99 protein-coding genes and 6 tRNA genes (2 of these 105 cut by a window edge) are annotated in these 114,440 nt (G+C 61.9%); 52 read left to right on the top strand and 53 right to left on the bottom strand.

Going from position 1 to position 114,440, the window contains the following annotated elements; all coding sequences use genetic code 11:
- The 4 genes in view from DDZ17_RS11510 to DDZ17_RS11495 are tightly spaced (at most 29 nt apart) and all read right to left on the bottom strand, a layout consistent with a single transcriptional unit that may run on beyond the window.
- Window positions 1-450, bottom strand: partial view of an acetyl-CoA C-acyltransferase gene (locus DDZ17_RS11510; RefSeq protein WP_116366948.1) — the start only. The gene continues 741 nt to the left of window position 1, outside the view; the window shows 450 of its 1,191 coding nt (coding positions 1-450); the start codon lies at window positions 448-450; its stop codon lies beyond the left edge, outside the window.
- A complete protein-coding gene (locus tag DDZ17_RS11505) occupies window positions 447-1,679 on the bottom strand; it encodes an acetyl-CoA acetyltransferase (RefSeq protein WP_116366946.1) in 1,233 nt (410 codons plus the stop codon). The genes DDZ17_RS11510 and DDZ17_RS11505 overlap by 4 nt, the downstream gene beginning before the upstream one ends.
- 4 nt (window positions 1,680-1,683) lie before the next feature.
- Window positions 1,684-3,348, bottom strand: coding sequence for a class I adenylate-forming enzyme family protein (locus DDZ17_RS11500; protein WP_116366944.1), 1,665 nt, complete (start codon window positions 3,346-3,348; stop codon window positions 1,684-1,686).
- Between the two features lie 29 nt (window positions 3,349-3,377).
- Entirely contained in the window at window positions 3,378-4,286 is a 909-nt protein-coding gene (locus DDZ17_RS11495) for an NAD(P)H-dependent flavin oxidoreductase (protein ID WP_116366942.1), read from the bottom strand.
- Window positions 4,287-4,741: 455 nt separating this feature from the next.
- On the opposite strand from DDZ17_RS11495, the gene DDZ17_RS11490 reads away from it, so the two are divergent.
- The 3 genes from DDZ17_RS11490 to DDZ17_RS22400 all read left to right on the top strand — a co-directional run bounded on the left by DDZ17_RS11490 (window position 4,742) and on the right by DDZ17_RS22400 (window position 9,404).
- On the top strand, window positions 4,742-6,961 hold the full coding sequence (locus DDZ17_RS11490) for a TonB-dependent receptor (protein WP_157976589.1): 2,220 nt from the start codon (window positions 4,742-4,744) through the stop codon (window positions 6,959-6,961).
- 195 nt (window positions 6,962-7,156) lie between these two features.
- Window positions 7,157-8,566 carry a WS/DGAT/MGAT family O-acyltransferase gene (locus DDZ17_RS11485; RefSeq protein WP_116366939.1) on the top strand — a complete coding sequence of 470 codons (1,410 nt, stop codon included), beginning with the start codon at window positions 7,157-7,159 and terminating at the stop codon, window positions 8,564-8,566.
- Window positions 8,567-8,570: 4 nt separating this feature from the next.
- A complete protein-coding gene (locus tag DDZ17_RS22400) occupies window positions 8,571-9,404 on the top strand; it encodes an esterase/lipase family protein (RefSeq protein ID WP_157976588.1) in 834 nt (277 codons plus the stop codon).
- Window positions 9,405-9,441: 37 nt separating this feature from the next.
- Here the strand turns inward: DDZ17_RS22400 and DDZ17_RS11470 are convergent, their stop codons facing one another.
- On the bottom strand, window positions 9,442-10,401 hold the full coding sequence (locus DDZ17_RS11470) for a winged helix-turn-helix transcriptional regulator (RefSeq protein WP_116366933.1): 960 nt from the start codon (window positions 10,399-10,401) through the stop codon (window positions 9,442-9,444).
- A 211-nt stretch (window positions 10,402-10,612) separates the two neighbouring features.
- Between DDZ17_RS11470 and DDZ17_RS11465 the strand changes: the two genes are divergently transcribed.
- The 4 genes from DDZ17_RS11465 to ppnN all read left to right on the top strand — a co-directional run bounded on the left by DDZ17_RS11465 (window position 10,613) and on the right by ppnN (window position 15,674).
- The gene (locus DDZ17_RS11465; protein WP_116366931.1) at window positions 10,613-11,968 is read left to right on the top strand and encodes a spinster family MFS transporter; all 1,356 of its coding nucleotides are present in this window, start codon (window positions 10,613-10,615) and stop codon (window positions 11,966-11,968) included.
- 106 nt (window positions 11,969-12,074) lie between these two features.
- Complete coding sequence (locus DDZ17_RS11460) at window positions 12,075-13,406, top strand: amidohydrolase (RefSeq protein WP_116366929.1); 1,332 nt, start codon at window positions 12,075-12,077, stop codon at window positions 13,404-13,406.
- A gap of 51 nt (window positions 13,407-13,457) precedes the next feature.
- The gene (locus DDZ17_RS11455; protein WP_157976587.1) at window positions 13,458-14,273 is read left to right on the top strand and encodes an NADPH-dependent F420 reductase; all 816 of its coding nucleotides are present in this window, start codon (window positions 13,458-13,460) and stop codon (window positions 14,271-14,273) included.
- Between the two features lie 39 nt (window positions 14,274-14,312).
- Window positions 14,313-15,674 (top strand): nucleotide 5'-monophosphate nucleosidase PpnN, encoded by a 1,362-nt coding sequence (gene ppnN / locus DDZ17_RS11450; protein ID WP_116366925.1) that lies wholly within the window; start codon window positions 14,313-14,315, stop codon window positions 15,672-15,674.
- Window positions 15,675-15,692: 18 nt separating this feature from the next.
- On the opposite strand, the gene norR is transcribed toward ppnN, so the two are convergent.
- Window positions 15,693-17,252 (bottom strand): nitric oxide reductase transcriptional regulator NorR, encoded by a 1,560-nt coding sequence (gene norR, locus DDZ17_RS11445; protein ID WP_116366922.1) that lies wholly within the window; start codon window positions 17,250-17,252, stop codon window positions 15,693-15,695.
- 190 nt (window positions 17,253-17,442) lie between these two features.
- On the opposite strand from norR, the gene hmpA reads away from it, so the two are divergent.
- Window positions 17,443-18,621: an NO-inducible flavohemoprotein gene (gene hmpA / locus DDZ17_RS11440; protein ID WP_116366920.1), complete on the top strand. Its 1,179-nt coding sequence runs from the start codon at window positions 17,443-17,445 to the stop codon at window positions 18,619-18,621.
- Window positions 18,622-18,657: 36 nt separating this feature from the next.
- On the opposite strand, the gene DDZ17_RS11435 is transcribed toward hmpA, so the two are convergent.
- The 13 genes from DDZ17_RS11435 to nadN form a co-directional block, all read right to left on the bottom strand.
- On the bottom strand, window positions 18,658-19,665 hold the full coding sequence (locus tag DDZ17_RS11435; RefSeq protein ID WP_157976586.1) for an HPP family protein: 1,008 nt from the start codon (window positions 19,663-19,665) through the stop codon (window positions 18,658-18,660).
- 112 nt (window positions 19,666-19,777) lie between these two features.
- Entirely contained in the window at window positions 19,778-21,073 is a 1,296-nt protein-coding gene (locus tag DDZ17_RS11430; protein ID WP_116366916.1) for an MBL fold metallo-hydrolase, read from the bottom strand.
- Between the two features lie 23 nt (window positions 21,074-21,096).
- Entirely contained in the window at window positions 21,097-22,128 is a 1,032-nt protein-coding gene (locus DDZ17_RS11425; RefSeq protein WP_157976585.1) for a zinc-dependent alcohol dehydrogenase, read from the bottom strand.
- Between the two features lie 150 nt (window positions 22,129-22,278).
- Window positions 22,279-22,707: a SufE family protein gene (locus DDZ17_RS11420; RefSeq protein ID WP_116366912.1), complete on the bottom strand. Its 429-nt coding sequence runs from the start codon at window positions 22,705-22,707 to the stop codon at window positions 22,279-22,281.
- Complete coding sequence (sufT, locus tag DDZ17_RS11415) at window positions 22,707-23,246, bottom strand: putative Fe-S cluster assembly protein SufT (protein WP_116366910.1); 540 nt, start codon at window positions 23,244-23,246, stop codon at window positions 22,707-22,709. The genes DDZ17_RS11420 and sufT overlap by 1 nt, the downstream gene beginning before the upstream one ends.
- A gap of 1 nt (window position 23,247) precedes the next feature.
- On the bottom strand, window positions 23,248-23,604 hold the full coding sequence (locus DDZ17_RS11410; RefSeq protein ID WP_116366908.1) for a HesB/IscA family protein: 357 nt from the start codon (window positions 23,602-23,604) through the stop codon (window positions 23,248-23,250).
- Between the two features lie 9 nt (window positions 23,605-23,613).
- Complete coding sequence (locus DDZ17_RS11405) at window positions 23,614-24,861, bottom strand: cysteine desulfurase (protein ID WP_116366906.1); 1,248 nt, start codon at window positions 24,859-24,861, stop codon at window positions 23,614-23,616.
- A complete protein-coding gene (gene sufD, locus DDZ17_RS11400; RefSeq protein ID WP_116366904.1) occupies window positions 24,854-26,200 on the bottom strand; it encodes a Fe-S cluster assembly protein SufD in 1,347 nt (448 codons plus the stop codon). Before sufD ends, DDZ17_RS11405 begins: the two co-directional genes overlap by 8 nt.
- Window positions 26,200-26,946, bottom strand: a complete 747-nt coding sequence (sufC, locus tag DDZ17_RS11395; RefSeq protein WP_116366902.1) for a Fe-S cluster assembly ATPase SufC — start codon at window positions 26,944-26,946, stop codon at window positions 26,200-26,202. The genes sufD and sufC overlap by 1 nt, the downstream gene beginning before the upstream one ends.
- Window positions 26,947-26,977: 31 nt before the next feature.
- Window positions 26,978-28,417: a Fe-S cluster assembly protein SufB gene (sufB, locus tag DDZ17_RS11390; protein WP_116366900.1), complete on the bottom strand. Its 1,440-nt coding sequence runs from the start codon at window positions 28,415-28,417 to the stop codon at window positions 26,978-26,980.
- Window positions 28,418-28,461: 44 nt separating this feature from the next.
- A complete protein-coding gene (gene iscR, locus DDZ17_RS11385; protein ID WP_116366898.1) occupies window positions 28,462-28,953 on the bottom strand; it encodes a Fe-S cluster assembly transcriptional regulator IscR in 492 nt (163 codons plus the stop codon).
- A 113-nt stretch (window positions 28,954-29,066) separates the two neighbouring features.
- Entirely contained in the window at window positions 29,067-30,878 is a 1,812-nt protein-coding gene (locus DDZ17_RS11380; RefSeq protein WP_116366896.1) for a succinylglutamate desuccinylase/aspartoacylase family protein, read from the bottom strand.
- Window positions 30,879-31,081: 203 nt separating this feature from the next.
- Window positions 31,082-33,052, bottom strand: coding sequence for an NAD nucleotidase (gene nadN, locus DDZ17_RS11375; protein WP_116366894.1), 1,971 nt, complete (start codon window positions 33,050-33,052; stop codon window positions 31,082-31,084).
- A 297-nt stretch (window positions 33,053-33,349) separates the two neighbouring features.
- Between nadN and DDZ17_RS11370 the strand changes: the two genes are divergently transcribed.
- The 3 genes from DDZ17_RS11370 to DDZ17_RS11360 all read left to right on the top strand — a co-directional run bounded on the left by DDZ17_RS11370 (window position 33,350) and on the right by DDZ17_RS11360 (window position 38,341).
- Window positions 33,350-36,130, top strand: a complete 2,781-nt coding sequence (locus tag DDZ17_RS11370; RefSeq protein ID WP_116367268.1) for an ExeM/NucH family extracellular endonuclease — start codon at window positions 33,350-33,352, stop codon at window positions 36,128-36,130.
- A 208-nt stretch (window positions 36,131-36,338) separates the two neighbouring features.
- Window positions 36,339-36,611: a DUF4212 domain-containing protein gene (locus DDZ17_RS11365; protein ID WP_116366892.1), complete on the top strand. Its 273-nt coding sequence runs from the start codon at window positions 36,339-36,341 to the stop codon at window positions 36,609-36,611.
- Complete coding sequence (locus tag DDZ17_RS11360; RefSeq protein WP_116366890.1) at window positions 36,611-38,341, top strand: sodium:solute symporter family protein; 1,731 nt, start codon at window positions 36,611-36,613, stop codon at window positions 38,339-38,341. The genes DDZ17_RS11365 and DDZ17_RS11360 overlap by 1 nt, the downstream gene beginning before the upstream one ends.
- A 7-nt stretch (window positions 38,342-38,348) precedes the next feature.
- On the opposite strand, the gene DDZ17_RS11355 is transcribed toward DDZ17_RS11360, so the two are convergent.
- From DDZ17_RS11355 to DDZ17_RS11345, 3 genes are all read right to left on the bottom strand, one after another.
- Window positions 38,349-39,431 carry an alpha/beta hydrolase gene (locus tag DDZ17_RS11355; RefSeq protein WP_116366888.1) on the bottom strand — a complete coding sequence of 361 codons (1,083 nt, stop codon included), beginning with the start codon at window positions 39,429-39,431 and terminating at the stop codon, window positions 38,349-38,351.
- A 67-nt stretch (window positions 39,432-39,498) separates the two neighbouring features.
- Window positions 39,499-41,430 (bottom strand): acetate--CoA ligase, encoded by a 1,932-nt coding sequence (acs, locus tag DDZ17_RS11350; RefSeq protein ID WP_116366886.1) that lies wholly within the window; start codon window positions 41,428-41,430, stop codon window positions 39,499-39,501.
- A 150-nt stretch (window positions 41,431-41,580) separates the two neighbouring features.
- A complete protein-coding gene (locus tag DDZ17_RS11345) occupies window positions 41,581-41,886 on the bottom strand; it encodes a helix-turn-helix domain-containing protein (RefSeq protein WP_116366884.1) in 306 nt (101 codons plus the stop codon).
- A gap of 327 nt (window positions 41,887-42,213) precedes the next feature.
- Between DDZ17_RS11345 and ribA the strand changes: the two genes are divergently transcribed.
- Window positions 42,214-42,804 carry a GTP cyclohydrolase II gene (gene ribA, locus DDZ17_RS11340; protein WP_116366882.1) on the top strand — a complete coding sequence of 197 codons (591 nt, stop codon included), beginning with the start codon at window positions 42,214-42,216 and terminating at the stop codon, window positions 42,802-42,804.
- Between the two features lie 19 nt (window positions 42,805-42,823).
- Here ribA and DDZ17_RS11335 read toward each other — a convergent pair whose 3' ends face one another.
- The 15 genes from DDZ17_RS11335 to DDZ17_RS11275 all read right to left on the bottom strand — a co-directional run bounded on the left by DDZ17_RS11335 (window position 42,824) and on the right by DDZ17_RS11275 (window position 57,198).
- Complete coding sequence (locus DDZ17_RS11335; protein WP_116366880.1) at window positions 42,824-43,120, bottom strand: type II toxin-antitoxin system RelE/ParE family toxin; 297 nt, start codon at window positions 43,118-43,120, stop codon at window positions 42,824-42,826.
- Window positions 43,120-43,329, bottom strand: coding sequence for an addiction module protein (locus DDZ17_RS23030; protein WP_116367267.1), 210 nt, complete (start codon window positions 43,327-43,329; stop codon window positions 43,120-43,122). The genes DDZ17_RS11335 and DDZ17_RS23030 overlap by 1 nt, the downstream gene beginning before the upstream one ends.
- Before the next feature lie 56 nt (window positions 43,330-43,385).
- Window positions 43,386-44,306 (bottom strand): polyprenyl synthetase family protein, encoded by a 921-nt coding sequence (locus DDZ17_RS11325; RefSeq protein WP_241505861.1) that lies wholly within the window; start codon window positions 44,304-44,306, stop codon window positions 43,386-43,388.
- The gene (gene xseB, locus DDZ17_RS11320) at window positions 44,307-44,537 is read right to left on the bottom strand and encodes an exodeoxyribonuclease VII small subunit (protein ID WP_116366878.1); all 231 of its coding nucleotides are present in this window, start codon (window positions 44,535-44,537) and stop codon (window positions 44,307-44,309) included.
- Window positions 44,538-44,751: 214 nt separating this feature from the next.
- Window positions 44,752-45,666 (bottom strand): hypothetical protein, encoded by a 915-nt coding sequence (locus DDZ17_RS22395; RefSeq protein ID WP_157976583.1) that lies wholly within the window; start codon window positions 45,664-45,666, stop codon window positions 44,752-44,754.
- 2 nt (window positions 45,667-45,668) lie between these two features.
- Window positions 45,669-47,171 carry a lipopolysaccharide biosynthesis protein gene (locus tag DDZ17_RS22390; RefSeq protein WP_157976582.1) on the bottom strand — a complete coding sequence of 501 codons (1,503 nt, stop codon included), beginning with the start codon at window positions 47,169-47,171 and terminating at the stop codon, window positions 45,669-45,671.
- A gap of 47 nt (window positions 47,172-47,218) precedes the next feature.
- Entirely contained in the window at window positions 47,219-48,313 is a 1,095-nt protein-coding gene (locus DDZ17_RS11315; protein WP_116367265.1) for a DegT/DnrJ/EryC1/StrS family aminotransferase, read from the bottom strand.
- A gap of 31 nt (window positions 48,314-48,344) precedes the next feature.
- Entirely contained in the window at window positions 48,345-48,896 is a 552-nt protein-coding gene (locus tag DDZ17_RS11310) for a class I SAM-dependent methyltransferase (RefSeq protein ID WP_206613525.1), read from the bottom strand.
- Between the two features lie 6 nt (window positions 48,897-48,902).
- Window positions 48,903-50,201, bottom strand: a complete 1,299-nt coding sequence (locus DDZ17_RS11305) for an ATP-grasp domain-containing protein (protein WP_116366876.1) — start codon at window positions 50,199-50,201, stop codon at window positions 48,903-48,905.
- Between the two features lie 97 nt (window positions 50,202-50,298).
- A complete protein-coding gene (locus DDZ17_RS11300; protein WP_116366874.1) occupies window positions 50,299-51,285 on the bottom strand; it encodes a glycosyltransferase family 2 protein in 987 nt (328 codons plus the stop codon).
- Entirely contained in the window at window positions 51,282-52,337 is a 1,056-nt protein-coding gene (locus DDZ17_RS11295; RefSeq protein ID WP_206613524.1) for a glycosyltransferase family 2 protein, read from the bottom strand. The genes DDZ17_RS11300 and DDZ17_RS11295 overlap by 4 nt, the downstream gene beginning before the upstream one ends.
- The gene (locus DDZ17_RS11290) at window positions 52,313-53,215 is read right to left on the bottom strand and encodes an NAD-dependent epimerase/dehydratase family protein (RefSeq protein ID WP_157976581.1); all 903 of its coding nucleotides are present in this window, start codon (window positions 53,213-53,215) and stop codon (window positions 52,313-52,315) included. Before DDZ17_RS11290 ends, DDZ17_RS11295 begins: the two co-directional genes overlap by 25 nt.
- Before the next feature lie 13 nt (window positions 53,216-53,228).
- On the bottom strand, window positions 53,229-54,344 hold the full coding sequence (locus tag DDZ17_RS11285; RefSeq protein WP_116366868.1) for a glycosyltransferase family 4 protein: 1,116 nt from the start codon (window positions 54,342-54,344) through the stop codon (window positions 53,229-53,231).
- 113 nt (window positions 54,345-54,457) lie between these two features.
- A complete protein-coding gene (gene dxs / locus DDZ17_RS11280) occupies window positions 54,458-56,392 on the bottom strand; it encodes a 1-deoxy-D-xylulose-5-phosphate synthase (protein WP_116366866.1) in 1,935 nt (644 codons plus the stop codon).
- 77 nt (window positions 56,393-56,469) lie between these two features.
- Window positions 56,470-57,198 carry an SGNH/GDSL hydrolase family protein gene (locus DDZ17_RS11275; protein WP_116366864.1) on the bottom strand — a complete coding sequence of 243 codons (729 nt, stop codon included), beginning with the start codon at window positions 57,196-57,198 and terminating at the stop codon, window positions 56,470-56,472.
- Window positions 57,199-57,339: 141 nt separating this feature from the next.
- Here DDZ17_RS11275 and DDZ17_RS11270 point away from each other — a divergent pair, with 141 nt between their 5' ends.
- A complete protein-coding gene (locus DDZ17_RS11270; protein ID WP_116366862.1) occupies window positions 57,340-58,545 on the top strand; it encodes a GGDEF domain-containing protein in 1,206 nt (401 codons plus the stop codon).
- A gap of 15 nt (window positions 58,546-58,560) precedes the next feature.
- On the opposite strand, the gene DDZ17_RS11265 is transcribed toward DDZ17_RS11270, so the two are convergent.
- Window positions 58,561-58,959 (bottom strand): RNA-binding S4 domain-containing protein, encoded by a 399-nt coding sequence (locus tag DDZ17_RS11265; protein ID WP_116366860.1) that lies wholly within the window; start codon window positions 58,957-58,959, stop codon window positions 58,561-58,563.
- Window positions 58,956-59,624 carry a GMP/IMP nucleotidase gene (gene yrfG / locus DDZ17_RS11260; RefSeq protein ID WP_116366858.1) on the bottom strand — a complete coding sequence of 223 codons (669 nt, stop codon included), beginning with the start codon at window positions 59,622-59,624 and terminating at the stop codon, window positions 58,956-58,958. The genes DDZ17_RS11265 and yrfG overlap by 4 nt, the downstream gene beginning before the upstream one ends.
- 218 nt (window positions 59,625-59,842) lie before the next feature.
- On the opposite strand from yrfG, the gene cysQ reads away from it, so the two are divergent.
- The 3 genes from cysQ (at window position 59,843) to DDZ17_RS11245 (ending at window position 62,044) form a co-directional block, all read left to right on the top strand.
- Window positions 59,843-60,688 (top strand): 3'(2'),5'-bisphosphate nucleotidase CysQ, encoded by an 846-nt coding sequence (gene cysQ, locus DDZ17_RS11255; RefSeq protein ID WP_116366857.1) that lies wholly within the window; start codon window positions 59,843-59,845, stop codon window positions 60,686-60,688.
- Window positions 60,689-60,828: 140 nt separating this feature from the next.
- The gene (locus DDZ17_RS11250) at window positions 60,829-61,077 is read left to right on the top strand and encodes a YdcH family protein (RefSeq protein ID WP_241505860.1); all 249 of its coding nucleotides are present in this window, start codon (window positions 60,829-60,831) and stop codon (window positions 61,075-61,077) included.
- Window positions 61,078-61,144: 67 nt separating this feature from the next.
- Window positions 61,145-62,044, top strand: coding sequence for an MBL fold metallo-hydrolase (locus DDZ17_RS11245; protein ID WP_116366855.1), 900 nt, complete (start codon window positions 61,145-61,147; stop codon window positions 62,042-62,044).
- Here the strand turns inward: DDZ17_RS11245 and DDZ17_RS11240 are convergent.
- Complete coding sequence (locus DDZ17_RS11240; protein WP_421910186.1) at window positions 62,016-62,495, bottom strand: methylated-DNA--[protein]-cysteine S-methyltransferase; 480 nt, start codon at window positions 62,493-62,495, stop codon at window positions 62,016-62,018. The genes DDZ17_RS11245 and DDZ17_RS11240 overlap by 29 nt on opposite strands.
- Entirely contained in the window at window positions 62,492-63,904 is a 1,413-nt protein-coding gene (locus DDZ17_RS11235; protein ID WP_116366853.1) for an AlkA N-terminal domain-containing protein, read from the bottom strand. Before DDZ17_RS11235 ends, DDZ17_RS11240 begins: the two co-directional genes overlap by 4 nt.
- Window positions 63,905-64,115: 211 nt before the next feature.
- On the opposite strand from DDZ17_RS11235, the gene DDZ17_RS11230 reads away from it, so the two are divergent.
- Complete coding sequence (locus tag DDZ17_RS11230; RefSeq protein WP_116366851.1) at window positions 64,116-65,351, top strand: sterol desaturase family protein; 1,236 nt, start codon at window positions 64,116-64,118, stop codon at window positions 65,349-65,351.
- On the opposite strand, the gene DDZ17_RS11225 is transcribed toward DDZ17_RS11230, so the two are convergent.
- From DDZ17_RS11225 to DDZ17_RS11200, 6 genes are all read right to left on the bottom strand, one after another.
- A complete protein-coding gene (locus DDZ17_RS11225; protein ID WP_116366849.1) occupies window positions 65,317-65,856 on the bottom strand; it encodes a YaeQ family protein in 540 nt (179 codons plus the stop codon). The two genes, DDZ17_RS11230 and DDZ17_RS11225, sit on opposite strands and share 35 nt — an antisense overlap.
- A 74-nt stretch (window positions 65,857-65,930) precedes the next feature.
- Entirely contained in the window at window positions 65,931-67,514 is a 1,584-nt protein-coding gene (locus DDZ17_RS11220) for a cation:proton antiporter family protein (RefSeq protein ID WP_116366847.1), read from the bottom strand.
- A 107-nt stretch (window positions 67,515-67,621) separates the two neighbouring features.
- Complete coding sequence (locus DDZ17_RS11215) at window positions 67,622-67,957, bottom strand: hypothetical protein (protein WP_116366845.1); 336 nt, start codon at window positions 67,955-67,957, stop codon at window positions 67,622-67,624.
- Between the two features lie 152 nt (window positions 67,958-68,109).
- On the bottom strand, window positions 68,110-68,958 hold the full coding sequence (locus tag DDZ17_RS11210; protein WP_116366844.1) for a sterol desaturase family protein: 849 nt from the start codon (window positions 68,956-68,958) through the stop codon (window positions 68,110-68,112).
- A 2-nt stretch (window positions 68,959-68,960) separates the two neighbouring features.
- On the bottom strand, window positions 68,961-69,641 hold the full coding sequence (locus DDZ17_RS11205; RefSeq protein WP_116366842.1) for a TetR/AcrR family transcriptional regulator: 681 nt from the start codon (window positions 69,639-69,641) through the stop codon (window positions 68,961-68,963).
- Window positions 69,642-69,738: 97 nt separating this feature from the next.
- Complete coding sequence (locus tag DDZ17_RS11200) at window positions 69,739-70,263, bottom strand: nuclear transport factor 2 family protein (protein WP_116366840.1); 525 nt, start codon at window positions 70,261-70,263, stop codon at window positions 69,739-69,741.
- A gap of 143 nt (window positions 70,264-70,406) precedes the next feature.
- Here DDZ17_RS11200 and birA point away from each other — a divergent pair, with 143 nt between their 5' ends.
- The 6 genes from birA to DDZ17_RS11170 all read left to right on the top strand — a co-directional run bounded on the left by birA (window position 70,407) and on the right by DDZ17_RS11170 (window position 74,485).
- Window positions 70,407-71,387, top strand: a complete 981-nt coding sequence (gene birA, locus DDZ17_RS11195) for a bifunctional biotin--[acetyl-CoA-carboxylase] ligase/biotin operon repressor BirA (protein ID WP_116367261.1) — start codon at window positions 70,407-70,409, stop codon at window positions 71,385-71,387.
- A complete protein-coding gene (locus DDZ17_RS11190; RefSeq protein ID WP_241505859.1) occupies window positions 71,384-72,151 on the top strand; it encodes a type III pantothenate kinase in 768 nt (255 codons plus the stop codon). Before birA ends, DDZ17_RS11190 begins: the two co-directional genes overlap by 4 nt.
- A gap of 57 nt (window positions 72,152-72,208) precedes the next feature.
- Window positions 72,209-72,284: transfer RNA gene (locus tag DDZ17_RS11185), tRNA-Thr, on the top strand.
- Between the two features lie 120 nt (window positions 72,285-72,404).
- Window positions 72,405-72,480: transfer RNA gene (locus tag DDZ17_RS11180), tRNA-Thr, on the top strand.
- Window positions 72,481-72,730: 250 nt separating this feature from the next.
- The gene (locus DDZ17_RS11175; protein WP_241505858.1) at window positions 72,731-73,531 is read left to right on the top strand and encodes a phytanoyl-CoA dioxygenase family protein; all 801 of its coding nucleotides are present in this window, start codon (window positions 72,731-72,733) and stop codon (window positions 73,529-73,531) included.
- Between the two features lie 159 nt (window positions 73,532-73,690).
- Window positions 73,691-74,485, top strand: coding sequence for an enoyl-CoA hydratase (locus DDZ17_RS11170; RefSeq protein ID WP_116366836.1), 795 nt, complete (start codon window positions 73,691-73,693; stop codon window positions 74,483-74,485).
- Here DDZ17_RS11170 and DDZ17_RS11165 read toward each other — a convergent pair.
- On the bottom strand, window positions 74,424-75,152 hold the full coding sequence (locus tag DDZ17_RS11165; protein WP_157976580.1) for a YrbL family protein: 729 nt from the start codon (window positions 75,150-75,152) through the stop codon (window positions 74,424-74,426). The two genes, DDZ17_RS11170 and DDZ17_RS11165, sit on opposite strands and share 62 nt — an antisense overlap.
- A gap of 220 nt (window positions 75,153-75,372) precedes the next feature.
- On the opposite strand from DDZ17_RS11165, the gene DDZ17_RS11160 reads away from it, so the two are divergent.
- The 13 genes from DDZ17_RS11160 to rpoC all read left to right on the top strand — a co-directional run bounded on the left by DDZ17_RS11160 (window position 75,373) and on the right by rpoC (window position 89,468).
- Window positions 75,373-75,456, top strand: a tRNA-Tyr gene (locus DDZ17_RS11160).
- A gap of 115 nt (window positions 75,457-75,571) precedes the next feature.
- Window positions 75,572-75,645, top strand: a tRNA-Gly gene (locus DDZ17_RS11155).
- Between the two features lie 14 nt (window positions 75,646-75,659).
- Window positions 75,660-75,735: transfer RNA gene (locus DDZ17_RS11150), tRNA-Thr, on the top strand.
- 94 nt (window positions 75,736-75,829) lie between these two features.
- Window positions 75,830-77,053, top strand: a complete 1,224-nt coding sequence (gene tuf / locus DDZ17_RS11145) for an elongation factor Tu (RefSeq protein ID WP_116366783.1) — start codon at window positions 75,830-75,832, stop codon at window positions 77,051-77,053.
- A gap of 107 nt (window positions 77,054-77,160) precedes the next feature.
- Window positions 77,161-77,236: transfer RNA gene (locus DDZ17_RS11140), tRNA-Trp, on the top strand.
- 52 nt (window positions 77,237-77,288) lie between these two features.
- The gene (secE, locus tag DDZ17_RS11135) at window positions 77,289-77,651 is read left to right on the top strand and encodes a preprotein translocase subunit SecE (RefSeq protein ID WP_116366832.1); all 363 of its coding nucleotides are present in this window, start codon (window positions 77,289-77,291) and stop codon (window positions 77,649-77,651) included.
- A 21-nt stretch (window positions 77,652-77,672) separates the two neighbouring features.
- Window positions 77,673-78,206, top strand: coding sequence for a transcription termination/antitermination protein NusG (gene nusG / locus DDZ17_RS11130; RefSeq protein WP_116366830.1), 534 nt, complete (start codon window positions 77,673-77,675; stop codon window positions 78,204-78,206).
- 121 nt (window positions 78,207-78,327) lie between these two features.
- Complete coding sequence (gene rplK / locus DDZ17_RS11125; protein WP_116366829.1) at window positions 78,328-78,762, top strand: 50S ribosomal protein L11; 435 nt, start codon at window positions 78,328-78,330, stop codon at window positions 78,760-78,762.
- A complete protein-coding gene (rplA, locus tag DDZ17_RS11120; protein ID WP_116366827.1) occupies window positions 78,762-79,457 on the top strand; it encodes a 50S ribosomal protein L1 in 696 nt (231 codons plus the stop codon). Before rplK ends, rplA begins: the two co-directional genes overlap by 1 nt.
- A 365-nt stretch (window positions 79,458-79,822) precedes the next feature.
- The gene (gene rplJ, locus DDZ17_RS11115) at window positions 79,823-80,350 is read left to right on the top strand and encodes a 50S ribosomal protein L10 (protein ID WP_116366825.1); all 528 of its coding nucleotides are present in this window, start codon (window positions 79,823-79,825) and stop codon (window positions 80,348-80,350) included.
- Between the two features lie 64 nt (window positions 80,351-80,414).
- On the top strand, window positions 80,415-80,795 hold the full coding sequence (gene rplL / locus DDZ17_RS11110) for a 50S ribosomal protein L7/L12 (RefSeq protein ID WP_116366823.1): 381 nt from the start codon (window positions 80,415-80,417) through the stop codon (window positions 80,793-80,795).
- A gap of 212 nt (window positions 80,796-81,007) precedes the next feature.
- Window positions 81,008-85,081 (top strand): DNA-directed RNA polymerase subunit beta, encoded by a 4,074-nt coding sequence (rpoB, locus tag DDZ17_RS11105; protein WP_116366821.1) that lies wholly within the window; start codon window positions 81,008-81,010, stop codon window positions 85,079-85,081.
- 169 nt (window positions 85,082-85,250) lie between these two features.
- Entirely contained in the window at window positions 85,251-89,468 is a 4,218-nt protein-coding gene (rpoC, locus tag DDZ17_RS11100; RefSeq protein ID WP_116366819.1) for a DNA-directed RNA polymerase subunit beta', read from the top strand.
- 172 nt (window positions 89,469-89,640) lie between these two features.
- Here the strand turns inward: rpoC and DDZ17_RS11095 are convergent, their stop codons facing one another.
- On the bottom strand, window positions 89,641-91,056 hold the full coding sequence (locus tag DDZ17_RS11095; RefSeq protein WP_116366818.1) for a hypothetical protein: 1,416 nt from the start codon (window positions 91,054-91,056) through the stop codon (window positions 89,641-89,643).
- A 366-nt stretch (window positions 91,057-91,422) separates the two neighbouring features.
- Between DDZ17_RS11095 and DDZ17_RS11090 the strand changes: the two genes are divergently transcribed.
- Genes DDZ17_RS11090 through DDZ17_RS11080 form a run of 3 tightly spaced genes read left to right on the top strand, consistent with a single transcriptional unit; the run spans window position 91,423 to window position 95,831 of the window.
- Window positions 91,423-93,795, top strand: a complete 2,373-nt coding sequence (locus tag DDZ17_RS11090) for a TonB-dependent receptor (RefSeq protein ID WP_116366816.1) — start codon at window positions 91,423-91,425, stop codon at window positions 93,793-93,795.
- A gap of 25 nt (window positions 93,796-93,820) precedes the next feature.
- Entirely contained in the window at window positions 93,821-94,696 is an 876-nt protein-coding gene (locus DDZ17_RS11085; protein WP_157976579.1) for a tyrosine-protein phosphatase, read from the top strand.
- Window positions 94,659-95,831: a beta-propeller fold lactonase family protein gene (locus DDZ17_RS11080; protein ID WP_157976578.1), complete on the top strand. Its 1,173-nt coding sequence runs from the start codon at window positions 94,659-94,661 to the stop codon at window positions 95,829-95,831. The genes DDZ17_RS11085 and DDZ17_RS11080 overlap by 38 nt, the downstream gene beginning before the upstream one ends.
- An 83-nt stretch (window positions 95,832-95,914) precedes the next feature.
- On the opposite strand, the gene DDZ17_RS11075 is transcribed toward DDZ17_RS11080, so the two are convergent.
- Window positions 95,915-97,027: an AraC family transcriptional regulator gene (locus DDZ17_RS11075; protein ID WP_116366810.1), complete on the bottom strand. Its 1,113-nt coding sequence runs from the start codon at window positions 97,025-97,027 to the stop codon at window positions 95,915-95,917.
- Window positions 97,011-98,912 (bottom strand): gamma-glutamyltransferase family protein, encoded by a 1,902-nt coding sequence (locus DDZ17_RS11070; RefSeq protein ID WP_116366808.1) that lies wholly within the window; start codon window positions 98,910-98,912, stop codon window positions 97,011-97,013. Before DDZ17_RS11070 ends, DDZ17_RS11075 begins: the two co-directional genes overlap by 17 nt.
- A gap of 155 nt (window positions 98,913-99,067) precedes the next feature.
- On the opposite strand from DDZ17_RS11070, the gene nrdR reads away from it, so the two are divergent.
- The 9 genes from nrdR (at window position 99,068) to DDZ17_RS11025 (ending at window position 105,778) form a co-directional block, all read left to right on the top strand.
- Complete coding sequence (gene nrdR / locus DDZ17_RS11065; RefSeq protein WP_116366807.1) at window positions 99,068-99,538, top strand: transcriptional regulator NrdR; 471 nt, start codon at window positions 99,068-99,070, stop codon at window positions 99,536-99,538.
- Window positions 99,539-99,540: 2 nt separating this feature from the next.
- On the top strand, window positions 99,541-100,647 hold the full coding sequence (ribD, locus tag DDZ17_RS11060) for a bifunctional diaminohydroxyphosphoribosylaminopyrimidine deaminase/5-amino-6-(5-phosphoribosylamino)uracil reductase RibD (RefSeq protein ID WP_116366805.1): 1,107 nt from the start codon (window positions 99,541-99,543) through the stop codon (window positions 100,645-100,647).
- Between the two features lie 86 nt (window positions 100,648-100,733).
- Window positions 100,734-101,396 carry a riboflavin synthase gene (locus DDZ17_RS11055; RefSeq protein WP_116366803.1) on the top strand — a complete coding sequence of 221 codons (663 nt, stop codon included), beginning with the start codon at window positions 100,734-100,736 and terminating at the stop codon, window positions 101,394-101,396.
- 19 nt (window positions 101,397-101,415) lie between these two features.
- Entirely contained in the window at window positions 101,416-102,519 is a 1,104-nt protein-coding gene (gene ribB, locus DDZ17_RS11050; protein WP_116366801.1) for a 3,4-dihydroxy-2-butanone-4-phosphate synthase, read from the top strand.
- 36 nt (window positions 102,520-102,555) lie between these two features.
- A complete protein-coding gene (gene ribH / locus DDZ17_RS11045) occupies window positions 102,556-103,029 on the top strand; it encodes a 6,7-dimethyl-8-ribityllumazine synthase (RefSeq protein ID WP_116366799.1) in 474 nt (157 codons plus the stop codon).
- Window positions 103,030-103,096: 67 nt separating this feature from the next.
- Window positions 103,097-103,501, top strand: coding sequence for a transcription antitermination factor NusB (gene nusB, locus DDZ17_RS11040; RefSeq protein ID WP_116367259.1), 405 nt, complete (start codon window positions 103,097-103,099; stop codon window positions 103,499-103,501).
- A gap of 78 nt (window positions 103,502-103,579) precedes the next feature.
- Window positions 103,580-104,524 (top strand): thiamine-phosphate kinase, encoded by a 945-nt coding sequence (thiL, locus tag DDZ17_RS11035; protein ID WP_116366797.1) that lies wholly within the window; start codon window positions 103,580-103,582, stop codon window positions 104,522-104,524.
- The gene (locus DDZ17_RS11030) at window positions 104,521-104,988 is read left to right on the top strand and encodes a phosphatidylglycerophosphatase A family protein (RefSeq protein ID WP_116366795.1); all 468 of its coding nucleotides are present in this window, start codon (window positions 104,521-104,523) and stop codon (window positions 104,986-104,988) included. Before thiL ends, DDZ17_RS11030 begins: the two co-directional genes overlap by 4 nt.
- Window positions 104,989-105,139: 151 nt before the next feature.
- Window positions 105,140-105,778, top strand: coding sequence for a retropepsin-like aspartic protease family protein (locus DDZ17_RS11025; protein WP_206613523.1), 639 nt, complete (start codon window positions 105,140-105,142; stop codon window positions 105,776-105,778).
- Between the two features lie 4 nt (window positions 105,779-105,782).
- Here the strand turns inward: DDZ17_RS11025 and DDZ17_RS11020 are convergent, their stop codons facing one another.
- Complete coding sequence (locus DDZ17_RS11020) at window positions 105,783-107,132, bottom strand: alginate export family protein (RefSeq protein ID WP_157976577.1); 1,350 nt, start codon at window positions 107,130-107,132, stop codon at window positions 105,783-105,785.
- 312 nt (window positions 107,133-107,444) lie between these two features.
- Between DDZ17_RS11020 and DDZ17_RS11015 the strand changes: the two genes are divergently transcribed.
- A complete protein-coding gene (locus DDZ17_RS11015; protein WP_206613522.1) occupies window positions 107,445-109,073 on the top strand; it encodes a methyl-accepting chemotaxis protein in 1,629 nt (542 codons plus the stop codon).
- A gap of 95 nt (window positions 109,074-109,168) precedes the next feature.
- Here the strand turns inward: DDZ17_RS11015 and fusA (DDZ17_RS11010) are convergent, their stop codons facing one another.
- On the bottom strand, window positions 109,169-111,256 hold the full coding sequence (gene fusA / locus DDZ17_RS11010; RefSeq protein WP_116366789.1) for an elongation factor G: 2,088 nt from the start codon (window positions 111,254-111,256) through the stop codon (window positions 109,169-109,171).
- 412 nt (window positions 111,257-111,668) lie between these two features.
- Between fusA (DDZ17_RS11010) and rpsL the strand changes: the two genes are divergently transcribed.
- The 3 genes from rpsL to fusA (DDZ17_RS10995) all read left to right on the top strand — a co-directional run.
- Window positions 111,669-112,040, top strand: coding sequence for a 30S ribosomal protein S12 (rpsL, locus tag DDZ17_RS11005; protein WP_007230799.1), 372 nt, complete (start codon window positions 111,669-111,671; stop codon window positions 112,038-112,040).
- 156 nt (window positions 112,041-112,196) lie between these two features.
- Window positions 112,197-112,667 carry a 30S ribosomal protein S7 gene (gene rpsG / locus DDZ17_RS11000; protein ID WP_116366787.1) on the top strand — a complete coding sequence of 157 codons (471 nt, stop codon included), beginning with the start codon at window positions 112,197-112,199 and terminating at the stop codon, window positions 112,665-112,667.
- 36 nt (window positions 112,668-112,703) lie between these two features.
- On the top strand, window positions 112,704-114,440 hold the 5' portion of the coding sequence (gene fusA / locus DDZ17_RS10995) for an elongation factor G (protein WP_116366785.1). Its footprint extends 369 nt past the window's final position; 1,737 of the gene's 2,106 nt are visible here — the first part of the coding sequence; its start codon is at window positions 112,704-112,706; the stop codon falls past the right edge of the window.

Raw genomic sequence — 114,440 nt, 5'->3', positions numbered from 1 at the left:
ATTGCCCATCATCAGCATGCGGCAGCGGGCGGCAAAATCCGGATCCTTGAAGACCCGGGCATCGTCCGCCAGCATGGGCACGCGCGACATCATTTCCACGCCTCCCGCCACATTGAGTGAGCCCAGGCCGGCCTGCACCTTGAGGGCGGCCAGGGCAACACTCTCGATACCGGACGAGCAGTAGCGGTTGATGGTCATGCCCGGAACTGCACTCGGCCAGCCCGCATACAGGGTGGAGGATTTGGCAATGTTGCCTGCCTGCTCGCCATGCTGGGTGGCGCAGCCGAGTATGACATCGCCCACCTGCTGTGGATCCAGCCCGGTTCGGGTGGTGAGTGCGTCATACAGTTGCTTGAGCAGCTCCTGGGGCGTCAGCGGGTGTAGCCCACCGAACTCCTTGGCTCGCCCCCTTGGGCTGCGAATGGCATCGTAGATAAAGGCGTCGGTCATTGGTCACACCCAATAATCAGGCTGGAGCAGGTGGTGGCACTGCCGCCCAGGTTGAAGGTGGCAAGGGTGCGGGCGTTGGCCAGTTGGTAGCCGTCTGCGCGGCCGGTCACCTGGCGCGCGCAGTCCAGGGCCATGCGCACGCCGGTGGCCCCCACCGGGTGACCAAGGCCGATAAGCCCGCCGCTGGGGTTGATGGGAAAGTCGCCATCGCGGGTGATGCGACCATCCATAACCGCCTTCCAGCTTTCGCCGGGAGCGGTCAGGCCCGAATGGTCAATGACCATGTATTCGGTGATCGAGAAACAGTCGTGGGTTTCCAGGCCATCCAGCTCGGTTACGGCGCCAATCCCGGCGCGGCGCAGTGCGTCGTTGAACATATCCCGGACGTGGGGAAAGATCAGCGGAGCGCCCGCGCTGCGTTGCAGCTTGCTGGCCAGTGACAGGGGGGCAGAGCGATGTCCCCAGCCCTTGATGCGCGGAATGTTGGCCAGCGATGTGCCGGTGCGCTCGGCATGTTCTCTGGCGGCGGATTCACCGGCGAGAATCACGCAGGCGGCGCCATCGGTGATCTGGCCGCAATCCTGCCGCCGCACCCGGCCTTCGATCACCGGGTTGAGTTCGTCATTGCAACTGAAGCTGCCCTCGGGGAACTGCCAGCTCCGGCTCTGGGCGCGGGGGTTGGTGCGCGCGTTGCTGAAGTTGATTTCGGCGATGCGCAGCAGGGCGTCGCCGTGGATACCGTAGCGGGCATCGTATTCGCGAATGACCTGGTCGAACATGTGTGGCCAGGGGTAGGTGCAGTCCAGCGCTTCGCGGCCCGCCCACGCCGCCGCGCCCAGATGCTCGGCGCCGGTGCGGCCATCGACATTGCGCATCAGCTCCACGCCGACCACTGCGGCTACCTGGTAGTGGCCCGCTTCTATGTCGCGCATGGCGGCCAGTATGGCCATAGTGCCAGAGGCGCATGCGGCTTCGTGGCGCGCGGTGGGTATGCCGGTCAGCTCGGGGTATACCTCGGCGAAAAAGCCGTTGAGCTGGCCCTGCCCGCAGAACAGGTCGCCCACGAAGTTGCCGACGTGGCCCACCTGGATCTGGCAGGGTTCGATGGAGGCGTCGCGCACGGCGCCGTGCAGGGCTTCCTCGAACATGTCATAAATGCCCAGGCCCTCCCGGGCCCAGTTGCGCGCAAAGTCGGTTTGCGCGCCGCCGAGGATATAAATCGATGTCATGGGTTTATCGTCCTTCTACCAGTGCTTGTAGCTGGCTGCGTACCACCTTGCCCACAGGATTGCGGGGCAGTGCGTCAAAAACCTCCAACCGCTCAGGCAGCTTGAACTTGGCAATGCCTTTGTCCAGCATCCAGCGGCACAGGTCTTCCAGGGAGGGTTCGGGTGCGTCATCGCTGGGCACGATGCAGGCACACACCTTTTCTCCCAGCATGTCGTCGGGGTAGGCGCAAACCGCCGCTTCCAGCAATTGCGGGTGGCCTTCCAGCACGGTGTCGAGTTCGGCGGGCGAGATCTTCATGCCGCCGCGGTTGATGATGTCTTTGCAGCGCCCAACAATGCGGTAGTAGCACGCCGGCTCCCCGCATATTTCCACCAGATCGCCGGTGCGGAAAAAGCCGTCTTGCGTGAACACCCCATCGCCGTCGTGATCCAGGTAGCCGTCGAAGATGGCCGGGCTGGATATGCAGAGTTCGCCGGCGATGCCAGGCTCAGTAATGGTGGCCCCAGTGGCGGTGTCTATGACCCGGGTGTGAATGGAGGCATGGGCGTCGTTTTCCCAGGGCATGCCTTCCACGCCCAGGCGCGGGAACAGCGCGGCGCGATACTCTGGGCTCGGCGCGATCTCCGGTGTGGAGAACAGGCTGATGCCCTCATTGGAACCGTAGAAATTGATGATCTTCTTGCCGTAGTCGTTTTCGAAGGTGGCGATCATCGACGGCGACAGCGGCACCGAACCGGAACCGATGGCCCGCAGCGAGCTGTAGTCGCCGTCGGCCCACAGTGCGCTCTGCTGGGCCAGGCGATTGAGCAGGGCCGGCGGCGCAATGGTAAAGGTTACCTGTTCGTCCTGAAGTTGCTGCAGGTAGAGCGGTGGGTCGATGGGGTGGTGTAGTACCAGGGTTGCCCCAAGCAGGGCGGCGGGGAACAGAAAGCCGCCAATGGCCGCCATGTTGATCATGGGAAAGGGAGCGAGCAGGACTTCGCCCTGGCGGTAGGCGCCCGCGGCAATCGTGTAGCGGGCGATGGCAATCCACATATTGTGGGAGCGCGGCACGCCCTTGGGCGTGCCCGTGGTGCCAGAGGTCCAGCACACGGTGACAATGTCGTTGGCATCCGCCTGGCTGGCCTCGTGGGCCTGCAGGCGCTCTCGGCCTGCGTCGCTGATCGTATCGGCAGCGCCGATGTCGCTGCCAATCTCCCAGATGGCAAGCCCGGGGAGGGCCTGGCGGGCGAGCTCTGCCAGTGCCTGGTTGCGCAGCCGGGGCAGGGTGATCAACGCCGCGGGGTTCAGTACGCCAGCAAACTTCGTCAGCTCAAGGGCACCGTACTGAACGGGAACGGGCGAGATGATTGCGCCAATCCTGCTGGTTGCGTAGTACAGGGCAATCAGTTCGCTGATGTTTGGCAGTTGCACCAGCAGGCGGTCACCCGGCTTGATGCCAAGGGCCAGCAATTCGGCGGCATACTGGGCGCTGAGCGCATCGAGGTCGCCGTAGCTGAGCCTGCGCGCCGGGATGTCGGTGAGTTCGGCCTTGTTGGGCTGGTCGATGACAGCCAGGGACGATGGTGCCTTGCTGGCCCACAGGGCGAGCAGTGAATGCAGCGTATCGCTGCCCCAGTAACCTGCGCTGGTCATCGAGTTGATGCGTTGTTGAGAGCTGGTACGCATTGTCTTCTCCCCGGGCTAGTCCCTTGGAATTATTTTGCCGCGTTGTATTCGCCGACGAGTCGGTCGACAAGTGTGGCGATAGGAAGCACATCATCAATAGCCCCGACCCCCTGGCCCGCGGCCCACACATCGCGCCAGCGCTTGGCGTCACCCGAGGACTGGGTGATGTCGATCTTGCCTGCGCTGGGCATGTGGTCGGGGTCGAAGCCTGCTTTGATCAGGCTGCCGCGCAGCCAGTTGGCCTTGACCCCGGTCAGGGCGTCTGAACAGATGATGTCGCTGCCGCTGGCATCGACCACCATCTGCTTGTATTCCTGCACGGCCATGCTTTCGTCGGTGGCGATGAAGCGCGTGCCCAGGTAGGCGTAGGTTGCGCCCAGTACCTCTGCCGCGCGGATGGCCCGGCCGGAAGAAATGCCGCCGCCCAGCACGATGGGGCCATCCCAGAAGGTGCGCACTTCCTCGACAAAGGCAAAGCCGGATAGCTGGCCGGTATGCCCACCGGCGCCCGCCGCCACCAGAACCAGCCCATCGACACCAGCGTCGATGGCTTTGCGCGCGTGCACCGTGGTTACCACGTCGGCAAAGACCTTGCCGCCGTAACTGTGAATCGCGTCGATGGCATCGCGCGGGCTGCCCAGTGCGGAAATGACCAGCGGGGCGCGGTATTTGACCGCCAGTGCCATATCTGCGTCGCGCCGAAGGTTGGTGCGATGCATCATCAGGTTGATACCCCAGGGGGCATCGGTGGCGCTATCTACGGCCTCGGTGATGGTGCTCAGCCATTCATCCAGTTGCTCCACCGTGCGGGTGTTCAGCGAGGGGAAGGTGCCGATCACGCCGGACTTGCAGCTGGCAATCACCATGTCTGGTCCGGACTGCAGGAACATCGGCGCCTGGATGGCCGGCAGACGCAAATTGGCAAACATGGGCGACATAGGCTTGGGCTTCCTTTTATAGATTATGTCGGCAGTGGTGCCGGTGTGCAGAGCGCTGCAAGCGCACGGGCCGGAACTACCCTGTTGTTGTCAACTTTGTGCGCAGGCTATCCATTATGGTCTTATAATGCAATTCATATGATGAATATTCTAAATTATCGTCATCGCGAGCGCTCGTTTTCTCCCGTCTCACAGTGCAGGGTGCGGTGTTGAAAGTATCGTCACAGAACTCGCTAAAGTTTATATATCATTGATTAATATCGAATAATTTCCAGGCGCGGAATGTTTTTGGCGGAGCGGGGATGGCGAGGCTGGAAGCTGGTCAGGCGAGCGCTTTGGACCCGGCCGGTAAAAATGGCATTGACGGTGAAAATCAAAATCAGTAAGTTCAATAATGCAATTAAGTGTGATGGCGAGCCCATCGTTCTATAAAGGTGAATAACAAGGTGAACAATATGACCAGTCGCATTCAGGCTTATCAGGCTGTAGGAGCCGCCCTTGCGGCCGCTGTGGTGGCCGCTAATAGTAGTCATGTCCTAGCCCAGGCTGTTCTTGAAGAGGTGGTGGTGACGGCGGAAAAGCGCAGTCAAAATCTGCAGGACGTCCCGCTATCGGTTTCTGTGTTTAGCGGTGACCAGGTCGGTCCCGCTGGTATTACTGAGTTGGGCGATATTTCGCTGCAGACTCCCAACCTCAATATCAGTACCTTCAATATTGGTGAGCCGCAGATATACCTGCGCGGTATCGGTAACTCCAATGACTCGGCCGGATCCGATCCGGCAGTAGCGGTGTTCATCGACGAGGTTTATTTGGGGCGGCCTGGCGCATCATCCCTTGATCTGTACGACCTGGATCGTATCGAGGTGCTACGCGGGCCGCAGGGTACACTGTACGGAAAGAACGTTGCCGGCGGCGCCATCAATTTCTACACCACCAAACCCACCCATGAATTTGACGCCAAGGCTGGGGTGACCATCGGTAACGAAAACCTCCAGGTGTACCGCGGCTACGTTAATGGCTCATTGTCAGACAATATCGCCGGTAAATTCACCTTCTCCAAGCGTGACCGCGATGGCTTTGCCAAAAATACCCGCAACGGCCAGGAACTGGACGATGTCGACAACCTGAGCACGCGAGCCCAACTTGCCATTACCCCGAATGATGTCACCGATATCTTGCTCGGTGTTGATTATTCAAAGGACGATAACAACGGCCCGTGCCGCTACATGACGGAACTGAATTCTCCTGGCCAGCCCTTTGGTGGCGCTTATGTTCCCGCCAATCAGGCAGCGGCGGATACGACGCCTGATCCTCGCAAGTGCGACAACCGCGTCAAGCAATATCAAGAAAGGGAGGTATATGGTGCCCTCCTGCGGGCAGATGTAGATATTGAATGGGGCACGTTCACGTCGCTTTCGGCCTATCGCAAGAGCGACCTCTCTTGGCTGCAGAATTTGGGAGGCTTCGATTCGCCCCCGGGATTGGTCGGGGTAGTGAATAACGCCGATGAAGGCGCCGAACAATTTTCGCAGGAACTGCGACTGGCGGGCGATTCAGCCAACGCCCACTGGGTTGTGGGCTTGTATTACCTGAGGGAAACGGTTGACCGCATCGAGACCTTTGATACCACCTTGCTGCCGGCGGGCTTTGCTCCCTTCAGTGGGAACGTATCGTTTACTCAGGACAACACCACGGAAAGCTACGCGGTGTTCGGCCAAGTTACCTACGATATTTCGTCCAGCCTGGCGTTGACATTGGGCGCCCGCTATACCCGCGATGATAAGGACATCAAGCAGGCCGCTACGGATAACGTAAAGGACGGTTCGCCAGCGGCCATTCCTCTGGGACCGGGGACGGACTATCTGGCAAAGTCGGATGATTCATGGGGCGAAGTAAGCCCGCGATTGTCGCTGGACTGGAATGTGTCTGATGATCACCTGCTGTACTTTACTGCATCGCGCGGGTACAAGAGCGGCGCTTTTGTTTCCCAGGCGACATCGGCCGATGTCGCTGAACGGGCGTTGGAGCCTGAGCTTGCGACCAATCTTGAAATTGGTGCCAAAACCCAGTGGTTTGACAATCGACTGCGCCTGAACGTGTCTGCCTTCGACTTGGATTATGAAGATCTGCAGGTATTTCAGCTGATCAGCCTGCAGTTGGTCGCTGACAATGCCAAGGAGGCATCAGTGCAAGGTATCGAAGTGGATTTCTCCGCCGCGCTGACAGAGGGCCTGACATTGTCCGGCAACCTGGCCTTCATGGACCACGAATACAAGGACTATACGCTGTTCAACCCCAATACCGGCACTGTAGTGGATTACAGTGGCAACGAACTGGCCCGTTCACCGAATAAATCCGGTGCTTTGACCCTGGCATATCACTGGCCATTGGAGAGCGGCGCATTCCTCGATCTCAGCGGTACGGCCGCCTACAGTGGCGAGTTCTTCCAGGATTCCAGCAATAACGGCCGATCCTTGATTGACGGCTACGTCGTTTACGATACCTCGCTGAAGTACACCTCCCAGGGCGGAAACTGGGACCTGTCGCTGTGGGGTAAAAACCTCAATGACGAGCAGTATCCGATTCACCGCATCGTGGATACCTTCGGTGGCGCTGTGGATGTTCTGGCGCCACCGCGCACCTACGGGGCCACCTTCAACTACTACTGGTTCTGATGAACGGGCGCCACTGGCCGGGCACATTCAGTGCCCAGTTATTTTCGACGTGGCGTGCCGTAGCCGCGATAAGGTGGCCATTGCGTGCCGAGGTATTTTCCATGCAATGTACTGGTGCGGAGCTGCCGGGGTGTAGCACAAAAATAAAAACCATAGACAGGCGGTCTCTACCAGCCTTGTTTTAGGAGGGTCGTTGTGCGGCAACTAAGTGGATTGGATTCAGCGTTTATTTACATGGAGGGAGAGGGCAAGTACAACCACCTCACCAGTGTCTATCTCTATGACCAGTCGACGGTAAAGCGCGGCGTGCTGCGTTTTAAGCGCATCCTTGATCACATCGAGTCAAGGCTGTCGCGCTCACCGGTGTTTCGGCAAAAGTTGTACCAGGTGCCATTCAGTGTTGACTACCCTTATTGGGTGGATGACGCCAGTTTCGATATCGAGTTCCACGTCCGTCATATTGCCTTGCCGAAGCCCGGAGACTGGCGTCAGTTCTGCATCCAGGCGGCGCGTATTCATTCCCGCCCACTCGATATGAGTCGGCCGGCATGGGAAATGTACGTGGTTGAGGGGCTGGACAACATCAAAAACCTGCCCAAGGGCAGTTTTGCGATTATTGCCAAGTACCACCACGCCGCCATCGACGGTTCAACCGCAATTGATTTGCTTGGTGCACTGCATGACCTCGATCCCGCAGCCCCGTCCTCCACCAGTGAAGAGGATTGGCGACCGCGCGCTTTGCCGGGGCCTGTTGCACTGTTTAGCCGGGTGCTTTACAACAACGTTCGCCAGCCATTCCGCCTTGCTCGATCGCTGGCGGTTACCTTCCCCACCCTGGGTCGCATGGCGCTGTCCTACCGCAGTGGCAATGAAGGTGCCGCCACTTCGGTGCCTCAGACCCGTTTCAATGGCAAGGTGTCGCCGCATCGCGTTTTTGATGGCCACCAGTTCAAGCTCGCAACGTTTAAGAAGATCAAGGAACAGGTGCCCGGAGTGACGGTGAATGATGTGGTGCTCGCCGTGGTATCTGGTGCATTAAGGCGCTTCCTTCTCCAGCAACAGGAGTTGCCCGACCAGAGCCTGGTGGCTCTGGTACCGATCAGCACCCGCTCGGCGTCGCAACGGGATCCGGGTAATCAGGTGACGCTGATGAGTTGTTCGCTGGTGACCGATGAGCCTGACCCGCGCGAACGCCTCAGGCGTATCAGCGATATTACCCGGGCTTCGAAAGTGACCATGGATGCAGTCAGCGCGCGGCAGATGACTGAGCTGCAGCACAACATCCCTTCCGTTACGCTGGCACTGGCAGGTCGTTTGGTCAATGGCATGGGGCTTGGTGCGCGCACCCGATTGAGTAATGCGGTAATTACCAATGTGCCAGGTCCGCAGCAACCACTGTACTTTTGTGGCGCACGTCTACTCTCTATTTGGGGCTGTGGTCCAGTCATAGACGGTGTCGGGTTGTTGGTATTGGCCAGCAGCTACAACGGTACGCTGTGCCTTTCTCTTAGCTCCTGTAGGGGTATGCTTCCCGATATTGGCAACCTGGCCGGGTATCTCGATGCCGCATGCGATGAGCTTCTGGCCGCATTTAAATTGGAGTAGCTGTATGAGTGACGAAATGACCACCATCCGCCCGCCGCTGACCTGGCCCGTCTCAGAAGCGCGGTTTGTCTATGAAAGTGCGATGCTTCCGCTGTTGGTCCCGCTGCTGCACACCTTGCCTCGGGGAGAGAGCAATCCTGTGCTGGTACTTCCAGGTTACCTTGCAAGTGACCGAAGCACCTTGGCCATTCGTGGCTGGCTGCGGGGGCTGGGATATACGACCTATAGCAGTGGCATCAAACGCAATACCGGGCTGGATAAGCATTTGGTGGCCCAATTGCGTGAGCGCCTCGATAGCATTGCCGATAGCCATGCCAAGCCGGTGAGGCTTGTCGGTTGGAGCCTGGGTGGCATCCATGCGCGGTTGCTGGCGCACGAAATGCCAGACCTTGTCGACCGCGTTGTTACACTGGCAAGCCCGTTTCGCATACCGGCGGGGCATCCTGTTAATGGCCCCATCGTGAAGATCTATAAATACCTGAAGGGCAACGGGATGGACTCGCTGAGTGATCCGGATGCGGTGTGGCAGCACCCACCGCCCGTACCCTGCACAGCGGTTTACAGCTATAGCGATGGCATTGCCAGTTGGGATTACTGTATAGACCCGCTGGGTAGCGCGTCAGTGGAGAATGTCGGTGTCAATTGCAGTCATCTCGGCATGGGCAGCCATCCGCTGGTGATGTACCTCCTGGCGGATCGCCTGGCGGGCGCGGCAGAGAATTGGAAGGCGTTCGAACTCTCCGGCTGGCGCAAACGGGCCTACACCGTAGAGGCGGGCCATGGCATACCCGGAGAGAACGGCTTTGGTGTGCGCTCCTTTTCGCTGGGTACCGCCTAAGGGCCTGCGAGGGGCGGCATTTGCCGTACCGGACTTCCTACTTGATGTTGTCCCTGCTTTTGTCATCGCGAAACACAAAGCGAACTTCGTGCGCTTTCAGTGGTTCTGAGCAGACATTGCAGACAACAGCCGTCGTCAGCGTTTTACCGCAGGGCGTGTGCTTCAGGTGTATCGGCAGGGTGTTTGCCTGGGGAATCCATTCAAGCACCCATTGCTGTAAGGCCAGGGTGATGGGGTAGAGTGCCTCGCCCTTTTCGGTCAGTTCGTAGCGGTACCGTGGCGGGCTTTCCTGATACGAATTGCGCACCAGTATCCCCGTTTCTACCAGCTGTTTCAGGCGATCGGAGAGGATGTTGGTGGCAATCCCCAGTTTGCGCCGAAAGTCGTCGTAGCGCCCTATGCCAAAGAAGCAGGCAGCGAGGATTTGTGGCGTCCAGCGGTCCGCGATGACATCGGTCACATGCCACAGACTTTTGTCGGCCGGAGCCCCACCACGATTGCTGCGCGCACGCGTGAGTCGCTTGCTGCGTGTGTTGGCGGTGGGCGCTGTATAGTCATGGTTGACCGAGTGGCCAATGTCCCGCAGGGCCAGAGGCTCTTTGCAGTGAGCACACGCTGCCACCGGCCGCATCCAGCTATCGCAGCCCTTGTGGTAGATGCGCTGTGGCAGTTGGTCTTCCGCGGTGTCCGCCCACTTGCGATCCCAGTCCCAGATAAGCAGTGCCCAGGGATATAGCGCCCGCCCCTTGTCAGTCAGCCGGTATTCGAATCGCAAAGGCGTGTAGTTGTAGGGGTTTTTGTACAGGATGCCATTAAAGACCAGCTTATCCAGCCGGTTGACCAAGGTGCTGCGGGGGGCGCCGGTATGGTCGCGAAATTCGCCGAAAGTCGTTCGCCCGAGAAAGGCGTCACGAATAATCAGGACGGTCCAGCGGTCACCAATCACCTCAAGCCCCTGAGTGATCGCTGTCGATTGAATATAAGTTGAAAAGTGCATTCTTGGCCCCCGGTGGGGAAGACTACATCAATACCGTTGCGATAGGGAGGGTTGCCTGTTAGTCTCATAACGCAAGTATGAACTCCTCCCATGCAATGCCAGCCTTTTTGAGCATGGCGGGGACAATAGCCAGCATGCAGCGTGATGGCACCGTGTTGCTCGATAGCCAGACAACTTTGGTGTCGACCCAGCCCTAATCCAGGCAAGCTCTATGAATCGTGCGCAAGGAATGCGTTCTGACACCATCGCGGCAAATGACGATCACGTCTGGCCCGACCCTCGGTACGCCTGGTATGTCACCGGCCTTTTGATGCTGCTGTACATGTTCTCGTTTGTTGACCGGACGATCATTGTGCTGCTGATCGAGCCGATCAAGCGCGACCTGCAGCTCAGCGATACCGAGATCAGCCTGCTCTACGGTTTTGCCTTTGCGGTGTTCTACACCTTTTTGGGCATGCCCATTGCCCGCCTGGCGGATGCGAAAAGCCGCCGCAGCATCATTGCCATCGGTGTGCTGATATGGAGCCTGATGACCTGCCTGTGCGGGGTGGCGAAGAGCTTCAGCGCCCTGTTTCTGGCGCGCATGGGTGTGGGGGTGGGCGAGGCGGCCCTGTCGCCCGCGGCGTATTCGATGATCGCCGATTATTTCCCCCGCGAAATGCGGGCCAGGGCCATGAGCGTCTATACGCTGGGGGTCTTTCTTGGCGGGGGCGTAGCGCTGATTCTGGGCGGGATGGTCATTGAATGGATCGATACGCTTGGCTCCGTAGTGCTGCCATTGGTGGGCGAGTTATACAGCTGGCAGTTGGCCTTCATCGTGGTGGGGCTTCCGGGTGTCGTGTTCTTCCTGCTGATGTGTACTGTCCGTGAGCCAGTGCGTCAGGGCGGTGGGGGTGACGAAGTGATTCCCTTCAGAGAGGCCATGCAGTGGTTCGCCTTGCGCTGGCGTTTTTATGCCAGCTTTTGTCTGACAATGGCTTGCCTTGTGATGTACTCCTATTCTCTTTCCGCTTGGGCGCCGTCATTCTTTATGCGCACCTTTGCCTGGGGAACGCTGGAGGTCAGTCGCTATTATGGCGCAGTGGTCTTGATATCCGGTCCGACTGGCATCCTTGCCGGCGGTTGGATTGCCAGTCGGCGCCTATCGTCAGGTGACGATCTGGCCAATCTCAGGATGGCTGTCTGGGGAAGTGCGGCGCTGTTGTTGCCAGCTGCCAGCATGGCGCTACTGGACAATGCCTGGCACTGCCTCGCGCTGATTGCCTTGCTGAATCTGATTGGCGGGCTTCCCCTGGGCGTTGCCATGGCGGCAATCCATGAAGTTACGCCCAACCGGCTCAGGGCCCAGGCAGCCGCCTTTTATCTTTTTGCGATCAATATAGTCGGGCTTGGACTTGGCCCAACCCTGGTTGCCGTCCTGACGGACTTTCTATTTGAGGATCCGCTGGCTCTGCGCTATTCCCTGGCGTTGGTGGGCGTAGGGGCCTGCGCCGCCGCGTTGATTCTGGCGCTTTACGCCATCGGTCAATTCGGCCACTTGAAACGACTTGGGCCTGCTTTGCAGTAGCTCCCGCCCTGTCCATGGTGCCCTGGTGCAGCGCACGCCATTAGCCGAGGCCGGGGTGTCCTCGGTCAATCGTTCCACTCGTCCTTCTGAACCAAGGTGCAATGCTATGAAAATTCGTTTCCTTTTATGCGCTGTTGCGGTGAGCCTGGCCGGTGCTGGCAATATCCATGCTGCTGAATTTGACAGTGCGTGGGCCAGGGCAGAAATAGAGACGCACCTTGATCGCCATACGCCCGAGCTTGGCCGGCTCTATCGGGATTTGCACTCCCATCCCGAGACAGCATTCCGTGAAGTTCGCACTGCCAGGCTGCTTGCCGCCAGGATGCGGGCCCTGGGGTTTGAGGTGACCGAAGGTGTCGGCAAGACCGGTGTTGTTGCGATCTATCGTAATGGCGTTGGGCCTACTGTGCTTGTGCGCACCGAGCTGGATGGTCTTGCGATGGAGGAGAAGACCGGACTCCCTTACGCCAGTGTTTATCGTGAAGCGGTGGATGGCAAAGAGCAATTGACCACACACAGCTGCGGTCACGATGCCCACATGACGTGGTGGGTTGGCACCGCCCAGGCACTGTTGTCGATGAAGGATCAGTGGCGTGGCACGTTGCTGTTTGTGGGTCAGCCAGCGGAAGAAACGCTGAGTGGCGCCAAGGCCATGCTGGATGACGGCCTGTTCGAGCGGTTCCCCCGGCCGGATGTTGGCTTTGCCGCCCATGTTGCTCCCTTCCCTGCCGGTTCGGTTTTACTCAAAGAAGGCGCCAGTTCCAGTGCAACTGACACACTGGAGATCGTGTTCCGGGGGCGTGGTGGCCACGGTTCGATGCCTTCAGCCACGATTGACCCGGTGGTTATGGGGGCACATTTTGTCACTGACGTGCAATCGATAGTCAGTCGCGAAAAAGATGCCGGCGCGTTTGGTGTTATCACGGTGGGGGCGTTCAATGCAGGCACTGTCGCCAATATCATTCCGGATACAGCGACCTTGAAACTATCATTGCGAGCCTTCTCATCTGCCCACCTGTCTGTGCTGAAAGATGGGGTGCGACGCACAGCCAAGGCGGCTGCCTTGATGGCTGGCGCTCCGGAGCCCGACATTATTCATCGCGGTGGAGCCGCGCCCATGATGAACGACACGTCCATGGTTCGGCATCTGGGTGAAATGCTCGATTCGGCGCTGCCGGGTAGGGCCACCGTATTGCCAGCGAGTGCGCCGCCTTCGGCCCCCGGCGAGGACTTTGCCGCATTTATGGATGCCGGCGTGCCGTCGGTGTACTTCGTCATTGGTGGTTTTGACCCTGCCATGATTGCTGATCACGAGCGACGCGGCGCTCCGCTGCCGGTGAACCACTCCCCTTATTTTGCGCCCGACCCTGTCGGGGCGATACGTACCGGGGTTACGGTACTGACGCTGGCTGTGTTGGATACAGCGAGGCCAAAGTAGCCATACCTGTTATCCTCTTTTAAGGGTCGAACAGGGTCGGAGGAAATGCGTATGAGACAAGTGTTGTGGTCAAGCGTTGTGGCGCTGCTATTGGCTGTACCCATGCCAGACGCCTTCAGTGCTGGCAGGGTCGTGGCGGTCATTGGCACCGGCGACATGGGGGACTCGATCGGCCCGAAGCTGGCGGAAAAAGGCTACCAGGTTGTGTATGGCAGTCGCGACCCCGGCCGGGAGGCAGTGCGCGCGCTGGTTGCACGCAGCGGCCAGGGGGCGAGCGCGGCCCTGCCGCTGGCGGCGGCGCAGCAGGGCGAGATTGTGGTGCTGGCGGTGCCCTGGCCGGCGATGGCCACCGTGGCCAGGAACCTCGGTTCGCTCGATGGCAAAATTGTGGTGGATATCTCCACGCCGGCGCGCCAGGCGGCGGATGGCTACCTACAAAGCCAGGTGGACACCTCCAGCGCAGAGCTGATCCAGCAGTGGAACCCCGGGGCGCGGGTGGTGAAAACCGTACTGGCCGGCTCCTTTGTTATCGACGATCCGCTGGTGTTGGGTGAGCGCACCAGTACCTTTATTGCCGCCGATGATCGCGCCGCCAAGGAGGTGGTGGCCCGGCTGGCCTTTGATCTTGGCATTGAGCCGGTCGATGCGGGGCCGCTGCGGCTTGCCCGCGACATCGAGGCCTGGGCGCGGCTCTGGTTTGTGCCCGCTATCCAGAAGCGGCGGCTGGGTTTTGAACTGCGCACCCTGCCGAACAGCCACTGGTACTGCATCTGGGATGATGAATGGTATGCGCCGGTGGCCGATAGCGATAATCTGGCACAGTTCCCGACCTACCACGCCGCCGTGCCGCCGTGTCCGGCGCCGTAATGGGGGCGGGCGCATCACCAAGTACAGCGGAAGCACACTATGCAGAAAATCCCCCACGCCGTTATCAACCCCATCAAGTCCCTCAACCTGTTGTCCCGCGCGGAAATCGAAGGCCTGACTGGCAGTCGCGGTGAGCTTTACGAGTTGTTTCGCAGCTGCGCGCTGGCCATTCTCAACACCGACAGCGACAAGGATGATGCGGCGCAGATCTACGCGGACTACTCCGATTTTGATATTAAGGTGGTGCCCCAGCCGCGGGGCCTGAAGCTGGAACTGAGCAACGCGCCGGCCCAGGCCTTTGTCGACGGGCAGATGATTCGCGGCATTCAGGAACACCTGTTCTCTGCCCTGCGCGACATTGTCTACACCGACTTCAAGCTGCTGTCTGCCAACCGGGCCGATACCTCCCCGGCGGATACCACCAACATGGTGTTTCGCATGCTGCGCAACGCGCGGATTGTGCAGCCCGATGTGCCGCCGCAACTGGTGGTGTGCTGGGGCGGCCACGCCATCCCCCGGGAAGAGTACGACTTCGCCAAGCAGGTGGGTTACGAACTGGGCCTGCGCGGGCTGGATATCGTGACCGGCTGCGGCATTGGCGCCATGAAAGGCCCCATGAAAGGGGCGGCGGTGGGCCATGCCAAGCAGCAGGTGAAGAACGGGCGCTATATTGGTATCAGCGAGCCGGGCATTATCGCGTCGGAATCGCCCAACGCCATCGTCAATGAACTGGTCATCATGCCGGACATCGAGAAGCGGCTGGAGGCCTTCGTGCGCCTGGCGCATACCATTGTCGTGTTTCCCGGCGGGGTGGGCACGGTGGAAGAGGTGCTCTACCTGCTGAGTATTCTGATGCACGAGGGCAACCACGGCGCCATTCCGCTGGTGTTCGCCGGCCCCGCCCAGTGCCGTGGCTATTTCGACCAGCTGGAACGCTTCCTGGTGGATTGCCTGGGGGAGGGCGTGCGCGATTACTACCAGGTGATTGTCGGCGACGCCGGCGCGGTTGGCCGCGCGGTCAAGGCCGCCGTGACCGAGGTGCACAGCCGGCGCCGGGAGCGGGGCCAGGCCTACTACTTCAACTGGGATCTGGCCATCGAGCCCTCGCTGCAGCAGCCCTTTGTGCCCACCCACGACAACATGGCGGCGCTGGACCTCAACCCGGCGCTGCCCACCGCGGCCCTGGCCAGCCAACTGCGGCGGGCATTCTCCGGCTTGGTGGCGGGTAACGTAAAAGCCTTTGGCATTGAGCAGGTGCGCCGCCACGGCCCTTACCGCATTCACGGCGACCCGCGCCTGCTGCAATCCATGGACACCCTGCTGCGCATGATGGTGCGCGAACAGCGCATGAAGCTGGGCGAATGTGAGGGCGAATACCAGCCCTGCTACCGGCTGGCCTGACGCCTGCCAGGGCAATGGCTAGGCGGGCGCGCTGATATCCAGGCGGCGCATGCTGCGGGCCAGGTTGCTGCGGTCCACCTGCAGGGCCCGGGCGGTGGCGGCCAGGTTGCCCTGCTGGCGCTGTAGCTCCGCAGTAATCAACTGGCGCTGGAAGTCGTCGGTGCGCTCGCGCAGGCCCGCGCCGGCGACGCCGCTGGCTGTAGTTGGGGTAATAGTTGGGGTAATAGTTGGGGCAGCAGCTTCTGGCGGCGTGGCGGTTTGCGGCAGCTCCAGCTGGGTGGGGCCGATGGTGACCGTGGCGGCGCTGCCGGCTTGCTCGCGCCGGGCCTTGAGTGCCGCCCGGCTCAGCAGGTGCTCCAGCTCGCGCACGTTGCCCGGCCAGTCATAGCCGCGCAGCTGTGCCGTGGCGGCGGGGCTCAGTCGCAGGTGCTGGATGCCGAGCCGGTGTTGCAGCTGCTCCAGAAAATGCCCGGCGAGAATCTCCACATCGCGCTGGCGCTCGCGCAGCGGGGGCACCTGCATCGGGTAGACGCTCAGGCGATGATAGAGGTCGGCGCGGAAGCGGCCGGCCTGCACTTCCTGTTCCAGGTCACGGTTGGTGGCGGCGATGATGCGCACATCCACCGACAGCGTGCGGTCGCTGCCAACCCGCTGGATCTCGCCGCTCTGCAGGGCCCGCAGCAGCTTGGCCTGCACCCCCAGCGGCAGTTCGCCGATTTCATCCAGATACAGGCTGCCGCCATCGGCCAGCTCAAAGCGCCCGCTGCGGTCCCGGCTGGCGCCGGTGAAGGCGCCGCGCAGGTGGCCGAACAGCTCGCTTTCCACCACCGATTCCGGTAGCGCCGCGCAGTTCACCTGCACCAAGGGCGCCGTGGCGCGGCGCGAGGCACTGTGGATAGCGCGGGCTACCAGGTCCTTGCCCACCCCGGTTTCGCCGGTGATCAGCACCGACAGGTCGCTGGGGGCCACGGTGCGAATTTCCTCCAGCAGGGCGTGCATGGCGGGGCTGCGGCCGAGCAGCTCCGGCGCGGTGTCGGTTTCCATCAGGCGCTGGGCGATGGCCGCGCTCTGTTCGGCCCGCTGCCGCAGGGCGCTGATGTGCAAGCTGGTTTTGATGGTGGCGGCCGCGGCGGCAATGTAGGCCCGCAGCTCGGTCCAGGAGAGGTTGTCGAAGGTGCCGTGTTGCAGGGCATCCAGGGTCAGGGCGCCCCACAGCTCGCCGTCGATGTAAATCGGGCTGCCCAGGCAGTCATGCACCGCCAGGTGGTGTTCAGCCTCCACCAGCCCGTCGTAGGGGTCCGGCAGGGGGCTGTCGGCTTCGAAGCGGGTGGGTTCTTCGCGCCGTAGGATGGCGGCCAGGCGCGGGTGGTGGTGCAGGTCGAAGCGGCGCCCGATGGCCTCGTGGCGCAGGCCGATCACGGCCACCGGGTGCAGGGCGTTGTTCTCCAGCTGCAGCAGGGCCACCGCATCGCAGGGAATGGCGTGGTGAACGGCCTGCACCACGCGCTGGTACCGCTGGGGGGCGGTGAGGTCGCGGTTCAGGTCCTCAATGAGGTCGATGATGGGCTGGATAGGCATGTGGGTCAGTTTAACCTATTGCAGTCAAAATGACAGGGTGAGTGCGTGGGTTATTCTGACCTGATTGAGCCGGAGTCCCCTGGTTTTGCAGGCTCCGGCGGGTTGGCACGAAACCTGTATAGGCCGGGTGCTGGGGCAGGGTGCCCCAAGGCTGACCGACCACAGCTGACCGACAACAAGAGGTATTTCCATGCTAGATGCGCCCACGATCGACATCATCAAAGCCACCGTGCCCGCCGTGCAGCAGCACGCGGAGCAGATCACCCAGTGCTTTTACCCGCTGATGTTCGAGCGCTACCCCGAAGTGATTCCTTACTTCAACCAGAGCCACCAGGGCAGTGGCAGTCAGCCGCGGGCCCTGGCCAACGCGGTGGTGGCCTATGCCGCCAATATCGACAATCTCGGCGTGCTCGACGAGGCGGTGGGGCGCATCGTGCAGAAACACTGTGCCCTGGGCATCCAGCCGGAGCAGTACCCCATTGTCGGTGAGTGCCTGTTGGCCGCCATTGCCGAGGTGCTGGGCGAGGCCGCCACACCGGAGATTCTCGCCGCCTGGGGCGCCGCCTACGGCCAGTTGGCCGACCTGCTGATTGGTGCCGAGGAGTCGGTGTATACCGCCAACGAAGAGAAGCCCGGCGGCTGGCGCGGCGCCCGCGCCTTCGAACTGGTGCGGCGTGAGCAGGAGAGCGAGGTGATTACCTCCTTCTACTTCAAGCCCTGCGACGGTGGCAGCCTGCCGGACTACGCCCCGGGCCAGTTCATCACCGTGCTGCTGGACATCGACGGCCAGAGCGTGCGCCGCAATTACAGCCTGTCGGACGCGCCGGGGGGCGACGCCTTCCGCATCAGCGTCAAGCGCGAGCCGGAGGGCCTGGTGTCGGGCTTTTTGCACGAACGCCTGCAGGCGGGCGACCGCGTCAACCTGCTGCCGCCCTGCGGTGATTTTGTGCTGCGCGACAGCGAGCGCCCGCTGGTGCTGCTGACCGGTGGCGTGGGCATTACCCCGGCCATCAGCATGCTGAACAGCGCCATTGGCAGCGGCCGCCGTATTCACTTCATCCACGCGGCCCTAAACAGCGGCGCCCACGCCTTTCGCGGTCATGTGGACGCACTGGCGGCGGCCAACGACAACCTGAACACCTGCTACGTTTACAACGAGCCGCGGCCCGAGTGCCGGCCCCACGCCCAGGGTCTGGTGAGCGCGGAACTGGTGGCCGACCAACTTGGCGGCGAGCACGATGTGGACTACTACTTCCTCGGCCCCAAGCCCTTCATGGTGCAGGCCCGGCGGATTGCCGAGCAACTCGGCGTGCCCGCCGGCCAGGTGCATTTTGAGTTCTTCGGCCCCGCCGAGGATCTGGTGGCCTGAGGCGGTAGCGACAGCGACATCGACAAGCGGCCGGACCTACTGCCCGGCCGCATCCCTGATCCAGTGGCCCTGTTCCCAGCGCACCCGCACCCGGGCGCGCTGGCGAAAGGCGTGCAGCGGTAGTGAGCTGTGCTCGCCAAGGGAAGGGCCGTGCACTACCTGGAAATGCACCCGGCCCCGGCGTTCGCTGCCGGCGTCGGTGATCTCCTCCACCTTCAACACCTGCCACTGAAAGCCGGTGAGGCCGTTGCTGTAATAGGCGCCGGGCTCAATGGCAACCTCCGCCGCGGCACTCTCGCGGGCGTGATCCCCCGCCAGCTCGAACAGTTCGCACAGGTCCTCTGGCGATACATCCACGTAGAGATCCATTTTTTGCAGGGCCCAGGCCATGTCCTCGTGGGTGATGTGCTGGCCGGTGCCGGCGGTGGCGGGCGCTGCCGCTGAACGGCTGCCCAGGTGAGACAGGTGGGTGGGGTAACGGCGGTGGCGAAACCAGATGTTGAACGCCACCGCCACCGCCACCATCAGCAGGCCGTTGTAGAGGATGGGGCTTAACAGGTAGTCGTAGCCCAGCGCGCGCACCTGCTCGCCGCCCACCACCGCGGCCAGGGCGGCGGCCCCGCCCGGCGGGTGCAGGCAGCGCAGGTAGTGCATGGCGAGCACCGCCCCGCCCACGGCGCAGGCTGCGGCCAGCGCCGGGTCGGCAATAAAGCGGGCGCAGCTCACGCCGATGGCGGCGGACACGCTGTAACCCAGTAGCACCGGCCAGGGCTGCGACAGGGGGCCGTGAGGAATGGCAAACAGCAGCACCGTGGAGGCGCCAATGGAGGTGGCGATGAGCACCCCCGCCGTATCGCCCCACAGCCGCGGGGCCAGCAGGCTCAAGCAGAGAATGCCAACAAACGCGCCGGTGGCGGACAGCAGCTTTTCCCGGTGCGAGGTGTTGCCGGGCCCAATGCCCAGCAAACTGGCGGTTTCGCGCGCCAGGCGGGCGGGCAGGGATGCCGTGTCCGGCGCTGTGGGGGCAGGTGGCGGTGCGGGCATGGGTGGGCTGGGTCCAGAAAAAAAGGCGCTACTGTAGCGCCTTGTGCTCATCCATAACAGCCGCTAGTGTCGCTAACCCTTATCGGTAATTCCGATGCCGGGGGCCAGTCTGTCAGACGTTCTCCAGCGCTGGCGTGTGGCCGCCGCGCAGCAGCTTGATGCGATCCTCCAACCAACCAGTAAGCCAGAAGTTGCCGGTGGTCTTGAAGGTGCGGGCATCCTCCAGCAGGCGCTGGTGTACAGCAATGGCCAGATCGGTGGCCTCCGGGTTGCCCGGTTGCGCCCCCAGCACAATGTCCAGCAGGTGCAGGGCGGCCTCGGGTTCCCCCGCCGCAAAGCGCTCCTGGGCGCGCTCCACCAGCGCGGCGGCCCCGGCCAGCGCCACCAGGTCGGCATCCACCGCCGAGCGCGGCACGCTGTACAGCTCGGTGGTGGAGTCGTGCTTGAACCAGCCGGCGTAGTTTTCCCAGATGGCGCGCACGCCCCAGTTCACCTTGCCGTAGCCCTCGCCCACCTCGCACTCGGCCGGCAGGGTGATGTCCTGTTGCAGCTGGTGCAGGGCTTTGCCGTCGTTCATGCCTGCCACAACGGCGTCGTGCACGTGGTGAATGGCGTCGCGGTAGGCGGTCAGTTCGGCGCTGATCAGGGCCTCGCCCTGCACTGGGTCGTGGTGGCCATACAGCAGCAACTCGGGTTGTAGATCGCGCACCACCTCGGCGGCGCGGGCGCACACCAGGGCGTCGCGGTAGCGGTCGCCGCGGATGGTGGACAGGTTGGGAAAGTGGCCGAAGGGGCAGCCGAACAGATTACCGGTGAGCACAATGCGCTGCTGCGGCAACCAGATCACCAGCGAGTCGTTGGTTTCGGCGCCGGGTACGGCAATCAGCTCCAGGGTCAGTCCGCCGAGGGTCAGGGTGTGGCGGTCCTCAAAGGTCTGGTCTGGGGTGGGGTGGTCCTGGGGGCTGATGTCGGTATAGCCGGCGGCGGCGTAGCCCTTGAACAGCTCGGCAAACTCCGCCTGGAAGCGAAAGGCCGAGCGGGCCGCGCGAAAGGGCTGCAGGCGGGCATCGTAGGCCTGGTGTTCCGGGTTGCCGGCCTGGGCGATGTACACCAGATTGGGGTGGCGGTCGCGGAAATACTGCACCCCGCCCAGGTGGTCCACATGGCCCTGGGTGGTGATCAGGTATTTGATGTCGCCTTGGCTGAACGCTTTGAAGTTGTTGTCCAGCACCGGCGCTTCAAAGCCCATGCCGCTGTTGACCAGAATATTGCCCGCCGGGGTTTCGATCAGGTAGGCGTTGGAGCAGGCCTCGGCCATCACAATAAAATCATTGATACGCCGGCAGCGCTGGTTGAAGGTGGCGGCGGCGGGGGCAACCGGGCGGGTTTTATAGATCGGCTCGCGCATGTTGGGCTTCTCGCTTGTGGGGGTCAGGCCTGGCAGTCCACCAGGACTTTCATGGTCTCGCCGGGGCGCTGGGCCTGGGCGAAGGCGGCATCAAAATCGGACAGGGGAAAGTGGTGGCTCACCAGCGGGCGCACATCCATATTGCCGCTGCTGAGCATCTCAATCACCTGGGGGAACTCCACCGGGTACTCCATGGCGGCGGTGATGTTCAGCTCGCGCATCAGCAGGTTGAGCATGTCCAGCTCTACCGGGGCAAAATGCACCCCCACCACAACAACGCGCGCGCCCTTGCGGGCGGTGGCGCAAATCTGCTGGAACACCGGCCCGGCGCCGGTGGCTTCAATGTACACGTCGGTGCCGGGCTGCTCGCCGAGGCGCGGGTCGTTGTGCACGCTGCCGTGCAGGGTTTTGAGCTGGGTGGCCAGGGCGGCTGGGTTGTCTTCGGCGCCCAGCGCCTGCAGGCCCAGTTCCCGCGCCACTGCCAGGCGGTGCTCCGAACGGTCCACCACCGCCACCGAGGCGGCGCCCAGGTGGCGGGCGCCAATGGCCGCCGCCAGGCCCACCGGCCCGGCGCCGAGCACCACCACCTTGTCGCCGGGGCCAACCCGGCCCTGGTTGGCGGCGTGCATGCCCACCGACAGGGGCTCCACCAGGGCGCCAATGTCAAAGTCCAGATGATCTGGCAGCGTGAATACCGAGCCGGATTCCGGTGTGACATTGCGCACCACCACCAGGGGGGCAAAGGCCCCACTCAGGCCGTCGCTGCCGATACCGTTGCCGCCGGCCTCGGGGTTGACCACCACGCGCTCCCCCACCCGCAGGTGGGTGACCTCCTCGCCGATGGCCTCGATGGTGCCGGCGAACTCGTGGCCGAAGGCAAAGGGGCTGTGGGCGCCGGGAATGCCGCCTATCTTCGAATAACTGAGGTCGGAGCCGCAGATACCGCAGTGCACAACGCGCACCCGTATATCCCTCGGCCCCACGGGGGGAACGTCGACGGTATCCAGGCGAATATCCTGCGGCGCGTGAATGCGCGCGGCGGTCATGGTGGGCATGGCGTAGCTCTTATTCAAACTAAATTAATACGATCGCATTAATAATAGGCGCCAGCGTGGGCAAAGGTCAATCGGGGCGATGGTTGGAGCGTGGTTAGAGTGGTTAGAGTGGTAGCCGGTGTGACCGCCGGCGCGCGGCCCGGGAGATGGTCAGGCGGCGTGGGTGGCGATATCGCGGATGCGCGCCACCATGGCTCGCAGGCCATTGCCCCGGGTGGGCGACAGGTGGCGGATCAGGTCGAGCTCGCTGAAGTAGCCCTCGATATCGAAGGCCAGCACCTCGCTCGGGGTTTTGTTGTTGTAGGCCGCCAGCACCACGCCCAGCAGGCCCTTGACGATGAAGGCGTCGGAGTCCACGTCCATCTGCAGGCGGCCGTTCTCCAGGGCGGTATCAATCCACACCTGGCTCTGGCAGCCCTTGATTTTGCGCTCGTCGGTGCGCTTGGCCTCGTCCATCGGCGGCAGCTCCTTGCCGAGGTCGATGATGTACTTGTAGCGCTCTTCCCAGTCGTCGAAGAAGGACAGGGTGTCAATGATGTCAGCGGCGGTGATGCTGTTGCCGAAGGGGTTATTGCTCATCAGAACATCCCCGTTTCGAGCTGGGCTTCCTCGGACATCATCTCCCGGCTCCAGGGCGGGTCGAACACCAGCTCCACCTGCACCTTCTTCACGTGCGGCACCTGGGCCACCCGGTATTCCACATCGCCCACCAGCACCGGGCCCATTCCGCAGCCGGGGGCGGTGAGGGTCATCTGGATGGTGACGGTGCCGGTGGCCTGGTCGATGGCCAACTCGTAGATCAGGCCCAGGTTCACCAGATCCACCGGCACTTCGGGGTCGTACACGGTGTGCAGCGCATCCCACACCTGGGGCTCGCTGATCTGCCCGTCGGCGGGGGCGGCGTATTCCAGCTTCAGCGGCTCAAGGCCAAGGGCGTCGGCGTCGGTGCCGTCCACCCGCACCATGTTGCCGTGGTGGATCACGGTGTAGTTGCCCCCTAGCGACTGGGTCAGGGTGACGAAGGTGTGGGCCGGAATGGTCACCGGCGTGCCCACCGGCACCAGCCGGCCGGGGCAGTCCCGGGTGGTGGTAAGCAGGGTGCGTTCCTGGGCACTCATATCAATTCACGCTGAAGCTTTCGCCACAACCGCAGGCAGCGGTGACGTTGGGATTGAGAAACTTGATGGTGCGGTTGATGCCCTCTTTCTCAAAGGCGATCTCGGTGCCCTTGAGCACCGGCAGCGACGCCGGGTCGATATACAGCTCCAGGCCGTTGTCCAGGTTCATCACCACGTCGCCGGCTTCGCTGTGCTCCACCTCGTCCATCACATACATGTAGCCGGTGCAGCCGCTCTCTTTCACGCTGATGCGCACGCCGCGGCCGCCGTGCTTTTCCAGTTGCTGCTTCAGGTGCTTGGCCGCCGCCTCTGACACGGAGATGGCGTCGCGGCTCACGTCAAAACGCTCTACGGACATGACTGACTCCTAACGAAAAAGCCGTACGGCTTTGTGAATGCCCTCAAACAGCCGCTCCACATCCTGCGCCGTGTTGTACAGGGCGTAGGAGGCGCGCACGGTGCCGGGCACCTGGTAGTGATCCATCAGCGGCTGGGTGCAGTGGTGGCCGGTGCGCACGGCAATGCCCTGCTGGTCCAGCAGCATGCCAAGGTCCGACGGGTGCACACCGTCGAGCACAAAGCTGAAGATGCCCACCGCCTCCTGAGGCGCGCCGATGCGGCGCAGGCCCTCCACCGATGTTGCCAACGCCAGCGACTGGGCCAGCAGCGCGCGCTCGTGGGCCGCGGCCGCGGCCATGTCGATGCCGCCCAGGTAGTCGATGGCCGCCGCCAGGCCGATGGCGTCGGCGATATTGGGGGTGCCGGCCTCGAATTTAAAGGGCAGGGTGTTGAAGGTGGTGCCGGCAAAGCTGACTGTCTCGATCATTTCGCCGCCGCCCAGGAAGGGCGGCATGGCCTCCAGCAGTTCCTCGCGCCCCCACAGGGCGCCGATACCGGTGGGGCCGTAGAGCTTGTGGCCGGAGAAGGCGTAAAAGTCGCAGTCCAGGGCCTGCACGTCAACTTTGAAGTGGGCGGTGGCCTGGGCCCCGTCCACCAGTATTCTGGCGCCCACCGCATGGGCTTTGGCGGCAATCTCCCGCACCGGGTTCACGGTGCCGAGGGCGTTGGACACGTGGTTCACCGCCACCAGCTTGACCCGCTCATCCAGCAGGTCGTCCAGCGCGGCCATGTCGATATCGCCGGATTCAAGAATCGGGATGGCTACCACTTCGGCTCCGGTGGCGGCGCACACCAACTGCCAGGGCACGATGTCGGAATGGTGCTCCAGGTAGGACACGAGCACCCGGTCGCCGGGGCCGAGGTTGGCGCGGCCCCAGCTGTGTGCCACCAGGTTGATGGCCTCGGTGGTGCCGCGCACCCAGATCACCTGCCGCGCCGCCGGGCTGTTGATGAAGCGGGCCACGGTCTCCCGCGCCTGTTCGAAGGCGCCGGTGGCGCGGTCCGACAGGGCGTGGGCGCCGCGATGTACGTTGGCGTTGTCGCGGCGGTAGTAGTTGGCAACGGCCTCTATCACCACCTCGGGCTTTTGCGTGGTGGCGGCGTTGTCCAGGTACACCAGCGGGTGGCCGTTCACTTCCTGCTGCAGGATGGGGAAGTCGGCGCGCAGGGCGGTGGCGTCGAAGGCCGCCGGGGCGATGGCTTGGGCCTTACTCATGGCCGCCTTCCAGGCTCTCTTGTTCCAAGCTCTCTTCTTCCAAGATGTGCCGAGTGAGCTTGTCGTTGCGGGCAAAGCGTCGCGCCAGCAGGGGCTTGAGGTAGTCGCGCAGGGCCTTGTTGCGCACGCCGTCCACCAGCTCGTTGATAAAGCCGTAGCTGATCATCACCTCGGCCTCGTCCTTGGGCACGCCGCGGGTGCGCAGGTAGTGCAGGGTCAGCGGGTCCATCTGCGCGACGGTGGCGCCGTGGGCGCACTGCACGTCGTCGGCGTAAATCTCCAGCTCCGGCTTGGTGTTTACCTCGGCCCGGTTGCTGGTGAGCAGGTTCTTGTTGGACAGCTCGGCGCGGGTTTTCTGGGCGTTCGGGTGAATGTGGATGCGGCCGTTGAAAATGGCGCAGGCCTCGTCGCTGACAATGCCGCGGAAGGTTTCCGAGCTGGTGCAGTGGGGCACCGCGTGTTCAATGCAGGTGTGGTAGTCCACCTGCTCCTCGCCCCGCGGCAGGTAGATGCCGTTCAGTTCGCAGTGGGCGCCCTGGCCGCGGTGTTCCACCACCAGGTCGATACGCTTGAGGCGGCTGCCCAGGGCCAGGTGGAAGCTGTTCAGGGTGCTGTTGGCGTCGATGGCCGCGTGCACGCCGCCGATGTGGGCCGACTCGCCCTGCTCCAATTGCAGGCGGTAGTGGTCCAGGCGCGCGCCCTCGCCCAGCAGCAGTTCGCTGATGCCGTTGGTAAAGGCGGTGCCGCCGGTGTTGGCGTTGCTGAAGGTTTCCACCACGCTGGCCTGGCTGTTGGCGCCCAGTTGCACCAGCAGGCGCTGGTTGACCGATACCGCCTCCATCTGCCCGCTGGTCAGCCACACCAGGTGCACCGGCTGTTCCAGCACGGTGTTGGCATCCACCTGCAGGAACACGCCATCGGTGAGGGTGGCCTCGTTCAGGGCGGCAAAGCGGTGCTGGCTGCGGTTGATGGCGCTGCCGAGCCGTTCGGCGATGTGGGCGGCGCTGGCCTCGTCGGCCTCGCTGAAGCGCAGCAGGCGGGCGCCCGCGGGCAGGTCGATCTTCGACAGCTCTTCCCGGTACAGGCCGTCGGCAAACACCAGGGTGCTGCCGGGCAGCTGTGGGTAGCGGATGTTGCCGAGCTGGGGGGCTGCGTGGCGATCCACCGCCACAAAGGGCTGCTGCAGCGCCTGCAGGTTGTTGTACTTCCAGGCCTCGGTTTTGCGGTTGGGCAGGGCGCTGTCGCGCCACTGCTGGCGGCCGCGCTCCAGCACCTGCGCCAGCCAGGCCGGCGCTGTTTCTGCGGCGACGGTCAGCGGCTGTTGCATGAAGTCGGTCATCAGGCGGCGTCCTCCAGCCAGGCGTAGCCTTTTTCCTCCAGCTCCAGGGCCAGGGACTTGTCGCCAGACTTGATGATGCGCCCGCCAGCCAGCACGTGAACGTAGTCTGGCTCAATGTAGTTGAGCAGGCGCTGGTAGTGGGTTACCAGAATGAAGGAGCGCTCGGCGTTACGCATGGCGTTCACGCCGTTGGCAACCACCTGCAGGGCGTCGATGTCCAGGCCCGAGTCGGTCTCGTCCATGATGCACAGCTTGGGTTCCAGCAGCATCATCTGCATCAGTTCGTTGCGCTTTTTCTCGCCGCCGGAGAAGCCTTCGTTCACGCCGCGCTTGAGGAAGCTCTGATCCAGATCCACGGTTTTACAGCACTCGCGGGCCTGCTTCATGAAGTCCACGCTGCTGATGGCCTCCTGGCCGCGGGCTTCGCGCACCGCATCCACCGAGGCCTTGAGGAATTCCATGTTGGACACGCCCGGGATTTCCACCGGGTACTGGTAGGCCAGGAACAGGCCCAGGTGGGCGCGCTCTTCAGTCTCCATGTCGAGGATGTCCTGGCCCAGCAGGGTGGCGCTGCCGGCGGTGACGGCGTAGCCGGGGCGGCCCGCCAGCACGTGGCCAAGGGTGCTCTTGCCGGAGCCGTTGGGGCCCATGATGGCGTGTACTTCGCCGGGCTTGATGGCCAGGTTGAGGCCCTTGAGGATGTCCTTGTCGTCCACCCGGGCGTGGAGGTTGTCGATTTTCAGCATCTGTCGTTCTCTCTCAAAATTCCGTTCGGGCCTAGCCCACCGAGCCTTCCAGGCTCACTTCCAGCAACTTGCCTGCCTCCATCGCGAACTCCATCGGCAGCTCGCGGAACACTTCCTTGCAGAAACCGTTGACGATCATGGACACGGCTTTTTCCGCGTCCAGGCCGCGCTGCTGGCAGAGGTAGAGTTGGTCGTCGCTCACTTTGGAGGTGGTGGCCTCGTGCTCCACCACCGCGCTGGGGTTGCGGCTCTCGATGTAGGGGAAGGTGTGGGCGGCGCATTGGTCGCCGATCAGCAGGGAATCGCACTGGGTGTAGTTGCGCGCGCCCTCGGCCCGCGGGCTCATGCGCACCAGGCCGCGGTAGGCGTTGGAGCTTTTGCCGGCGGAAATGCCCTTGGAAATGATGGTGGAGCGGGTGTTCTTGCCCAGGTGGATCATCTTGGTGCCGGTGTCGGCCTGCTGGGCGTTGTTGGTGAGGGCCACCGAGTAGAACTCGCCCACGCTGTTGTCGCCGCGCAGGATGCAGCTGGGGTACTTCCAGGTGATGGCGGAGCCGGTTTCCACCTGGGTCCAGCTGATCTTGGCGTCGCGGTGGGCCACGCCGCGCTTGGTCACAAAGTTGTAGATGCCGCCCTTGCCCTCGGCATCGCCGGGGTACCAGTTCTGCACCGTGGAGTACTTGATCTCGGCGCCGTCCAGGGCCACCAGCTCCACCACCGCTGCGTGCAGCTGGTTCTCGTCGCGCATCGGCGCGGTGCAGCCTTCGAGGTAGCTCACGTGGCTGCCCTCGTCGGCGATGATCAGGGTGCGCTCGAACTGGCCGGTGTTCTGTTCGTTGATGCGGAAGTAGGTGGACAGCTCCATCGGGCAGCGCACGCCCTTGGGGATGTAGACAAAGGAGCCGTCGCTGTATACCGCGCTGTTGAGGGCGGCGTAGAAGTTGTCCTTGCGCGGCACCACGCTGCCCAGGTACTTGCGCACCAGGTCCGGGTATTCCTTCACCGCCTCGGAAATAGAGCAGAAAATCACCCCGGCCTCGGCCAGCTTCTCGCGGAAGGTGGTGGTGACTGACACGGAGTCGAACACCGCGTCCACCGCCACTCCGGCCAGCGCCTCCTGCTCGTGCAGGGGAATGCCCAGCTTGTTGTAGGTCTCGATCAGCTCTGGGTCCACCTCGTCCAGGCTCTTGGGGCGATCCTTCAGGGCCTTGGGCGAGGAGAAATAGGAGATCTCGTTGAATCTGACCGGCGGGTAATTCACATGGGCCCAGCTCGGTTCACGCATCTGCAGCCAGTCGCGGTAGGCCTCCAGGCGCCACTCGAGCAGCCACTCGGGCTCGTCCTTGCGCTGGGAAATAAAGCGGATCACGTCCTCGTTGAGGCCGGGGGGCAGGGTGTCCGACTCAATGTTGGTCGTGAAGCCCGCGGCATACTCTTTCGAGATGGCGCGATCTATCTGTTGCTGCGACATAGTGTGTTGACCTGTCTGTGTACTGCCTGTCCGCGGGGGCGGCGCTAGGCCTTTCCCAATTCGGCAATGATGTCCGCCTGGGGGGTGTCGGAGGCAGCCACCCGGGCCTCCTGTTCCAGGGCGATCACCCTGATTTCCTGTCGTTCCACCAGATCGTTGAGGGAGATGCCCTCAAGGAATGCGTGGATCTGGTCGCTGAGGTTCATCCACAGGTGGTGGGTGAGGCAGGTGCTGCCCTTCTGGCAGTCGCCCTTGCCCTGACAGCGGGTGGCGTCGGTGCTCTCGTTGACCGCCTCGATCACCTCCGCCACGCTGATGTCGCTGGCGGACTTGCCCAGGTGGTAGCCACCGCCGGGGCCGCGCACGCTGCGCACCAGGCCGCCGCGCCGGAGCTGGGAAAACAGCTGCTCCAGGTAGGACAGGGAAATATCCTGGCGCGCGGAAATACCCGCCAGGGGAATGGGCCCCTCGCCCTGGTGCAGCGCCAGGTCCAACATGGACGTGACCGCATAGCGGCCGCGGGTGGTTAGGCGCACGAAAAAAACGCGCCTGTAGGCGCGGGCTGTGAGTCGAGGTGTGTCATACCCGACTATTTTAGTCGACTATAAAACCCCGGGCAACAGTCAGGTATTGGCAGCGGGCAAATTCCCTATTCCGAGCGGTCGTCCTCATCCTCGTCCAGGGGCCGGGGCTGGGCTTCAAAATCCTCGTCCTCGGCGTTATCCAGCGGGGGGCTGGCCGTCTCGGGCTCGCTGGCGGGCCGGGTTTTGGCGGTTGCGGCGGCTGCCGGCTGCGCGGCCTTGCCCTGGGTGCCAGCTGCGGCCCCGGCCGCGGCAGCAGCGCTGGGTGCTGGCGCGGGCCTGGCATCGGCGCTGGTGTTCTCGGCAGCCGGTGCTTCCCCGCTGGCGGGGGGCTGGTTCGGGTCCGGCGCGGCGCTCGCCTCGGCGGGCACTTCGACATCCTCCGGCGGGCTGATCTGCTCCTCGGGCGCCTGAATGCCGATGTGGTGGGTGGCAAACCCCGGCTGCACCACCTGGTTCAGGGCCATGCCGAGGATGCGGCCGTCGTAGCTGGAGCGAATTTCGGTGCGCACATTGGTGATGGGGTTGGTGACCGTGCCCAGCAGGTCGCCCTTGCGCACCGTCTGGCCCAGGCTCACCTTGCTGAACACCACCCCGCCCTCCGGCGCGCGCTGCCAGGTGGAGTTGTAGTACACCGGCTCCGGGTCGCCCCACAGGCGGAACTTGCTCACCATGCCCAGGTGGTTGAGCAGGGTGCGGATGCCCTTCACGCTGTGGGCCACGTTGTCTTCGCTCAGCACCATCGGCGCCCCGGCTTCCAGGGTGACGGCAGGAATGCCCGCTTCCACCGCCGCCCGGCGCAGGGTGCCCTCGGCGCCGTCGCTGTGCAGCACCACGGTGGAGCCGAAACTCTCGGTGATCTTCACCACCTGGGGGTTGGTGAGGTCGCCGCGCAGCTGGGGCAGGTTGGTGCGGTAGAAGGAGCCGGTGTGCAGGTCCACCACGGCGCTGCAGTGCTGGACGATCTCATGGAAAAACGAATAGGCAATGCGCGAGGCGGAGCTGCCGCCCGGGTCGCCGGGAAAATAGCGGTTGAGGTCCCGGCGGTCGCTCAGGTAGCGAGAGCTGCGGTGAAAGCCCTGCAGGTTGACGATGGGCACCCCCACCACGGTGCCGTTCAGTTTTTGCGCGTCCAGGTTGTAGAGCACCCGGCGCACGGTTTCCACGCCGTTCAGCTCGTCGCCGTGAACGGCGGCGGTCAGGCACAGCACCGGGCCGGGCTCTGCCCCGTTCACCACCAGCACCGGGGTGGCGCTGTAGATGCCCTCGAAGGACTGGCTGGGCGCCCAGGACAGGCGGGTGGCGGTGCCGGGGGGCACCTCCGTGCCCAGCAGTACAAAGGGGGCTGGGGTGGTGGCCCGCTCTTCGACGGCGGTTGCGGCGCCGGGGGCATTCGGGTCAGGTGGCGGCGCCAGCTCAATGGCGGGCGGTGGGTCCTCGGGGGTTGCCTCGGTCGCGGCATCTTGCGGCGTGACCGGGGCCTTCAGTTCGGTATTGCTGATGGCAGGTGCCTGTGCTGATGCCGGGCTGATTTCTTCCAGGGCCGCTGCCGCGTCCTCTTCGGCGGCCGTCACCGGCTCGTTCAGGTCGACATTCTCTGCGCGCGGCATGGGCTGGCCGCTGTTGTTGCCGTCCTCGCTGCTGCTGTCAGTGGCCTCGCTGGGGGCTTCGCCACTGTCCGCGCCCTCGGTGGGGGGGCTGTCCTTGCCGGGGAGAGCGTCTTGGTTGGGGAGCGTGGCTTGTGCCGCCGTGCTGTCGCCGGCGGCAGAGGCGCTCGGCGCGCCAGGGTGGATAGGGGTATCGTCTGCGGTGTGGCCCGGGTTCGTCGCCCACAGCAGTGTCAGGGCGGCGGCAAGCGCGATGGGGCGAGGTGGTGCCATGTTGGTTTCGGGGTCTCCTCTTCACCAGCGTCGGCACTGGCGAAACATCCGTTGCAGGGCGTAGCTTAACGCCCGGCACCGCCACCAGCCAACCACCGGCCGGCGTCAGGGCCTGCAAATAGGCGGATTTGTCTGAAATTGTGAGGAAGTTGGGGAAACTGGCCGCCGCCCGGGGGCGGCGGCCCGATGGCGACTCAGGCGACTCAGAAGCCCGCGCAGTCGTTGCTGGTGCTGTGGTCGCAGCCGTCGCTGCCGATGTAGGACTGTGTGGAATACTCATCCAATGGCAGTTTCGACAGCGGCAGGCCCTGTGCCGTCAGCTGCTCCACGTAGTCGATAAAGCCCTGGGCGTATTCGGTGAAGGTGTCCTCGTAGTTGCCGGCGTCGAAGATGGGGCCAAAAGTGTCGTAGCCGTCCTGGCCGGAGGCAATGAAGTCGTTGGTGACCACGCTGTACACCGCCGCCACATCAATAGGCGCCCAGCTGCCGGCCACCCGGGGGTTCACTTCCACGTTGCTGATGCGCGAGCCAAAGGGCTGGGAGGCATCCACCGCGTAGCGCAGGCCCGATGCATAAGGGTAGGAGCCGGTGGAACCGCCCGCATCCAGGGCATTGGCCAGGGCGTCTTCCAGCACGTTGATCACTTCCTGCCCGGTCATCTGCAGCGTTACCAGGGTGTTGGAGAAGGGCAGCAGGGTGAAGGCATCGGCAATGGTGAAGTCGCCGGCGGCCACATCCACCCGCACGCCGCCGCCGTTCTGGATGCCAATGTCGGCGGTGGGGGTAACGGTCATAAAGGCCTTGGCGACGATGTTGGAAATGTCGCTGCCCTGGTTGTAGGTGACGCTGATGTCGCACACCGACGAGCGGCCCTCATTGGGGAAGCGCTCCAGGCAGATGTCCTCGGCCACGCTGCCGATGAGGGTCTGCTCCAGCACCTCAACCTCTTCATTAAAGCCCGCCAGCAGCTGCACGGTGGTGGCGTCTTCCGCCGTGACGGCAATTTCGTCCTCGGCCTCCAGAGCGTTGCGCACGGCAATTGCATCGTTGCCATCCAGGGTGCGGCTTTCGTCGTCGTTGAAGGCGTAGCTGAAGCTGTCGGCAATGGGCATCACCGGCATGCCGCTGCAGCCGGTGACTACGCCGTTAGCATCAAAGCGCACGTCCAGCTGCCCCAGCAGGTGGCCGTATTCCCAGGCCTGCACCACGCACACGGTGTTGCCGTCGGCATCGGCGGTCACCGTGGGGTACTCGCCCACCGGGTTAAAGCCGAGGGTGGCAAAGGTGTCATCCCCCAGCAGGGAGTGGGAGTCGCCGCCCACAATCACATCCACCCCGGTCAGGTTCTGGGCCAGGGTCACGTCGGCCTGGTAACCGTAGTGGGTCAGCAGCACGATCTTGTTCACGCCCATGCCGGTCAGCTCGTCGATGTACTGCTGGGCGGTTTCGGTCTCATCGAGGAACTCGGTGCCCGCGTCGGGCTGGGAGGAGTTCTTGGTTTTGCCCGCAACATCAATGCCGATGATGCCGATCTGCTCGCCGCCGCGTTCCACAATGGTGTAGGGCGCAATGTAACCCTCGGCGATGGCCGAATCCGGCCCCGGCACCACGTTGGCGGCCAGCGTGGGGGTGGCGCAGGCGCCGCTGTTGAGGAAGTCCAGGAAGTTGGCCAGGCCCGCGTCGCCATCGTCAAATTCGTGGTTGCCCAGGGCAAAAGCGTCGAAGCACACCTGGTTCATCACCTCGGCGTCGGCGCGGCCGTTAAACAGGCTGTAGTACAGGGTGCCCGTTACCGCATCGCCGGCGTGCAGCTTGATCACGTGTTCGGCGTTGGCGGCCAGGGTGTTGAACAGGGTGACCAGCATGGGAAAGCCGCCGTAGGTGACTTCCACCTCGGCCACCGCCGCGCCGCTGGCGGTGGTGGTGGCCAGGTTCAGGCCGCTGGTGTCAAAGTCGAAGCGCTCGGCCACAATGTGGGAGTGATGGTCGTTCAGGTGCAGCAGGGTAAGGTCGATCGGCTGGCCGCCGGGTTCCGGCTCTGGCTCTACCGGCACCTCGGGCACTTCCGGCTCGGTGGGGGCATCAACCCGGTCGCTGCTGTCGGAGCAGCCCGCTATCAGCAGCAGGCTTCCCAGCGCGGCCGTGGTGACGGCCCGTGACAGACGGTGCATCATCTCTTCCCTTCCCTCGTTGCGTTGTTGTGGTTGGCTGTAACAGGCGCTTGCGCACTACTTCGAGGGTAAGAGTCCACCGTGTTGATTGTGTGAACGGGGTATGACGTTCCGATGACGTTTTGCGCAAGGCCGCCTGTCAAAAAACTGTCGCGCCGCCGACACGAAACCGGCACAGGGTTGTCATCCTGTTCTGTTGCACTGGGCACTCCAACGGCAACGCCGCCCGGCGGCCCTGCCCCCTGCGCGCGCCCGCGCGCCCAACCTGAGTGGAACTGCCTGCTGCTTATGAAACCGCTGATGCTTGCTGGAACCCTGCTGGGCCTTACCGCCTGTGGCGCCGAGGCCGGAATGATGATTACCGCCGTGTTCGATGGCCCCCTGAGCGGCGGCGTGCCCAAGGGCGTTGAGGTCTACGTGACCGAGGACATTGCCGATTTGAGCGCCTATGGCCTGGGCTCCGCCAACAACGGTGGCGGCAGCGACGGCGAGGAATTCACCTTTCCCGCCGGCAGCGCCAGCGCCGGTGACTACCTGTACATCGCCTCGGAAGAGGACGGTTTTACCGCCTTCTTCGGCATGGCGCCCCACTACACCAGCGGGGCAATGGCCATCAATGGCGACGATGCCATCGAGCTGTTCCACAACGGCCAGGTGATCGACCTGTTTGGCGACATCAACGTCGATGGCAGCGGCGAGCCCTGGGACCATGTGGACGGCTGGGCCGCACGTATCGGCCGCGCCGGTCCCTCGGCCACCTTCGATCTTAGCGACTGGCAGTTCAGCGGCGCCAACGCCCTGGACGGTGCCCTGGCCAACGCCAGCGCCGCCAGCCCGGTGCCGCTGTCTGGCAGTGGTGATGGCGGCGACGGCGGCGAGCCACTGCCCCATCAGTTGCAGCTGATTTCCGCCATTCAGGGCACCCCCGCCAGCCAGCTTGGCAACGCCTTTGGCGATACCGATGTCAGCCCGCTCATCGACCAGCCGGTTATCGTCGAGGCCATTGTGGTGGGCGACTTCCAGGACGGCGATGCCGACGCGGCCCGCGACCTGTCCGGCTTCTTCCTGCAGGAAGAGGCCAGCGACGAAGACGGCGACCCGGCCTCCTCGGAAGGGCTGTTTGTGTACGACCGGGGTGTTGGCGCCGACGTGCAGCTGGGCGACCGGGTGCGCGTGCACGGCACGGTGAGCCAGTACTTTGGCGAAACCCAGCTGGGCAACGTGGTGGCGGTGGAGGTGCTGGATAGCAACCAGCTTGACCAGGTGGCTGTGGCGCGCATCACCCTGCCCGCCGCTGCCACCAGCCGCGCCCAGAGCAACAGCTACCAGCCAGACCTGGAAGCCTGGGAGGGCATGCTGGTGCGGGTGGACGGCAACCTGACGGTGACCGAGCAATACCAACTGGACCGCTTCAACGAAATGCGCCTGGTGGCGGGTGAGCGCCCCTTCCAGTTCACCCAGCGTTCGGCCCCCGATGCCGCCGGGCTGGACGCCCACCTGCAGGCCCTGGGCGCGCGCCAGATCGTGTACGACGATGGCCTGAACGTACAGAACGCCCCGGTGGAGGCCACCGATGGCCTGGCCGGCTACCGCGAACTGACCGCGCCGCGCATGGGCGACATGGTGGCCTCGCCCACCGGCGTGCTGGATTACAAATGGGCGGGCAATGCCGCCTCTGGCGCCACCTGGCGCCTGCGCAGCCACATCGACGGCAGCAACGCTTTCACCAGCGTAAACCCGCGGCCCCTGCAAGCGGAGGGCGTGGGGGGCAACCTGTCGCTGGCTTCGCTCAACGTGCTCAACTTTTTCACCACCCTGGATGACGGCAACAGCACCACCGCCCTGGGCCATGAGCCGCGCGGGGCCAACAGCGCCGCCGAGCTGGAGCGCCAGCTGGCCAAAACGGTGAACGCCATTGTCGCGCTGGATGCAGACCTGCTCGGCCTGGTGGAGATTGAAAACCACTTCGACCCCAGTAACGACGGCTCCACCGCCGTTGAAGTGCTGGTGAACGCCATCAATGCGCGGCTGGGGGAGGCGGTGTACGACTACGTCTACCCGGGCAGCGCCTTTGTCGGCGGCGATGCCATTGCCACCGCGCTGATTTACAAGCCAGCTGTACTGCGACCGGCGCCCGGGGCCCAGCCGGCCCTGCTCACCGACGCCGCCGCGGCGACCCTGGACGCCTTTGCCGGGCACGACTTTGACGCCGACCCGATCTTCGAGGGCGAGGCCACCAACCGCGTGCCCCTGGCCGCCAGCTTCGAGCATATCGACTCCGGCGAGGTGCTGATCGTGGCGGTGAACCACTTCAAGTCCAAGGGCAGCTCGGGCCTGGAAGACACCGCCAGCCCCAACTACGACCAGCAGGACGGCGCCGGCTTCTGGAACGCGCGCCGGCAGCTGGCCGCCCGGGCGCTCACCGCCTGGCTGGACACCGCCCCCACCGGCGTGGCCAGCGAGAACATTGCCCTGCTGGGGGACTTCAACGCCTATGCCATGGAGCCGCCCCTGCAAAGCCTGCTGCAGCAGGGCTACGTGAATGTGGAGTCGCCGGCCGATTACTCCTACGTCTTTGACGGGCAGGTGGGCACCCTCGACTACATCCTGCTGAGCGATGCCCTGGCCCAGGCCATGACCGGGGCGCACCTCTGGCACATCAACGCCGACGAGGCCGACGCGCTGGATTACAACCTGGACTACGGCCGCAGCGCCGCCTACTTCGATGCCACCACCGCCACCCGCAACTCCGACCACGACCCCCTGCTGGTGGGCCTGCAACTGGATGCCGCCAGCGTGAGCGTGACCGGCATTCTTGCCGACCTTGCCAGCGCTATACGCTCCGGCGGCATTACGGCCAACAGCTGGGCCAGCCACATTCGCCTGGCCCTGTTCATTGGCGGGCTCAAGGTGGCCGAGCACCTGGAGCAGCACGGCCACCAGCGGGCCTTGTGCCGCAAGCTGGACTGGGCGGACCGGCTCAGCGACGGCCAAAGCCGCCCCAGGGACTGGATAGAAGGCCCCGCCGTGGGGGCGCTGAACGGCCAGTTGCGCACCCTTGGCGCGCGCCTGGGCTGCTAGGGGCTCTGTTGCTGAAGCCTTTGTCGCTGAAGCTTTGCCGCTAAGCCCTTTGCCGCCAATGCCTTTGCCGCCAAAGCCATTGCCGCCAAAGCCCCGGTTGCCGGCTGCGCCGGCTTCACGGCCCGTCCGGGCCTCTGCTACCATCGCCTGACCCACGGGCCGCGCCACCGGGCGCGGCCCACACAATAAGAACCGTCAGGAGAAGACTATGCCGAGGCTCACCCGGCAGCAGGCGCACCAGTACTGGCGCCGCAACCTGTCCCTTATGTGCAAGCTGTTGCTGGTGTGGTTCGCCGTCAGCTACGGCTGCGGCATCCTGCTGGTGGAGCCGCTCAACCAGATTCGCCTGGGCGGCTACAAACTGGGCTTCTGGTTTGCCCAGCAGGGCTCCATCTACGTTTTCGTGGCGCTGATTTTCTACTACGCCCGGCGCATGGCGGCGCTGGATCGTGAATTCGGCGTGCACGGAGACGAGCGCTGATGGATTTACGCACCCTGTCCTACCTGGTGGTGGGCGCCACCTTCGTGCTTTATATCGGCATTGCCCTGTGGTCCCGGGCCGGCTCCACCCGCGAGTTCTACGTGGCCGGCGGCGGCGTGGGGCCCGTGGCCAACGGCATGGCCACCGCGGCGGACTGGATGTCGGCGGCGTCCTTCATCTCCATGGCCGGCATGATCGCCTTCATGGGCTACGGCGGCTCGGTGTTTTTGATGGGCTGGACCGGCGGCTTCGTGCTGCTGGCCATGCTGCTGGCGCCCTACCTGCGCAAGTACGGCAAGTTCACCGTGCCGGAGTTTATTGGCGACCGTTACTATTCCCGCAGCGCCCGGGCGGTGGCGGTGTTGTGCCTGATCATCTGCTCAGTCACCTATGTGATTGGCCAGATGAAAGGTGTGGGGGTGGCCTTTTCCCGCTTTTTGGAAGTGGACTACGAAACCGGCCTGCTGGTGGGCATGGCCATTGTGTTCTGCTACTCGGTGCTGGGGGGCATGAAGGGCATCACCTACACCCAGATCGCCCAGTACTGCGTGCTGATCACCGCCTTTACCATTCCGGCGATTTTTATCAGCCTGCAACTGACCAACAATCCCATCCCCCAGCTGGGGCTGGGCAGCAAAATTGCCGGCACCGACACCTGGCTGCTGGATAGGCTGGATCTGATTGTCACCGACCTCGGGTTCGACCAGTACACCACCTCAGCCCGCCTCAGCACCCTCAATATGTTCGCCTACACCCTGTCGCTGATGATCGGCACCGCCGGGCTGCCCCATGTGATCATCCGCTTTTTTACCGTGCCCTCGGTGCAGGGTGCGCGCAGCTCGGCGGGCTGGGCCCTGCTGTTCATTGCCATCCTCTACACCACCGCGCCGGCGGTGGCCGGCATGGCGCGGCTCAACTTCAACCAGACCATTGAGCCGGCGCCGGGCCAGTACCTGGCCTACGAGGAGCGGCCCCAGTGGTTTCGCAACTGGGAAAAAACCGGCCTGCTGGCCTTTGAGGACAAAAACGGCGACGGCCGCATCCAGTACAGCGCCGATGCCGCCAGCAACGAAATGGTGACTGTGGACAACGACATCATGGTGCTGGCCAACCCGGAAATTGCCCGCCTGCCCAACTGGATGATTGCCCTGGTGGCCGCCGGCGGGCTGGCGGCGGCCCTGTCCACCGCGGCGGGGCTGCTGCTGGCAATTGCCTCGGCCATCTCCCACGATCTGCTCAAGGGCATGATCGCCCCCGGCATCTCCGAGCGCGCCGAACTGCTGGCCAGCCGCATCACCATGGCACTGGCGGTGCTGGGCGCGGGCTATCTCGGCCTCAACCCGCCGGGCTTTGCCGCTGGCACCGTGGCGCTGGCCTTCGGCCTGGCGGCCTCGTCCATCTTCCCGGCGCTGATGATGGGCATCTTCTCCCTGCGGGTGAACCGCGAGGGCGCCATTGCCGGTATGCTGGCGGGCCTGGGCGTGACCCTGCTGTATGTGTTCCAGCACAAGGGGGTGATGTTCATCGCTTCCACCAGCTTCCTTGGCGACATGCCGCCCAACTGGTTTTTTGGCATTGAGCCCAATGCTTTTGGCGCGGTGGGGGCGCTGGTGAACTTTGCGGTGGCGATGGTGGTTTCTCGCTGCACCGCCCGGCCGCCGGCAGACGTGCAGGACCTGGTGGAGTCCATCCGCCTGCCGGCCGGCGCCGGTGAGGCGCAGGCGCACTGAGGCCCGGCTACAGGCGGTAGAGGTTGCGGTCGACGTGGTAGGTGAGGGCGGCCTCGGCATTGCCGCCTTCAAACATGAGCTTGAACATCCGCTTCAGTCCGGCGTTGCCCGCCACCGGCTTGCCCTTGAAGTAGCTGTGATCGGCGCCCACCCCGCGGCTGGCGGTGACATCCACATAGTTGGCATTGCGCGCCAGCAGGTTGCGGGTGTGTTGCCCCAGCCGCTCGCGCTGCTCGCCGCCGGGTTTGCGCCGCGACCACTTCAGGGCGTAGTCGTTTTCGTTGATCACTACATACAGCCGGTTGCGGCACTGCAGGCGTGGCACCCACTGCTCGTGCCCGGGGTTGTTGGCGTCGGCCGCCACCAGGGCGATATTGTCAAACACCAGCTGGCGCAGGCTGCTGTCGCCGGGCATGGAGGCATACTTGGCCAGGTAATTGCCCATGCTGTGGCACAGCAGGTTGAGGGTCAGGCTGCACTCCTTTTCCAGCAGCCGGGTGAACAGGGCCTGGGCCTGTTCCGGGCTGTTGGGGTGCTTGCGCCGGGCCTGTTCCAGCAGCGTGGCCTGAATGCCGGCAGTGAGCAGGGCGTGGTAGCGGTGCAGCAGGCCCACCGCCCGGTGCAGGGCGGTGGCCGACGAGCGGGCGTCGTCCTTGTCGTTCTTGTAGGCCAGGGTGCCGCTCAATGCGCCGCCGCCGTTGGCGGGCCAGGAGAAGGGCACCACAATCACGTTGTACAGGTGCTCCAGTTCCACCGCCGCGGTGAACACATCCCGCAGGTCGTTGTTGTAGCCGTGCACCAGCAGCAGGATGTGCTTGCCCTCCCGCCGGGCCTGGTCGAACACCGCGCAGGCCACCCGCAGGCTGGCGTACCAGGGGGTGTCGGGGTCAATGGGCAGGTGGTGCTGTAGGGCCAGCGCCTCAACTTCCTCGCGGGTGAGGCGGTCGGCCAGCACGGTGGTGGTGAAGCGGGTGCTGCCGGTCACCTCCACCAGGCGCAGCTCGTTGGGCCCGCTGGGGTTGGGCTCGTGGCCGAACACTTCCAGCCCGCCGCGTTCCTCGTGCAGGACCCGGTTGGTAATCACAAACATGGTGGCGCCCTCCCTGGTAGCTCTCCTTCAAGGTAGGCCAGTGCGGGGCGGGGCGCCAGTGGGCGGTTTAGCTGGCGCGGTTCTCGATCAGGCTGTCCACCACGCTCGGGTCCGCCAGGGTGGAGGTATCCCCCAGGCTGCCCAGTTCGTTCTCGGCGATTTTGCGCAGGATGCGGCGCATGATCTTGCCGGAGCGGGTCTTCGGCAGGCCCGGCGCCCACTGGATAACGTCGGGCTTGGCAATGGGGCCGATTTCCTGCACGCAGAGGTCCACCAGTTCTTTTTTCAGGGCGTCCGAGGGCTCCTCGCCATCCATCAGGGTAACGTAGCAGTAGATGCCCTGGCCCTTGATGTCGTGGGGGAAGCCCACCACCGCCGCCTCGGCTACCTTGTCGTGCAGCACCAGGGCGCTCTCCACTTCCGCGGTGCCCATGCGGTGGCCCGACACATTCAGCACGTCGTCCACCCGGCCGGTAATCCAGTAGTAGCCATCGGCGTCGCGGGTGGCGCCGTCGCCGGTGAAGTAGTAGCCGGGGTAGGTGCTGAAATAGGTGTCAATCAGGCGCTGGTGATCGCCGTACACGGTGCGAATCTGGCTGGGCCAGCTGGACTTCACTACCAGGTAGCCGGCGCCGGGGCCTTCGATTTCCGAGCCGTCCTCGTTCAGCAGTGCCAGCTCCACGCCGAACATGGGGAAGGACGCGGAGCCGGGCTTGAGGTCGGTGGCGCCGGGCAGGGGGGTAATCATCTGCGCGCCGGTCTCGGTCTGCCACCAGGTGTCCACAATGGGGCAGCGGGAATCGCCCACAACCCGGTAGTACCACTCCCAGGCCTCCGGGTTGATCGGCTCGCCCACACTGCCCAGCAGGCGCAGGCTGGCGCGGGATGAGCGCTTCACTGGCTCATCGCCCACCGCGTGCAGGGCGCGGATGGCGGTGGGAGCGGTGTAAAAGGTGGCCACCTGGTGCTTGTCGATCACCTCCCAGCAGCGGCCCGCGTCCGGGTAGGTGGGCACGCCCTCAAACATCAGCGAGGTGGCGCCGTTGGCCAGGGGGCCGTAAACAATGTAGGTGTGGCCGGTGACCCAGCCCACATCGGCGGTGCACCAGTACACCTCGCCCTCGTGGTAATCAAAGGTGTACTTGAAGGTCATGGCGCTCTGCAGCAAATAGCCGGCGGTGGTGTGCAGCACGCCCTTGGGCTTGCCGGTGGAGCCGGAGGTATACAGGATGAACAGCGGGTCCTCCGCGTCCATGCTCTCGGGCTCGCAATCGGCGGCCGCGGCGGCGGTGGTCTCGTGATACCAGACATCCCGCCCTTCCTGCCAGTTCACCTCGCCACCGGTGCGCTTAACCACCAGGCAAGTGTGTACCTTGGGGCAGGCGGCGAGGGCGGTGTCGGCGTTGGCCTTCAGCGGCACCTTCTTGCCGCCGCGCAGGCCCTCGTCGGCGGTAATCAGCGCCTGGCAGTCGGAATCCAGAATGCGGTCCTTCAGGGCCTCTGGCGAGAAGCCGCCGAACACCACCGAGTGAATGGCGCCAATGCGCGCGCAGGCCAGCATGGCGTAGGCGGCCTCGGGGATCATCGGCATATAAATGCACACCCGGTCGCCCTTCTTCACGCCCCGCTCGCGCAGGGCATTGGCCAGGCGGCACACCGCTTCGTGCAAAGCGGCGTAGGTAATGTGCTTGCTGTCCGCGGGGTCGTCCCCCTCCCAGATAAAAGCCGTCTGCTGCGCGCGTGTGGGCAGATGGCGGTCAATGCAGTTCACGCTCACATTCAGCTTGCCGCCGGCAAACCACTCGGCCTTGCCGGCGGCCAGGTCGGCGCTCACCACCGTGTCCCAGGGCTTGTCCCAGCTCAAAAATTCCTCCGCCTGCTCGCCCCAGAACCCGGCCGGGTCACTGATGGAGCGATCGTACATGGCGCGGTAGCGCTGCGCGTTGATGTGGGCGTCGGCAAAACTGGCAGGAACCGGGTATACGCGGGATTCAGACATGGCTTGGCTATCCGTGATTATGGCTTATGGATGGGTGAGGGATAGTGATGATACTACTCGCAGGTTGTGTCGCAAGCGGTGGGGGTGGAGGATGGGGAAGAGGGAAGCGCGGGCGTAGGATGCAGGGGCGTGTGACCAGACTGAATCTGCTCAGGCGAGCACCTGCAGCCCCTTCTCTGCCACCAGGTTGAGCAATTTCAGGGATGGACCATTGGGTCTTTTTGCGCCCCGTTCCCATTTTTGCACCGTCGATAAGCTGGTATTCAAATAAGCTGCAAATACTGCCTGGCTGGCCTTCGCCTCCTTGCGGATACGTCGAATATCGGCAGCGTTCAGGGGCTTTACCGGTGGCAGGCACAGCGCATCAAACTCACGCAGCGTCAGTTCATCCATGACGCCTGCTTTATGCAGGTCTTTCGCACTTTCATGCACAACATCCAGAATGGATTTACTCATCGGCGATTACCTCTATCAACACACCCGCGCGCGATCGGTAAGCCCCTCTTTGGCTGCCCAGCGGCTAAATGCCTTGAGTTTATAGATGCGCACAAGGTGCCTTCGCACGCTCTCGCGACAAATGGTAGCACTTGGTGCCATGGTCTGCACCAGGCAGATAGCACAAGCAGGATAGGGGAGGGCGGGAGGTTGCCGGGTGCATGACGGTGGATACTCTCAGCGCGACGGGCGAAAATTTGAGAGGTTAGGTGAAGTGGCGCCATAACTCGCGCCCGTGGCCTAAAGTGGTAGAATGTCCGCCCTTTTTCAGACCCCCAAGGCCCGCAAGTGCCCACACGCTACGTAGAAACAGCCCGCCTGCCCACCGATTGGGGCGTGTTTGATATGCACGGCTTTGAGGACGCCCAGGCCAATAAAGAGCACGTAGTGCTGACCATGGGCGACGTTGCCGACGGCGAGCCGGTGCTGGCCCGCATCCACTCCGAGTGCCTGACCGGCGATGCCCTGTTCAGCCTGCGCTGCGACTGCGGCAACCAGCTGGAAGCGGCGCTCAAGGCCATCTCCGAGGCGGGCCGTGGCGCGCTGTTCTACCTGCGCCAGGAAGGGCGCGGCATTGGCCTGCTGAACAAAATCCGCGCCTACAAACTGCAGGACGCCGGCGCCGACACCGTAGAGGCCAACGAACAGCTGGGCTTTGGCGCCGACATGCGCGACTACTCCATCCTCGGCCCCATGCTGCAACACCTCAACATCCAGCAGGTGCGCCTGATGACCAACAACCCCCGCAAAGTCGCCGCCCTGGAAGCCGCCGGCGTGAACGTGGTGGAGCGCATTCCCCTGCACACCGACTGCAACCCCCACAACGAGAAATACCTGCAGACCAAAGGCGCCAAGCTGGGGCATTTGTTCAACGATTAGCTGCGCTGAGTGTTTCCAGTCAGGCTATACGGGTTTTCCAGTTTCCAGGGCTTCGACTACCATGCAATACAGCGAGTACGAGAATCTCGTCCGGGAGAATCCTATAGAAGATGGCGAAAGGAAAGCGCCTGATAAGGGCTCTTCTGGTCTTGCGATAGGCGACCGGGAAGGACGTTGGATTGGCGCCAATGGCGTCCAGTGCGATGAGTACTTGATTCAGAAACTGGTGTCCAAGGCCTGATCGCTGCCTTTCATACCATTGGGCGGCTTCTTTTAAGTCTTGTTCCGCTTCGTCCCTGATGCGGATGGCAAGCATTACAATTGCCTTCGAATTTCTTCAATTGCGTCATGTGCCCCCCGCCCTGATCGCTGATCCTGCTCGAATGCGGCTATCCGTCTGTCCAACTCCGTAGCTTGTTCAGCGGTGAGTGGAATCGCGGATTGTTCCTGTGCGATGCTGTCCCACAAATCCTCGACGAGGCGGATTCGCTCTTCTACGGGCAGCTGACTGAACTGGGTATTCATTGCCCAAATCATACTCGCTGGAATAGCGCTGTCCAGCTTGCTCTGCCTTCAAAAAACTACCGATCCCGCTCCACAATATAACGCCCCAGGTTCCGCAGCATATCCGCGGACTCGCCAAACTCCGCCAGCGCCCCCAGCGCCTCATCCAGCAGGCGCGTTGCCTGTGCCCGTGCATCCTCAAGCCCCAGCAGCTTCACATAGGTCGCTTTGTTAGCGGCCTCGTCCTTGCCCTGGGTCTTGCCGAGCGTGGCCGTGTCGCTCTCCACATCCAGAATGTCATCCACTACCTGGAAGGCCAGGCCAATGCGGTCCGCGTAGGTGTCCAGCGCGTTCAGTTGCGTATCGCTTGCACCGGCGGCAATGCCACCCAGCGCCACCGCAGCGCGAATCAGCGCACCCGTCTTCATCGCGTGCATGGCTTGAAGCGCCTCCAGATCGAGCGCCTTGCCTGTGGATTGGATGTCCACAAACTGCCCGCCGACCATGCCCGCAAAGCCCGAGGCCTGCGCCAGCACCTTCACCATGCGAACCTTCTGCTCGGCGGATAGCCCCGGCGCGTTGGCGATCAGCTCAAAGGCCCGCGCCTGCAGGCCATCGCCCACCAGAATCGCCGTGGCCTCGTCAAAAGCCTTGTGCAGCGTGGGCCGGCCCCGGCGCAGGTCGTCATCGTCCATCGCCGGCAGATCATCGTGGATGAGGGAATAGGTGTGGATGAGCTCCAGCGCTGGAGCTACCGCCCCTGCCGCCCCATCGCTGCTTTCATCGCCACCCTCATCGACGCCCTCGACCCCACCCACAGCGCGGGCCGCCGCGCAGCACAGCACCGGGCGAATCAGCTTGCCGCCGCCGCCCAGCGCATGCGCCAGCGGCGCCGAGAGCGATGCCGGCATGCCCGGGCCATCCGCCGGCAGATTGGCCAGGGCCGCAGAACACTGCGCGCGGCACTGCTCCACAAACAGCGCGAGAGAAGCGTCCACCTAGCCTGCCGCCTCGTCTTCGCCTTCCGCGTCACTGGCGGCCAGCAGCTGCTGAACCTTCTGCTCCGTCTTAGCCAGCTCATCCTGCGCCGTGCGAACCAGGCCAATGCCCTTCTCAAACTCCGCCATGGTGGCTTCCAGAGATGTCTCGCTGCTTTCCAGCGTGGCGATCACCTGCTCCAGGGCGGCGAGGTTGTCGGCGAAGGTGGGGGTGGGCTTTTTGCTGGGCATACTAAACGCTCGTGATAATTCAGAAGGCTGATTCTACTGTCCCTTTGCAAGGAGATGGGAGGCATTACAATCGAACCCATGTTCATTAGGAGGAATTTTGACTGGCAGCCGTATTGTAGTTGCCAAGCTTAATGATACAGGCCGGCATCCATGAGAGGTGATTTAAAGCAAAAAATAACCCAAAATTTTTGTATTAAGGGCAGCTCAGATAATATTAAAAATAGCTATTACAAATCTCTATAAATCGAAGGGTAGAGTCTATCGCGTTCTTTTCTTCAAGTCTCATAGATTCCAGCGCCTTAGCTCGGGTAGCTCGCGCCCAACTAATTTCATCCATCCCGAATGCAATGCCAAAGCGCTTCCGCTCGTCCTGATACCAGTCCCTCTTAGACATTCCTGCCGGCGGTACAACAATTGAATCACAACCGCATGCTGCTGCATAAGAGGAGTACATAGTGTAAGGGTCATAAGAGTAAAATATCTCCCGCTGCTGAAAGGCCGTGGCAATTTCTTTATGACTTAACCCGTCTAGCTTAAGTGATTGCTCACTGTGAAAATTTCTAGTTGGCGCACCTTTTCGTATCATGTGGCATTCACCGGAGCGTGGAAATCTGATGGTTTCAGGTTCATGATAAATATCGTCACGGACCCATAAGGTCTGGAGTAAGCCTCCATCAATTAGGTTCGGAACATTGGAGCGGAAAGTATCCTGATAGTAAAACATTAAGTCGCCTGAACCATACTCTATGCGGCCTGTGTGAAATCCCGGTTTATGCAAAAACCACCTTACACAGCGTCCACAGCCCATGGGGTCACCATTAATAATCTCAGGGTACACAGCGATTGCGTTTAGAAGTGTCTCTGGAGTTGCAGTCGGGGTATCAAAGCCCGGATTCTTGTAGAATTCACCATTTCGGAATTTATTAATCAGAAAATGACATTCTCGTAATTTAAGAGAGAGATTCGAATGCTTTATAGGTGATGGTTTGCTAATGGGCCAAAGGAAAGCGCGTTGTCCTAATTGGCGAAGTATGTGGCAGAGGCGGTGTAATGCAATGGCGCCACCTGAGTTCTCATCAAATTTTGGCGCATAGACGACAAAGTCTAGCTTGCTGGGAGGGTTTTTCATGGTTAAAAATAATTTAAAAATCCGATTGTTTGCTTTATTTGATGTCGAGCAAAGGGCGATAATAAAATGCAAAAAAGCAACGCAATACAGCCGGATGAAACTATGGTAAATGAAGCCATTGGTCTGCTGAGCCCATCAAGGCTTCCAATCCACCATTGAAGAAATATAAGAACTATAATGCTAATTGATATGGGTTTTAAGAAACGGAACAATAAGCTGTGATACAGTCCAGGAGCAAAAACTTTATGAATGTAAGGAGACCATAAAAGCACATCAGCAATGCGAAACAGGAACCAGGTCAGCGCAGCGTCTTTAACATTTCCCGAAATAGCTAGGCTTGCAAGCACAGGGGTTTGTAATAAAGCAGAAAAACTTAACCAAATGACGTGAAGGCGCATTTTGCCGTGCACATACTGTAGGAAATAATGGAAACTGGAAAGCGCCATTGTCCCACTTCCTAACGCATACCAAAATAGAATATCTTTTCCCCATAGTCCAGCTTCGTAGCTTCCAGTCCAGGCCTGTAGAAGTGGCTGAGAGAAAATGGCAATGGTAAAAGTTACAGGAGCAATTACTATGCAGAAAAGTTCAGCTCCATTTAAATAGGCCGCCCTAAAACCCGCTTCTTCACCAGAAGAAAATAAGGCAGTTAATCTTGGCAGTAGAGCTTGGCTAATCGGTCCGGCGGCTTGAAAAATTGCAGTAGTGATAAAAGTTGCCGCTGATAAATAGCCGAACTCTGCTAAGGTTAAAGTTTTTGAAAAAATTAGCTTGTCAAATTGAACAAGTAAAATTGAAACTAAACTACTGAATGCGATGGTGCCAGCAAATGGAAGCCCCTCCATTACAGAGGGCAAGCTAAAAAGCGGCCTTAAAGGCATTTTTTTGGGTATTTGCCTATATGATATGACTGCCAATAACAGCAGTTCTATTGCGCTTATTGCCAACTGGTAGTAAAAAAAAACGACCACATCGGTGGTGAAGCAAGTTAATAGTACTAACGATCCAGGATAGCGGGCAGTAGAGCTAATGGAAATCATAATATTGAGAATGATCTGTCTTTCAAGTCCGACTAACGTACTTTTGTAGAGGGACATCCATAATCGGAGCCCAATTGTTGCTCCAATTAATGCCAGGCAATCTGTAAGAGAATTAAGATCTAAATTAGACGCTATTAGCCATTCTTCTGCAATTATCTTTCCACCAAAAAAGAAAAATCCGGATATGCACAGAAAAACAACAAAAAATACCAATTCTAGACTCTTCACGAGTAGAACAAAATTCTGTGGCTCTTGATACCCCTTTGTGGCCGCGGTGCGTGCTGTTAACTGTGATAGCCCAAGGTCGAGAACATTTAACCAAGCCTGGGCAAGTGAAAAAAATCCAACGAGTCCATAGGCTTCCGGGCCAAGATGCTGGAAGTATAGGGGAACCACCAGTACAGCGATAATTGCGCTATATGCTGTTCCGGCGTAGTTGGCCAGCGTGTTGGTTCTGAGAGCCACGAAGCCTTATTACGCGATAGAGGATATGTAGAACATATAGATTCGAGTTAGGCTGATTCTAAAATTTTTAGCACTCTGTCCTGTTCGCTGTTGCTAAGCGAGGGGAACAGCGGCAGACAAAGTATATTACGGGAAGCATTAATTGCGTTCGGAAGATTTTTTGGATCTGCTGATGGAAAATCACGATACATTGGGAATTCAGTAAGTAAGGGCGAAAAGTACTTTCTTACCCAGATGTTACTTTCTCTAAATCTATTATAAAGTTCGTCACGTGTCAGAGGGTAAGCAGCGGTGATAAGAATAGGAAAGTATGAATGATTTGTTGATTCAACGATACGAATTCCTTTTAGCAATTTTAGCCTTTGAATATAGCGGTTTGCTACTGCCTTCCTGCGTTCCAGCACCTGGTCTGCATACTGAATCTGGACAATTCCTAGTGCTGCGTTGAATTCGCTCATTTTTCCATTAATGCCGGGCGCTACGACAGTTTGCTCATCTACATAACCAAAATTCTTTAACCGATCAATGCGTTGCTTTGTTTTAGTGTCCGGGCTTATTATTGCACCACCTTCAAAAGTGTTAAACACTTTTGTTGCGTGAAAGCTAAGTACCGACAGATCGCCAAAATTAAGAATGCTTTTTCCATCTACTTCAACTTTGAAGGCATGGGCTGCATCGTATACAAGGCGTAAATTGTAGTTGTCAGCAATATTCTGTAAATGATTTACATCGCACGGCTGACCATAACAATGCATGGGTAAAATTCCTGTGGTATTTGGCGTAATCGCATCCCCAATGCGATTGGCATCGATGTTAAGGGTAATAGGGTCAATATCTACAAAGATTGGTTTTATCCCATTCCATAGAAGAGCGTGAGAGGTGGCGGGGAAAGAGTATGGACTGGTAATTACTTCACCAGAAATTCGAAGAGCTTGTAGAGCAGTGATCAATGCAATGGTTGCATTGCAAAAGAGTGATAAATACTCAACTCCGAGATAGCGAGCCAATGCTTCTTCAAAATCTTGGTGATAAGGCCCACTGTTGGTAAGTTGGCGACTCTCCCAGATTTTTTCCAGGTGTGGTAGGAATTCCTCCAGCGGAGGTAGTTCAGGTCGGGTTACATAAAGCGGGTTCTCTGGCATAGTCATGACCGTAGAGTTAAAGGTATTTTGATCAGGGCTTTCGAGCTACTAGAGTGTACTGGATGGGCATTAAGGAGCGACCTTCTGTTTCAAGCGACTTCAACTCTTCTATTTCAAATTTCCTAAATAATTGTCTAAGTCCATACTCAGTAAATCGCCAGCAGTCTGGCAGCGGTCCATGTATACGAAAATTATAAGGAGTACTAACGAAAACTCTTCCGCGAGACTTAAGGAGATCAAATAAATTGTCACATGCATCAAAAGGCTGCAAGGTGTGTTCGAGTACTTCAGTACAAACGATGCCGTCGAAAAATCCGATCCTCCCAGGAAGATTTCGATCACAAATGTCTGCGATATGTGTGGCACCACTGGCAGGATCAATGTCTAGTGTTTCAATTTCCACGTTTTCCGGGAAGAATGGTCGAGCGCCAGAGTGAATTTGTGGCGCAATGTCAAGCACGCGTGCAGTGATAGACTTTTTGAACTGACTCCCCGAATTTTTTAGAAAATCATGTATGTTAGCGCGTAACAAAGAAAGCGCCTGGATGTCAAAATCGCTTGGTATCTGATTCTTTTTTACCACGATGATTCACTCTAAAGAAAATAAGGATTCGATCATGCTGCAGTCGAAAGTTTGTATTTTACAGATAGATTCAATTTCTCTACGCTCTGAATAGCTGTCATCTATAAATATGGCATTAGCCGAGTTTTTATCAATATAATCTGATTTTCTTCTGCCGTCGGTGATGTGTACTATAGAATCAAAAAGTGATAATAGGCGCCTTTTTTTAATATCTGACAATAGTTGACCTTTGTGTTTGCTAATTAAGTGAATCTCTGCCCCTCTTTCCGAAAGGTGGAGTAAAAGCCCAACCAAGCGGATGTTTATTCTATCAGCTATAACTAGGGTGTCATCGTAGTCGACATAGATTTTTTGAGGTAGTTCTTGATCTTCTATCTTGCTATGAAAGCTCAACCTGCGGTACAAGATTGCATTCTTTTCAATGGGGCTGATACTGATTGGTAGTCTCTCATGCTCGAAAATTGTCAATAAAGGAAAGTTTACACCGCGTATCCTGTTGCAAGCCATTGATCCGGCTATTCGTGGGGCGACTTCTAAGAGAGTTAATTCTCCGCTTTTAGCGCGCTTTATCTGAAAAAACCAAGCTCCCTGCATGCCAAGTTTAGAGCTGATTGCTCTTGCCATTGCATCTGCGTTGGGTAGTTGCAATGTTCGCGTAATAACACTTATTCCGTTCTTAATATGTAGTCGTTCGCGAGCACCGCAGTACAATAGTCCATGATCTCTGTCACTAAAGCAGTCTACAGTAAACTCTGGTCCTGGCAGGTACTCGCATACGATCAGGTCGCTTCGTTTCTCTATCGCGGCTTCGTATTGCTGAAGTGAGTCAATGCGTTGAGCGTCAATTGATCCGTTTCCACAGTCAGGTTTTATAAAAACGGGGTATTCGATTTCTTCTGTGGTTAAAGGGTGAACTTTCGGTACTCGAACCAAGCCCTCTAATTCTTTATAGGTTCGTGTTTTTGAGCGTGTGATTTCACAACACCATGTCGATGGGATTAGTGGTATTGAAGCCATGAATTTACGTTGCTTTGCTAGAGCAAGTATGACGTCGTCATGTGCGGGGTATATGTAGTCAATATCCCATTTGGAACACAAGGCGTTAATCTGATCTACCCAAACTGGGTTGGTTACGGGTTCAACATATGCATGTTTTTCTGCACGCAGTGGACTGATATTTTCGTTGTTGGCAGACGCGCCATACAAATCAATTTCTTTTGCATCTCTAAGGGAGGAAAATATTTCGCAGGCAATTTCAGTTGTATCTGGAAATACTAATACTCTGCGTGGAAAGCTATTTTTCATATATCCTCGGAGGTCTATTTTCTGACTTGTTAACAAAAATATTGGAGAGAAAAGTTCTCTGCCGATCCGGTAACGTCTTAAAGGTGTTTGTGTTAGATTAGTGGTTTTTTTCTAATGAGGAAGTTTTGGTAGATTTGACTTCGCTCTTCTTTCCTAGGTTCGCGGTTGTGCCTTCAATAATCCCTTGAGATGCATGTAATATGAGCTTCCAGCGTCTGTTTCCATATACTGCATGGGTGTATACCAGTCCCAAAGAATACCAGCTACTCCTAACCTTCCACCGCCAATCTATTCTTGGATCCTTGAGAAGAGCGACAAAGTTCCTAAGCCGATAATACAGCCTCGTTGGGCTATACAGGCTCTCGTTTCGCCAGCCAAAGTACCAAACACGAACGGCGTTCTCACCCATTCGCTGATACATCCTGGCGGGGCCGCAGCCGATCAGTTTGAGGCCCAAGTGCCTGGCCCGCATTCCCCATTCTGTGTCTACGTGGTCGATGAAGAAGTCTTCACGCATTAAGCCGACTTTTTGCAAAATTGCAGCGGGTATCAGCGTGCCGGATGTAATTAGCGATAGAGCTTCGATATAGGGGGTGTCTTCTGTCGGCCACCCGTGCGAATAGAACAGGTTGCCTGGCTTCTGGACTTGGAATGGGTAGGTTAATTCGGTGTGCATGTCGGTGTAGCAGGGGCCTACTGCGGCAATGTCGCCGGTATTCTGTTCACATGCGTAGTAGCCCTTAACCAGTTCGGCCACCATGTTGGGCGCCGGCAGGCTGTCTTGATCGCTGAGCAGTACAAAATCGCTGCCTGCACTCATGGCCTGTTCGCAGCCTGTATTCAGTGCTGTAGCGATGCCGAGGTTTTCGCCAAACCGGATGGTTTGGCAGCGCTCTGGTGATATGGACTGCTGCAAAAGCGCGCCCAGTGCGGGGTTTGCTTCGCCGGGTGTGTTATCGACAACGATAACGCGATGCGTTTGTTGCAGCAGAGCGTCGAGCAGGGGTGCGAATTCTTCTGCTTTGGGGTGGTAGGTGACGACAATGCTTGAAATTGTCGGCATGGTGGCGGTGGTCAAACTCATCGGCTTGCCGTGTTCGTGAGCTTGGGCAGTCCATACTGGTACAGCATGCTGAGTTTGCGAGGCGTCAGGCGAAATCCTTCAAGATACTGTGTCAGGCTGGCCTGCCTGGATGCTTGTTTTGTTTTCCGCTCCCGCAGAAGTTGGGGAAGCTGGAGCACCAGTTCACGCGGTACGTTAAGGTAGATTTCAACCACCGCGCGTGCATCAACCCGAAGTAAGCCGAACAGCAGCCCCTCGGCCAGCAGTGCAATGAGATGAATCAGCAGTAACGGCCATACAAGTACTGTTGGTGTCATAACCAGCAAGGTAAACGTCTTGTTTCTCTCGCTGTAGCGTCTTCTGCGATAGGTGCTGGCAAGCCGGCCTTCGGTTGCTTTGTTGCCGCCAAAGCTGCCGCCCTGACGATGCCGGTAGCCACTTTTCGTAAGTGCCTGTACTTGCAGGCCAGCCAGCCGGGCGGCGCAGCACAGGTACATATCTTCTCCAATTGACTCCAGCCACTCGGGGAATCCACCGAGTTGCCCCCATTGGTGCCGCCCCACCCATAGGCACGCCCCAATCACCATGGCAACGTCACTGCGCTCCGGGGAAAGGTTTGGCACTGGGTTGTAGAAGGGATCCAGCAGGCAGCCTCTATCCACAAGCTCGTGAGTTTCCCAGTCGTACTGGGGAAGTGTGAGGATGGCGTTGGGGTGTTCTTCAGCGACAGTTTGTAGTGTTACCAGAGCGTCGGGGAACAGTGCGGCGTCGTTGTTCAGCAGCAGTATGTATTCGCCTTTGGCCTGCTCAACCATCCGGTTGTTGGCCACGCAAAAGCCGACATTGGTGTCGCTGGCAATTACCTTTACCTGTGGATAGCGGGTAGCAAGAAATGGCAAGGATTCCGGGTCTGACGCATCATCGTGCACGATGATTTCAGTCCGCACGTCGCCGGTCTGTTGCAGTACGGAATCAATGCAGTCTGCTAACAGGTCAACACCCCGGTAGTGTGCAATGCACACCGAAACAATGGACGCTGAATGGCTGGCTAGTGCGCGCTGTTGTTGATCCATTCCCATGTCGCCTGCAGGCCAGTGGAAAGGGTGTACTTAGGCTGCCAGTTAAAATGCTGTTGGGTTTTGGTGCTATCGAATCGTACTTCACTGGCATCCACGGCCCTTGCCGGTTTGAACCGCAAGTTGAGGCCCAGCCCCCCGATGCCGGCGATGATGTCTAACAGTTGATTCAGGCTCACGCAGTCGCCGCTCGATGCGTTGAATGTGCTGGTGCCCGGGCTGCCGCCATCGTCTATGGCTTTGCTCAGCAAGGTAATCAGGTCGTCTATGTAAAGGTAATCCCTGATGGCGCTGCCATCGCCCCAGATTTCCAGGGTTTTATTTTGTTGTTGCGCACTGAGCGCAGCGGGAATGATGCCAAAGCCCTGGCGGGTTTGTTGCCCTGGCCCATAGACGTTGGAGGGCCGGAAGACGGTCGCTTTGCCTTTGTATTGGTGTGCCCAGGCGGTGATGAGCATTTCTGCCGCGAACTTGGTGGCGCCGTGATACGAGGCCGGGCGGGGCAGGTCGGCTTCAACGAAGGGTTTGCCCGTCACATTGCCGTAGGTTGCGCCGGCGGAGGATAGGTAGATGAGGTGCGGCGGCGCTTCGAACTGCAGTTGCTGGAGCAAAATGCTCAGCGGGCGAAGGTGCTGTTCTATCTCGTCAACGGGTTTGCCGGCGCTGCTGCCTGGGGTGCTGGATGATGCGGTGTACACAACGCAGCCACATGTGCTGAGCACGTTGCCAAGGTCTGTCGCGGCTTCGACGCCGCCGGTAATGTAATTGACGCCGGCAATGGGCTTGGCCGGCTGGTGCCTGGTCAGCGCGTAGACGGAACGCATGCCTTTCAGTCGGCTGCACAGGGCATGGCCGATAAAGCCGCTGGCGCCCACAACCAGTACCGGTTCATTCATGGCGGTTTGCGCCCAGTGTTTGGTAGAGGGCGGCGTACCGCTGTGCGCATTCAGCCCAGGTGCCAATTTCTTCGGTGACCCAGTCGCGCGCGGCCCGGCCAAAGCGCTGGTTTAGCTCGGGGGTTTCTGCGGTTTGAAGAGCCGCTTCGTAGTCCTGTGGGGTTGAGCAAAGCAGGCCGGTGGTATCGGGCCATACCAGGTTGCGGTGTGCCGGCAGGTCCGATGCAATGATCGGCAGCGTTGCGGCCATGGCTTCAAGCATCACCTGCGGGCGCCCCTCGGCGTGCTGGCTGAGGGTGATAAGCCCTGCAGCCTGGGGGAACCAGTCTCTCGCCAGTACCTCGGGCGAAGCGGCGCCGTGGTAATGAATCCACTCGGGCAGGGCGATGTCTTCCTGCATTGGGCCGATCAGGTGCAATTCGCGCTGCTGGTCGCGAAACAGCGGTTCAGACCATGTCAGAAGGGGGCCAAGTTTGTCCCTGGTCAGCCGGGTCACGGCAAGCCATTTGGGGCGCTCCAGACTGGGCTGGCGCTGCACCGCAAACCAGATGGGGTCAATGCCAAAGGGCACGGGCTGGATAATTGCCAGGTCGCCAAAGGCACTGGTCAGTGGCTCTGTCATCCATTCGGCATTGGGGCAAATCGCTACGGGGCGATTGCGCATTGCCCGCCGCAGGGCCTGCTTAACCAGTGGCAGAGAGAGCAGCTTTAAGTCGGTGCCCAGTACGGTCATCAGTACAGGGGTGTCTGATCGGGGCAGGGGCAGCGCGGTTTGCAGCCAGTTCAAGTGGTAGATGTCGATGTGTTGTTCGCGCCGATACAGGCTGCGAAGATAGCGCAGCAGTTTCAGCGGCGTTGCCAGTGCCGCAAGCCCGCCAGAGCGCATGATGTGCGCCACGCCGCCATGGTCCATCAGTTTTTTCAGCCAGGCGGACTCTTCAGGAGTAGCGGCCTGCGTTGCGCCCGAAGGAAGGGGGCCAGGAGGAGCCCATACCGACAGGGTGATGTTATCCCGCGCTGCCAGCGCGTGCGCAAGGTGGCGAATGAACACGCCGCGCCAATCGGTGTTGTCGATCGGGTAGGAGGTGGCGACGAACAGCAGGTTCATGGGGGCTGGACTACGCCTTATTGGCTGGGGGTTGGATACCACCAAACCCTAACACGGCTGCCACACCAATAGCGCTACCAAAGTCGAAAAAGGCGCGGGTCACCGGGTGGCGCTTATTTCAGCAGTGTCTTCACCGCATCATCCACTGTGAACAGCGGCGCTGAGCGGGTGGCGTTGACGATGCGCAGGATGTTGTCGGCGGTCATGCCGCAGGCGGCGCGCTGCTGGTCTTGCCCGCCGTGTTCGTGGAATTCATCGCCAAGGCCGAGTGTTCTGATGGTTCCGCGGAAGTCGGCCTGCATCAGGCATTCTGTAACGGCCGATCCGGCGCCGCCGGCGATGGCGTTGTCTTCCAGGGTGATGATGAGTTCACAGGTGGCGGCCAGTTGCAGCAGCAGGTCTTCGTCCAGGGGTTTTACCCAGCGCATGTCGACGACGGTGGCGTTCAGTGCTTCGGCGGCTTTGATGGCCTCGGGCAGCAGTGCGCCAAAGTTGAGGATGGCCACGCGTTCGCCTTCGCGCACGGTATGGGCTTTGCCAATGGGCATGCCTTCCATGGCCTCTATCACCAGCGCGCCGGGCCCGGTGCCGCGGGGGTAGCGCACGGCGCTTGGCCCCGGGTGCTGGTAGGCGGCGGTCAGCATCTGGCGGCATTCGTTTTCGTCGGAGGGCGCGCCAATCACTATGTTGGGAATGCAGCGCAGGTAGCTGAGGTCGAAGGCGCCGTGGTGGGTGGGGCCGTCCTGGCCTACCAGGCCGGCGCGGTCGATGGCGAAGGTGACGTCCAGGTTCTGCAGGGCTACGTCGTGAATGAGCTGGTCGTAGCCGCGCTGCAGGAAGGTGGAGTAGATGGCCACCACGGGCTTCAGGCCGTCGCAGGCCATGCCGGCGGCCAGGGTCACGGCGTGCTGTTCGGCAATGGCCACGTCAAAGTAGCGCTGTGGGTAGCGCTTGGCGAAGTCCACCATGCCGCTGCCTTCGCACATGGCCGGGGTGATGCCCACCAGGCGCGGCTCGCGCTCGGCCATGTCGCACAGCCAGCGGCCAAAGACGTCCTGGTATTTGATTTTTTTGGGGGCGCTGGGTTCGGGCAGGGCAGGTTGCGGCCCTTTGGGCTTGGCCTCGATTTTGTTGATGGCGTGGTAGCCCACCGGGTCGCGCTCGGCGGGGGCAAAGCCTTTGCCCTTCATGGTGCGGATGTGCAGGAACTGGGGGCCTTCCAGGTCTTTCATGTTTTCCAGGGTCTGGATCAGCCCGGGCAGGTCGTGGCCGTCGAGGGGGCCAATGTAGTGCCAGCCCAGTTCTTCAAACAGGGTGCCCGGGGCCACCATGCCTTTCATGTGTTCTTCGGTGCGCTTGGCCAGCTCCCAGGCGGGGCGGATTTTCTCCAGCACGCGCTTGGAGCCTTCGCGCAGGGCGATGTAGGTTTTGCTGGCCCAGATTTTGGCGAAGTAGGTGGCCAGGCCGCCCCGGTTGTAGCCGATGGACATCTGGTTGTCGTTCAGGATCACCAGCATGTTGGGCCGTTCGTGGCCGCCGTGGGCCAGGGCTTCGATGGCCATGCCGCCGGTGATGGCGCCGTCGCCGATCACGGCGATGACTTTGCGATCGATGCCCTGCTGGCGCGCGGCCAGGGCCATGCCCATGGCGGCGGAGATGCTGGTGGAGGAGTGGCCCACGCCAAAGGTGTCGTAGGGGCTCTCGCTGCGCTTGGGAAAGCCCGCCAGCCCGCCGGCTTGGCGCATGGTGTGCATTTGCTGCATGCGCCCGGTGAGGATTTTATGGGGGTAGGTCTGGTGGCCCACGTCCCACACGATGCGGTCATCCGGGGTGTTGAAGACATGGTGCAGGGCGATGGTGAGCTCCACCACGCCAAGCCCCGCGCCAAAGTGGCCGCCGGTTTGGCCCACGGTGTACAGCAGGAAGGCGCGCAGCTCTTCCGCCAGTGCTTCCAGCTGGGTTTCGCTGAGGGCGCGCAGGTGGCGGCCCTGGTCGATGGCGTCCAGCAAGGGGGTGGTGGGGCGGATAAGGGGGATGTCCTGCAACATGCGGCGATTCTAGCGCATTTCCGGGCTGAATGAATGGCCGGTGGCGGGCAATATTCACCGCCCGGAGCCGGCCCGCGCTAGTGGAATTTGGTGGGGAAATCTTCGCGCAGGGCCTGCTGCAGCAGTAAATCCAGGCGCAGGTAGCCGGCCGCGTTCAGGTGCACGCCGCCAGAGCGAAAGTAGCGGGAATCCGGCGTGCCGCTGGCATTGGCCAGCAGGGGGTTGGGGTCGATCAGCTCAAAGGCCGGGTGATCCACGCTCCAGTCGGCAAGCGCGGTGATCACGGCGTCGATGGTGGGCCAGTCGGCGCTGTGCAGGGGGCTGCGGATGGGCGCTAAAACGTAAAAGCGGCGCTGGCTGCTCACGCGGCTGTCCAGGGCTACCAGGTGCTGGATGGCCGCTGTCAGCTTGTCGGCGCTGTGGTTGGCCCGCAGGTGGAATTCGCTGGGGCCGGGCACCAGCACTACGGCGGCGGGGCGGTAAAAGCTCACCAGCCGCTCGTGGTAGTGAATGAAGTCGTTGACGGTGGCGTTGCCAAGGGTGCGGATCAGCAGCGGCATGGGGCTTACGGTGGCCTCCAGCTGCGGCCACAGGGACGCCCGGCGCCCACCAATCACCACCACGGGGTTGGCGGGCAGGGCGGTGCGCTCATCCAGCTGGATGTAGCGATCCACTTCGTGCTGCCAGGCCAGTGGCGAATCATCAAGGGTGGCTATACTTTCCTGGCCCACCAGAATGGCCAGGTGGATCAGCGGCAATAGCAGCAGGATCACGCAAAATGCGCGAATTGTTTTCCAGGCGTACATGCCCCGGCCCCAGCGTTTTTTTTGAAGTGTGTCGGAAATCCACAGGCCAGGCAATTGGCGCAAGGGGGCCCCTGTGACCCGGTTCTCAGCTTTGCGCTGTGCAGCTAAAGGCGGCGGGTGGCCACGTTGTAGCATGCGGCCATGATCTATCAGCGCAGCATACCGGCCGACGAGCTGTTCTCCGCCCAGTTGGAGATGCTCATGCACAGCGGCCGCATCGCCACCATCACCGCCAATATGCTGGGGGTGCTGGCGACCCTGGTGCTGTTCTGGCAGTTTGTGGCGGTGAGCTGGCTGCTGGTGTGGGCCTGCGGGATGCTGATCATGCTGCTGGCGCGCTCACTGTTCATGAGCAATGCGCTGATGGAGCGGCGCTACGAGGAGCGGCCCCGGCGCACCTACTGGCAGTTGCTGGTGGGTGCGGCCATTACCGGGGCGGTGTGGTCATCGGCCTATATTGCCTCCACGTTTCTGGTGCCAGAGCCCATACAGCTGGTGTTCCTGCTGCTGATTTTCATGGTGATCACCCTGTCCATGGGGGTCACCCTGGCGCTGCGCGAATACTTTATTGCCCACCTGTTCACCTCGCTCTGGCCCATTGCCTGGTGGTGCCTGGCGCACTACTGGACGCAGGGCAACAATCTGTTGATCGGTCTGTTTACGCTGGCGGTGTGCGCGGTGCTGCTGGTGGTGAGCAACCGGGTCTATCTGTCGTTTCGCAATATGATCGCGCTGAACTGGGAGCGCGAAACCATGGCGCGGGAGCTGGGGGATTTGACCCGCTCCCTGCGCGAGCGCAATCGCCAACTGCGCGATGCGCGCCGCCAGCTGACAGACCTCGCCAACGTCGACGAGCTCACCGGCCTTGGCAATCGCCGGGTGGTGAACCAGGTGCTGCGGGATGAAATCAACCGTGCCCGGCGCAGCGGCGGCGAGCTGTCGGTGATCCTGCTGGATGTGGATTACTTCAAGCACTACAACGACACCTACGGCCACCCCGCCGGGGATGTGGTGCTGCAGCGCCTGGCGGATCTGATGCAGCGGGCCACGGCCCGCGCCGGCGAGGTGGTTACCCGCTACGGGGGCGAGGAGTTTTTGCTGATTTTGCCCGGCGCCGGCGAGCACTCGGCCCAGCGCACGGCGGAGCGTTTGAAGGAGTTGGTGCTGGCCGAGTGTATCCACCACGGCCAATCCGCGGTGTCGCCCTACATTACGGTGAGCCAAGGGGTGGTGGCGGTGCGCCCCGGCGCCAGCCTGGAGCCGGCGGACCTGATCAAGCTGGCGGACCAGACGCTGTACCAGGCCAAGGATGCCGGGCGCAATGCCATTGCCTTTGCGGCGGTGTAGGCGGCAAGGCCGGGTTTAGTCGTCCATCAGGTCTCGAAAGCGGTGGATCTGCCGGCGCTGTTTTTTGGTGGGGCGCTGCGCCGGGCGGTCGATCATGCCGCCGGCGGCTTTGCGGGCGGCGGCCTCGGCTTCGCGGCGGGCCACGGAATCGTCGGTTTCGCGGTACAGCTGCTGCGCCTCTGGCGCACCGCGGCGCTGGTCGGACAGGGCGATCACCTCCACGTCTTTCACATCCCAGCCCTGGCGAATCTGCAGCCGGTCGCCCACGTTGATCTCCCGCGAGACTTTGATCCGGTTACCGTCCAGCTGGACTTTACCGCCTTCGATGGCGGCCTTGGCCAGGCTGCGGGTTTTAAAAAAACGCGCCGCCCACAGCCATTTGTCCACGCGCACTTTTGCGGGCATCTCACTCATGGCGAGCGCACCGCGCCGGGCATGATTTCATCAAAGTGGTGAATGCCGGGGAAGCGGGTGTCGATGCGCTTCTGGCGCTGGCTGTCGGGCTGCAGCAGGGTCAGCAGGTGGGCAATGCCATAGGTCTGGGCGGCCTCCAGCACCGTTTCGGTGTCGTCGATCAGCAGGGTGCGCGCCGGGTTGAAGGGGTGGTGCTGCTGCAGGGCGTGCCAGAAGGCCTGCTCTTCCTTGGCCGCGGCCAGTTCGTGCGACACCACAATGCGGTGGAACCAGGGGGTGATGTCCACCTGTTCCATTTTGATATCCAGGGTTTTGCGGTGGGCGTTGGTGACCAGCAGCACCTCCCGGGCGCCGGCGCGCAGGGCGTCGAGAAATTCCGGCACATGGGGGCGCAGGCGCACCATGTGCTTCAGCTCGCGCTTGAGGGCGGGAATATCCAGGTCCAACTGCTCGCTCCAGTAGTCCACGCAATACCACTCCAGCGTGCCGCGGTTCTGGCTGATGCGCGCCATCAGGGCGTCGCTGGCTTCCTGCTCCGGCAGGTTGTTGCGCCGGGCATACTCCCGCGGGATGTGCTCGGTCCAGAAGAAGTTGTCGAAGTGCAGGTCCAGCAGGGTGCCGTCCATATCCAGCAGTACGGTGTCGATGCTGTCCCAGTCGATCATGGTGAAATCCGCTTGCGTCTGTGGTGGCAGGGGCTGCGTATTATGCCGATTTTTAGCCCTGAACGCAGGCCGCGTACTGCAGCGGCGGCGCTGGCTTGGGCGGTGCTGCGGGTATTCCGTCGTGTGGGGGCTGTCGTGTTGGGGGCAGGTTTTCAAGGGTATCAAGGGCATCGATGGCATCAATGGTATAGTGGCGCCATTGCCCTTCAGGAGCCGCCGTGACCGACCTGCACGATCTCATCCCCCCCCTGCTGGCGCTCTGTCACCGGGCGGGGCAGGCCATTTGCCGCCACTATCACGCGCCGGGGGATGTGGCGGTGGAGTCCAAGCAGGACGACTCCCCCCTGACCCGGGCCGACCTGGATTCTCATGTCATTCTGCGTGAAGGGCTCCAGGCGCTGGCCGGTGGCCTGCCGGTGCTGTCGGAGGAGTCCTCCCCCGAAACCAAGGCCCGGCGCCACGATTGGCCACGCTTCTGGCTGGTGGACCCACTGGATGGCACCAAGGAATTTGTGGCTGGCACTGGCGAGTTCACCGTTAATGTTGCCCTGATCGACCAGCACCGCCCGGTGCTGGGAGTGCTCTACCAGCCGCTGGCGCAGCTGGCCTACGTGGGCATTCCGCGCACCGGCGCCTGGCGCTACGGGCTGGCCGGTGACGGCCGCTGGCAGGGCGAGCCCATCCACACCCGCGCCCTGCGCCAGGGGCAGCCGCTGGCCGTGCTGGCCAGCCGCCGCCACCGTGGCGAGCGCCTGCGCAATGCCCTGGCCTGGCTGGAACAGGCCTGGGGGCCGCTGGAGCGCCACAACAGCGGCAGCGCGCTCAAGTTCTGTCACCTGGCGGAGGGCGAGGGCGACTTCTATCCCCGCTATTCTCCCTGCTGCGAATGGGACGTGGCCGCCGGGCAGGCCCTGGTGGAGGGCGCCGGTGGCGCGGTGCTCGGGCTGGACGGCGAACCCCTGCAATACAACCGCCGCGACACCCTGCTGAGCGCGCCTTTTTTGGCCATTGGCGCGCCGCAGCACACCCTGTGGCAGCGCTACCAGGCGGCGCTGTCGGAGTAGGGCGTGTTAGGGCGAAGACGCTTGGCGGTTGCGACAGGCCCTTGCGACAGCGCTTTGAAACAGGCCCTTGCTTGTCAGTGCAATCGAAGTGGGTATAGAGTGAGCGACTGTCCCGAGAGGTCTGGTTGTGGAGCGGTGCAATGAATATGAGAGAGCCCCCGGAAGGTGAAGGTGGCCGCGGGGAAGCTGCCAACGAGGTAATTACCCCCGCCATGCGGCTGCAGGACCTGGTGGCCCGTCACCGGGCGCTCGATCTACGCATTGACGAGATGTACAAATTTCCCTTCCAGAACCAGATTCTTCTGCAGCGCCTGAAAAAAGAAAAACTGCGCCTGAAAGACGCCATCGAGCGCCTGAAAGACGAACTGATCCCCGACCTGAACGCCTGACGCAGCGCCCGAGCGGCGCTGCGGGGCGGCCCAGCCGGGGCGCCAACTCATCCAGAGGGGAACCACCATGCGACCACTTCATTCACTGCTGTTGTGCGCCAGCCTGGCCACCAGCCTGCCGCTGGCGGCCCAGCAAGCCGAAGACGAACTGAAGGTGGCCATCAGCGCCCTGCCGGCGCCGCTGCACCTGCTACAGGGCCAGGGCGGCAATGTCATTGCCTCGGTGGGGGAGGACGGGGTGCTGATCATCGACGATGACTACACCAACTACGCCCCCGCCTATGCCGGGGTGCTGGACGGGCTGGCCGGCGGCGGCAAGGGTACGCCGCGCTTTGTGCTCAACACCCACTGGCACTTCGACCACACCGGCGGCAATGCCTACTGGGGCGAGCGCGGTGCGGTGATTGTGGCCCACGACAACGTGTATGCGCGCATGTCCACCCGCCAGGAAATGAAAGCCATGGATAGGGTGATGGAACCCAGCCCGCGCCCGGCGCTGCCGGTGGTCACCTACGCCGACGCCGTGGCCCTGCGCTTTAACGGTTCCACCATCGAGGCCCAGCACTATCCCCGAGGCCACACCGATGGCGACTCGGTGGTGTACTTTGCCGAGCAGAACGTGGTGCACATGGGCGATCACTTCTTCAAGGATCGCTTCCCCTTTGTGGACCTCGGCTCCGGCGGCAGCGTGCAGGGCTACCTGGCCAATGTACAGGCGGTACTTGAGCGCGTTGATGGCAAGACGGTGATTGTGCCCGGCCACGGCAGCCTGGCCAAAAAGGCCGACCTGCAACGCTATGCCGACATGCTCGAAGCCACCATTGGCATCGTCAGCGAGCGCCTGGAAGAGGGCGCCGACGTGGAAGAGATCATCACCCAGGGCCTGGGCCAGAAGTGGGAAAGCTGGGGCGCCGGCTTTATCGACGAGGCGCGCTGGATCAGGACCATTGCAGAGAGTGCTGGCTGAACCCTTCCAGGGCCAGCAATTGCTGCTTGATGGCCAGCCCGCCGGCGTAACCGGTGAGCTGGCCGTTGCTGCCGATCACCCGGTGGCAGGGCACAACAATCGGCAGGGGATTGCGGCCATTGGCCGCACCCACTGCGCGCACGGCCTTCTCGCGCCCCACTGAGCGGGCGATATCCCGGTAACTGCACACCGCCCCGTAGGGGATGTCCTCCAGTGCCCGCCACACCTGCTGTTGGAAGGGCGTTCCCCGGGGTGCCAGCGCCAGGCCAAAGCGGCGCCGCGTGCCGGCAAAGTACTCCGCAAGTTCCCGCGCCGCCTGTTGCAGCAGCGGGTCGGCGGCGTTGCCTATGGGGGGGTGATGGGTGCCGGCAAAGCGAATGGCGGCCAGGCCCTGGTTGCTGGCCTCAAGCTGCAGGGGGCCAATCGGGCTGTCGATGGTCAGGGTATTCACAGGCTTCTCCAGAGCAGGTTGGCGGCGTAGGCGCCAAAGGGCTGCCAGTGGCCGGCGGCGTCCTTGAGTTGGCGCCCGTTGTTGGGCAGTGCGTTCCAGGCCTTGATCAGGCCGAGGTCGCCGGCGGGGAAAACATCCGGCTCACCCAGGCCGCGCATGGCCACCATGGCCAGCGTCCAGGGGCCGATGCCGGGCAGGGCGGCAAGCGCCGGCAGCAGTGCATCCTCCGGGCAGTCATCCAGCAGCTGGCAGGCGGCGCGCAGGCTTTGCCGCCGCCGCGTGGGCATGGCAAAGGCCGTATCCGGCAGGGCGGCAATGGCTGCGGGTTCAGTGAAGTCCGCCGCACCGCAGGCGCTGGCCAGGCGGGCACAAACCGTTCGCGCCGCGCCAATGCTCACCTGCTGGCCAACAATGGCGCGCACGGTCGCCTCCGTCGGTGACCACACCACCGGCGAGCGAACGCCCGCAAAGCGCTGCAATAAAGTACCCAGGGCTGCATCGCGCCCCAGTACCTCGCCGATGGCGGCGGGGTTGGCGTCCAGGTCGAACATGCGGCGCACCCGCGCCACCAGCGGCATCAGGGGGATGGCCTGGGGGCTGTGTATCGTCAGCGTGAGCGCAGGTTGAGCGGGCGTGGGAGCCACCGAAAAGTGCAGCGGCTGGCCCTCCAGCATGGCCCGGCGCGCGTAGCGTTCGGGGCTGACGGTTTCGATGCCCTCAATGGCGTGGCGCGCGAAAAAGTCGATTACGCCGGCCCAGTCGTAGGGCGCGCGGTACTGCAGGTGCAGTTGTATGCCGCTGTCGCCGGTGGTGGCTCGGCGGCGCAGGGCGGTGGGGGCTACGCCGTAGCTGGCGCGAATGGCGCTGTTGAAGCGCCGCACGCTGCCAAAACCGGCGGCGAAGGCGATGTCGGTCATGGACAGTGCCGATTCCACCAGCAGTTGGCGGGCAAACAGCAGCCGGCGGTGCTGGGCCACCGCCTGTGGCGATACCCCGAGCTCACGCTGGAAGAGCTTGCGCAGGTAGCGCTCGCCCACCCCAAGCCGGTTGGCCAGTTGCTCCAGGGTGCCGCTGTTGAGCGCACCGCCCTGGATCAGCCCCAGCGCGCGGTTTACCGTGGTGCCGCTGCCGCGCCAGGCCGGGCTGCCGGGGGCGGCTTCCGGCCGGCAGCGCAGGCAGGGCCGAAAGCCCGCCGCGGCGGCCTGGCTGGCCTCGCGAAAATAGCGCACGTTTTTCTCCGCTGGCAGCCTGGCCGGGCAGATGGGGCGGCAGTAAATGCCCGTTGAGCGCACGCCAAGGAAGAACTCGCCGTCAAAGCGCGGGTCGCGCGACAGCCGCGCGCGGCGGCAGGTTTCCGGGTCCGGCAGGCTGCTGGTGGGCGGTGGCAATGGCTTGGTTGGGGTTTCCATGGCTGCACTATAGCCCCGGGGCGGTGTCGCCACTAGCCAGAATCGGCCCTGTATCGGTGCCGCGGGGCGTGTGTCGGTGCTGGTGTTGGTGCCGGTGCCGGTGCCGGGGTTGGTGCAGGGGTTGGTGAGGAGGCCTTCAGTTTGCCTTCAGCCGCTACTGGCAGGATACTGCCAGCACGCTAACAGGACGGCCGCCAGCCGCCACTCTGCCATGAACCTTGTCATCTACGCCGTTCCCTTTTTCATTCTGGCCATGCTGCTGGAACTGGCCTATGGCCTTGGCAGGCAGCGCAATACCTATCGCCTGAACGACAGTGTCAGCAGCCTGTTTCTGGGCACCCTCAGCCAGGCCCGGCGCTTTGTTACGCTGGGCGTGGGCGGCTACGTTTACTACCTGATCACCGATTATTTTTCGCTGCCGCTGATGGATGCCGGGCACTGGTTTACCTGGGGGCTGGCATTTGTGCTGTACGACTTCTGCTATTACTGGCTGCACCGCCTGGGCCACGAGCGCACTATTCTGTGGGCGGCCCATGTGGCCCACCACCAGAGCGAGGACTACAACCTGTCCACCGCCCTGCGCCAGACCAGCACCGGCTTTTTGCTGGGCTGGCTGTTCTACATTCCCATGTACCTGCTGGGTATTCCCGCCGAGGTGGTGGTAACGGTGGGCTCGCTCAACCTGATCTACCAGTTCTGGGTGCACACCGAGCATGTGCCCAAGTTGGGCTGGTACGAGTGGCTGTTTGTTACCCCGTCCAACCACCGGGTGCACCACGCCCAGAACGACCGCTATATGGATCGCAATTACGGCGGCGTGTTCATCCTGTGGGATCGCCTGTTCGGCACCTTTCAGGAGGAGCTTGACGACGACCCGCCCGTTTACGGTATCCGCGGCCCCCTGCGCAGCTTCAGCCCGGTCAAGGCGCTCACCCATATCTACGTGGATATGGCCCGCGACAGCTGGCGCGCGGCAAACTGGCGCGACAAATTGCGGGTGTGGCTGGCGCGCACGGGCTGGCGCCCGGCGGATGTGGAAGCCCGCTACCCCCGGGTGAAGAGCGACCTGTCCACCTTTCGCAAGTACGACCCGCCGGCCCGCGCCGGCGTTGCCGGGTATGCCTTCTTCCAGTTGCTGGCGGTGGTGGCGCTACTGAATTACATGCAGTCGGTGGAGCTGAGCTACGCCGCGGGGGTAACGCTGTGGGCACTGATGCTGGCAACCACCGCCGCCACCGCCCTGTGGCTGGATGGCCGCGCCGCGCTGGCCTGGGACGGCCTGCGCCTGCTGGCATTGGCCGGGGTGCTGGCGGCTGGCTGGCGGGCCGGTTTTGGTGCGCTGGCGCTGGTGGCGGGGCTCGCCTACTGGCTGGCGAACGCCCTGTTCCTGCTGTGGCTGGGGTTGCGCCTGCCTATGGGGTCTGAAGAGCCCGCGGCTCAAGTGTGACCTGCGCGCTGCCGTTATCCAGGTAGAGCACCCCGCCGGCAATTGCCAGGGACAGGCTGCAGTTGCGCTCCACCAGGGCGGCGGCCGCCTGCACATCCGCCCAGGGAAGTTGCAGCACGCTCACCCGGGAAAGACCGGTGATGTCTGCGCAGTTCTGCTTCCACCAGGTGTTGCTGCTTTTGCCGTAGCTCACCACACTCACCCGCCGCGCCACGCCGCTGGCCTTGCGCAGCCGCGCCGGCTCCGGTTGCCCCAGCTCAATCCAGTGTTCAATGTCGCCGCAGTCGCTGTGCTGCCAGAGGTCCGGCTCGTCAGTGGTCGACAGCCCCTTGGTAAAGGCGAGGTTTGGCGCGGCATACAGGCCAAAGGCCAGTACCCGGCTGGCCAGGCGCTCCAGGGTTTCCGAGGGGTGGCGTGCCAGGGTCAGGCTGAAGTCCTCGTAGTGATGGCGGTCGCTGTCGGCCAGGTTGAGCTGGACTTTATAAATAGTGGGCTTTAGGGCCATTGGGGTTCCTGATCCGTTGGCGGGGTGATGGGTGGCGGCCGCCGGTGTGTGCTGGGGCCCGGCGCCCGCGGCGTTCAGGCGCTGTGCCCTGGCTGTTGCGCTTGGGCGCTACTGAGGTGGGCCGCTGCGTGGGCGGCAAAGCCCGAGCCGGCCTGGGCGTACAGGTTGAAGGCCGAAATGCCGCTGTTTTCCAGCTCTTCGGCTTCTTCGGCAAAGCGCACCACGGCGGCGATGCGGCCTCGATAGCCCATATCCTCCAGCAGGCGGCCCACCAGTTTGTTCTCCTGGTGGTTGGTGAGCGCCAGCATGACCAGCTCCACCTGCTCCAGGTCAACCCGCTGCCAGAAGTCCGGGTCGGAGGCATCGGCGGCCACTACCCGGCGATTGGCGGCGCGGTGGGCGGCCAGTTTGCGGTCGTTGTCATCCACTCCCAGCACTTCGGGGCCGTACTGTTCGGCAATGGCCTCGTAGGCGCCGGTGCCGATGTTGCCCATGCCAAGCACGATCACCCGAGTGCCCCGGGTGTCGGGCCAGGTGGCGCGCACCCGCTCGGTTTCAAAGGCCTGCAGGCGGCCACACCAGCGCCGGTACAGGGGGTGAGAAAAGCGGTTCAACGGCGAGGCAATCAGGAAGCTCACCGCAATCGCCAGGGAGATGGCGCCAGACCACTGGGGCTCCATCCAGCCAGCGCTGGCGGCGACGGCCACCACAATCAAGCCGAACTCGCTGTAGTTGGCCAGCGACAGGGAGGCCAGCAGCGCGGTGCGCGGCGGGGTGTGCAGGCGGGTCATCAGCAGGAAGTACAGCGGCGGCTTGATCACCGCCAGCAGGCCGATCACCACCGCCAGCAGCATCATCTCGCGCTGGGGCCAGCCGTCCAGCCCGATGGACAGGAAGAAGCAGACCAGAAACAGGTCCTTGAATTGCAGCAGGGTGCGCGAGAGCTCCTTGGCCTTCTGGTGGCCGGCCAGCACGGCGCCAATCATCAGCGCGCCCAGGTCGCCCTTGATGCCGGTCAGCTCGAACACCTGGGCCCCGCCCAGGGCCAGGGTCAGGCCGAACAGGGTGAACAGCTCGCCGTGGCCGCTTAAGGTGAGCAGGCGCAGGATGACCCCGCGCAGGGGAATCAGCAGCAATAACAGCAGGGCCTCCGGCCCCGGCACCTTGCCGGCGGAGAAACCGAGAAAGACCACCGCCGCCAGATCCTGGATGATGAGGATGCCCACCGCCAGGCCGGCGTGGCGAGAGGCCATTTCGCCGCGCTCCTGCATTACCTGAATAACAAACACGGTGCTGGAGAAGGTGAGGGCGAAGGCCCCTACCAGACTGGCGCTGAAGCTGAGCTCCAGTGCCGGGAACAGCTGCCCGGCCAGGTAAAACACGCCGAGGAAGAACACCTGCATCAGGGCCATGTGGGCCAGGGTGGTGCCCCAGATGCGGGTCATCAGCAGGTCCTTCGGCTGCAGCTTGAGGCCGATGGTAAACAGCAGCAGGGTAATGCCCACCTCCGACAGGATGTGCAGAATATCGCCGCCGCCCACCTGCAGTTCGTGCAGTAAAAAGCCTGCCAGCAAATAGCCAATCAGCGCCGGCAGGCCAACCGCACGGCTGGCCATGCCGCAGGCCAGGGCAACAAGGATGATCAGTGGGTCAAGCATAGTGTCCGGGTCGCAGGTAATAGTGTCTGAGTCGCAGGTAATAGTGTCTGGGCCGCAGGTAAACGCAGGGCGGGATTATACCCACCATGGATGTCAGGTCATGGGGGTTACACACTGGGCTGGTGGCGCAGGGCCCACAGCACTCGCGCGCTGAGCAGGATGACGGCCAGGTCGATGGCCACCGGCAGGCTGGTGAGCGCCTGCCCGAGATGAACCAGAAACCACAGGTGCAGCGCGGGTACCACCACCGCCAGAAACAGGCTGAAGCGGGACTGGCCGAACAGGCCGACGCTTAATAACAGGTAGGCGGCGCCGATCAGGGCCACCAGCAGGTGGCCCTCATTCAGCGGGTTGAACCAGAGGGCGGCGACCTGCCAGGCGCCGCTGGCGGCAACCAGCAGGGCGGCCAGCTGGCGCATGTGGTGCAGGGTTCGGGTGAGCATGGGGTCTCCGCGCGGTTTCCGCGAATGTACCACAGCGGGCCGGACGCTGGACCGGTCGGCGCTTTTTGGCGTGGGCCCGCCCACCCGAAGGGGTTGCGAGCTGTTATTACAGGCTAGGGTTGCAGGCCAGTATTATCGGCTGGTGCTGCCGGTCAGGGCGTGGATGCCGGCGGCGCTGAGGCTGGCGCGGGCTTGGGCAGCAGGGGTTTGCGCACGATTGGCCACAGCAACTCCTCGGCCCAGTGCAGGCGCGGGGAAATGGGCAGGCCGTAGTTTTGCTGGCGGGCATTGGGGATTTTTGCCGTGCCAAACAGCACGTCAAACAGGAAAAACGTCACCGCGTAGTTGCCGTTGGGGTGGGCGCTGCGGCCGTAGGCGTGATGGGCGTGGTGCGTGTCCGGCAGGGTAATCACCCGCTCGATCAGCCACCAGGCACCCTGCAGGGGGGCGGGGGTGCGCTCGCGCAGCCACAGATCCCAGCGGAAGCTGGAGTGGGTGGCCAGGTTGACGAAGAAGGTAATCAACACCGCGGTGAAATACGCGGTGGTCTGGCCGAAGTACACGGCAAAGGCACCCATCCAGGTCTGGGGCAGCAGGAAGACCCAGAAGAAGTTGTAGCGATACACCACGCTCACGTTCAGGTGCTGGGCGCTGTGGTGGGTGCGGTGGATCTTCCACAGCCAGCGCCACTGGTGAGAGGCCCGGTGCAGCCAGTAGTGGGCCGCTTCCTCCACCAGGAAAATCACCGGGAAGGCGATCCAGAACGGTACTGTGGCAAGGCTGCCGGCGTGGTTGGGCCACAGCTGGATCACCAGCCAGCCGGCGAAGGTGCCGATCAGCGTGCCCGCCACCACCAGGTTGGAGAATAGGCCGAACAGCATAAAGCCGAAGTCCCGCAGGGGGCGTGGCGACAGGCCCAGCTGGCCCGCCAGCAGCTCCACGGCGAACAGCAGCAGGAAGCTGCCGAACACCACCAGGCCGACGATCTGAAAAATATCCATGGTTAATCTCTCTGCGGCGCCGGCGCCGACAGGCCGGCCAGTGAATAGTGAATGAAGTCGTCCAGGCGCCAGGCCAGCTCCTCGGGGGCGCTACCCAGTTCGCCGCTGCGGCGCTGGGTGTCCCACTCCGCCACCACTTGCACAATATGCCCACCCAGCAGGCGCAGGCGTTCCTGGCGAACGCGTGGCGGCAGGTGTGTCAATTGCGCTTCCGCCAGGGCGGAGACCTCGCGCAGCGCACCGGAGCGGGCGCGATTGCGCATGAACAGCTCCCGCCAGGGAGGGCGCGGCAGCAGCTGGGCCAGCAGGCTCAGGTAGTGAGTGTGTCCGGGGGGCTGCAGCAGCTCTTCCGCCAGCGGGCGAATCATCAGGTCCACCAGCTCCCGCAGGCTTGGTGTGGCCCCGGCCGCCTGGGCCCGGGCCAGTTGCTGTTCGCGGCGCCGGTTCACAGGCTCCACCCGGTAGTGGATGAGCGCCTCCACCAAACCCTCGAAGGAGCCAAAGTTGTAGTTCACCGCCGAATGGTTCTTCTGCCCGGCGCGGCGGGCAATCTCGCGGCTGGATACGCCGTCAATGCCCTGTTCGGCAATCAATTGCTCGGCGGTGTGCAACAGGGTGAGCGCCGAGGGGCTGGGTGCCTGGGCCGCCGTGGCGGGAGCGTGGTGGTCAGCGGGGGTTTCCATGGAAGGCAGGTTAAGACGCCTGACTTAATAAGTCAACTGTCTTAACTTGCCTTGAGCGGGCGCGCCTTACACCTGGGTCGATTGCCTGCGGCCCGCCTCAGCGATGGCGGGCCAGTTGCGCCTCCAGGCGGGCCTTCATGGGCAGCACCCAGCTCTCCTTGAGCTGGGGTGACAGCAGGCCCGCGTCCTCCAGTTCGTCGCACAGGTGCATCTGGTGGGCCAGGTCGAACATGTCGAACTGGCGGGCGATGCGGGCATCGTCATCCAGGGTGATGAAGGAGATGCCGGGGGTCTGGTAGTGGCTGCCGTCCGGGCGCTGGCCGGGGCCGCGGTTCAGCCAGTGGGTGACCAGGCGGTTGTCGCTGCCCACATACACACCTTCGTAGGGGAAGGTCCAGCCCTCCCAGCCGACCTGCATGTCACGGCCGTAGTGAGTGGCCTTGATCTCGTCGATGCCGCGGGCGGTCACTTCCATAACGCCGGCGTACTCGCAGGTGTAGATACAGTCGCGGGCGTAAAGCGCGTCCACAAAAAAGGTCCACTCGTTGCTGCGCGAGGCCTCGGCGTGGGCGTCAATCAGTTGCTGCGCGGTGGCGCGCAGCGTTGCATCACTCAATGCCATGGTGTGTCCTCTTGTTATAACCGTTGGCGGGTTCTGGCAGTCTAGGCGCCGCCGCCGGGCGCCACCATGCGTACTGTCTGGCAGGTTGAACTGGGCGCGCATTTGCTATCATCCGCCCCTGATTGATTTGCGAGTACCTGCCCATGCCCAAAACCGTCATCCTTCCCATGCTGGCCGACGGCGAGTTTCACTCGGGCCAGGCCCTGGCCGAGGCCCTGGGCGTGAGCCGCACGGCGGTGTGGAAGCAGCTGAACCGGCTGGAAGAACTGGGGCTGGAGCTGGAATCGGTGCGCGGGCTGGGCTATCGCATTCCAAGTGGCCTGGAATTGCTGGATGAAGCGGGTATTCGCGATGGCCTGTCGGAAACGGCGCGGGGGCTGCTGGGCGAACTGCAATTGCACGATACGCTGGATTCCACCAACGCCGAGGCGCTGCGGCGCATCGACGCCGGTGCCGCCCGTGGCCTGGTGTGCTCCGCCGAGCAGCAAACCGCCGGGCGCGGCCGTCGGGGCCGAGCCTGGGTCAGCCCCTTTGCCCGCAACATCTACCTCTCCCTCACCTGGGAATTTACCCAGGGGGCCGCTGCCCTGGAGGGCCTGAGCCTGGCCGTGGGGGTGGCTGCCTCCCGCGCCTTGGAGCAACTGGGCGTGCCCGACGTGCGGCTGAAGTGGCCCAACGATCTGCTCGCCCGTGGCGGCAAGCTCGGCGGTATCCTGCTGGAAATGGCCGGGGATGTGGCCGGCGCCTGCCAGGTAGTGGTGGGGGTGGGCCTCAACGTGCGCATGCCGGATGCCGCCGCGGGCGCCATCGACCAGGCCTGGTCAGACCTCGCCAGCCTCTGCGGCGGGCAGCCCCCGGGGCGCAATGCCCTGCTGGCGGCCCTGCTCAACGAACTGCTGCCGCTGCTGGCCGGGTTTGAAAAAACCGGCTTTGCCGCCTGGCGCGATGCCTGGATGCAGCGCGACGCCTATGCCGATACGCCGGTGGTGATCAGCAGTGGCGCCGAGCGCCAGATGGCCGGGGTGGCCCGGGGTGTGGACGAGCGCGGTGCCCTGCAACTGGAAACCACCGTGGGCATACAGTCCCTGTTTGGCGGTGAACTGTCGCTGAGGCCGCAGCAGTGAGCCTGCCGCAGACCTGCCTGCAACTCGACGTGGGCAACAGCAGCGCCAAGTGGCGCCTGCTGGCCGGGGCAGAGGTGGTCCAGCGCGGCCGCTACCGGGCGGACGATGCTGCCAGCCGCGCGGCGCTGCTGGGTTGTGCGCCGGCTCCGGCGGCCATCTGGGTATCCAGCGTGGCGGGCGAGGCGCCAAACCGGGCGCTGGCGGCCATGCTGATGGAGCGCTGGGGCGTGCAGCCCTGGTTTGCGGTAGCCGAGGCCGAAACCCTGGGCCTGCGCAACTGCTATGCCGAGCCGGCGCGGTTGGGGGTGGATCGCTGGCTGGCCATGCTCGGTGCCCGGGCGCTGAGTGACGGGCGTTTGTGTGTCGTGGATGCGGGCTCTGCCCTCACCATCGATTTTGTCGGCGCGGATGGGGGCCACGAGGGGGGCTACATCATTCCGGGCCCCGGCCTGATGGAGCGCGCACTGCTGCTCGATACCGACCGTGTGCGTTTCTGTGAGCCCGCCGAATACCGCCTGGCGCCGGGGGGCTCCACCGCCGAAGCTGTGCGCCACGGTATAGCCCTGGCCCAGGCCGGGGCCGTCGAGCTGGCGCTGGCGCGCTCCGCCGAACCTGTCGCGTTGGTGCTGACCGGCGGTGGTGGCCCTTGGCTGCATAGCCACCTGCATGCCCACCTACATGCCCGCCTGACCAAGGCGGCTACCCTGGCGCCCGATCTGGTGCTGGATGGCCTGCAACGCATGGCGGCGGCGCGGGCCGTCTGAAGCCCTTGCATCCGCGCTCCCGTGGATTAGAATGCGCCTCCTGTCGCGGGGCGCGTGGCCGGTGTAGCTCAGTTGGTAGAGCAGCGCATTCGTAATGCGAAGGTCGTAGGTTCGACTCCTATCTCCGGCACCATCCTGCGGCACGATCCTCCGGCACCCTTCTGTGTTGGCACCATTGTGTTGCATCCGTGCGGGGCATCTCCTATTATCCCCGCCTTTCCGGGGTGTCCGGGCTGGAAAGTGGCCAGATAAGGCTGGCGTAGCTCAGTAGGTAGAGCAGCTGATTTGTAATCAGCCGGTCGGGGGTTCGATTCCTCTCGCCAGCTCCATTTTCCACAACCTGCCATCCGCGCCGGAATGCCGGCAACAGCATAATAACCCGCTGCAAACAGGCGGCCCGGCTCCATCAGGGAGAGTGGCCAGCGTGCCGTCAGCCAATAGCCACTGAAAGTCGCAGCCATATTTGCAGTAATAACATTGCAGTACTACTAATAAAGGTATGCCGGGTTGGCGCAGTGTGATGCGCGAACGGTCGTTCGCAGGCCCTATACAGTTTCAAGCCCCCTCGAATCGCCGGATGTGCTGCGCGAACGGTTCCAGTCGCTGGGCTATCTTTACTTCCCCCAGGCCGTTGACGGCGACCTTTGCCAGTCCCTGCTCAATGCCATTCTCGAGAAGCTGCACCCGTACATTGCACGCACCGCCAGCGGCGCGCCGGTGCTGTATGGCGAGCCGTTTTTCGAAACCGATGCGGTGTGGGATGAGGTCTACCCCAAGGTGCAGCGGCTGGAGGCCTTCCACGGGTTCTTTCACCGCCCTGAGCTTTCGCGGCTGATGAGCCTGGTGGCGGGCGAGGACCACTTCGTCTACCCGATGAAAATGGCGCGCATCGCCACACCGCGCAAAATTGGCTACGAGACCCCGCCCCACCAGGATGCCTACTCTCACCACGCCGGCCCCACTATGGCGGGCATCTGGGTTGCCCTGCACGATGTGGATGATTCCATGGGGCGGGTGACGGTGCTGCCGCGCTCCCATCGCGACGGCGTGCGACCGGTGTTCCAGGCCGAGGGCGTGGGAGGGGTGCAGTGCGAAATCTATCCTCACGAAACCGAGTGGCACGTGTCCGACTACCAGCGCGGCGACGTGCTGATCTTCCATTCCGCCACCGTGCACAAAGCCGAGCCCAATACCGCGGCCGACAAGGTGCGCATCAGTGTCGACACCCGCTTTTGCGACTTCGGCGCGCCGGTCTTCTCCACCAACCTGGAGCCCCACCACGGCTGGCGCATTCCGGGGCTCGACTGGGACAGCATCTACCGCGACTGGCAAAGCCGCGAGCATCAATATTACTGGCGGAGCTACCCCAACCTGTTCTGAGTGGGCCAGCCGGTGGTGAGGCTGCCTGTTGCGAGAGCCGCTATGCTGGCCCGCCCGGGTAGCACATGTGATAGTGGCCAGTCGGTGGCCCTTTGGTGACAATGCCACCTTCCTTTTACTTCATAACAACTATTCCCTAACAACGGCGGAGCAAACCCTATGACGGCAGACGTATCAACAGACCAACTGGTGCTGGTGGACATCAGCGACAGCGTTGCCCTGGTCACCCTGAACCGGCCCCAGGCCTACAACGCCCTGTCCCACGCGATGACCGCGGCGATTATCGACGCCTTCACCGCGCTGTCCGCCGATGATGCCGTGCGAGCCATTGTGCTCACCGGCAAGGGCAAGGCCTTCACCGCCGGGGTGGATCTCAAGGAGATGGGGGCGGATGGTGGCAAGTCGATGAATGCCGATAACCTTGGCACCGATGCGCCGCTGGTGCGGGCACTGTCTGACTGCAGCAAGCCAATTATCGGTGCCATCAACGGCTTTGCGGTGACCGGTGGCTTCGAACTGGCCCTGGCCTGCGACTATCTCTACGCCGCCGAGTCCGCCCGCTTTGCCGACACCCACGCCCGGGTCGGGCTGGTGCCGGGCTGGGGCTTATCGCAAAAATTGCCGCGCCTGGTGGGCATCAACCGGGCCCGTGAAATCAGCTTCACCGGCAACTACTTCAGTGCCCAGCAAGCCCTGGATTGGGGGCTTGTGAACTGTGTCTGCAAGGACGACGAGCTGGTTGAGAAGGCCCTGGCCTCCGCCCGCGATATCGCCGACACCCAGCCCGAGGCCCTGCGCCGTATCCGCGACCTGATGAACGAGGGCTGGGAGATGGACCTCGGTAGCGCGCTGCAAATCGAGGGTGAGCGCTCCGGCGCCTATAACTCCACCGTTAGCTTCGCCGAGATGGAACAGCGCCTGGCCGAGTTGAAGGCGCGCGGGCGGCGTCAGTAGTCGTATCTTTTGCCGCTGCCTTGCGCGCGGGCAGGTGAAACAGCGGCGCCGGGGTGTGGCGTGGGCTGCGGCTGTTGTCCTGGGCGGGGCGAAAGGCCTCTGGATGCTCCGCCAGTAATCGGGCTTCAAAACGCTGCCAGCGGCGCAGGATCTTGCGCCGGGCAAAGCGCCGGGAATACAGCGCCAGGGGAATCCAGTCGGCGCAGCCTATATTGTCGAAGATCACGCAGCGCAGGGCGCTGCCGTTGTCACTGCGCTGCAAAGCGATATTGCGCGGCTTGATGGTCATGGTCAGCACGCCGTGGCGCAGCAGGTAGGCGCGCAGCTGCGCCAGTGCCGCTGGCAGGGCCTGGCGGTAGCGATCCAGCGTGGCGGGGGTGGTCAGGCAGGCCTCCAGTGACACCGAGGTGCTGCCATCAGCATCCCGCACGCGGTCAAACACGGCGCCAGGCCCACGGTCAGTGGTGCAGACGCCGTGAAACCGGGGCAGCAGGGACCAGTCTGTCAGCCGCCCCTGGAGGTGGCGGTAATAGGCCTGCTCGCGCTGGGATTCAGTCTGGTCGCCATTGTGTACAACCTTTATGCACAGCGCTGGATCCCGCGGATGCCGGTAGCAGGCGCGGTGCAGTCCTCTTCCAATGAGCAGATCGTCGTCAAGATGCAGCAATTGAACTCCAAACAGCCAAATTCCTTCGTTCAGGGACGATTATAGGTTGACGCGCCCCGGTGCTGGTGTGAATAATGCCGCCCGCGTCGCCGACCCCCGGTTGCAGCGCTGCCGGAAGCCTTGTTTTTGCGGGATTTTCCTGTCGCCGGCCTGCAGCGAATTCAGGGGTATTAATTGGTTGACAAGGCTGGGCGGCGTCTGGACAATATGCCGCCTTCTGGGAGGGGTTCCCGAGTGGCCAAAGGGATCAGACTGTAAATCTGACGCGAAAGCTTCGGTGGTTCGAATCCACCCCCCTCCACCAAGATTGTGATTGAAATCAATCCAAAGCGCCTGGCGGTTTGAGTGATTTCAAAGTGGCTTGGAAGTCCGCGCAGCGCGCGGCAGGGTCGGATTTTGCCGGCTCGTTGGGAAGTGTGGCGGGTATAGTTCAATGGTAGAACCTCAGCCTTCCAAGCTGATGATGCGGGTTCGATTCCCGCTACCCGCTCCAGTTGGTTGTGAAAGGCTCATATAGCTCAGTCGGTAGAGCACTTCCTTGGTAAGGAAGAGGTCACCGGTTCAAATCCGGTTATGAGCTCCACACCCCTTCTATTTATAGGGTGTGCAACCTGCAAGTTTACAAGTGGTGCGTTTCAACTGCGTGGCATAGGCCGCCGTGATAGGAGACCGTCGTAATGGCAAAGGAAAAGTTTGAACGTAGTAAGCCCCACGTCAACGTGGGCACCATTGGTCACGTTGACCATGGTAAAACTACCCTGACCGCGGCCCTGACCCGCGTGTGCTCAGAGACCTGGGGCGGCTCAGCCGTTGCCTTTGACGGTATCGACAACGCACCGGAAGAGAAAGAGCGCGGCATCACCATCGCGACCTCCCACGTTGAGTACGACTCCCCGAGCCGTCACTACGCACACGTTGACTGCCCCGGGCACGCCGACTACGTGAAGAACATGATCACCGGTGCGGCGCAGATGGACGGCGCGATCCTGGTGTGTGGCGCCACCGACGGCCCCATGCCCCAGACCCGCGAGCACATCCTGCTGTCCCGTCAGGTGGGTGTTCCCTACATCGTGGTATTCCTGAACAAGGCCGACCTGCTGGCAGAAGACTGCGGCGGTGCGGACTCCGAGGAATACGAAGAGATGAAAGAACTGGTTGAAATGGAGCTGCGCGAGCTGCTGGACCAGTACGAATTTCCGGGCGACGACACCCCGATCATCTGCGGCTCTGCCCTGATGGCCCTGAACGGTGAAGACGAGAATGGCCTGGGCACCACCGCCGTGAAGACCCTGGTTGAGACCCTGGACAGCTACATTCCGGAGCCCGAGCGCGCCATCGACCAGGCCTTCCTGATGCCGGTAGAAGACGTGTTCTCCATCTCCGGCCGCGGCACCGTGGTCACCGGTCGTGTAGAGCGTGGCATCATCAAGGTGGGTGACGAGATCGAGATCGTCGGTATCAAAGACACCCAGAAGACCACCTGCACCGGTGTTGAGATGTTCCGCAAGCTGCTGGACGAAGGTCGTGCGGGCGAGAACGTGGGCATCCTGCTGCGTGGCACCAAGCGTGAAGAAGTGGAGCGCGGCCAGGTACTGGCGATTCCGGGTTCCGTGACGCCGCACACCAAGTTCGAGGCCGAGGTTTACGTACTGTCCAAGGACGAAGGTGGCCGCCACACCCCGTTCTTCAAGGGCTACCGTCCGCAGTTCTACTTCCGCACCACCGACGTGACCGGCTCCTGCGAGCTGCCCGAAGGTGTTGAGATGGTCATGCCGGGCGACAACATCCAGATGGTTGTTACCCTGATTGCCCCGATCGCCATGGAAGATGGTCTGCGCTTCGCGATTCGCGAAGGCGGCCGCACCGTTGGCGCCGGCGTTGTCGCCAAAGTCATCGAGTAAATCTCGATACAGGGGTGGGCCCAGGGCCCGCCCCGTTTTGCAACCAAGCCGAACCGCTGAGCAGGCAGTTCGGCTTCGTTGTCTGAAATTGAAAAAGGTTCAGTTTTAGGCCAGTAGCTCAATTGGCAGAGCAGCGGTCTCCAAAACCGCAGGTTGGGGGTTCGATTCCCTCCTGGCCTGCCATTATGGCAGGGGGCGCCGCCAGTGCGCGGCAGCCCACAGATAGGATTGTTTGATGAGTGTGGAAACCACCGCAAGCCGCTTTGACGCGCTGAAGTGGATTGTCGTCTTCGCCCTGCTGGCTGTGGGCGTGGTCGGCAACAGCTATTTCTCTGGCGAGTCGCTGCTGTACCGGGTGCTGGCACTGGTGGCGCTGGCGGCGGTAGCCGGCTTTGTGGCGCTGCAAACCGCCAAGGGCGCGGCGTTCTGGTCACTGGTCAAGGGATCGCGAACCGAAATTCGCAAAGTCGTCTGGCCCACTCGCCAGGAGACAGTGCAGACCACCATGATTGTGGTCATTTTTGTCGTTGTAGTGGCACTGATGCTCTGGGGGCTTGATTCCCTGCTGGGCTGGCTGGTGTCGCTGGCGATTGGATAGCGAGACGGGAAGGCTTAGCCGATGGCAATGCGTTGGTACGTGGTTCACGCCTATTCAGGCTACGAGAAGAAAGTGGCGTCTGCGCTGAAGGAGCGAATTGAGCTTCACAGCATGCAGGACCGTTTCGGTGAAGTGCTGGTTCCCACCGAAGAAGTGGTGGAGATGCGTGCCGGCCAGAAGCGCAAAAGCGAGCGCAAGTTCTTCCCCGGCTATGTGCTGGTGCAGATGGAGCTGGACGATGACACCTGGCACCTGGTGAAGGAAACTCCCCGGGTGATGGGCTTTATTGGCGGCAAGGCGGATGCGCCGGCGCCAATCACCGAAGCCGAGGCCGCTGCCATTTTGCAGCGCGTGGAGCAGGGCGTGGAAGCGCCGCGTCCCAAGACGCTGTTCGAGCCGGGCGAGATGGTGCGTGTTATCGATGGCCCCTTCAACGACTTCAATGGCGTTGTGGAAGAGGTCAACTACGAGAAAAACCGCCTCAATGTGGCGGTGCTGATCTTTGGTCGTTCCACCCCGGTGGAGCTGGAGTTCAGTCAAGTCGAGAAGGCCTAGGGCTTAAAGCGTTAGCGTCTTCTGATGTAAACCGGCGGCCCAGGTCGCCACAATGGGGAGCCCGCGTACCGGGCGGTAGTCACCGACAGGTACAACGGCGTTTGCACCCGGGAGAGTCAACATGGCAAAGAAAGTAGAAGCTTATATCAAGCTGCAGGTGCCGGCTGGCCAGGCCAACCCGAGCCCGCCCGTGGGCCCGGCGCTGGGTCAGCACGGCGTGAACATCATGGAATTCTGCAAGGCGTTCAACGCCGAGACTCAGGGCGTTGAGCCCGGTCTGCCGATTCCGGTGGTGATCACCGTATACAGCGACCGTTCCTTCACCTTCATCAAGAAGACCCCGCCCGCTGCGGTTCTGCTGCGCAAGGTCGCCAAGATCAAGAAAGGTTCCGGTACTCCCAACACCCACAAAGTGGGCAAGGTTACCCGCGCCCAGCTGGAAGAGGTTGCCACCCAGAAGTGGCCTGACCTGACCGCCGCCGACATGGACGCCGCCGTGCGCACCATCGCTGGCAGTGCGCGTTCCGCCGGTATCGAAGTAGAGGGGGTTAATTGATGGCCAAGCTGTCCAAGCGCGTACGCGCATTCAAGGAAAAAGTCGATCCGCGCAAGGCGTACTCCCTGGAAGAGGCCGTTGGCCTGCTGAAGGAATTCGCCACCGCCAAATTCAGCGAAACCGTTGAAGTGGCCGTGAACCTCGGCGTTGACGCCCGTAAATCCGACCAGGCTGTTCGCGGCGCAACCACGCTGCCCTTCGGCACTGGCTCTGATGTGCGCGTTGCCGTGTTCACCCAGGGCGAGAACGCCGACAAGGCCCAGGCCGCTGGTGCCGACTTCGTTGGCATGGAAGACCTGGCCGAGCAGATCAAGGGCGGCATGATGGACTTCGACGTGGTTGTAGCCTCTCCGGACGCCATGCGCGTTGTCGGTCAGCTGGGTCAGGTACTGGGCCCCCGCGGCCTGATGCCGAACCCGAAAACCGGCACCGTGACCCCGGACGTTGAAACCGCGGTCAAGAACGCCAAGGCCGGTCAGATGCGCTACCGCACCGACAAGAACGGCATCATCCACGGCGGCATCGGCAAGATCAGCTTTGAGCTGGATGCCATCAAGGGCAACCTTGAAGCTGTGCTGGCTGACCTGAAAAAAGCCAAGCCCGCGGCCGCCAAGGGCGTTTACCTGAAGAAAATCACTCTGTCCACCACCATGGGCCCGGGTGTTACCGTCGACACCGCTTCCGTCGACGCGTAAGCAGTAATGATCGGGCGGCCCTCACAAGGGGGCGCCCCTCAGGCTTTCCAGGGATGGAGAGTCAGTGGACCGGCCAGGCGCCCAAGCGGTGCCAACCGGTCAACTTTGAGGTCTTTGGAACAGGCTGTGGCCACGTCGAGAGACGGGCCTGATTAGCTGAGAACTGAAGGCCATCAAAGACCGTAGGTGGTGTTGCGAGCACGCTGTTCACAGCTTAACGCAGCGCCTTAATTGCGATCAAGGCGGGGAGGCGGTTTGTTCCCGCGCTGTTCAAAACCTACGCAGATGGTGGATACGTTCACCACGCAAAGCGGCAGTGCCATAGGTTTGGCGTTGCTTAACTTAGTCATCCAGGAGTAATACCAGTGGCAATTGGACTCGAAGACAAGAAAGCGATCGTAGCTGAAGTTAACGAGACTGCCACCAGTGCACTGTCCCTGGTTATCGCCGATGCACGTGGCGTGACCGTGGACGGGATGACAGCCCTGCGTGCCAGCGCGCGCGAAAATGCAGTGACCCTCCGCGTTGTGCGGAACACACTGGCCAAGCGCGCTCTGGAAGGTACTGACTACGAGTGTGTCAACGACGCACTGGTGGGTCCGTCCCTGTTCGGTTTCTCCATGGAGGATCCGGGTGCAGCGGCTCGACTCTTTAAGGACTTCGCCAAAACGAACGACAAGTTCGAGGTGAAAGCACTGGCGGTGAGCGGCCAAATGCTGGGTGCAGAACAGTTGGATGTTCTGGCTAAGTTGCCTACGCGTGATCAAGCACTCTCTATGCTGATGAGTGTCATGAAGGCGCCGGCAACCAAGCTGGTACAGACAATGAACGAAGTACCTGGAAAATTGGTTCGCACGCTGGCAGCAGTACGCGATCAGAAAGAGGCGGCGTAAATCGCTGCCGAGTGAATTTCACTCAGCTAACTTTTTTATTCACAGCTAATTGGAGAAATGAGTCATGGCTCTGTCTAAAGACGACATTTTGAATGCAATCGCTGAAATGAGCGTAATGGAAATCGTTGAGCTCATCGAAGCAATGGAAGAGAAGTTCGGTGTAACTGCGGCGGCAGCCGTAGCTGCTGCTCCGGCTGCCGCTGCTGGCGACGCCGGCGCTGCTGCCGAAGAGAAGACCGATTTTGACGTAGTCCTGGCTTCTGCCGGTGACAAGAAAGTGAACGTCATCAAGGTTGTTCGCGCAGTAACCGGCCTGGGCCTGAAAGAAGCCAAGGCACTGGTCGACGGCGCTCCTTCCCCCGTCAAGGAAGGTGCTTCCAAGGAAGAAGCCGAAGACATCAAGAAGCAGCTGGAAGAAGCCGGCGGCACCGTCGAGCTCAAGTAAGCTCGGCATTGGTTTGGCAATTGCCAAACAAGGACAAGGCTGGTGGGCGTTTTGCCCGCCGGCCTTTTCCCGCTTCAGGGCAGCGGTAGCGCGCTGGGGCGATATTCAGATTCTGGGTTGGCAGCACAGCGCTGCGCGACCTGACTGCAGCCCGCAACGGGGCTGTTGACCCGCCCACTGTGGCGGATGGCTAATCACGCTGGGGAGTACTGATGGCTTACTCGTACACTGAGAAAAAACGCATTCGCAAGGACTTCGGCAAACTGTCGAAGGTGATGGACGTTCCCTACCTGCTTGCGATCCAACTGGATTCCTACCGGAAGTTCACCCAGCAGGGCACGCCCCTGGATCAGCGCGGCGACTATGGGCTGCACGCCGCCTTCAAATCCGTATTCCCGATTGTCAGCTACAGCGGCAATGCGGCGCTGGAATACGTGGATTACGCCCTGGGCACGCCCGTCTTCGACGTGAATGAGTGCCAGCTGCGCGGTGTGACCTACTCCTGCGCCCTGCGCGTGAAAGTGCGCCTGATCATCTACGACAAAGACTCCTCCAACAAGACCATCAAGGACATCAAGGAGCAGGAAGTCTACATGGGGGAAATCCCCCTGATGACCGAGAACGGTACCTTCGTCATCAATGGTACCGAGCGTGTGATCGTGTCCCAGCTGCACCGCTCCCCCGGTGTCTTCTTCGATCACGACAAGGGCAAGACTCACTCCTCCGGCAAACTGCTGTATTCCGCCCGGGTGATTCCCTACCGTGGCTCCTGGCTGGACTTCGAGTTCGACCCGAAAGACATGGTCTTTGTGCGTATCGATCGCCGCCGCAAACTGCCGGCGACCATTCTGCTGCGCGCGCTGGGTTATCAGTCCGAAGAAATTCTGGACATGTTCTACGACGTGAACACCTTCCGCGTCGACAAGGACGGCAACTACAGCATCACCCTGATCCCCGAGCGTCTGCGCGGTGACGTGGCCGCCTTTGACATCAAGGCCGGTAAGAAAGTGATTGTTGAGCAGGGCCGCCGGATTACCGCCCGTCACATTCGCGAGCTGGAAAAAGCCGACGTCAGCGAGTTGGAAGTGCCGGAGGAATACCTCTACGGCCGCGCCCTGGCCAAAAACCTGGTGGACGAGAAAACCGGCGAAGTGCTGGTTGAGTGCAACACCGAACTGAGCGCGGACGTGCTCGCCAAAATGCGCGAAGCCGGTGTCGAGAGCATCGAGACCCTCTACACCAACGAGCTGGACTACGGCCCCTTCATCTCCGACACCCTGCGCCTGGACAGCACCCGCAACGAGTTGGAAGCGCTGGTGGAAATCTACCGCATGATGCGCCCCGGCGAGCCGCCGACCAAGGAGTCCGCCGAGAACCTGTTCCAGAACCTGTTCTTCTCCACCGACCGTTACGACCTGTCTAACGTTGGCCGCATGAAGTTCAACCGCCGCCTGGGTCGCGACGAAGTCACCGGCTCCGGCGTACTGGATCGCGAGGACATCGTCGATGTGCTCAAGACCCTGGTAGACATCCGCAACGGCCGTGGCATGGTGGACGACATCGACCACCTGGGTAACCGCCGTGTGCGCTCTGTGGGCGAGATGGCCGAGAACCAGTTCCGCGTGGGCTTGGTGCGCGTCGAGCGCGCGGTGAAAGAGCGCCTGTCCATGGCCGAGTCCGAAGGCCTGATGCCGCAGGACCTGATCAACGCCAAGCCGGTATCGGCGGCGGTGAAGGAGTTCTTCGGCTCCAGCCAGCTGTCCCAGTTCATGGACCAGAATAACCCGCTGTCGGAAGTGACCCACAAGCGTCGCGTTTCCGCGCTTGGCCCGGGCGGCCTGACCCGCGAGCGCGCCGGCTTCGAAGTGCGCGACGTACACCCGACGCACTACGGCCGTGTGTGCCCGATTGAAACGCCGGAAGGTCCGAACATCGGCCTGATCAACTCGCTGGCCACCTACGCGCGCACCAACGACTACGGCTTCCTGGAGTCGCCCTACCGCAAGGTGGTGGATGGCCAGGTGACCGACGAGATCGAGTACCTGTCGGCCATCAACGAAGCCGGTTTTGTGATCGCCCAGGCCTCTGCGACCCTGGATGACAAGGGCCGCTTTGTCGACGACCTGATCAACGTGCGTCACATGAACGAATTCACCGTCAAGCCGGCGGTGGAAGTGGCCTACATGGACGTATCACCCAAGCAGGTGGTGTCTGTGGCGGCGGCGCTGATCCCCTTCCTGGAGCACGATGACGCCAACCGCGCCCTGATGGGCTCGAACATGCAGCGCCAGGCAGTGCCGACCCTTAAGAGCGACAAGCCGCTGGTGGGTACCGGCATGGAGCGCTACGTGGCAGCGGATTCCGGCGTGTGCGCCGTGGCCCGTCGCCCGGGTGTGATCGACTCCGTCGACGCCAGCCGCATCGTGGTGCGGGTGAACGACAAGGACGTGGGCAAGGACGAGGCGCCGGTTGATATCTACAACCTGACCAAGTACACCCGCTCCAACCAGAATACCTGCATCAACCAGCGCCCGATTGTGAAGCAGGGCGACGTGGTGGATCGCGGTGACATCCTGGCCGATGGCCCGTCCATCGACATGGGCGAGCTGGCCCTGGGCCAGAACATGCGCATCGCCTTCATGCCCTGGAACGGCTACAACTTCGAGGACTCCATCCTGGTGTCCGAGAAGGTCGTGAAGGAAGACCGCTTTACCACCATTCACATTCAGGAACTGACCTGTATCGCGCGCGATACCAAGCTGGGGCCGGAGGAGATCTCCGCGGATATTCCCAACGTTGGTGAGAGCGCCCTGGCCAAGCTGGACGAATCCGGCATCGTGTACATCGGTGCCGAGGTGGATGCCGGCGACATTCTGGTGGGCAAAGTGACGCCCAAGGGCGAAACCCAGCTGACCCCGGAAGAGAAGCTGCTGCGCGCGATCTTCGGCGAGAAGGCCTCCGATGTGAAAGACACCTCCCTGCGCGTGCCTTCCAGCACCAAGGGCACGGTGATCGACGTGCAGGTCTTCACCCGCGATGGCCTGGAGAAGGACGCCCGCGCCCAGCAGATCGAGAAGCACCAGCTGGACCAGTTCCGCAAGGACCTGAAAGAAGAGTACCGCATCTTCGAAGAAGCGACCTTCGCGCGCCTTGGCAACCTCATCAAGGGCCAGAAGACCGTCTCCGGCGCTGGCCTCACCAAGGGCACCAGCCTCACCGAGAAGGTGCTGAGCGAGCTGGACCGCGACCAGTGGTTCAAGCTGAAGCTGGCCGACGCCGACCTGAACGAGGCCCTGGCCTCCGCCAAGCGTCAGCTGGACGAGCAGAACAAGCTGCTGGAAGAGCGCTTTGAAGATAAAAAGCGCAAGCTGCAGTCCGGCGACGACCTGGCGCCCGGCGTACTGAAAATCGTCAAGGTCTACCTGGCCATCAAGCGTCGCATCCAGCCGGGCGACAAGATGGCGGGCCGCCACGGTAACAAGGGTGTGATCTCGGTGATCATGCCGGTGGAGGACATGCCTTACGACGAGAACGGCGAGCCTGTGGACATCGTGCTCAACCCGCTGGGTGTACCGTCGCGGATGAACGTGGGCCAGATTCTGGAAACCCACCTGGGCATGGCGGCCAAAGGTCTGGGCGTGAAAATCGACCAGATGATTGCCGAGCAGCGCAAGGTGGCCGAGGTGCGCAAGTTCCTGGAAGCCATCTACAACAACGGCGCCGGCCGGGTGGAGGACCTGAAGTCCCTGTCCGACGAGGAGGTGCTGGAGCTGGCCAATAACCTGCGCGGCGGCGTGCCGATGGCAACCCCAGTGTTCGACGGCGCGGCGGAAGAGTCCATCAAGGAACTGCTGGCCCTGGCGGACCTGCCGGAATCCGGCCAGTTCACCCTGCACGACGGCCGTACCGGCGAAGCGTTTGATCGCCCGGTGACCGTGGGCTACATGTACATGCTGAAGCTGAACCACCTGGTGGACGACAAGATGCACGCCCGTTCCACCGGCTCCTACAGCCTGGTGACCCAGCAGCCGCTGGGCGGCAAGGCCCAGTTCGGTGGCCAGCGCTTCGGTGAGATGGAAGTGTGGGCACTGGAAGCCTACGGCGCCGCTTACACCCTGCAGGAAATGCTGACGGTGAAATCGGACGACGTGGCCGGCCGGACCAAGATGTACAAGAACATTGTCGATGGTGACCATCGTATGGAGCCGGGCATGCCCGAGTCCTTCAACGTGTTGGTTAAGGAAATTCGTTCCCTCGGTATCGATATCGAACTGGAGCACGAGTGACGAAACACTGACGTCGCCCCCGCGCGCGGGGGCCCATTGTAAAAATGGATCCCGCAATGGCGCACCACGGCCTGCGCAGGGATGACACAGGAAACACCAACAGAATTTGGACTCAACGGCAGGGTGGCCCAGCCACCCGCCCGAAGGAAAACCTCGCGGAGGAAAGACCTTGAAAGACTTACTTAATCTGCTGAAGTCCCAGGGACAGTCAGAAGAATTTGACGCCATTCGCATTGGCCTGGCGTCCCCGGAGATGATTCGCTCCTGGTCATTTGGCGAAGTCAAAAAGCCGGAAACCATCAACTACCGTACCTTCAAGCCGGAGCGTGACGGCCTGTTCTGCGCCAAGATCTTTGGCCCGGTGAAGGACTACGAGTGCCTGTGTGGCAAGTACAAGCGCCTCAAGCACCGCGGTGTCATCTGCGAGAAGTGCGGCGTGGAAGTGGCGCTGGCGAAAGTGCGCCGCGAGCGCATGGGCCACATCGAGCTGGCCTCGCCGGTTGCCCACATCTGGTTCCTGAAGTCGCTGCCGTCCCGTATCGGCCTGTTGCTGGACATGACCCTGCGCGACATCGAGCGCGTGCTGTACTTTGAAAGCTACGTGGTCACCGACCCGGGCATGACCACCCTGGAACTCGGCCAGCTGCTGTCCGACGAGCAGTACTACGAGTCCATGGAAGAGTTTGGCGATGAGTTCACCGCCAAGATGGGCGCCGAGGCTGTGCAGGACCTGATGAGCCAGCTCGACCTGCCCCAGGAGATTGCCCGCCTGCGCGAGGAGATCCCGGCCACCAACAGTGAAACCAAGATCAAGAAGCTGTCCAAGCGCCTGAAGCTGATGGAAGCTTTCGCCAGCTCCGGCAACAAGCCCGAGTGGATGGTGATGAACGCCCTGCCGGTACTGCCGCCGGACCTGCGTCCGCTGGTGCCGCTGGACGGCGGCCGCTTTGCGACCTCCGACCTGAACGACCTGTACCGCCGGGTGATCAACCGCAACAACCGCCTGAAGCGGCTGCTGGATTTGAACGCCCCGGACATTATCGTGCGCAACGAAAAGCGTATGCTGCAGGAGTCCGTGGACGCGCTGCTGGACAACGGCCGTCGCGGCCGTGCCATCACTGGCTCCAACAAGCGCCCGCTCAAATCCCTGGCCGACATGATCAAGGGCAAGCAGGGCCGTTTCCGCCAGAACCTGCTGGGCAAGCGGGTGGACTACTCCGGTCGTTCGGTGATCGTGGTGGGCCCGACCCTGCGCCTGCACCAGTGCGGCCTGCCTAAGAAGATGGCCCTGGAGCTGTTCAAGCCCTTCATCTTCGGCAAGCTGGAAGCACGTGGCCTGGCGACCACTATCAAGGCCGCCAAGAAAATGGTCGAGCGCGAGCCGCCGGAAGTGTGGGACATCCTCGCCGAGGTGATCCGCGAGCACCCGGTGCTGCTGAACCGTGCCCCGACCCTGCACCGCCTGGGCATTCAGGCCTTCGAGCCGGTGCTGATTGAAGGTAAGGCCATTCAGCTGCACCCGCTGGTGTGTGCTGCCTACAACGCGGACTTCGACGGCGACCAGATGGCGGTACACGTACCGCTGACCCTGGAAGCCCAGTTGGAAGCGCGCGCCCTGATGATGTCCACCAACAACATTCTGTCGCCGGCCAACGGCGAGCCGATCATCGTGCCCTCCCAGGACGTGGTGCTGGGTCTGTATTACATGACCCGCGAGCGCATCAACGCCAAGGGCGAGGGCATGGCCTTTGCCAACGTGTCGGAAGTACACCGCGCCTACAAGGCCGGCCACGTCCACCTGCAGGCGCGGGTGAAAGTGCGTATTTCCGAAGCCGTTGTCACTGAAGACGGCGACATGCAGGAGCGCACCTTCCTGGCCGACACCACCGTGGGCCGCGCCCTGCTGTGGGAAATCGTGCCCCGTGGCATTGGCTACGACATGGTCAACCAGGACATGGCCAAGAAAGCCATCTCCCGCATCATCAACCAGTGCTACCGCGTGGTGGGCCTGAAGGCGACGGTGATCTTTGCCGACCAGCTGATGTACACCGGTTACGAGTATTCCACCCGCTCCGGTTCCTCCATTGGCGTGAACGACTTCGAGATTCCTGCCGCCAAGGCGGAGATCATCGATCACGCCGAAGCCGAGGTGAAGGAGATCGAAGACCAGTTCGCCTCCGGTCTGGTGACCCATGGTGAGAAGTACAACAAGGTGATCGACATCTGGTCCCGCGCCAACGACCTGGTCTCCAAGGCAATGATGGAAGGCCTGTCCAAGGAGAGCGTGATCAACCGCGACGGCGAGGAAGAGGAGCAGGCCTCCTTCAACTCGGTGTACATCTACGCCGACTCCGGTGCCCGGGGTTCACCCGCCCAGATTCGTCAGCTGGCCGGTATGCGCGGCCTGATGGCCAAGCCCGACGGTTCCATCATCGAAACGCCGATTGTGGCGAACTTCCGTGAAGGTCTGAACGTACTGCAGTACTTCATCTCCACCCACGGTGCCCGTAAGGGTCTGGCGGATACCGCACTGAAAACCGCGAACTCCGGTTACCTGACCCGTCGTCTGGTGGACGTGGCCCAGGATCTGGTGGTCACCGAAGACGACTGTGGCACCGATTACGGCCTGCTGATGGCACCGGTGATCGACGGTGGCGACATCATCGAATCGCTGGGCGATCGCGTACTGGGCCGCATCGTGGCCAAGGACGTACTCAAGCCCGGCAGCGATGACGAGATCGCCATTACCGCCGGCACCATGCTGGACGAGCTGTGGGTGACCCGCCTGGAAGAAATGGGTATCGACGAGATTGAAGTGCGCTCGCCGATCACCTGTGAAACCCGCCACGGCATCTGTTCCACCTGCTACGGCCGCGACCTGGCCCGTGGCCACAAGGTCAACATGGGCGAGTCCATCGGCGTTGTGGCGGCCCAGTCCATCGGTGAGCCGGGTACCCAGCTGACCATGCGGACCTTCCACATTGGTGGTGCGGCGTCCCGGGCTACCGCCCAGGACAACATCCAGGTAATGAACGACGGTACCGTGCGTCTGCACAACGTGAAGGTGGTGGACCGCACCGACGGCTCCCTGATCACCGTATCCCGTTCCGGTGAACTGTCGGTACTGGACAAAATGGGCCGCGAGCGCGAGCGCTACAAGCTGCCCTACGGCGCGGTGATCCGCGTGCAGGACCACGCGGCGGTGTCTGCCGGTGACGTGGTGGCCAACTGGGATCCTCACACCCACCCCATCGTGACCGAGCTGGCGGGTATCGCCAAGTTCTCCGCCATGGACGAAGGTGTGACCATCCGTCGCCAGACCGACGAACTGACCGGCCTGTCCTCCATTGAAGTGATGGAAGTGGGCGAGCGCCCGGTGGCGGGCAAAGACGTGCGTCCGGCGGTAACCCTGGTGGATGAGAACGGCAAGGAACTGTGCCTGCCCAACACCAACGTGCCGGCGCACTACTTCCTGCCGCCCCACGCACTGGTGAACCTGGAAGACGGCGCCAAGGTGGAAGTGGGTGACGTACTGGCCCGTATCCCCCAGGAAGGCTCCAAAACCCGGGACATCACCGGTGGTCTGCCGCGTGTTGCCGACCTGTTCGAAGCGCGCAAGCCGAAAGAGCCTGCCATTCTGGCGGAAATCACCGGCACCGTGAGCTTCGGTAAGGAAACCAAAGGCAAGCGCCGCCTGGTGATTACCCCCACCGACGGCAAGCCGCTGGCGGATGGCTCCGACCACTACGAGGCGCTGATTCCCAAGTGGCGTAACCTCTCCGTGTTCGAGGGCGAGCAGGTAGAGAAGGGTGAAATCGTGTCCGAGGGCCCGCACAGCCCCCACGACATCCTGCGCCTGAAGGGCATCGAGGAACTGGCCAAGTACATCGTCAACGAGATCCAGGAGGTTTACCGCCTGCAGGGTGTGAAGATCAACGACAAGCACATCGAGGTGATTGTTCGCCAGATGCTGCGCAAGGTGATCATTACCTCCAGCGGCGACTCCACCCTGATCAAGGGCGAGCAGGTGGAATTCACCACCTTCCTCGAAGAAAACGAGCGCCTGCTGGCCGAAGGCCTGGTGCCCGCCACCGCCGAGCGCGAACTACTGGGTATCACCAAGGCCTCGCTGGCCACCGAGAGCTTCATCTCCGCGGCCTCCTTCCAGGAGACCACCCGCGTACTGACCGAAGCGGCGGTGACCGGCAAGCGCGACTACCTGCGCGGTCTCAAGGAGAACGTGGTGGTGGGTCGCCTGATCCCGGCCGGTACCGGCCTTGCCTATCACGAAGAGCGCAAGCGTAAGCGTGACGGTGAAGTGGAAATGAGCGTGTCTGCCCAGGAGATCGAAGCGGCGCTGACCGAGGCCCTGCAGGCCGACGATTGATTCGTCGATTGCTACCCGGGAAGGGGCGAGGAGTGATTCTCGCCCCTTTTTTGTGCGTTGTTATTGCCGCTTAGTGCAGTAGCTGGCGTTATTCCAGCAGGGGTTGCTATGTAGCCGGCTGGCTTGGTGGTGCGGCTCGGATATCGGCAAGATAATCCGTGTGGTCAGGTTCTTAGTAGTTACGCCAGCGCATTTTAATATGTGCCTGACGTCGGGCCACCTGCTGCCGCCTCGTCTCTTTGCTGACGGTCGGGTAGTTGTCCGGCAGTACTGACTGCAGCTGATCAAGATCGACCAGGTAGGTTTTCATTCTTGGGAGCTGTTCGGGCGACGGGTCTTGCTTGAATACAAAACGCATGGCATGGAACCCCTTGGTCAATCCGGTGGTGTCTACCCATCCCTGCACGCCGGGATCTCGTCCCGATAGGATATAGAATCGCCGGCCGTCAGCGATTGGTGGGTTCTGCGCCCCGGATAGGCTGCTGACATAGTTTTGTTGATCCGGCCCTTCCATCCATAGGTTGTTGAGCTGAAAACCGATGTAGTAGGGCTCGACAGGCGTTTCCATCTCAATGACAAGTGCCTGGCCCTCTTCAAGCTCGAAAATGCCAGAGGCATAGATTTGCTGGGCTCCGGCAACCCCGCCTGCGGTAAAGGGTGGGGCGGGTTGATTGATGCCGTTTACCGGCAGTGCGCGTTTACCATCACCATTGCTGTCTTGCGTCATCTCCATCGGGAACGCCATCAACAGATTCCAGAATCGTATCTGGTTGGCCACACGTGTGCCGAGCGACGCCAACAAATCGGCGACGTTGTCGGCGTCCATCGGGGGGCGGTTCAGACCCTCGGTATCACGCCGCCGAATCGATAGCGTCAGTGGCTGCTCATTGTCCCAGTCGGAAAACACTTCCCTGACGGAAAGGCTGGTGGCGTCAACCACCTGTGTTTGCCCGGTTCCTTTGCAGGTCATCGACTTGCGCGAATAGAGGAAATTGCCGCTATAACCCTCCGGCTTCTCAGGCCCTATGAGGAGCTGATAGTTTCCATTGGCGTTAGCCTTGAGCGTGAAGCTATTAACGAAATCCAGAGTTTGGTTTTGGCAATTCGCCATCTCGGCCAATTCTCCACTGTATCCCGGAACGCCAGTAATGGTCTGGAAGGTTGCCAGTCTCGGAGCCTTCTGGCCGTTGATGCGGCTGCCGTTCTGCCATTCGCCGGTGTCATGCGCCTGAATGTCGACCTCGTAGTAACCAGTGGCATCAATCGGCGCTTTGAGATACATGGCATCGGGGTTTTCCCCGGTCCATTTTCGCAGCATATCCATGGAGCGAAAAAACTCCGGAAAGCGGGCGTCGGCTCTTATACCGAATTCAATTTCCCGGTTCAGGTGCGCCAGAAGGTAACGATAGCCGTCGGCCAGTACCCGCTCGCTGGCAGCAGGGGGATAGTGCTCTGGGTCAACCAGTGTGCGTTCAGCTTTTGCCAGATCGTCAAGAAATCTCGCATAGGCGGCGCTCAATTTATCTTCTGGCGAGTCATTCGCATTGGCTGGCGCATGGCTCAGGCAAAAACCGATGATCGTCGACACTACAAGCGTGGCTGGCCGTAAACTGCACCGCCTGTTCGGGGATATTGGCATGGCGCTTTCACCTCGTTGGTGGATTTATTATTGCGTTCATTGTTGGACCGATCTGTCCTCACCTAAGCGTAGCAGGGTCCAAGAGGCGGAATAGGTTGAGATGCTTCAATGGCACTGACCTTTGCGTTCGCACCGGGTAGCACAACGGCATTGAAGGTTGCCTGTCTGGGCAGTGCCTGGATTTAAATGCTAACGACTTTGGCGCCAAATGCCATTCTCCCCGGTTGGTGCCGTAAAGATACTGCAATGGTTCTGACCGGAAGTTCTATCCGGCTATCGAAAATAACTATTAATAGATAAGTGGAGCAACGTCCCATGCAAAGCAACCGCCCTGTAAAGGCGCTTCTTACTCTCGCTGTCCTTTCTGCTACCGGATTTTCCGACCTGGCTCAGGCGCAGGTTCTGGAAGAGGTCATAGTAACCGCGCGCAAGCGTGCGGAGAGCCTCCAGGACGTGCCTATGGCTGTGAGCTCCTTCAATGCCGATATGCTGCGAAACGCACAAGTCGACAACATCCTGGATCTTGAGCGCATGTCGCCGAATGTCACGTTGACGACCACCGGCGGGTTGGCTGCAGGCGGTGTGTCAGTGTTCATTCGCGGCATTGGCAACGACGTGGGCTTCGACCAGGGCGTTGGCATATACGTAGACGATGTTTACCTGAACCAGACGACCGGGGCTCTTCTGGATGTTTTCGATGTAGAGCGCGTTGAAGTTCTTAAAGGTCCCCAGGGCAATCTCTACGGCCGCAATACCATTGGCGGTGCGATAAAGTTCATCTCGAAGGAGCCCACCGAAGAGCTTGAAGGCAGGGTGGAAGTGAGCGCTGGCCGCTTCGATATGAAAGAGGTCAAAGGCAATATTTCAGGCCCGATTATCGGCTCTACCTTGCTGGGTAGCTTTGCAGCCGTATACAAAGATCGGGACGGGATTCAAACCAATAGCTTCAATGGTGATGAATACTGGAGTGAAGATGTTAAGGCATTTCGTGGCAGCCTCTTGTGGAATGCCAGCGATTCCTTGCGACTCAAGCTCTCTGCCGATCACTCACGGGATCGCTCGGCTCCGAGCATACCCAATCGGGTATTTGTGGACACCGATACGTTGAGTGGCATCGACTTTGTGATCAGTGGCGCCAACACCTTTTTGGGCCCTGGCACAGGCATTGTCGACACGCCCAATGACGCTTCTCTGCCCACTGATATTGATACGGTGTCGAGCGAGTTTGTTGATGGATTTGACGAATACAAAATTGATACCACCACCATTTCCTTAACCCTGCAGTGGGAGCTTTCGGAGCGTTGGGACTTCAAATCTGTAACCGCCGGCCGAAGCTCAGAGTTTGTCACGCCTTATGATTTTGATGGCTCCAATCAGCAATTTATAACGACGATTAACGACACAGTCGAAAATGAAGACCTTTCTCAGGAATTCCAGTTTAATTTCAACGGTGAAAATCTACACGCTGTAATGGGGCTCTACTACCTGGACGGGTTGGAGGAACGGCCCTCTTTTACACATCAGTACGCAAGGCTGCGGGCGATCACACAGCAAACCAAGGACACCTATGTGTCCGATCGTGAACTCGAATCCGTCTCTGCTTACGGCACGATCGACTGGGACATTACAGAGAAGTGGCAGCTGTCGTTTGGGGGGCGCTACACCCAGGACAAAAAGGTTGAAACAACGCTCGCTACAGTAGATCGAACTTACTTTGCCTACGCAGGTCTGGCGGGCTTTCCCTCAAGTGCCATTGTGTCTGTCATGCCTGGGCAAGAGGCGAATGCGGCCCAAAGTCCCATGTTTGCCTACTGGGCTTCGCAGTTTGCGCCGCCGGAATTCAATTCTGAAGCCGTTCGTGTTGTGTTTCCGGAAAATACCGGCGGGGACGATACCTGGTCCCAGTTCTCGCCAAGCGCACGTCTGACCTGGTTTGCCGCTGAAGACCTGATGCTCTATACCGCTTACCAGCAGGGTTTCAAGTCAGGCGGCTTCCAGCGTGATTCCCAAGATGCTGATAGTTATGAGCCTGAAGTGGTTGATGCTTACACCATCGGTGTTAAAAGCACCTGGTTGAATGGCTCTTTGCGTATTAATGGTGAAGCCTTCTATAACGATTACAGTGACAAGCAGTTACAAACAATTGTCCTGACAGAAACCGACCTGCAGGCGCAGGTAGGAAATGTGGGTGAAGTAGAGACCAGTGGCGCCGAAGTTGAGCTGACCTGGTTGCCGCCTGTGGATGGTCTGACTATCGGCGCGAATATCGGCTATCTGGATGCCGAGGTGAAGTCTTATCAAAGTGGCGGCGAAGACATCGCTGAAACAACAGCGTTGGGGTTCTCGCCGCAATGGACCGCGCAGGCGCGTGTCATGTACGAATTCGATGTGTCGAATCTCGGCAATCTTATGCTGGGAGCCGATATCGCCTATCGCGACGATTCCTATACCAACTCGCCAATTGATCTCACCAGTACGGTGGCCGACTCGCAGTTCCAGGAGGCTTTCAGCACATGGAATGCGATCGCGACTTTTACCACCTTTGACGGTAGTTGGAGGGTGGCGCTGGAAGGCAAGAACCTGTCCGATAAGCGCGTTCTTAGCAATAGTTACAATGTAGGGCCCTTCGTTACTGGCGCATATAGTATGCCACGTACCTGGGCGGTTTCTCTTGCATATGAGTTTTAAAAGAACAGCCCCGGGAGATTCGGTCATGTTATTTACACTCAAGCGCAGATGCGCGGCGATAGCCCTGCCGGTGTCGCTATGGCTCATCGCAGTATCTGCTGTGGCAGACAATGTGGTTGACGATGCCGCCGCCACAGCTCAACCTCAATTGGGGATTACAGGAAGAAACCTTCGCGATATGGGGGGGTATGAGGCCAGCGATGGACGCGTCATCCGCCAAGGTGTCCTTTATCGCTCAGGTAACCTTAGCGGTCTAACGTCGCCTGAGCAGGAAGCACTCGCTGCATTGGGTATTCGGAGCATCTGCGATTTTCGCACTTCAGCGGAGCGTGAGGAGCGACCCGATCCGGAGCTCACCAATGCGCATCAGGTAGAAGGGTGCCAGGACAATTCAGTCAAGACCGCACTTTCCTCGTCCTTCCAAAAGCTGCTTGATGCACAGTCTGCCGGCAAGGAAGTGAACTGGCGAGAAATAATGATCAAAAATTACAGCACAATGGGAAGTCGTTACGCCGATTCCTATCGTGCCATGTTCTCTTCGCTGCTATCTGAGGAGGGAAGGCCGATGCTGTTCCATTGTACGGCCGGCAAGGATCGGACAGGTGTCGCGGCAGCGCTTATTCTCAGCGTGCTGGGCGTTCCCCGAGAAACTATCCTGAAGGACTATGAGGCAAGCGCCCTCGATCCGGTTACGTGGGATGAAAGCATAGATTCCAAAGTCTATCCGAAAGAACTGGTTGATCAGCCGGCTCTGGCAAATCCTGACCCTGCGTACATTCAGGCGGCGCTGGAAGGAATTGAAGCTCGGTACGGAAGCATCGACAATTATCTTCTAGAAGCGCTCCAGCTGAATGAGAAGGATATTGAAAACCTCCGTCATGCCCTGCTTAAAGGCCACTGAATCCTGGTTGGTAGTGTCTGTCGGTGTGGCGGTAAGGTTTCTATTGGGTTTGTCTGGTTTTCTGGCATTGGTGTCAGGTGCCAACGCCTCGGCTGACACGGAGGCGTCATTCAGCATAGATCAGCCCGTTAGTGGGAGCTGCGAGAAGGTAAAAAACGCCACGCCATTGTGTCTTTTCTCAAACCCCGAAGACATGGCGATACTTCCAGGAAATCGCTGGCTATTGGTAAGTGAGTATGGGGATTACCATGGCTCGCGCCCCGGAGCACTTGTCTTCTATGACCTCGACAAGAAGAAACGCCGAATTGCCTATGATGGCGACAGTACTCAGCCGCCGGGTGAGTATTGGGGAGATCCCTCATGCATCGAGGCCCCAGGGGCGGTGTTCAGCCCGCACGGCATAGACTTGAAACGTAGAAAGGACGGGCGCTGGCAGTTGCTTGTTGTTCAGCATGGCGGACGGGAGTCCATCGAGTTTTTTGAGTTGGTTAATTCCGACCATGGACCATCGTTGCTATGGCGTGGTTGTGCAATTGCGCCAGACAACGCCAGTCTGAACTCGGTGGCTGCCGGTGCGGATGGTGAGCTTTTCACCACAAAAATGATGGCAAGCAAGGTCTCATGGGGTTCAGATTCCAGTGAGTCGTCAGGTCTGGTCTTTCGCTGGACAGGCCGCTCAGGGTTTGAGGTGGTTCCTGGCAGCGAAGGCCTCATGCTCAATGGGATAGCTGCCAGCAAGGATGGCCGCTCACTGTATGTGGTCTATTCCGGGGAGAACGTGGTCAAAAAGATCGATTCAGAACGCGGGATAGTTATTGATTCCACCCCGGTGAAATCAGCCGACAATATAAAGTGGTCCGCAGACGGTGAGACCCTCCTGGTGGCTTCGTTTGTAGGTTCACAAGCCATTGAAGACTTCGCCCACTGTACTTCTGCCGAGGTCGGGGTCTGCCCAATTGCGTTCTCTATTATTGAGTTGGAGCCTGAGCAGTTGGCCAAGAAGACACTGTTTGACAATCGGGCCGCTCCGATGGGGGCTGGCACGGTTGGCATCAAAGTCAAAGACACGCTGTTTATAGGAACATTCTCTGGTAATCGAATACTGCAAGTAGAGCTGCCCGCACCGGCTCTCTGACATTGCAGGCCGATTGAGCGGCTTGGCAGTTGGCGCCAGTCATTCTGAGTGAGTACGGTAGCAATGAACATACAGCAGGGTGTTTATCGAACCAGGTTGCCAGGGTGGTTTTCGTCCATGGCCCGTCGCCGGTAGTTGCTTGGCGTTTCCCCGGTCCATTTTTTGAATGAGCGCGCAAACGAGCTGACTTCAGTAAAGCCGAGCATTTCGGCTAATGGAGCCAGCCCTGGATAGTCGTGCAACAGTCTATCCATCGCTACTTCGCAGCGTACCTCATCTTTGATGGCCTGATAGCTGGTGGCTTCTGCCTGCAGGCGCCTGCGCAGACTGGATTCTGACATATAGAGCATCGCAGCTATTTCGCTGAAACTTGGTATGCGTTTGGAAAGGTCGGCGCTGAGGAGTGAGCGTATCGCCTGACTGGTGGACATGCTCGGGTCGTCGAGCGTGATCAGGTGGTAAACGCTGTTGCTAAGAAATTCCTCCAGCGAGCGCCTGGTTTGTACCAGTCGATGCGCAAGAAGGTCAGGCTCGAAGTAGAGCGCCGTCTCTATCGCATCGAAATATACCGGGCAGTTAAAGATGGCGGCTAATGCGTTATGGTATTTCTTATTGATTGGAGGAGCGGCGATTCGCACTTCAATGCAGTTCATGGGCTGTCCTATTAGCCAGCCGCAAAGGCTGTGCCAAGTTCGCAAGCCAGATGCCCGGGCCATCGCCAGCGCATGCCGGCCTCTTTCCCAATCGGTTGGAATCAATGGTGAGCCTTGCAGCGGCAAATCAATCTCGTAGATCAGTTTGGCCCTTGCGTCGGTGCCCTCGTCTATCAATGCCATGCGGTAGCGGTTGATTTTGAACAGCAACAATTCAAAGCGGGTTGCGAGGCGTAGTGCATCTCCAAGTGTCAGTGCGCCGATCATGCTGTGACACATCACTTCAAAGCTCTCGCTGCCAACACCAGCGCCCCAAATCAGTGGGCTGTCAATGCGCTGTGCAGCGGCGCTGTACACGCGGGAATAGTAGCTGGCCGGTAGCCGGTGGCCAGGTGGTAGTGAAAGCATCTGGTCGGCTGTCAGGTGAGTCCCCGCTGTGAGGGACTTCAAATCCAGTCCTACCTGACGCAGATACTGCAAAAGTAGCTGGATTTTTCTAGCGGGTAGTTGACTATCCGGCTGCCCATCACCACGCAATGCCATAATCCTCACCGTAATCCGACGCGCCGCCCCACATAGTGCCGTGCTCGGCGTCAAACCAGATGGCGGTGATGGGCGAGTAGGTGCGCTCGACGGTTTCGACGGTGTAGCCCATTTTCTTCAGCGCGGCGCGGGTGTAAGGCGTGACCTGGTGGGTCACTTCCAGCCGCCCGGGTTCGCTCTGGTGGGCGCCGAAGGAGCTCTGCATCTGGTAGCTGGTGATGTTGTGGGCCTCGGCGGCCTGCTGCACGTTCATGTCGAATTCCACCATGTTCAGGAAGAACTGCAGCAGGTTCTGGTCCTGGGTGTCGCCGCCCTGCACCGAAAAGGCCATCAGCGGCTTGCCGTTCTTCAATGCCAGGCTGGGGGTCAGGGTGGCCCGGGGGCGCTTGCCGGGGGCAACGACGTTGTAGGGGTTGATGCGCTCGTCCAGCACGAAACTCTGCATGCGCTGGGACAGGCCGATGCCGGTGTTGCCGGCCACAAAGGCGGGCACCCAGCCGCCGGAGGGGGTTACCGATACCACCCAGCCCTCGGCGTCGGCCGCCTGGATGGAGGTGGTGCCGGCCACAAAGCCCTCGTCATGTGTCATCAGGCCAGCCTGCTGGAAGCCTTCGGCGCCCTCGGCATCGGCGGCGGGGGGAATGGGCGACCACTGCTCCAGCAGGTTTTTGAAGGGATTGCTGCCACGCTGGAAGGCATAGGGGTCGCCGGGGCGGGCATCGGGGTTGTTGCGTTCAGGGTCGATGAGCTTGCGCCGCTCGGCGGCGTATTGTTTCGACAGCAACCCGGTCACCGGCTCCTCTGGCGGGAGGTAGGGGTCGCCGTAGTAGAAGTCGCGGTCGGCAAAGGCCAGGTTCATGGCTTGGTAGAGGGTGTGAATATAGCGGCTGCTGTTGTAGCCCATGGCCTTGAGGTCATAGCCTTCGAGAATGTTCAGCGCCTGCAGCATGGCCGGCCCCTGCACCCAGGTGGTGAGTTTGTAGACGTCGATGCCCCGGTAGTTGGTGGTCACCGGCTCTTCGATATGCACCTGCCAGTTGGCCAGGTCTTGCCGGGTGAACAGGCCGCCGTGTTCTTGCGTGGCGCGCACAATCTCCGCGGCGATATCGCCCTTGTAGAATCGGTCATAGGCGGCGTAGATGGCCTCTTTGCGGCTTTTGCCAGCGGCCAGTGCCTGGGCTTCGGCATCCACCAGTTTTTTCAGGGTGGCCAGCAGGTCGGGCTGTTTGAAAATTTCGCCGGGGTAGGGTGCCGCGCGCTGCTGGCTGTCCTTGTTGTTCAAGTGGGGCAGGAATACGCGGGTGGAGTCCGGCCACTGCAGGATGACGTCCCGGCGCCGCTCCATGTTGTCCGCCTGCTGGGCCTCGATGGGATATCCACGGGCCATTTCCATGGACGGGGCCAGCACCTGCGCCAGGCTCAGGCTGCCGAATTCCGCCAGCATCACCATCAGCCCGCCGGGTGTGCCCGGGGTAACGGCGGCCAGCGGGCCGTATTCCGGCGGATACACCATGCCTCGCTCGCGGAAGAAGTCGGGCGTCGCGCCGGTGGGTGCCACGCCCAGGGCATTGATGCCTTTTACCTCGCCGGTGTGGGGGTTGTAGATCAGGGCCTGGGTTTCGCCGCCCCAGCTGAGCACATCCCACATGGTGGCACTGGCGCCGAGCATGGCGCAGGCGGCGTCTACCGCGTTGCCGCCCTGGGCGAACATCATCGCCCCGGCGGTGGCGCCCAGGGGTTTGCCGGTAATGGCCACCCAGTGCTTGCCGTGCAGCACCGGCTTGGCGGTGGCCTGGGCGTTGGCAACGGGGGCGATCAAAGGCGCGGTGAGAAGGGACAGGGCGCAGGCGGTGCCCAGCAAAGCGCGTCGGGTGGTGATAGACATGGTGGCTCCTTGTGTCTTTGGGTGCAGGATAACAAAGCCGCCGCCGGCCGGCGCGCCTGTTGGCGATTGGTCATTTTTCACAGCGGCCCGGGCGTGCGGATTTGGCACTGACTAAAATATGTTAGTCTTCAGCCACTTAACTCAGGGGAAGGGCCATGCACTGCCCATTTTGTGCCGCCGATGACACCAAGGTCATCGACTCTCGTCTGGTTGCCGAAGGGGACCAGGTGCGGCGCCGTCGCGAGTGCCTAAGCTGCAAGGAGCGCTTCACCACCTACGAGGTGGCGGAACTGGTGATGCCGCGAGTGATCAAGCAGAACGGTGATCGCGAGCCCTTCGACGAGAACAAGCTCCGCGCTGGTTTCCAGCGCGCCCTGGAGAAACGGCCGGTGTCTATCGAGGACATCGAGGCCGCCATCAACCAGATCAAGCACGACCTGCGCGCCACCGGCGAACGCGAAGTGGGCTCGCGGGTGCTGGGTGAGCTGGTGATGGACTCCCTGAAACAGCTCGACCAGGTGGCCTACGTGCGCTTTGCGTCGGTGTACCGCAGTTTCCAGGACATCGCCGAATTCCGCGATGCCATCGAGCGGCTGGAAAGCGACAGCGCCACCAGCACCTCCTGATTATGTTCTCTGCCTTCGATACCCGCATGATGGCGCGGGCCCTGCAGCTCGCACGGCGCGGGCGTTTCTGGGCCGCTCCCAACCCCCATGTGGGCTGTGTGCTGGTGCGCGACGGCCAGGTGATTGGCGAGGGCACCACCCAACCGGCCGGTGGTAACCACGCCGAGGTGGAGGCTTTGGCCATGGCCGGCGATGCGCGTGGCGCCACCGCTTATGTGACCCTGGAACCCTGCTCCCACCACGGCAAAACCGGCCCCTGTGCCGACGCGCTTGTCGCCGCCGGGGTTGCGCGGGTAGTGGCGGCCATGGAAGACCCCAACCCCCAGGTTTCCGGGCGCGGCCTCAAGGCGCTGCGGGCGGCGGGCATCGCCGTGGATTGCGGCCTGCTGCAGCGCGAGGCCGAGGCGGTGATTCCCGGGTTCATCGCCCGCATGCGCCGCGGCCACGGCCGGGTGCGGGCCAAGCTGGCCATGAGCCTGGACGGCCGCACCGCCATGGCCAGTGGCGAAAGCCAGTGGATTACCGGGCCCGCTGCCCGCGAGGATGTGCAGCGCCTGCGGGCGGCCAGCTGCGCCATTGTCACCGGCGTTGGCACCGTGCTGGCGGATGACTGCGCCCTCACCGTGCGCGCCGAGCAGCTCGATGCCGACGCCCTCGCCCTGGGCGCGGGCCGGCGCCAGCCCCTGCGGGTGGTGCTGGATGGCGCCCTGCAAACCCCGGCCGGGGCGCGTATTCTTGCCGGCACCGCCCCGACGCTGCTGTGTCACGCCGATGGCGCGCCGGTGCCGCCGCACCTGGCAGCGGTAGAGCGGGCCGAGTTGCCGCACAGCGCGGCGGGGCTGGATCTGGCGGCATTAATGCCCCTGCTTGCCACGCGGCAATGCAACGAAATTCTGGTAGAATCTGGCCCCCGTTTGGCCGGGGCCATGCTGCAGGCCGGCCTGCTGGACGAGCTGATCGTGTACATGGCTCCGGTGCTGATGGGCAGTAACGCCAATCCACTGCTGCACCTGCCCCTGGACAGCATGGCGCAGAAAGTGCCGCTGGCGGTGAGCGACCTGCGGCAGGTGGGCAGCGACTGGCGTTTTACCCTGGCGCCCGCCGGCTAAGCAACTGTCTGCCTGGCGGCCGTCTCTATGGTGCGCCGCCGCACACAGCGGGCCACCAGCCAATCGTCAAACAACAGGATTCCAAGATGTTCACAGGCATTATCCAGGCCGTTGGCGAGATTGCCGCGCTGCAGCCCAGCGGCGGCGACTTGCGCCTGCGGGTGCGCAGCGCCGGGCTGCCTCTTGATGATGTGGCCCTGGGCGACAGCATCGCCACCAATGGCGTGTGCCTGACGGTGACCGAACTGCCGGGGGATGGTTACTGGGCAGACGTGAGCCGCGAGACCCTGGATTTCACTACCCTCGGCGCGCTGAAGGTTGGCGCCAGGGTCAATCTGGAGAAGGCCCTGACGCCCGCCAGCCGGCTCGGTGGGCATATCGTGTCCGGGCACGTGGACGGTGTTGGCGAAGTGGTCAGCAGCGCCGAGGATGGCCGCTCTATTCGTTTCGTCCTGCGCGCTCCGGATGCGCTGGCCAAGTACATCGCCCACAAGGGCAGCATCACGGTGGATGGCACCAGCCTCACGGTGAACGCGGTGCACGGCGCTGAGTTTGACCTGAATATCATTCCCCAGACCATGGCCGAGACCATTTTTGGCACCTACGCCCCGGGCAGCCGGGTCAACCTGGAGGTGGACCTGATCGCCCGCTACCTGGAGCGCCTGGTGCTGGGCGAGGCCGCTGCCAACCCGCAGGCGGGCGGCCTGACCATGGCAACGTTGGCCGAGAACGGTTTTTTGCGCCGCTAGGGCGCGACAAGGATTTTTTATGCACGTCAATTCCGTAGACGAACTGATCAGCGACATTCGCCAGGGGCGGATGGTGGTGTTGCTGGACGACGACGCCGAGAGCCACAACGAAGGCGTGGTCATGGTGGCGGCGGAGCACTGCGATGCCGGCCACGTGAATTTCATGGCGCGCCAGGCCCGGGGCTTGGTCTGCCTGACCCTCACCGAGGATCGCTGCCGCCAGCTGGATTTGCCACCCATGGTGGCCGAGGCCCGGGGCGAGAAGTCCAACTTCACCCTGTCCATCGAGGCGGCGGTGGGCATCGACACTGGCATCTCCGCCGCCGATCGCGCCCGCACCGTGCAGGCGGCGGTAGCGCCCCACGCGGTGCCGGCGGATATAGTGCAGCCGGGGCACATCTTCCCGCTGACCGCCATGCCCGGCGGCGTACTGACCCGCGCCGGCCATACCGAGGCGGCGTCTGACTACGCGCGCCTGGCGGGCCTGATGCCGGCGGCGGTGATCGCCGACATACTGACCCCGGCCGGTGAGCTGGCGGACGGGCCGGCGCTGGTGGAGTTCGCCAAACAGCACCAGCTGAAAATTGGCACCGTGGCGGATCTCATCCACTTCCGCCTTGCCAACGAGCGCACCATTCGCCGGGTGCGCGAGGGCCTCATCCAGACCGCCCACGGCGAGTTCCGGCTGACCGCCTACCGCGACCAGACCATGGGCGAAGTCCATATCGCCCTGTCGCGGGGTGAGATTCGCGCCGATGAGCCGACGCCGGTGCGGGTGCATGTCACCAGCACCCTGCGCGACCTGGTGACCACCGAATTGCCGGGTGGCGCATCCTGGAGCCTGGGCAAGTGCCTGGACTACATCGCCGGGGCGGATCGCGGGGTGGTTGTGCTGCTGGCGCGCAGCGAGGGCAGCGAGCAGCTGCTGGCCAGCATTGATATGGCCCTGGGCGAAGAGCCGGCGCCAAGCCACAGCGGTGACGACACCTACACCACGGTGGGCCTGGGCTCCCAGATCCTCAAGGACCTGGGCGTTGGCAAGATTCACCTGCTCGGCGCCCCCATCAAGTACAATGCCATCTCCGGGTTCGACCTGGAGGTGCTGGACTTTATCGAGCCTTAGTAGAATTCACGCGCAGACGAACACGGAATACTCAATATGCACAACATCAAGACCCTGGAAGGCGATTTCACCCACACCAAAGGCAACTACGCCCTGGTGGTTGGCCGCTGGAACAGCTTTGTGGTGGAACACCTGCTGGAAGGCGCCATCGACGCCCTGCGCCGCCACGGCGTGAGCGAAAAGCAGCTCACCATCGTGCGCGCCCCGGGCGCCTTCGAAATTCCGCTGGTGTGCCAGAAAGTGGCCAAGAGCGGCAAGTACGACGCCATCATCGCCCTCGGCGCGGTAATCCGTGGCGGCACGCCCCACTTTGAATACGTGGCCGGCGAGTGCACCAAGGGCCTGGCCCAGGTCAGCATGGAGCACGGCGTGCCCGTGGCCTTCGGTGTGCTGACGGTGGACTCCATCGAGCAGGCCGTTGAGCGCTCTGGCACCAAGGCCGGCAACAAGGGCGCCGAAGCCGCCCTGTCGGCGCTGGAGATGGTCAGCCTGATGGGCCAGCTGGACTGAGGTGACTGTGAGCAAACCCCCGGGCAATGCCCTGGCGGCCCAGCGCCGCAAGGCCCGCCACTACGGCATGCAGGCCCTGTACCAGTGGTACATGGCCGAATCACCGCTGAACCAGATCGAGGCGGAATTTCGCACCGATTACGATTTCGACCACGTCGACAGCGATTACTTCAGCGCCCTGCTGCACGAGGTGCCGGCGCGCGTCGACGAACTGGAAGAGACCTTCACTCCCCTGCTGGATCGCAAACTGGAAGAGCTCGACCCCATCGAGCGCACCCTGCTGCGCATGGGCACCTGGGAACTGGCGCATCGCATCGACGTGCCCTACAAGGTGGCGATCAACGAGGCCGTGGCACTGGCAAAAAAATTCGGCGCCACCGACAGCCACAAATACATCAATGGTGTGCTGGACAAGCTGGCGCGTGAGCTGCGGCAGGTGGAAGTGGCCGCCGATCACCCCGGCCGGGCCTGATTGGCCACGGCGCGCCGCAGCCTCAACGCCAATCCCAGGCCCACTCTCAGCAAAAGTCCAAGCACAAGTCCTAAGACCATGGCCGCCAGCGAATTCGAACTGATCTACCGCTACTTTGCGGCCCTCGGGCGCGGCCCCGGGGTGCGCCTGGGCGTGGGGGACGACTGCGCCCTGTTGCAGGTGCCCACCGGAGAGGTGCTCGCCACCTCAATGGATACCCTGGTGGCCGGGGTGCACTTTCCGGCCGATGCTTTCCCCGAGGACATTGGCTTTCGCGCGGTGGCGGTGGCGGCCTCGGACCTGGCCGCGGTCGGCGCCCAGCAACTGGGCATGACCCTGGCCCTGACCCTGCCCGAAGCGGACGAACTGTGGGTGAAGACCTTCAGTGAAGGGGTCGCCGCCGCGGTGTCCGCCTTCGACCTGCCGCTGGTGGGTGGCGATACCACCCGCGGCCCGCTGGCGATCACCGTGCAGGTGCTGGGCTCGGTGCCGGAAGGCGCGGCCCTGCTGCGCAGCGGCGCCCGTGCCGGCGACCGGCTCTGCGTGAGCGGCACCCTTGGTGACGCAGCGGCGGCGCTGCTGGTGCTGCAGGGGCAGTGGCCCGGCAGCGATGAGGCTGCAGATTATCTCGAACAGCGCTACTACCGCCCCTCGGCCCGCCTGGGACTGGGGCGCCTGCTGCGCGATGGCGCGAGCGCGGCCATTGATATTTCCGACGGCCTGCTGGCAGACGCCGGCCACATTGCCGCCGCCAGCGGTGTGCGGCTGGTGGTGGACCCCGAGCGCATTCCCCTGTCGGGCGCCCTGCAGGCCCACCCCGACCGGCAGCAGGCCCTGCGCTGGGCGCTGACCGGCGGGGACGACTACGAACTGTGCTTCACCCTGCCGCCCGGCGCGCCGCTGCCGCCGCTGTGCACTTGCATCGGGGAAGTGACCGCGGGGGAGGGCGTGGACTGCGGTCTGAACCTCGGCTTGAACCTCGGCTTGAACCTCGACCAGACGGGCTACCGGCACTTCCCATGAGCCGGCCCAACCTCAAATCCCCCGTTCACTGCCTGGCCTTTGGCTTTGGCTCCGGCCTTGCCCCGAAGGCGCCGGGCACCTTTGGCACACTGGCGGCGGTGCCCTTCTACCTGCTGGCGGCGCAGCTCGACCTAGCCGCCTACCTGGTGTTTCTGCTGTTGGCCTTTGTGCTGGGCGTGTATGTCTGCGACCGGGCCAGCCGCGACCTGGGCGTGCACGATCACCCGGGCATCGTGTGGGACGAATTCGTCGGTTACTGGATTACCCTGTGCGCCGCCCCGGCGGGCTGGTGGTGGGTGGTGGCGGGGTTCGTGCTGTTTCGCGTGTTCGACATCCTCAAGCCCTGGCCCATCGGCTGGCTGGACCGGCGCGTGCACGGCGGGCTGGGCATCATGCTGGACGACGTGGTGGCCGGGGTGATGGCCTGGGCCTGCCTGCAGGGCCTGGCGCAACTGCTGGGCTGAGTCCGCAAGCTGTTTGGCCCCTGTTGCAAGACAGGTTAAGCGACGGGCTGCAAAACAGATCACAAAGCAGTCCGCAAAAATGCAGCCAGAAGCCAGCTCTACCGCCCATCTGCCCCTATACTGGGGCGATGTTCCGATTGATGACGCCGCGATGACGCGAACCCTGGCGATGCTGTTCACCTGCTGCCTGCTTATCGCCCCGCCCGCCGGGGCGGTGTCGCTGGTGGTGGAAGCCCTGCTGCCCAACACGGCGGTGATCACCATCGATGGCACCCGCAAAACCCTGCGCGCCGGGCAGAGCCACGGCGGGGTAACGCTGATTAGCGCCGACGCGAAGGCCGCGGTGGTGGAGGTGAACGGCCAGCGGCAGACGGTGCGCATGCACCAGCGCATCACCGGCAGTTACCAGGCCCCCACGGAGCGGGTGGTGAGCATTCCCCGGGACGCCCACCTGCAGTACCGCACCACCGCCCATCTCAACGGCCGCAGCATGCAGGTGATTGTGGATACCGGTGCCAACGTGGTGGCCATGAACAGCGACCACGCCCGCCGCCTGGGGGTGGATGTTGCCGGCGGCCAGCCCACCCGCATGGAAACCGCCAGCGGCGTGGCCAGGGCATGGACGGTCACACTGCACAGCGTCGATGTGGGCGGCATCCGGGTCGACAATGTGCAGGCGGTGGTGGCCGAGGGCGGCTTCCCCCGGGATATTCTGCTGGGCATGACCTACCTGCGACACGTCAGTCTGAGCGAGGAGGGCGGTGTGCTCTCCCTCCGCCGCCAGTGGTAAAACCCTAGAACGTCAGGTTGGCCTGCAGGTACAGGTAGTACTTGTCGTCAATGCCGCGCTCCTGAAGCGCGTTGCTGGCATTGAAATAGGTAAAGCCACTTTCCAGTCGCAGCCGGCTGGGGATGACCTGCCAGCGCAGCACCGTTTCCAGCTGGCTGCCCAGGTGCTTGTCGCCGCTGGGGGTGGTGTCGTTCAGGCCACTGCTGGGGCTTGGCGCCGACGCGGTGGCCAGCCAGGCATCACGCAGTTCCATGTTCAGGCGCCAGTTGGGGGCGGGTTGCAGCTCCAGGCGCAGGGCGGGCGAGCTGATGTTGTTGCGCACCAGAATCCGGTAGATGCCGGTGGGGCCGAAGTCGCCGCGCGGCACACCAAAGAGTGAATCCAGCCCGTTGTTCTCGTCATCGGTCGGGTCGCGATCGCCGCTGGCGTAGTCGTAGTGCACCTGCAGCCGGGGCTGCCAGGGTGCCTCGAAGGTATAGCCCAGCTCGGCGTGCAGGAAGCTGGCGGAATGGTCCAGCGAAGCGGTGTCAATGGCTGCGCTGCTGCGGCGCGAGCGGCCCTCCTGCTGCAGGACCTCCAACTCATGATCCCACTGCGCCACGTTTGGCTCGCGCAGCCAGCGTGCGCCCAGGCTGTACAGCTCGCGGTTGCGGGTTTGCAGGTCGGCGCTGTCGCGCTCCTTGAGTGTCAGCAGGTACAGCTCGCCCTGGCTGTCGAAGGGCAGCCCGCCGCGCTCGTACACCAGGCCACCGAACTGCTGGCTGTCGTAGGAGCGGTCGCTTTTCATCTTGTTGTCGCGCGGGTCGCCGTTGTACAGGCGCTGTACCGGCAGGCTGTAGAAAACCCGTAGGGCGTCTGTCTCGCCCAGTTGCCAGCGCGCGTTCACCCCGTCAAAGGCATTGATGGTGTTGCGGTAGCGGTTGCGCGCCATAAAGCGACGGCTGCCGATGTCCTGGGTGAAGCGTCCCAGCTTCACCTGCCACTGTTCGCCGCCAAACCAGACATAGCCCTGCAGGATATCCAGCGGGTTGACCATGGCGTTGTTCACCGGGGTGTCGTCTTCTACCCAGAAGATGCGGCTGTCGGCCAACTCCACGGTGGCGCCGCTGTGTTCAAAGTCGAGATCGGCGCGCAGGGTGGTGCGCTCCACCAGCGCGTGATCCTCGCGTTCGCCGCTGTCGAAATCCTGGTGCAGGAATTCCGCGCGGGTTTGCAGGGTGCCCGACAGTGATAGCCATGAGGGCAATTGCAGGTTGCTGTCTGGTGTGTTGGCGCTGGCGCTGGCACTGGCAAGAAGACCGCAGAGCAGGGCGGAGCGGGCAGTGCGCTGTGCGGGCCTGGGTTGAAAAAACATCAATAAAATACTCGCTGGGTAGGGGATTTCCCGATTGGGGGTGAAAGTACTGACATTATCGCCCGCCAGGGGCGCGGCTTTAATGCCGCAGTGCATCACCTGAGGCGACACGGGGGTGCGGAAACCGCCACACGGCTAAAGATCGTGCGTCAGGCACCGATATTAGCCTTGCAATGGCAGCGTGTCGGGCGCTGCTGTCATCGGATTGAAGTCGCCCGGCGAGCATGCCAGGCAGGAGAAACCTTAGTGTCATCAACGTCCAAAATGTCGCCAGTAGCAAAAGCGTCATCTGTATCAAAAACATCGTTCACGTTGAATCGTATCAATATCAAATATGGCGCCGCATTTGTAGCGGTGGCGCTGTCACTCATCTTTGTGGCGGTGTTGGACATGCTGCTGGTCAACTCGGTGCGCGACCGTATGGTGTCGTTCAGCGATGTGTTCAACGTCGCTACATCGGAGGTGCTCAACGCCGACCGCGACCTGTACCAGGCGCGCATGGCGGAATCCGCCTATGTACACAGCCTTGATGACGCCGGCCAGCGCCAGGCCCTGCGGCGGGCGTTTGAAGAAAACGCCGCCCAGGCGCAGGCGCGCATCGCGGCCTTCGCCGCCATTCTGTCGGATTATCCCGATGTGCTGGTGGCACTGGAAGGCTTTGACGAGCGCTACGCGCAGTGGCAGCGGCAGGCAGGCCAGTCCCTGGATTGGGTGGATGCCGGTGATGCCGAGGCCGCCGTGGCCCACCTGGGCGGCGCTTCGCTGGCCAGCTTCGATGCGCTGCGCGAGCTCTATAACCAAGCCGGCGAAGCGGTGGATAGCAAGGTGGACGAACTGGGCCTGGCAACCCAGGCGCGGGTGCGCACCCAGCAGCGGTGGGTGGGCGGCTTTTCGCTGGTAGTGGGGGTGGCGGCGGCGCTGCTTGCCATGGTCGGCCCACACATGATGTCCCGGGCGATTCGCCAGGTGAGCGGGCGCATCCGCGAAATCACCGAGGGGGATGGCGACCTCACAGCGCGCATCCAGAGCCGCCGTGGCGATGAAATCGGCGAGCTGGCCGCCCAGTTCAACGCCTTTATCAGCCGCATGGACAGCACCCTGCTGTCGGTGCGCGCCAGTGCCGAGCAGGTGAGTGGCGCCTCGCTGGATATTTCCCGCGGCGCTGAGGAACTGGCCTCGCGCACAGAGCAGTCATCCGCCAACCTGCATGAAACCTCGGCCTCCATGGAGGAGATCACCATCACCGTGCGCCACACCGCCGATGCCACCCAGCAGGCCAATGGCCTGATCAATTCTGCGGTGGGCATTGCCCGCCAGGGCAGTGCCGACATGCGCGGCGTGGCGCAGACCATGGACAAGATCAACGAATCCTCGGCAAAAATCCGCGACATTGTGACCCTGATCGACTCGGTGGCCTTCCAGACCAACATCCTGGCGCTGAATGCCTCGGTGGAGGCGGCGCGCGCCGGCGAGCACGGCCGCGGCTTTGCCGTGGTGGCCCAGGAAGTGCGCACGCTGGCTGGGCGCTGCAGTGACGCCTCCCATGAAATCCGCGACCTGGTGGAGGCTTCGGTGGGCATTACCCGGGCGGGAGCGGAACAGGTGGTGAGCGCCGGTCAGACCATGGAACAGATAGTCCAGAGCATTGAGAAAGTGACGGCGGTTATCCAGGAGATTAGCACCGGCGCCGAGGAGCAGAGCAAGGGCATTGGTCAGGTCAACACCGCCGTTGCCGAGCTGGACGTGATGACCCAGCACAATGCGACCATGGTGGAGGGCACCGCCACCGCCGCCGAGCGGATGCGCCAGCAGGCTCACAACCTGATGGCCCTGCTCGCCAGCTTCCGGCTTGGGCAGGTAGCGCAGGCCGAGGCGGGCGAGGCGGTACCGGCGCCGCCCGCGTCCCTGTCTTCACCGCCGCCCCTGCGCCGGGCGGCCTGATCCGCCCCCGGAGCAAAATGCGGGACACAAAAAAGCCGGCGCGAAGCCGGCTTTTTTGTGGATGGGCGGCGGTGCCGCCCTGGCGAAAGGCCCGCTTAGCTGGCCTTCTTCTTGCGCTCCGCCACTTCGGCTATAACCTGTTCCGCCACATTCTGTGGGCAGGGCAGGTAGTGGGAGAACTCCATGGAGAACTGGCCACGGCCAGAGGTCATGGTGCGCAGGTGGCCGATGTAGCCGAACATCTCGGACAGGGGAACATCCGCCTTGATGCGAACGCCGGTCGGGCCGGGCTCCTGGTCCTTGATCATGCCGCGACGACGGTTCAGGTCGCCGATCACGTCGCCCACGTGATCTTCCGGGGTGAACACGTCCACCTTCATGATCGGCTCGATCAGCTGCGGCGAGGCCTTGGGCATGGACTGGCGGAAGGCGCCCTTGGCGGCCAGTTCGAAGGCGATGGCGGAGGAGTCCACGGCGTGGAAGCCACCGTCGTACAGTTCGACCTGAACGTCCAGCACCGGGAAGCCGGCGATCGGACCTTCTTCCATCATCACCCGGAAGCCCTTCTCGATGGCCGGGAAGAATTCCTTCGGTACGTTACCGCCCACAACACTGGAGGTGAAGGCAAAGCCGGAGCCGGGCTCGCCGGGTCGGATGCGGTAGTCGATCTTACCGAACTGGCCAGAACCACCGGACTGCTTCTTGTGGGTGTAGCTGTCTTCGATTTCCTGGGTGATGGTTTCGCGGTAGGCCACCTGCGGCTTGCCCACTACCAGCTCCACACCGTAGGTGCGCTTGAGGATGTCCACCTTGATGTCCAGGTGCAGCTCGCCCATGCCCTTTAGGATGGTCTCGCCGGAGTCTTCGTCGGTTTCCACACGGAAGGACGGGTCCTCGGCCACCAGCTTGCCGATGGCGATGCCCATCTTCTCGACGCTGCTCTTGTCCTTGGGCGCTACGGCGATGGAGATTACCGGCTCCGGGAACACCATGGCTTCCAGGGTGCAGGGGTGGTCCGGGTCGCACAGGGTGTGGCCGGTCTGCACGTTTTTCATGCCCACGATGGCGATAATGTCACCGGCCTGGGCGGAGCTCAGCTCGGTGCGCTCGTCGGCCTGCATTTCCACCATGCGGCCGACCCGCTCGGTCTTGCCGGTGAAGCTGTTGAGGATGGTGTCGCCCTTGTTCAGGCGGCCGGAGTAGAGGCGCACAAAGGTCAGGGCGCCGAAGCGGTCGTCCATGATCTTGAACGCCAGCGCGCGCAGGGGCTCGTCGGCGTCCACTTTGGCGAACTCGCCGGTTTCGTTGCCTTCTTCGTCGGTCAGCGGCTGCGGGTCCACCTCGGTGGGGGCCGGCAGGTAATCGACAACGGCGTCCAGCACCAGCTGCATGCCCTTGTTCTTGAACGCGGAGCCACAGAAGGTGGGGAAGAATTCCAGATCGCGGGTGCCCTTGCGGATGCAGCGCTTGATGTCGTCGATGGAGGGCTCTTCGCCGTCCATGTAGGCCATCAGCAGGTCGTCGTCCATTTCCAAGGCGGTTTCGATCAGGTACTCGCGGTATTCGGCGACCTGGTCAACCATGTCGGCCGGCACGTCTTCAATGCTGTAGTTTTCCGGCTGGCCGGAGTCATCCCACACGTAGGCCTTGTTTTCCAGCAGGTCCACAACGCCTTTGAACTCGTCTTCGCGGCCGATCGGCAGGGTCATTACCAGCGGCTTGGCGCCCAGCACCTTCTTGACCTGCTCAACCACGCGCAGGAAGTCGGCACCGATGCGATCCAGCTTGTTGACGAAGATGATGCGGGACACTTCGGAGTCGTTGGCGTAGCGCCAGTTGGTCTCGCTCTGGGGCTCAACGCCGCCGGAGCCACAGAATACGCCGATGCCGCCGTCCAGTACTTTCAGGGATCGGTACACCTCAACGGTGAAGTCAACGTGCCCGGGGGTGTCGATGACGTTCAGGCGGTGACCCTTCCAGGAACAGGTCACGGCAGCGGACTGAATGGTAATGCCGCGCTCGGCTTCCTGCTCCATGAAGTCAGTGGTGGATTCACCCTCGTGCACCTCGCCCAGCTTGTGGATCTTGCCGGTGAGCTTGAGGATACGCTCGGTGGTGGTGGTTTTACCGGCGTCGACGTGTGCGAAGATACCGATATTGCGATAGAGAGATAGGTCAGACATGACACCTTCCAGTGACTAAAATTTGGCCAAAAAAATCAGGGCGCAAGGGTACAGGAAAATACACCCGGTTGGGAGTGCCGCGGCTGTGTATTTCCACCGTTTTTGGGTGATTGTGCGGATGTGCTCCTAATAATGAAGCAAGAGCGGGTGCGCCAGGGCCGGCCGGGCGCTGCTGCGGCGCAGGGGCGAATATACCCAATTCAGGCTTGACGGCGCTATACCCCATCTATAGAATTCCGCCTCCTCTTTAACCGGGGGTGGTTTCCTATGCCTTTTTGCAGCCAGTTTGGTGGCTGGTCTAGGTGGCCCCGGCCTGAGGCTGGCAGCAGGTATGCCGGCGCCCAGGTGAGGGCGGCTCTCCACTGTTGAAGGGCCGTGCAACGAAACGATTTATTTTTGGAGTTCTAACTGAATGGCAACGATCAACCAATTGGTTCGTAAGCCTCGGAAACGCAAAGTAGAAAAGAGCGACGTGCCCGCCCTGCAGAGCTGCCCGCAGCGCCGCGGTGTGTGTACTCGCGTCTACACTACCACCCCGAAGAAACCGAACTCCGCACTGCGTAAAGTCTGCCGTGTGCGCCTGACCAACGGTTACGAGGTTTCCTCGTACATCGGCGGTGAAGGCCACAACCTGCAGGAGCACAGTGTGGTTCTGATTCGCGGTGGTCGTGTGAAGGACCTGCCCGGTGTGCGTTACCACACCGTCCGCGGCAGCCTGGACACCTCCGGCGTAGCCGACCGTCGCAACGGTCGCTCCAAGTACGGTGCCAAGCGCCCCAAATAAGCTGTCCCTTTGTAAAGAGAGCAAAGAGAGATAGCTGGGCAAGTTCGTAAGCATTTCCTGCTGACGAGACATTAAGTAAGGCCGAACCCCTGCCTCCCCCGCCTAATGTGGCAGGTCGGTGTTCGGATTCACCTGAAGAGATAGAAGGGCAACAACATGCCAAGAAGACGCGTAGTCGCCAAGCGCGAAGTACTGCCGGATCCGAAATTCGGTAACGTAACGCTGGCCAAGTTCATGAACCACGTGATGATCAGTGGTAAAAAATCCGTCGCCGAAACCATCGTTTACGGCGCGCTGGATATTGTTCAGGAAAAACTGAACAAGGATCCCCTCGAAGCATTTGACGAAGCGCTGGAAAACATCGCCCCGATGGTGGAAGTAAAATCCCGCCGTGTGGGTGGCGCCACCTACCAGGTGCCGGTTGAAGTGCGTCCCTCCCGCCGTGTAGCGCTGTCCATGCGCTGGCTGGTGGAGTACGCCCGTAACCGCGGTGAGAAATCCATGCGCCAGCGTCTGGCCGGCGAAATCATTGACGCGTCCCAGGGTAAGGGCAACGCGGTCAAGAAGCGCGAAGACGTGCATCGCATGGCCGAGGCCAACAAGGCGTTCTCCCACTACCGTTTCTAATCTCTTCCCTGGCAATCAGCTACTGGAGATTTATACGTGGCACGCAAGACTCCCATCAAGCGTTACCGCAATATCGGTATCTGCGCGCACGTGGACGCGGGTAAAACCACGACCACGGAGCGCGTGCTGTTCTACACCGGTCTTTCCCACAAGATCGGTGAAGTACATGACGGCGCCGCCACCATGGACTGGATGGAGCAGGAACAGGAGCGGGGTATCACCATTACCTCCGCTGCCACCACCTGCTTCTGGCGCGGTATGGACGCCCAGTTCGACGAGCACCGCATCAACATCATCGATACCCCCGGACACGTGGACTTCACCATCGAGGTGGAGCGTTCCCTGCGTGTGCTGGACGGTGCCGTGGTGGTGCTGTGCGGCTCTTCCGGCGTGCAGCCCCAGACCGAAACGGTGTGGCGCCAGGCCAACAAGTACGAAGTGCCGCGCATGGTCTTCGTCAACAAGATGGATCGCGCCGGTGCCGATTTCCGCAAGGTCATTGGCCAGTTGAAGGCGCGCCTGGGTGCCAACCCGGTGCCGCTGCAGATGACCATCGGCGCCGAGGATGAATTTCGCGGCGTGGTCGATCTGGTCAAGAACAAAGCCATCCTGTGGAATGAAGCCGATCAGGGCATGACCTTTGAGTACGGCGAAGTGCCCGCGGACATGGCCGATGAAGTCGCCGAGATGCGCGAGTTCATGATCGAGGCCGCCGCCGAGGCCACCGAGGAGCTGATGGAGAAGTACCTCGAGGAAGGTACGCTGTCAGAGGCCGAGATCAAGCAGGGCATTCGCGCCCGCACCCTGGCCAACGAGATTGTGCCGGTGCTGGGCGGCTCCGCCTTCAAGAACAAGGGCGTTCAGGCGGTGCTGGATGCCGTCATCGAGTATATGCCCTCGCCCACCGAGGTGAAGGCCATTGAAGGCCATCTGCTGGACAAGGACGAGACCATCGAAACCCGCGAAGCGGACGACGATGCGCCCTTTGCCGCCCTGGCTTTCAAAATCGCCACCGACCCCTTCGTGGGCACCCTGACCTTCTTCCGGGTGTATTCCGGCAAGCTGGAATCCGGTACTGGCGTGTTCAACTCCGTGAAGGAGAAGAAAGAGCGCGTTGGCCGCATGGTGCAGATGCACTCCAACAGCCGCGAAGAAATCAAGGAAGTGCTGGCCGGCGATATCGCCGCCGCCGTGGGCCTCAAAGACGTCACCACCGGCGACACGCTGTGCGACATCGACAAGCCCATCGTGTTGGAGCGCATGGACTTCCCCGAGCCGGTGATTTCCGTGGCGGTGGAGCCGCGCTCCAAGGCAGACCAGGAAAAAATGGGTGTTGCCCTGGGCAAACTGGCCCAGGAAGACCCTTCGTTCCGGGTAAAGACCGACGAGGAAACCGGCCAGACCATTATTTCCGGCATGGGTGAACTGCACCTGGATATTATTGTCGACCGGATGCGCCGCGAATTTAGCGTCGAGGCCAACATCGGCAAGCCCCAGGTGGCCTATCGCGAGGCGATTCGCAACGTCGCCGAGATCGAAGGCAAGTTTGTCCGCCAATCCGGTGGTCGCGGCCAGTACGGCCACGTCTGGATCAAGTTCGAGCCGGGCGAGGACGAAAATGCCGAGGGCCTGGAATTCGTCAACGAGATTGTGGGCGGTATCGTGCCCCGGGAATACATTCCGGCGGTGCAGAAGGGCATCGAAGAGCAGATGCAGAACGGCGTACTGGCGGGCTATCCCCTGCTGGGCCTGAAGGCAACGCTCTACGACGGC

Origin of the sequence: Parahaliea mediterranea, assembly GCF_003402235.1 — a bacterium.
Taxonomy (GTDB): domain Bacteria; phylum Pseudomonadota; class Gammaproteobacteria; order Pseudomonadales; family Halieaceae; genus Parahaliea; species Parahaliea mediterranea.
This window is presented reverse-complemented; position numbering and strand designations above follow the sequence as displayed.

What these genes read in the sequence shown, in the direction of transcription:
- DDZ17_RS11505 (WP_116366946.1), bottom strand. Translation starts at nt 1,679, where the DNA reads ATGACATCGATTTATATCCTCGGCGGCGCGCAAACCGACTTTGCGCGC.
- DDZ17_RS11500 (WP_116366944.1), bottom strand. Translation starts at nt 3,348, where the DNA reads ATGCGTACCAGCTCTCAACAACGCATCAACTCGATGACCAGCGCAGGT.
- DDZ17_RS11495 (WP_116366942.1), bottom strand. Translation starts at nt 4,286, where the DNA reads ATGTCGCCCATGTTTGCCAATTTGCGTCTGCCGGCCATCCAGGCGCCG.
- DDZ17_RS11490 (WP_157976589.1), top strand. Translation starts at nt 4,742, where the DNA reads ATGACCAGTCGCATTCAGGCTTATCAGGCTGTAGGAGCCGCCCTTGCG.
- DDZ17_RS22400 (WP_157976588.1), top strand. Translation starts at nt 8,571, where the DNA reads ATGAGTGACGAAATGACCACCATCCGCCCGCCGCTGACCTGGCCCGTC.
- DDZ17_RS11470 (WP_116366933.1), bottom strand. Translation starts at nt 10,401, where the DNA reads ATGCACTTTTCAACTTATATTCAATCGACAGCGATCACTCAGGGGCTT.
- DDZ17_RS11465 (WP_116366931.1), top strand. Translation starts at nt 10,613, where the DNA reads ATGAATCGTGCGCAAGGAATGCGTTCTGACACCATCGCGGCAAATGAC.
- DDZ17_RS11460 (WP_116366929.1), top strand. Translation starts at nt 12,075, where the DNA reads ATGAAAATTCGTTTCCTTTTATGCGCTGTTGCGGTGAGCCTGGCCGGT.
- DDZ17_RS11455 (WP_157976587.1), top strand. Translation starts at nt 13,458, where the DNA reads ATGAGACAAGTGTTGTGGTCAAGCGTTGTGGCGCTGCTATTGGCTGTA.
- ppnN (WP_116366925.1), top strand. Translation starts at nt 14,313, where the DNA reads ATGCAGAAAATCCCCCACGCCGTTATCAACCCCATCAAGTCCCTCAAC.
- norR (WP_116366922.1), bottom strand. Translation starts at nt 17,252, where the DNA reads ATGCCTATCCAGCCCATCATCGACCTCATTGAGGACCTGAACCGCGAC.
- hmpA (WP_116366920.1), top strand. Translation starts at nt 17,443, where the DNA reads ATGCTAGATGCGCCCACGATCGACATCATCAAAGCCACCGTGCCCGCC.
- DDZ17_RS11435 (WP_157976586.1), bottom strand. Translation starts at nt 19,665, where the DNA reads ATGCCCGCACCGCCACCTGCCCCCACAGCGCCGGACACGGCATCCCTG.
- DDZ17_RS11430 (WP_116366916.1), bottom strand. Translation starts at nt 21,073, where the DNA reads ATGCGCGAGCCGATCTATAAAACCCGCCCGGTTGCCCCCGCCGCCGCC.
- DDZ17_RS11425 (WP_157976585.1), bottom strand. Translation starts at nt 22,128, where the DNA reads ATGCCCACCATGACCGCCGCGCGCATTCACGCGCCGCAGGATATTCGC.
- DDZ17_RS11420 (WP_116366912.1), bottom strand. Translation starts at nt 22,707, where the DNA reads ATGAGCAATAACCCCTTCGGCAACAGCATCACCGCCGCTGACATCATT.
- sufT (WP_116366910.1), bottom strand. Translation starts at nt 23,246, where the DNA reads ATGAGTGCCCAGGAACGCACCCTGCTTACCACCACCCGGGACTGCCCC.
- DDZ17_RS11410 (WP_116366908.1), bottom strand. Translation starts at nt 23,604, where the DNA reads ATGTCCGTAGAGCGTTTTGACGTGAGCCGCGACGCCATCTCCGTGTCA.
- DDZ17_RS11405 (WP_116366906.1), bottom strand. Translation starts at nt 24,861, where the DNA reads ATGAGTAAGGCCCAAGCCATCGCCCCGGCGGCCTTCGACGCCACCGCC.
- sufD (WP_116366904.1), bottom strand. Translation starts at nt 26,200, where the DNA reads ATGACCGACTTCATGCAACAGCCGCTGACCGTCGCCGCAGAAACAGCG.
- sufC (WP_116366902.1), bottom strand. Translation starts at nt 26,946, where the DNA reads ATGCTGAAAATCGACAACCTCCACGCCCGGGTGGACGACAAGGACATC.
- sufB (WP_116366900.1), bottom strand. Translation starts at nt 28,417, where the DNA reads ATGTCGCAGCAACAGATAGATCGCGCCATCTCGAAAGAGTATGCCGCG.
- DDZ17_RS11380 (WP_116366896.1), bottom strand. Translation starts at nt 30,878, where the DNA reads ATGGCACCACCTCGCCCCATCGCGCTTGCCGCCGCCCTGACACTGCTG.
- nadN (WP_116366894.1), bottom strand. Translation starts at nt 33,052, where the DNA reads ATGATGCACCGTCTGTCACGGGCCGTCACCACGGCCGCGCTGGGAAGC.
- DDZ17_RS11370 (WP_116367268.1), top strand. Translation starts at nt 33,350, where the DNA reads ATGCTTGCTGGAACCCTGCTGGGCCTTACCGCCTGTGGCGCCGAGGCC.
- DDZ17_RS11365 (WP_116366892.1), top strand. Translation starts at nt 36,339, where the DNA reads ATGCCGAGGCTCACCCGGCAGCAGGCGCACCAGTACTGGCGCCGCAAC.
- DDZ17_RS11360 (WP_116366890.1), top strand. Translation starts at nt 36,611, where the DNA reads ATGGATTTACGCACCCTGTCCTACCTGGTGGTGGGCGCCACCTTCGTG.
- DDZ17_RS11355 (WP_116366888.1), bottom strand. Translation starts at nt 39,431, where the DNA reads ATGTTTGTGATTACCAACCGGGTCCTGCACGAGGAACGCGGCGGGCTG.
- acs (WP_116366886.1), bottom strand. Translation starts at nt 41,430, where the DNA reads ATGTCTGAATCCCGCGTATACCCGGTTCCTGCCAGTTTTGCCGACGCC.
- DDZ17_RS11345 (WP_116366884.1), bottom strand. Translation starts at nt 41,886, where the DNA reads ATGAGTAAATCCATTCTGGATGTTGTGCATGAAAGTGCGAAAGACCTG.
- DDZ17_RS11335 (WP_116366880.1), bottom strand. Translation starts at nt 43,120, where the DNA reads ATGCTTGCCATCCGCATCAGGGACGAAGCGGAACAAGACTTAAAAGAA.
- DDZ17_RS23030 (WP_116367267.1), bottom strand. Translation starts at nt 43,329, where the DNA reads ATGAATACCCAGTTCAGTCAGCTGCCCGTAGAAGAGCGAATCCGCCTC.
- xseB (WP_116366878.1), bottom strand. Translation starts at nt 44,537, where the DNA reads ATGCCCAGCAAAAAGCCCACCCCCACCTTCGCCGACAACCTCGCCGCC.
- DDZ17_RS22395 (WP_157976583.1), bottom strand. Translation starts at nt 45,666, where the DNA reads ATGAAAAACCCTCCCAGCAAGCTAGACTTTGTCGTCTATGCGCCAAAA.
- DDZ17_RS11315 (WP_116367265.1), bottom strand. Translation starts at nt 48,313, where the DNA reads ATGCCAGAGAACCCGCTTTATGTAACCCGACCTGAACTACCTCCGCTG.
- DDZ17_RS11305 (WP_116366876.1), bottom strand. Translation starts at nt 50,201, where the DNA reads ATGAAAAATAGCTTTCCACGCAGAGTATTAGTATTTCCAGATACAACT.
- DDZ17_RS11300 (WP_116366874.1), bottom strand. Translation starts at nt 51,285, where the DNA reads ATGAGTTTGACCACCGCCACCATGCCGACAATTTCAAGCATTGTCGTC.
- DDZ17_RS11295 (WP_206613524.1), bottom strand. Translation starts at nt 52,337, where the DNA reads ATGGATCAACAACAGCGCGCACTAGCCAGCCATTCAGCGTCCATTGTT.
- DDZ17_RS11285 (WP_116366868.1), bottom strand. Translation starts at nt 54,344, where the DNA reads ATGAACCTGCTGTTCGTCGCCACCTCCTACCCGATCGACAACACCGAT.
- dxs (WP_116366866.1), bottom strand. Translation starts at nt 56,392, where the DNA reads ATGTTGCAGGACATCCCCCTTATCCGCCCCACCACCCCCTTGCTGGAC.
- DDZ17_RS11275 (WP_116366864.1), bottom strand. Translation starts at nt 57,198, where the DNA reads ATGTACGCCTGGAAAACAATTCGCGCATTTTGCGTGATCCTGCTGCTA.
- DDZ17_RS11270 (WP_116366862.1), top strand. Translation starts at nt 57,340, where the DNA reads ATGATCTATCAGCGCAGCATACCGGCCGACGAGCTGTTCTCCGCCCAG.
- DDZ17_RS11265 (WP_116366860.1), bottom strand. Translation starts at nt 58,959, where the DNA reads ATGAGTGAGATGCCCGCAAAAGTGCGCGTGGACAAATGGCTGTGGGCG.
- yrfG (WP_116366858.1), bottom strand. Translation starts at nt 59,624, where the DNA reads ATGATCGACTGGGACAGCATCGACACCGTACTGCTGGATATGGACGGC.
- DDZ17_RS11250 (WP_241505860.1), top strand. Translation starts at nt 60,829, where the DNA reads ATGAATATGAGAGAGCCCCCGGAAGGTGAAGGTGGCCGCGGGGAAGCT.
- DDZ17_RS11245 (WP_116366855.1), top strand. Translation starts at nt 61,145, where the DNA reads ATGCGACCACTTCATTCACTGCTGTTGTGCGCCAGCCTGGCCACCAGC.
- DDZ17_RS11235 (WP_116366853.1), bottom strand. Translation starts at nt 63,904, where the DNA reads ATGGAAACCCCAACCAAGCCATTGCCACCGCCCACCAGCAGCCTGCCG.
- DDZ17_RS11230 (WP_116366851.1), top strand. Translation starts at nt 64,116, where the DNA reads ATGAACCTTGTCATCTACGCCGTTCCCTTTTTCATTCTGGCCATGCTG.
- DDZ17_RS11225 (WP_116366849.1), bottom strand. Translation starts at nt 65,856, where the DNA reads ATGGCCCTAAAGCCCACTATTTATAAAGTCCAGCTCAACCTGGCCGAC.
- DDZ17_RS11220 (WP_116366847.1), bottom strand. Translation starts at nt 67,514, where the DNA reads ATGCTTGACCCACTGATCATCCTTGTTGCCCTGGCCTGCGGCATGGCC.
- DDZ17_RS11215 (WP_116366845.1), bottom strand. Translation starts at nt 67,957, where the DNA reads ATGCTCACCCGAACCCTGCACCACATGCGCCAGCTGGCCGCCCTGCTG.
- DDZ17_RS11210 (WP_116366844.1), bottom strand. Translation starts at nt 68,958, where the DNA reads ATGGATATTTTTCAGATCGTCGGCCTGGTGGTGTTCGGCAGCTTCCTG.
- DDZ17_RS11205 (WP_116366842.1), bottom strand. Translation starts at nt 69,641, where the DNA reads ATGGAAACCCCCGCTGACCACCACGCTCCCGCCACGGCGGCCCAGGCA.
- DDZ17_RS11200 (WP_116366840.1), bottom strand. Translation starts at nt 70,263, where the DNA reads ATGGCATTGAGTGATGCAACGCTGCGCGCCACCGCGCAGCAACTGATT.
- birA (WP_116367261.1), top strand. Translation starts at nt 70,407, where the DNA reads ATGCCCAAAACCGTCATCCTTCCCATGCTGGCCGACGGCGAGTTTCAC.
- DDZ17_RS11170 (WP_116366836.1), top strand. Translation starts at nt 73,691, where the DNA reads ATGACGGCAGACGTATCAACAGACCAACTGGTGCTGGTGGACATCAGC.
- tuf (WP_116366783.1), top strand. Translation starts at nt 75,830, where the DNA reads ATGGCAAAGGAAAAGTTTGAACGTAGTAAGCCCCACGTCAACGTGGGC.
- secE (WP_116366832.1), top strand. Translation starts at nt 77,289, where the DNA reads ATGAGTGTGGAAACCACCGCAAGCCGCTTTGACGCGCTGAAGTGGATT.
- nusG (WP_116366830.1), top strand. Translation starts at nt 77,673, where the DNA reads ATGGCAATGCGTTGGTACGTGGTTCACGCCTATTCAGGCTACGAGAAG.
- rplK (WP_116366829.1), top strand. Translation starts at nt 78,328, where the DNA reads ATGGCAAAGAAAGTAGAAGCTTATATCAAGCTGCAGGTGCCGGCTGGC.
- rplA (WP_116366827.1), top strand. Translation starts at nt 78,762, where the DNA reads ATGGCCAAGCTGTCCAAGCGCGTACGCGCATTCAAGGAAAAAGTCGAT.
- rplL (WP_116366823.1), top strand. Translation starts at nt 80,415, where the DNA reads ATGGCTCTGTCTAAAGACGACATTTTGAATGCAATCGCTGAAATGAGC.
- rpoB (WP_116366821.1), top strand. Translation starts at nt 81,008, where the DNA reads ATGGCTTACTCGTACACTGAGAAAAAACGCATTCGCAAGGACTTCGGC.
- DDZ17_RS11090 (WP_116366816.1), top strand. Translation starts at nt 91,423, where the DNA reads ATGCAAAGCAACCGCCCTGTAAAGGCGCTTCTTACTCTCGCTGTCCTT.
- DDZ17_RS11085 (WP_157976579.1), top strand. Translation starts at nt 93,821, where the DNA reads ATGTTATTTACACTCAAGCGCAGATGCGCGGCGATAGCCCTGCCGGTG.
- DDZ17_RS11075 (WP_116366810.1), bottom strand. Translation starts at nt 97,027, where the DNA reads ATGGCATTGCGTGGTGATGGGCAGCCGGATAGTCAACTACCCGCTAGA.
- DDZ17_RS11070 (WP_116366808.1), bottom strand. Translation starts at nt 98,912, where the DNA reads ATGTCTATCACCACCCGACGCGCTTTGCTGGGCACCGCCTGCGCCCTG.
- nrdR (WP_116366807.1), top strand. Translation starts at nt 99,068, where the DNA reads ATGCACTGCCCATTTTGTGCCGCCGATGACACCAAGGTCATCGACTCT.
- ribD (WP_116366805.1), top strand. Translation starts at nt 99,541, where the DNA reads ATGTTCTCTGCCTTCGATACCCGCATGATGGCGCGGGCCCTGCAGCTC.
- DDZ17_RS11055 (WP_116366803.1), top strand. Translation starts at nt 100,734, where the DNA reads ATGTTCACAGGCATTATCCAGGCCGTTGGCGAGATTGCCGCGCTGCAG.
- ribB (WP_116366801.1), top strand. Translation starts at nt 101,416, where the DNA reads ATGCACGTCAATTCCGTAGACGAACTGATCAGCGACATTCGCCAGGGG.
- ribH (WP_116366799.1), top strand. Translation starts at nt 102,556, where the DNA reads ATGCACAACATCAAGACCCTGGAAGGCGATTTCACCCACACCAAAGGC.
- nusB (WP_116367259.1), top strand. Translation starts at nt 103,097, where the DNA reads ATGCAGGCCCTGTACCAGTGGTACATGGCCGAATCACCGCTGAACCAG.
- thiL (WP_116366797.1), top strand. Translation starts at nt 103,580, where the DNA reads ATGGCCGCCAGCGAATTCGAACTGATCTACCGCTACTTTGCGGCCCTC.
- DDZ17_RS11030 (WP_116366795.1), top strand. Translation starts at nt 104,521, where the DNA reads ATGAGCCGGCCCAACCTCAAATCCCCCGTTCACTGCCTGGCCTTTGGC.
- DDZ17_RS11025 (WP_206613523.1), top strand. Translation starts at nt 105,140, where the DNA reads ATGACGCGAACCCTGGCGATGCTGTTCACCTGCTGCCTGCTTATCGCC.
- DDZ17_RS11020 (WP_157976577.1), bottom strand. Translation starts at nt 107,132, where the DNA reads ATGTTTTTTCAACCCAGGCCCGCACAGCGCACTGCCCGCTCCGCCCTG.
- fusA (WP_116366789.1), bottom strand. Translation starts at nt 111,256, where the DNA reads ATGTCTGACCTATCTCTCTATCGCAATATCGGTATCTTCGCACACGTC.
- rpsL (WP_007230799.1), top strand. Translation starts at nt 111,669, where the DNA reads ATGGCAACGATCAACCAATTGGTTCGTAAGCCTCGGAAACGCAAAGTA.
- rpsG (WP_116366787.1), top strand. Translation starts at nt 112,197, where the DNA reads ATGCCAAGAAGACGCGTAGTCGCCAAGCGCGAAGTACTGCCGGATCCG.